This window comes from Agromyces sp. NPDC058136, assembly GCF_042884375.1.
Taxonomy (GTDB): Bacteria; Actinomycetota; Actinomycetes; order Actinomycetales; family Microbacteriaceae; genus Agromyces.
On record NZ_JBHVUA010000003.1, the window covers coordinates 340,234 to 449,910 of the forward strand.

114 protein-coding genes (2 of these 114 cut by a window edge) are annotated in these 109,677 nt (G+C 72.0%); 55 read left to right on the plus strand and 59 right to left on the minus strand.

Going from position 1 to position 109,677, the window contains the following annotated elements; genetic code table 11:
* Positions 1–815, plus strand: partial view of a zinc-dependent alcohol dehydrogenase family protein gene (locus ACFVTX_RS11045; protein WP_386899979.1) — the 3' portion only. It extends 265 nt beyond the left edge of the window; only the last 815 of its 1,080 coding nucleotides appear in the window; its start codon lies off the left edge, out of view; the stop codon is at positions 813–815.
* A gap of 138 nt (positions 816–953) precedes the next feature.
* Here the strand turns inward: ACFVTX_RS11045 and ACFVTX_RS11050 are convergent, their stop codons facing one another.
* Positions 954–1,505, minus strand: a complete 552-nt coding sequence (locus ACFVTX_RS11050; protein ID WP_386899981.1) for a hypothetical protein — start codon at positions 1,503–1,505, stop codon at positions 954–956.
* A 43-nt stretch (positions 1,506–1,548) separates the two neighbouring features.
* Here ACFVTX_RS11050 and ACFVTX_RS11055 point away from each other — a divergent pair, with 43 nt between their 5' ends.
* Complete coding sequence (locus ACFVTX_RS11055) at positions 1,549–2,988, plus strand: glycoside hydrolase family 5 protein (protein ID WP_386899983.1); 1,440 nt, start codon at positions 1,549–1,551, stop codon at positions 2,986–2,988.
* Between the two features lie 6 nt (positions 2,989–2,994).
* Here ACFVTX_RS11055 and ACFVTX_RS11060 read toward each other — a convergent pair whose 3' ends face one another.
* Positions 2,995–3,501, minus strand: a complete 507-nt coding sequence (locus ACFVTX_RS11060; RefSeq protein WP_386899985.1) for a MarR family winged helix-turn-helix transcriptional regulator — start codon at positions 3,499–3,501, stop codon at positions 2,995–2,997.
* 143 nt (positions 3,502–3,644) lie between these two features.
* On the opposite strand from ACFVTX_RS11060, the gene ACFVTX_RS11065 reads away from it, so the two are divergent.
* Entirely contained in the window at positions 3,645–5,039 is a 1,395-nt protein-coding gene (locus tag ACFVTX_RS11065) for an MFS transporter (protein ID WP_386899988.1), read from the plus strand.
* Positions 5,040–5,195: 156 nt separating this feature from the next.
* Here ACFVTX_RS11065 and ACFVTX_RS11070 read toward each other — a convergent pair whose 3' ends face one another.
* On the minus strand, positions 5,196–5,789 hold the full coding sequence (locus ACFVTX_RS11070) for a nitroreductase family protein (RefSeq protein ID WP_386899990.1): 594 nt from the start codon (positions 5,787–5,789) through the stop codon (positions 5,196–5,198).
* A 201-nt stretch (positions 5,790–5,990) separates the two neighbouring features.
* Between ACFVTX_RS11070 and ACFVTX_RS11075 the strand changes: the two genes are divergently transcribed.
* The 4 genes from ACFVTX_RS11075 (at position 5,991) to ACFVTX_RS11090 (ending at position 11,459) form a co-directional block, all read left to right on the plus strand.
* Positions 5,991–7,766, plus strand: coding sequence for a S8 family serine peptidase (locus ACFVTX_RS11075; RefSeq protein ID WP_386899993.1), 1,776 nt, complete (start codon positions 5,991–5,993; stop codon positions 7,764–7,766).
* A 148-nt stretch (positions 7,767–7,914) separates the two neighbouring features.
* The gene (locus ACFVTX_RS11080; protein WP_386899995.1) at positions 7,915–8,469 is read left to right on the plus strand and encodes a TetR/AcrR family transcriptional regulator; all 555 of its coding nucleotides are present in this window, start codon (positions 7,915–7,917) and stop codon (positions 8,467–8,469) included.
* 207 nt (positions 8,470–8,676) lie between these two features.
* Complete coding sequence (locus tag ACFVTX_RS11085) at positions 8,677–10,125, plus strand: APC family permease (RefSeq protein ID WP_386900401.1); 1,449 nt, start codon at positions 8,677–8,679, stop codon at positions 10,123–10,125.
* Positions 10,126–10,133: 8 nt separating this feature from the next.
* Positions 10,134–11,459, plus strand: a complete 1,326-nt coding sequence (locus ACFVTX_RS11090; RefSeq protein WP_386899997.1) for a flavin monoamine oxidase family protein — start codon at positions 10,134–10,136, stop codon at positions 11,457–11,459.
* A 232-nt stretch (positions 11,460–11,691) separates the two neighbouring features.
* On the opposite strand, the gene ACFVTX_RS11095 is transcribed toward ACFVTX_RS11090, so the two are convergent.
* The 3 genes from ACFVTX_RS11095 to ACFVTX_RS11105 form a co-directional block, all read right to left on the minus strand.
* Positions 11,692–12,768, minus strand: coding sequence for a threonine aldolase family protein (locus ACFVTX_RS11095; RefSeq protein WP_386899999.1), 1,077 nt, complete (start codon positions 12,766–12,768; stop codon positions 11,692–11,694).
* 163 nt (positions 12,769–12,931) lie between these two features.
* Complete coding sequence (locus ACFVTX_RS11100; protein WP_386900001.1) at positions 12,932–14,086, minus strand: ABC transporter permease; 1,155 nt, start codon at positions 14,084–14,086, stop codon at positions 12,932–12,934.
* The gene (locus ACFVTX_RS11105; RefSeq protein ID WP_386900003.1) at positions 14,083–14,967 is read right to left on the minus strand and encodes an ABC transporter ATP-binding protein; all 885 of its coding nucleotides are present in this window, start codon (positions 14,965–14,967) and stop codon (positions 14,083–14,085) included. The genes ACFVTX_RS11100 and ACFVTX_RS11105 overlap by 4 nt, the downstream gene beginning before the upstream one ends.
* Before the next feature lie 143 nt (positions 14,968–15,110).
* Here ACFVTX_RS11105 and ACFVTX_RS11110 point away from each other — a divergent pair, with 143 nt between their 5' ends.
* From ACFVTX_RS11110 to ACFVTX_RS11120, 3 genes are all read left to right on the plus strand, one after another.
* Complete coding sequence (locus tag ACFVTX_RS11110; RefSeq protein WP_386900005.1) at positions 15,111–16,628, plus strand: MFS transporter; 1,518 nt, start codon at positions 15,111–15,113, stop codon at positions 16,626–16,628.
* A gap of 145 nt (positions 16,629–16,773) precedes the next feature.
* A complete protein-coding gene (locus tag ACFVTX_RS11115; RefSeq protein WP_386900403.1) occupies positions 16,774–18,132 on the plus strand; it encodes an MFS transporter in 1,359 nt (452 codons plus the stop codon).
* Between the two features lie 113 nt (positions 18,133–18,245).
* The gene (locus tag ACFVTX_RS11120; RefSeq protein WP_386900007.1) at positions 18,246–18,887 is read left to right on the plus strand and encodes a dihydrofolate reductase family protein; all 642 of its coding nucleotides are present in this window, start codon (positions 18,246–18,248) and stop codon (positions 18,885–18,887) included.
* Between the two features lie 39 nt (positions 18,888–18,926).
* Here ACFVTX_RS11120 and ACFVTX_RS11125 read toward each other — a convergent pair whose 3' ends face one another.
* The 9 genes from ACFVTX_RS11125 to ACFVTX_RS11165 all read right to left on the minus strand — a co-directional run bounded on the left by ACFVTX_RS11125 (position 18,927) and on the right by ACFVTX_RS11165 (position 25,442).
* A complete protein-coding gene (locus ACFVTX_RS11125; RefSeq protein ID WP_386900009.1) occupies positions 18,927–19,508 on the minus strand; it encodes a dihydrofolate reductase family protein in 582 nt (193 codons plus the stop codon).
* Positions 19,508–20,008: an SRPBCC domain-containing protein gene (locus tag ACFVTX_RS11130; protein ID WP_386900011.1), complete on the minus strand. Its 501-nt coding sequence runs from the start codon at positions 20,006–20,008 to the stop codon at positions 19,508–19,510. The genes ACFVTX_RS11125 and ACFVTX_RS11130 overlap by 1 nt, the downstream gene beginning before the upstream one ends.
* Positions 20,005–20,343, minus strand: a complete 339-nt coding sequence (locus tag ACFVTX_RS11135; RefSeq protein WP_376943033.1) for an ArsR/SmtB family transcription factor — start codon at positions 20,341–20,343, stop codon at positions 20,005–20,007. The genes ACFVTX_RS11130 and ACFVTX_RS11135 overlap by 4 nt, the downstream gene beginning before the upstream one ends.
* Before the next feature lie 71 nt (positions 20,344–20,414).
* Entirely contained in the window at positions 20,415–21,125 is a 711-nt protein-coding gene (locus ACFVTX_RS11140) for a response regulator (protein ID WP_386900014.1), read from the minus strand.
* Positions 21,122–22,513 (minus strand): sensor histidine kinase, encoded by a 1,392-nt coding sequence (locus ACFVTX_RS11145; RefSeq protein WP_386900016.1) that lies wholly within the window; start codon positions 22,511–22,513, stop codon positions 21,122–21,124. The genes ACFVTX_RS11140 and ACFVTX_RS11145 overlap by 4 nt, the downstream gene beginning before the upstream one ends.
* A gap of 88 nt (positions 22,514–22,601) precedes the next feature.
* Complete coding sequence (locus ACFVTX_RS11150) at positions 22,602–23,273, minus strand: DNA alkylation repair protein (RefSeq protein ID WP_386900018.1); 672 nt, start codon at positions 23,271–23,273, stop codon at positions 22,602–22,604.
* Between the two features lie 34 nt (positions 23,274–23,307).
* A complete protein-coding gene (locus ACFVTX_RS11155; protein ID WP_386900020.1) occupies positions 23,308–23,958 on the minus strand; it encodes an HAD-IA family hydrolase in 651 nt (216 codons plus the stop codon).
* 57 nt (positions 23,959–24,015) lie between these two features.
* Positions 24,016–24,858, minus strand: a complete 843-nt coding sequence (locus tag ACFVTX_RS11160; protein ID WP_386900022.1) for a PIG-L family deacetylase — start codon at positions 24,856–24,858, stop codon at positions 24,016–24,018.
* Between the two features lie 200 nt (positions 24,859–25,058).
* Complete coding sequence (locus ACFVTX_RS11165) at positions 25,059–25,442, minus strand: phage holin family protein (protein ID WP_386900023.1); 384 nt, start codon at positions 25,440–25,442, stop codon at positions 25,059–25,061.
* 69 nt (positions 25,443–25,511) lie between these two features.
* On the opposite strand from ACFVTX_RS11165, the gene ACFVTX_RS11170 reads away from it, so the two are divergent.
* The 3 genes from ACFVTX_RS11170 (at position 25,512) to ACFVTX_RS11180 (ending at position 28,387) form a co-directional block, all read left to right on the plus strand.
* Positions 25,512–26,798, plus strand: a complete 1,287-nt coding sequence (locus ACFVTX_RS11170) for an MFS transporter (protein ID WP_386900405.1) — start codon at positions 25,512–25,514, stop codon at positions 26,796–26,798.
* A gap of 98 nt (positions 26,799–26,896) precedes the next feature.
* Positions 26,897–27,571, plus strand: a complete 675-nt coding sequence (locus ACFVTX_RS11175; protein ID WP_386900025.1) for a DUF4232 domain-containing protein — start codon at positions 26,897–26,899, stop codon at positions 27,569–27,571.
* Between the two features lie 93 nt (positions 27,572–27,664).
* A complete protein-coding gene (locus ACFVTX_RS11180; protein ID WP_386900027.1) occupies positions 27,665–28,387 on the plus strand; it encodes a hypothetical protein in 723 nt (240 codons plus the stop codon).
* A gap of 25 nt (positions 28,388–28,412) precedes the next feature.
* Here the strand turns inward: ACFVTX_RS11180 and ACFVTX_RS11185 are convergent, their stop codons facing one another.
* Positions 28,413–29,093 carry an SDR family NAD(P)-dependent oxidoreductase gene (locus ACFVTX_RS11185; protein ID WP_386900029.1) on the minus strand — a complete coding sequence of 227 codons (681 nt, stop codon included), beginning with the start codon at positions 29,091–29,093 and terminating at the stop codon, positions 28,413–28,415.
* A 133-nt stretch (positions 29,094–29,226) separates the two neighbouring features.
* Positions 29,227–30,678: a DUF6421 family protein gene (locus ACFVTX_RS11190; RefSeq protein WP_386900031.1), complete on the minus strand. Its 1,452-nt coding sequence runs from the start codon at positions 30,676–30,678 to the stop codon at positions 29,227–29,229.
* Between the two features lie 365 nt (positions 30,679–31,043).
* On the opposite strand from ACFVTX_RS11190, the gene ACFVTX_RS11195 reads away from it, so the two are divergent.
* The gene (locus ACFVTX_RS11195) at positions 31,044–31,505 is read left to right on the plus strand and encodes a hypothetical protein (RefSeq protein ID WP_386900033.1); all 462 of its coding nucleotides are present in this window, start codon (positions 31,044–31,046) and stop codon (positions 31,503–31,505) included.
* Between the two features lie 77 nt (positions 31,506–31,582).
* On the opposite strand, the gene ACFVTX_RS11200 is transcribed toward ACFVTX_RS11195, so the two are convergent.
* Entirely contained in the window at positions 31,583–32,086 is a 504-nt protein-coding gene (locus ACFVTX_RS11200) for a GNAT family N-acetyltransferase (protein WP_386900035.1), read from the minus strand.
* Positions 32,087–32,184: 98 nt separating this feature from the next.
* Between ACFVTX_RS11200 and ACFVTX_RS11205 the strand changes: the two genes are divergently transcribed.
* Complete coding sequence (locus ACFVTX_RS11205) at positions 32,185–32,949, plus strand: DNA alkylation repair protein (RefSeq protein ID WP_386900037.1); 765 nt, start codon at positions 32,185–32,187, stop codon at positions 32,947–32,949.
* Here the strand turns inward: ACFVTX_RS11205 and ACFVTX_RS11210 are convergent.
* The gene (locus ACFVTX_RS11210; RefSeq protein ID WP_386900039.1) at positions 32,931–33,611 is read right to left on the minus strand and encodes an NAD(P)H-dependent oxidoreductase; all 681 of its coding nucleotides are present in this window, start codon (positions 33,609–33,611) and stop codon (positions 32,931–32,933) included. The genes ACFVTX_RS11205 and ACFVTX_RS11210 overlap by 19 nt on opposite strands.
* Positions 33,612–35,087 carry a DHA2 family efflux MFS transporter permease subunit gene (locus ACFVTX_RS11215; protein WP_386900042.1) on the minus strand — a complete coding sequence of 492 codons (1,476 nt, stop codon included), beginning with the start codon at positions 35,085–35,087 and terminating at the stop codon, positions 33,612–33,614.
* A gap of 68 nt (positions 35,088–35,155) precedes the next feature.
* Here ACFVTX_RS11215 and ACFVTX_RS11220 point away from each other — a divergent pair, with 68 nt between their 5' ends.
* Positions 35,156–35,788: a TetR/AcrR family transcriptional regulator gene (locus ACFVTX_RS11220; RefSeq protein WP_386900044.1), complete on the plus strand. Its 633-nt coding sequence runs from the start codon at positions 35,156–35,158 to the stop codon at positions 35,786–35,788.
* A 37-nt stretch (positions 35,789–35,825) separates the two neighbouring features.
* Positions 35,826–36,665, plus strand: coding sequence for an SDR family oxidoreductase (locus tag ACFVTX_RS11225; protein ID WP_386900046.1), 840 nt, complete (start codon positions 35,826–35,828; stop codon positions 36,663–36,665).
* Here the strand turns inward: ACFVTX_RS11225 and ACFVTX_RS11230 are convergent.
* The 6 genes from ACFVTX_RS11230 to ACFVTX_RS11255 are packed head-to-tail and all read right to left on the minus strand — an operon-like array spanning position 36,629 to position 40,799.
* Positions 36,629–36,772 carry a hypothetical protein gene (locus ACFVTX_RS11230; RefSeq protein ID WP_386900047.1) on the minus strand — a complete coding sequence of 48 codons (144 nt, stop codon included), beginning with the start codon at positions 36,770–36,772 and terminating at the stop codon, positions 36,629–36,631. The genes ACFVTX_RS11225 and ACFVTX_RS11230 overlap by 37 nt on opposite strands.
* A 53-nt stretch (positions 36,773–36,825) precedes the next feature.
* Positions 36,826–37,644: an alpha/beta fold hydrolase gene (locus tag ACFVTX_RS11235; RefSeq protein WP_386900049.1), complete on the minus strand. Its 819-nt coding sequence runs from the start codon at positions 37,642–37,644 to the stop codon at positions 36,826–36,828.
* 43 nt (positions 37,645–37,687) lie between these two features.
* Positions 37,688–38,122, minus strand: coding sequence for a hypothetical protein (locus tag ACFVTX_RS11240; RefSeq protein ID WP_386900051.1), 435 nt, complete (start codon positions 38,120–38,122; stop codon positions 37,688–37,690).
* A complete protein-coding gene (locus ACFVTX_RS11245) occupies positions 38,119–39,357 on the minus strand; it encodes a serine/threonine-protein kinase (RefSeq protein ID WP_386900053.1) in 1,239 nt (412 codons plus the stop codon). Before ACFVTX_RS11245 ends, ACFVTX_RS11240 begins: the two co-directional genes overlap by 4 nt.
* Positions 39,358–39,410: 53 nt before the next feature.
* Complete coding sequence (locus ACFVTX_RS11250) at positions 39,411–40,250, minus strand: exodeoxyribonuclease III (RefSeq protein WP_386900055.1); 840 nt, start codon at positions 40,248–40,250, stop codon at positions 39,411–39,413.
* A gap of 48 nt (positions 40,251–40,298) precedes the next feature.
* Positions 40,299–40,799 carry a DUF6328 family protein gene (locus ACFVTX_RS11255; protein ID WP_386900057.1) on the minus strand — a complete coding sequence of 167 codons (501 nt, stop codon included), beginning with the start codon at positions 40,797–40,799 and terminating at the stop codon, positions 40,299–40,301.
* Between the two features lie 109 nt (positions 40,800–40,908).
* On the opposite strand from ACFVTX_RS11255, the gene cofE reads away from it, so the two are divergent.
* Genes cofE through fgd form a run of 4 tightly spaced genes read left to right on the plus strand, consistent with a single transcriptional unit; the run spans position 40,909 to position 44,421 of the window.
* Positions 40,909–41,682, plus strand: coding sequence for a coenzyme F420-0:L-glutamate ligase (gene cofE / locus ACFVTX_RS11260; protein WP_386900058.1), 774 nt, complete (start codon positions 40,909–40,911; stop codon positions 41,680–41,682).
* A 29-nt stretch (positions 41,683–41,711) separates the two neighbouring features.
* Positions 41,712–42,710, plus strand: coding sequence for a TIGR03557 family F420-dependent LLM class oxidoreductase (locus tag ACFVTX_RS11265; protein WP_386900060.1), 999 nt, complete (start codon positions 41,712–41,714; stop codon positions 42,708–42,710).
* Positions 42,707–43,396, plus strand: a complete 690-nt coding sequence (gene cofC / locus ACFVTX_RS11270; RefSeq protein WP_386900062.1) for a 2-phospho-L-lactate guanylyltransferase — start codon at positions 42,707–42,709, stop codon at positions 43,394–43,396. The genes ACFVTX_RS11265 and cofC overlap by 4 nt, the downstream gene beginning before the upstream one ends.
* On the plus strand, positions 43,393–44,421 hold the full coding sequence (gene fgd / locus ACFVTX_RS11275; protein ID WP_386900064.1) for a glucose-6-phosphate dehydrogenase (coenzyme-F420): 1,029 nt from the start codon (positions 43,393–43,395) through the stop codon (positions 44,419–44,421). The genes cofC and fgd overlap by 4 nt, the downstream gene beginning before the upstream one ends.
* A 156-nt stretch (positions 44,422–44,577) precedes the next feature.
* On the opposite strand, the gene ACFVTX_RS11280 is transcribed toward fgd, so the two are convergent.
* The 5 genes from ACFVTX_RS11280 to ACFVTX_RS11300 form a co-directional block, all read right to left on the minus strand.
* Complete coding sequence (locus tag ACFVTX_RS11280; RefSeq protein ID WP_386900065.1) at positions 44,578–45,060, minus strand: hypothetical protein; 483 nt, start codon at positions 45,058–45,060, stop codon at positions 44,578–44,580.
* Positions 45,061–45,100: 40 nt separating this feature from the next.
* The gene (locus ACFVTX_RS11285) at positions 45,101–45,583 is read right to left on the minus strand and encodes a hypothetical protein (RefSeq protein ID WP_386900066.1); all 483 of its coding nucleotides are present in this window, start codon (positions 45,581–45,583) and stop codon (positions 45,101–45,103) included.
* A gap of 127 nt (positions 45,584–45,710) precedes the next feature.
* Positions 45,711–46,535, minus strand: a complete 825-nt coding sequence (locus tag ACFVTX_RS11290; RefSeq protein ID WP_386900068.1) for an ABC transporter ATP-binding protein — start codon at positions 46,533–46,535, stop codon at positions 45,711–45,713.
* Positions 46,532–47,707 carry a putative F420-0 ABC transporter permease subunit gene (locus ACFVTX_RS11295; protein WP_386900069.1) on the minus strand — a complete coding sequence of 392 codons (1,176 nt, stop codon included), beginning with the start codon at positions 47,705–47,707 and terminating at the stop codon, positions 46,532–46,534. Before ACFVTX_RS11295 ends, ACFVTX_RS11290 begins: the two co-directional genes overlap by 4 nt.
* On the minus strand, positions 47,704–48,717 hold the full coding sequence (locus ACFVTX_RS11300; RefSeq protein WP_386900070.1) for a putative F420-0 ABC transporter substrate-binding protein: 1,014 nt from the start codon (positions 48,715–48,717) through the stop codon (positions 47,704–47,706). The genes ACFVTX_RS11295 and ACFVTX_RS11300 overlap by 4 nt, the downstream gene beginning before the upstream one ends.
* A gap of 255 nt (positions 48,718–48,972) precedes the next feature.
* Here ACFVTX_RS11300 and ACFVTX_RS11305 point away from each other — a divergent pair, with 255 nt between their 5' ends.
* A complete protein-coding gene (locus tag ACFVTX_RS11305) occupies positions 48,973–50,391 on the plus strand; it encodes a cellulase family glycosylhydrolase (protein ID WP_386900071.1) in 1,419 nt (472 codons plus the stop codon).
* A 39-nt stretch (positions 50,392–50,430) separates the two neighbouring features.
* Here ACFVTX_RS11305 and cofD read toward each other — a convergent pair whose 3' ends face one another.
* The 3 genes from cofD to ACFVTX_RS11320 are packed head-to-tail and all read right to left on the minus strand — an operon-like array spanning position 50,431 to position 54,708.
* Positions 50,431–51,450 carry a 2-phospho-L-lactate transferase gene (cofD, locus tag ACFVTX_RS11310; protein ID WP_386900072.1) on the minus strand — a complete coding sequence of 340 codons (1,020 nt, stop codon included), beginning with the start codon at positions 51,448–51,450 and terminating at the stop codon, positions 50,431–50,433.
* Between the two features lie 21 nt (positions 51,451–51,471).
* Positions 51,472–53,619 (minus strand): bifunctional lysylphosphatidylglycerol flippase/synthetase MprF, encoded by a 2,148-nt coding sequence (locus ACFVTX_RS11315; protein ID WP_386900074.1) that lies wholly within the window; start codon positions 53,617–53,619, stop codon positions 51,472–51,474.
* Positions 53,620–53,646: 27 nt separating this feature from the next.
* Positions 53,647–54,708 (minus strand): DNA polymerase IV, encoded by a 1,062-nt coding sequence (locus ACFVTX_RS11320; protein WP_386900407.1) that lies wholly within the window; start codon positions 54,706–54,708, stop codon positions 53,647–53,649.
* A gap of 193 nt (positions 54,709–54,901) precedes the next feature.
* Here ACFVTX_RS11320 and ACFVTX_RS11325 point away from each other — a divergent pair, with 193 nt between their 5' ends.
* Entirely contained in the window at positions 54,902–55,315 is a 414-nt protein-coding gene (locus ACFVTX_RS11325) for a hypothetical protein (RefSeq protein ID WP_386900075.1), read from the plus strand.
* A 96-nt stretch (positions 55,316–55,411) separates the two neighbouring features.
* Here ACFVTX_RS11325 and ACFVTX_RS11330 read toward each other — a convergent pair whose 3' ends face one another.
* Positions 55,412–55,801: an MmcQ/YjbR family DNA-binding protein gene (locus tag ACFVTX_RS11330; RefSeq protein WP_386900077.1), complete on the minus strand. Its 390-nt coding sequence runs from the start codon at positions 55,799–55,801 to the stop codon at positions 55,412–55,414.
* Positions 55,802–55,890: 89 nt separating this feature from the next.
* Here ACFVTX_RS11330 and ACFVTX_RS11335 point away from each other — a divergent pair, with 89 nt between their 5' ends.
* Positions 55,891–56,367 (plus strand): DUF2510 domain-containing protein, encoded by a 477-nt coding sequence (locus ACFVTX_RS11335; protein WP_386900079.1) that lies wholly within the window; start codon positions 55,891–55,893, stop codon positions 56,365–56,367.
* A gap of 36 nt (positions 56,368–56,403) precedes the next feature.
* On the opposite strand, the gene ACFVTX_RS11340 is transcribed toward ACFVTX_RS11335, so the two are convergent.
* Positions 56,404–57,798 carry a PLP-dependent aminotransferase family protein gene (locus tag ACFVTX_RS11340; protein ID WP_386900081.1) on the minus strand — a complete coding sequence of 465 codons (1,395 nt, stop codon included), beginning with the start codon at positions 57,796–57,798 and terminating at the stop codon, positions 56,404–56,406.
* Positions 57,799–58,061: 263 nt separating this feature from the next.
* On the opposite strand from ACFVTX_RS11340, the gene ACFVTX_RS11345 reads away from it, so the two are divergent.
* The 9 genes from ACFVTX_RS11345 (at position 58,062) to ACFVTX_RS11385 (ending at position 68,302) form a co-directional block, all read left to right on the plus strand.
* Positions 58,062–58,910 (plus strand): nitrilase-related carbon-nitrogen hydrolase, encoded by an 849-nt coding sequence (locus tag ACFVTX_RS11345; protein ID WP_376943160.1) that lies wholly within the window; start codon positions 58,062–58,064, stop codon positions 58,908–58,910.
* Between the two features lie 40 nt (positions 58,911–58,950).
* Positions 58,951–60,393 (plus strand): dihydropyrimidinase, encoded by a 1,443-nt coding sequence (hydA, locus tag ACFVTX_RS11350; protein ID WP_386900083.1) that lies wholly within the window; start codon positions 58,951–58,953, stop codon positions 60,391–60,393.
* 119 nt (positions 60,394–60,512) lie between these two features.
* Positions 60,513–61,529: a TIGR03842 family LLM class F420-dependent oxidoreductase gene (locus tag ACFVTX_RS11355; RefSeq protein ID WP_386900087.1), complete on the plus strand. Its 1,017-nt coding sequence runs from the start codon at positions 60,513–60,515 to the stop codon at positions 61,527–61,529.
* Entirely contained in the window at positions 61,526–62,407 is an 882-nt protein-coding gene (locus ACFVTX_RS11360; protein WP_386900089.1) for an ABC transporter permease, read from the plus strand. The genes ACFVTX_RS11355 and ACFVTX_RS11360 overlap by 4 nt, the downstream gene beginning before the upstream one ends.
* Positions 62,404–63,285 (plus strand): ABC transporter ATP-binding protein, encoded by an 882-nt coding sequence (locus ACFVTX_RS11365; protein ID WP_386900091.1) that lies wholly within the window; start codon positions 62,404–62,406, stop codon positions 63,283–63,285. Before ACFVTX_RS11360 ends, ACFVTX_RS11365 begins: the two co-directional genes overlap by 4 nt.
* Positions 63,285–64,136 carry an ABC transporter permease gene (locus ACFVTX_RS11370; protein ID WP_386900093.1) on the plus strand — a complete coding sequence of 284 codons (852 nt, stop codon included), beginning with the start codon at positions 63,285–63,287 and terminating at the stop codon, positions 64,134–64,136. Before ACFVTX_RS11365 ends, ACFVTX_RS11370 begins: the two co-directional genes overlap by 1 nt.
* A gap of 48 nt (positions 64,137–64,184) precedes the next feature.
* On the plus strand, positions 64,185–65,336 hold the full coding sequence (locus ACFVTX_RS11375; protein ID WP_386900095.1) for an ABC transporter substrate-binding protein: 1,152 nt from the start codon (positions 64,185–64,187) through the stop codon (positions 65,334–65,336).
* Positions 65,337–65,469: 133 nt separating this feature from the next.
* Entirely contained in the window at positions 65,470–66,789 is a 1,320-nt protein-coding gene (locus ACFVTX_RS11380; protein WP_386900097.1) for an aspartate aminotransferase family protein, read from the plus strand.
* Between the two features lie 19 nt (positions 66,790–66,808).
* Positions 66,809–68,302, plus strand: coding sequence for a CoA-acylating methylmalonate-semialdehyde dehydrogenase (locus tag ACFVTX_RS11385; protein WP_386900099.1), 1,494 nt, complete (start codon positions 66,809–66,811; stop codon positions 68,300–68,302).
* Between the two features lie 102 nt (positions 68,303–68,404).
* Here the strand turns inward: ACFVTX_RS11385 and ACFVTX_RS11390 are convergent, their stop codons facing one another.
* Positions 68,405–69,187 (minus strand): enoyl-CoA hydratase/isomerase family protein, encoded by a 783-nt coding sequence (locus tag ACFVTX_RS11390; RefSeq protein WP_386900101.1) that lies wholly within the window; start codon positions 69,185–69,187, stop codon positions 68,405–68,407.
* A gap of 132 nt (positions 69,188–69,319) precedes the next feature.
* The gene (locus tag ACFVTX_RS11395; RefSeq protein WP_386900103.1) at positions 69,320–70,159 is read right to left on the minus strand and encodes a helix-turn-helix domain-containing protein; all 840 of its coding nucleotides are present in this window, start codon (positions 70,157–70,159) and stop codon (positions 69,320–69,322) included.
* A 69-nt stretch (positions 70,160–70,228) separates the two neighbouring features.
* On the opposite strand from ACFVTX_RS11395, the gene ACFVTX_RS11400 reads away from it, so the two are divergent.
* On the plus strand, positions 70,229–70,825 hold the full coding sequence (locus ACFVTX_RS11400) for a dihydrofolate reductase family protein (protein ID WP_386900105.1): 597 nt from the start codon (positions 70,229–70,231) through the stop codon (positions 70,823–70,825).
* A gap of 19 nt (positions 70,826–70,844) precedes the next feature.
* On the opposite strand, the gene ACFVTX_RS11405 is transcribed toward ACFVTX_RS11400, so the two are convergent.
* Both ACFVTX_RS11405 and ACFVTX_RS11410 read right to left on the minus strand, forming a co-directional pair.
* On the minus strand, positions 70,845–71,552 hold the full coding sequence (locus tag ACFVTX_RS11405) for a hypothetical protein (protein WP_386900107.1): 708 nt from the start codon (positions 71,550–71,552) through the stop codon (positions 70,845–70,847).
* Positions 71,553–71,624: 72 nt separating this feature from the next.
* Complete coding sequence (locus ACFVTX_RS11410) at positions 71,625–72,575, minus strand: LysR family transcriptional regulator (protein WP_386900109.1); 951 nt, start codon at positions 72,573–72,575, stop codon at positions 71,625–71,627.
* A gap of 139 nt (positions 72,576–72,714) precedes the next feature.
* Here ACFVTX_RS11410 and ACFVTX_RS11415 point away from each other — a divergent pair, with 139 nt between their 5' ends.
* From ACFVTX_RS11415 to ACFVTX_RS11450, 8 genes are all read left to right on the plus strand, one after another.
* On the plus strand, positions 72,715–72,837 hold the full coding sequence (locus tag ACFVTX_RS11415) for a hypothetical protein (protein WP_386900111.1): 123 nt from the start codon (positions 72,715–72,717) through the stop codon (positions 72,835–72,837).
* Between the two features lie 264 nt (positions 72,838–73,101).
* Positions 73,102–73,842, plus strand: a complete 741-nt coding sequence (locus ACFVTX_RS11420) for a Type 1 glutamine amidotransferase-like domain-containing protein (RefSeq protein WP_386900113.1) — start codon at positions 73,102–73,104, stop codon at positions 73,840–73,842.
* On the plus strand, positions 73,839–75,194 hold the full coding sequence (locus tag ACFVTX_RS11425) for an anaerobic C4-dicarboxylate transporter family protein (RefSeq protein WP_386900115.1): 1,356 nt from the start codon (positions 73,839–73,841) through the stop codon (positions 75,192–75,194). Before ACFVTX_RS11420 ends, ACFVTX_RS11425 begins: the two co-directional genes overlap by 4 nt.
* Before the next feature lie 13 nt (positions 75,195–75,207).
* Complete coding sequence (locus ACFVTX_RS11430; RefSeq protein WP_386900117.1) at positions 75,208–76,647, plus strand: threonine/serine exporter ThrE family protein; 1,440 nt, start codon at positions 75,208–75,210, stop codon at positions 76,645–76,647.
* Between the two features lie 33 nt (positions 76,648–76,680).
* Positions 76,681–77,229: an orotate phosphoribosyltransferase gene (gene pyrE, locus ACFVTX_RS11435; protein WP_386900409.1), complete on the plus strand. Its 549-nt coding sequence runs from the start codon at positions 76,681–76,683 to the stop codon at positions 77,227–77,229.
* Entirely contained in the window at positions 77,229–80,573 is a 3,345-nt protein-coding gene (locus ACFVTX_RS11440) for a hypothetical protein (protein WP_386900119.1), read from the plus strand. The genes pyrE and ACFVTX_RS11440 overlap by 1 nt, the downstream gene beginning before the upstream one ends.
* Positions 80,574–80,577: 4 nt before the next feature.
* Positions 80,578–81,546, plus strand: a complete 969-nt coding sequence (locus tag ACFVTX_RS11445; RefSeq protein WP_386900121.1) for a ribokinase — start codon at positions 80,578–80,580, stop codon at positions 81,544–81,546.
* Positions 81,543–82,475, plus strand: coding sequence for a nucleoside hydrolase (locus ACFVTX_RS11450; RefSeq protein WP_386900123.1), 933 nt, complete (start codon positions 81,543–81,545; stop codon positions 82,473–82,475). Before ACFVTX_RS11445 ends, ACFVTX_RS11450 begins: the two co-directional genes overlap by 4 nt.
* A gap of 45 nt (positions 82,476–82,520) precedes the next feature.
* On the opposite strand, the gene ACFVTX_RS11455 is transcribed toward ACFVTX_RS11450, so the two are convergent.
* Entirely contained in the window at positions 82,521–82,946 is a 426-nt protein-coding gene (locus ACFVTX_RS11455; protein ID WP_386900125.1) for a MarR family winged helix-turn-helix transcriptional regulator, read from the minus strand.
* Positions 82,947–83,022: 76 nt separating this feature from the next.
* On the opposite strand from ACFVTX_RS11455, the gene ACFVTX_RS11460 reads away from it, so the two are divergent.
* Genes ACFVTX_RS11460 through ACFVTX_RS11470 form a run of 3 tightly spaced genes read left to right on the plus strand, consistent with a single transcriptional unit; the run spans position 83,023 to position 84,505 of the window.
* Complete coding sequence (locus ACFVTX_RS11460) at positions 83,023–83,547, plus strand: redoxin domain-containing protein (RefSeq protein WP_386900127.1); 525 nt, start codon at positions 83,023–83,025, stop codon at positions 83,545–83,547.
* Positions 83,548–83,580: 33 nt separating this feature from the next.
* Entirely contained in the window at positions 83,581–84,285 is a 705-nt protein-coding gene (locus ACFVTX_RS11465) for an NUDIX hydrolase (protein ID WP_386900129.1), read from the plus strand.
* 40 nt (positions 84,286–84,325) lie between these two features.
* Entirely contained in the window at positions 84,326–84,505 is a 180-nt protein-coding gene (locus ACFVTX_RS11470) for a hypothetical protein (RefSeq protein WP_386900131.1), read from the plus strand.
* 29 nt (positions 84,506–84,534) lie between these two features.
* Here ACFVTX_RS11470 and ACFVTX_RS11475 read toward each other — a convergent pair whose 3' ends face one another.
* Positions 84,535–86,001: a PLP-dependent aminotransferase family protein gene (locus tag ACFVTX_RS11475; RefSeq protein WP_386900133.1), complete on the minus strand. Its 1,467-nt coding sequence runs from the start codon at positions 85,999–86,001 to the stop codon at positions 84,535–84,537.
* A gap of 109 nt (positions 86,002–86,110) precedes the next feature.
* Between ACFVTX_RS11475 and ACFVTX_RS11480 the strand changes: the two genes are divergently transcribed.
* Positions 86,111–87,118 carry an aldo/keto reductase gene (locus ACFVTX_RS11480; protein WP_386900134.1) on the plus strand — a complete coding sequence of 336 codons (1,008 nt, stop codon included), beginning with the start codon at positions 86,111–86,113 and terminating at the stop codon, positions 87,116–87,118.
* 36 nt (positions 87,119–87,154) lie between these two features.
* On the opposite strand, the gene ACFVTX_RS11485 is transcribed toward ACFVTX_RS11480, so the two are convergent.
* Together ACFVTX_RS11485 and ACFVTX_RS11490 are read right to left on the minus strand one after the other, a co-directional pair.
* Positions 87,155–87,634 (minus strand): hypothetical protein, encoded by a 480-nt coding sequence (locus tag ACFVTX_RS11485; RefSeq protein ID WP_386900136.1) that lies wholly within the window; start codon positions 87,632–87,634, stop codon positions 87,155–87,157.
* A 39-nt stretch (positions 87,635–87,673) separates the two neighbouring features.
* Positions 87,674–88,471 (minus strand): HAD-IIA family hydrolase, encoded by a 798-nt coding sequence (locus ACFVTX_RS11490; RefSeq protein WP_386900139.1) that lies wholly within the window; start codon positions 88,469–88,471, stop codon positions 87,674–87,676.
* Positions 88,472–88,594: 123 nt separating this feature from the next.
* Here ACFVTX_RS11490 and ACFVTX_RS11495 point away from each other — a divergent pair, with 123 nt between their 5' ends.
* A complete protein-coding gene (locus ACFVTX_RS11495) occupies positions 88,595–88,777 on the plus strand; it encodes a hypothetical protein (protein WP_386900141.1) in 183 nt (60 codons plus the stop codon).
* A gap of 21 nt (positions 88,778–88,798) precedes the next feature.
* Here the strand turns inward: ACFVTX_RS11495 and ACFVTX_RS11500 are convergent, their stop codons facing one another.
* The 5 genes from ACFVTX_RS11500 to ACFVTX_RS11520 all read right to left on the minus strand — a co-directional run bounded on the left by ACFVTX_RS11500 (position 88,799) and on the right by ACFVTX_RS11520 (position 94,365).
* Positions 88,799–90,160 carry a serine hydrolase domain-containing protein gene (locus ACFVTX_RS11500; RefSeq protein WP_386900143.1) on the minus strand — a complete coding sequence of 454 codons (1,362 nt, stop codon included), beginning with the start codon at positions 90,158–90,160 and terminating at the stop codon, positions 88,799–88,801.
* A 111-nt stretch (positions 90,161–90,271) separates the two neighbouring features.
* On the minus strand, positions 90,272–90,700 hold the full coding sequence (locus ACFVTX_RS11505; RefSeq protein ID WP_386900145.1) for a RidA family protein: 429 nt from the start codon (positions 90,698–90,700) through the stop codon (positions 90,272–90,274).
* Entirely contained in the window at positions 90,700–91,425 is a 726-nt protein-coding gene (locus ACFVTX_RS11510) for a metal-dependent transcriptional regulator (protein ID WP_386900146.1), read from the minus strand. The genes ACFVTX_RS11505 and ACFVTX_RS11510 overlap by 1 nt, the downstream gene beginning before the upstream one ends.
* A gap of 36 nt (positions 91,426–91,461) precedes the next feature.
* A complete protein-coding gene (locus ACFVTX_RS11515) occupies positions 91,462–92,802 on the minus strand; it encodes an ATP-binding protein (RefSeq protein WP_386900147.1) in 1,341 nt (446 codons plus the stop codon).
* 141 nt (positions 92,803–92,943) lie between these two features.
* Positions 92,944–94,365, minus strand: a complete 1,422-nt coding sequence (locus ACFVTX_RS11520) for an Nramp family divalent metal transporter (RefSeq protein ID WP_386900149.1) — start codon at positions 94,363–94,365, stop codon at positions 92,944–92,946.
* 86 nt (positions 94,366–94,451) lie between these two features.
* Between ACFVTX_RS11520 and ACFVTX_RS11525 the strand changes: the two genes are divergently transcribed.
* Together ACFVTX_RS11525 and ACFVTX_RS11530 are read left to right on the plus strand one after the other, a co-directional pair.
* Positions 94,452–94,751, plus strand: a complete 300-nt coding sequence (locus ACFVTX_RS11525; RefSeq protein WP_386900151.1) for a hypothetical protein — start codon at positions 94,452–94,454, stop codon at positions 94,749–94,751.
* A gap of 37 nt (positions 94,752–94,788) precedes the next feature.
* A complete protein-coding gene (locus ACFVTX_RS11530) occupies positions 94,789–95,457 on the plus strand; it encodes a TrmH family RNA methyltransferase (RefSeq protein WP_386900152.1) in 669 nt (222 codons plus the stop codon).
* Positions 95,458–95,536: 79 nt separating this feature from the next.
* Here the strand turns inward: ACFVTX_RS11530 and idi are convergent, their stop codons facing one another.
* The 9 genes from idi to ACFVTX_RS11575 form a co-directional block, all read right to left on the minus strand.
* Positions 95,537–96,025, minus strand: coding sequence for an isopentenyl-diphosphate Delta-isomerase (gene idi, locus ACFVTX_RS11535; protein ID WP_386900411.1), 489 nt, complete (start codon positions 96,023–96,025; stop codon positions 95,537–95,539).
* Positions 96,026–96,129: 104 nt separating this feature from the next.
* Positions 96,130–97,539: an alkaline phosphatase family protein gene (locus tag ACFVTX_RS11540; protein ID WP_386900154.1), complete on the minus strand. Its 1,410-nt coding sequence runs from the start codon at positions 97,537–97,539 to the stop codon at positions 96,130–96,132.
* Positions 97,536–98,696, minus strand: coding sequence for a metabolite traffic protein EboE (eboE, locus tag ACFVTX_RS11545; RefSeq protein ID WP_386900156.1), 1,161 nt, complete (start codon positions 98,694–98,696; stop codon positions 97,536–97,538). Before eboE ends, ACFVTX_RS11540 begins: the two co-directional genes overlap by 4 nt.
* Positions 98,696–99,574, minus strand: coding sequence for a TatD family hydrolase (locus ACFVTX_RS11550; RefSeq protein WP_386900158.1), 879 nt, complete (start codon positions 99,572–99,574; stop codon positions 98,696–98,698). The genes eboE and ACFVTX_RS11550 overlap by 1 nt, the downstream gene beginning before the upstream one ends.
* A gap of 1 nt (position 99,575) precedes the next feature.
* Positions 99,576–100,232 (minus strand): EboA domain-containing protein, encoded by a 657-nt coding sequence (locus ACFVTX_RS11555; RefSeq protein ID WP_386900160.1) that lies wholly within the window; start codon positions 100,230–100,232, stop codon positions 99,576–99,578.
* Complete coding sequence (locus ACFVTX_RS11560; RefSeq protein WP_386900162.1) at positions 100,229–101,068, minus strand: sugar phosphate isomerase/epimerase family protein; 840 nt, start codon at positions 101,066–101,068, stop codon at positions 100,229–100,231. Before ACFVTX_RS11560 ends, ACFVTX_RS11555 begins: the two co-directional genes overlap by 4 nt.
* Positions 101,065–101,964 (minus strand): SCO3242 family prenyltransferase, encoded by a 900-nt coding sequence (locus ACFVTX_RS11565; protein WP_386900164.1) that lies wholly within the window; start codon positions 101,962–101,964, stop codon positions 101,065–101,067. Before ACFVTX_RS11565 ends, ACFVTX_RS11560 begins: the two co-directional genes overlap by 4 nt.
* The gene (locus ACFVTX_RS11570) at positions 101,961–103,214 is read right to left on the minus strand and encodes an inositol-3-phosphate synthase (protein ID WP_386900166.1); all 1,254 of its coding nucleotides are present in this window, start codon (positions 103,212–103,214) and stop codon (positions 101,961–101,963) included. Before ACFVTX_RS11570 ends, ACFVTX_RS11565 begins: the two co-directional genes overlap by 4 nt.
* Positions 103,215–103,248: 34 nt before the next feature.
* Positions 103,249–104,388, minus strand: a complete 1,140-nt coding sequence (locus ACFVTX_RS11575) for a polyprenyl synthetase family protein (protein WP_386900167.1) — start codon at positions 104,386–104,388, stop codon at positions 103,249–103,251.
* A 221-nt stretch (positions 104,389–104,609) separates the two neighbouring features.
* Between ACFVTX_RS11575 and ACFVTX_RS11580 the strand changes: the two genes are divergently transcribed.
* The 4 genes from ACFVTX_RS11580 (at position 104,610) to ACFVTX_RS11595 (ending at position 107,228) form a co-directional block, all read left to right on the plus strand.
* Positions 104,610–105,245 (plus strand): MSMEG_1061 family FMN-dependent PPOX-type flavoprotein, encoded by a 636-nt coding sequence (locus tag ACFVTX_RS11580; protein WP_386900169.1) that lies wholly within the window; start codon positions 104,610–104,612, stop codon positions 105,243–105,245.
* 4 nt (positions 105,246–105,249) lie between these two features.
* On the plus strand, positions 105,250–106,275 hold the full coding sequence (gene corA / locus ACFVTX_RS11585; protein WP_386900171.1) for a magnesium/cobalt transporter CorA: 1,026 nt from the start codon (positions 105,250–105,252) through the stop codon (positions 106,273–106,275).
* 91 nt (positions 106,276–106,366) lie between these two features.
* On the plus strand, positions 106,367–106,735 hold the full coding sequence (locus ACFVTX_RS11590) for a nuclear transport factor 2 family protein (protein ID WP_386900173.1): 369 nt from the start codon (positions 106,367–106,369) through the stop codon (positions 106,733–106,735).
* Positions 106,736–106,883: 148 nt separating this feature from the next.
* A complete protein-coding gene (locus ACFVTX_RS11595) occupies positions 106,884–107,228 on the plus strand; it encodes a hypothetical protein (protein ID WP_386900175.1) in 345 nt (114 codons plus the stop codon).
* A 71-nt stretch (positions 107,229–107,299) separates the two neighbouring features.
* Here ACFVTX_RS11595 and argG read toward each other — a convergent pair whose 3' ends face one another.
* Positions 107,300–108,730 (minus strand): argininosuccinate synthase, encoded by a 1,431-nt coding sequence (gene argG / locus ACFVTX_RS11600; protein WP_386900176.1) that lies wholly within the window; start codon positions 108,728–108,730, stop codon positions 107,300–107,302.
* A 124-nt stretch (positions 108,731–108,854) separates the two neighbouring features.
* On the opposite strand from argG, the gene ACFVTX_RS11605 reads away from it, so the two are divergent.
* Positions 108,855–109,397: a DUF3151 family protein gene (locus ACFVTX_RS11605; RefSeq protein WP_386900177.1), complete on the plus strand. Its 543-nt coding sequence runs from the start codon at positions 108,855–108,857 to the stop codon at positions 109,395–109,397.
* 1 nt (position 109,398) lies between these two features.
* A protein-coding gene (locus tag ACFVTX_RS11610; protein ID WP_386900178.1) for an adenylosuccinate synthase crosses the window boundary here: on the plus strand, positions 109,399–109,677 show its 5' portion. It continues 1,008 nt past the right edge of the window; only the first 279 of its 1,287 coding nucleotides appear in the window; the start codon lies at positions 109,399–109,401; the stop codon falls past the right edge of the window.

Consider the following 109,677-nt stretch of genomic DNA (forward strand, 5'->3'; position numbering starts at 1 on the left):
ACAACACCTGCGCGAACTGCCGCAACGGCGTCTCGACCTCGTGCCTGAACGGCGGCTGGTGGGGGAGCAATGATCAGAAGGGCGCCTTCGCCGACGCCGGCCAGGGTGAGCGCGTGCGGGTGCCGCTCGCCGACGGCACGCTCGTCGTCGTGCGTAGGCAGGGGCAGGGGCACGAGCACGAGCACGAGCCGGTTCTCGACGAGCACGTGCCGGGCCTGCTCGCCCTCTCCGACGTCATGGGCACCGGGCACCACGCCGCTGTCTCGGCCGGGGTGCAACCGGGTGAGACGGTCGCCGTCGTGGGCGACGGCGCCGTCGGGCTCTGCGCGATCATCGCCGCGAAACGGCTCGGCGCCACGACGATCATCGCCATGTCGCGCCACGCCGACCGGCAGGCCCTCGCCCGCCGCTTCGGCGCCACCCACGTCGTCGCCGAACGCGGGGCCGACGGTATCGCGGCCGTGCGCCGCCTCACCGGCGGCATCGGCGCCGACCGGGTGCTCGAGTGCGTCGGCACGAAGGAGTCGATGGACCAGGCGATCCGTTCGGCCCGACCCGGCGGCATGGTCGGCTACGTCGGCGCGCCGTACGTCGCACCCGAGCTGCCGCTGCGCCCGCTCTTCAACGCCAACGTCGGCGTGAACGGCGGCGTCGCGCCCGTGCGCGGCTACATCGAGGAACTGCTGCCCGACGTGCTCTCGGGCGCGATCGAGCCGGGGCGCGTGTTCGACCTCGAGCTGCCGCTCGCCGAGGCGGCCGAGGCGTACGCCGCGATGGACGAGCGCCGCGCCATCAAGGTGCTGCTGCGGCCGTAGGGCGGTGCGGGGGTCTCGAGACGCGTCGCCGCTGCGCGTCGGCGCTCCTCGACCACCGGGGTTGCAGCCGAGGTGACACAAGTGGTCGCTCTGCACTCGGCAGAGCGACCAGACGTGTCACTTCGATTCGCGCTGGGGCTACTCGAGGGCCGGGGCCACGGCGGGCCCGCGACGGGCGGCGGCGACGATCGCCGCGACGGCGCCGAAGAGGCATCCGAGCAGGGCGCCCGCGAGCGCGGAGACCACGACGCCGGCGATGACCTGACCGAGGTAGGTGCCGAGGTCGGCGTCGACCGCGAAGCTCAGGAAGACGCTGCGCACGAGGTTGCCGCCGATGAGGGCGATCGTCGTCGTGCCGACGGCGATGCCGAACGCGCGGCCGGGGCCGGGCGCCGGATGCTTTCGCGCGGCGGCCCGCAGCTGCACCGCCGCGATGGCGAGCATCACGAGCGCGCCGACGGTGTCCGAGGCCCAGAACGCCCACGTCGTCTCGCCGAGGGGCCAGAGCCGCAGCGGCGGCACGAGCGACGGAAGGCCCGCGGCCTCGGGCACGATGAGCACCGGGACCCAGGTCGCCAGGAGGCCGGAGATCGGCCATATTCCGGCGAGCACCGCGGTGGCGGCGAGCAGCACGAACACGGTGAGCGGGACCCGTCGGAACGAATGTGGGTCAACTGTCCTAGTCGACATGGGATCGATGCTAGCCTCTCGACCACGTGAGTCAAGGAGGACCATGAGGATCACCGCCCGCACCGGCATCGCGGCCGCGATCGGCCTCGCTCTGATCGCCGGCGGTGTCGGCGCAGCGCTGCGCACGCCGGGCCCGGCGACGGCCGTGGGCTTCATCTCCGACGATGACGGGCGCGCCCTCGTGCAGCACGGTTTCTCGACCGCGTCGAGCGCGAAGTCGACGCCCGACGGGTTCCCCGAATTCGACGAGGAGGAGCTCGACGTCGAGTACTCCGACATGGGCACGAACTTCGTGCGGTTCCTCATCTCGTGGCGTTCGGTCGAGCCCGAGCCGGGGGAGTACTCCGAGGAGTACCTCGACGGGGTGCAGGAGCGCGTCGACTGGTACGCCGAGCGCGGCTACCACGTGATGCTCGACATGCACCAAGACCTGTGGGGCTCGGCGATCACCCCGTCGGGCATGAGCGGCAACGGCGCGCCCGCGTGGGCGACGTACATGGACGGGCTTCCCGTCGGCGAGCACGACATGTGGGAGCTCTACTACCTCGAGCCCGGCGTGATCCGCGCCTTCGACAACTTCTGGAACACGACGGGCGCCCACCCCGAGCTCGCCGAGCACTACGCGGGCGCCTGGCGCGTCGTCGCCGAGCGCTTCGCCGACGACCCGACCGTGGTCGCCTACGACCTCATGAACGAGCCCTACGGCGGCACGCTGCAGGGGCCCGTCTTCGAGGCCGGCCCGCTGACGACGCTCTACCAGGAGGTCACGAACGAGATCCGCGAGGTCGACGAGAACACCTGGGTCTGCCTCGAACCGCAGGCGATGGGCTTCAACTGGGGGCTGCCGAGCGGGCTCGGCGAGATCGACGACCCCCGTGAGGGCGACCCGCGCGTCGCGTTCTGCCCCCACCTCTACCCGCTGCCGATGGACCTCGGCGACGGCTTCAGCGGCACCTCGCGCGACCTCGTCGAGGGCACCGTCGCGGCGTGGCGCTCGAACGTCATGCGCACCGCGGAGCGGCTCGGCGGCGTCCCCGTGATCCTCGGCGAGTTCGGGCTCGACACCACCCTCGACGGCGCGCTCGACTACGTCGACCTCGTCTACGAGACGGCGGATGCCTCGGGCATGGGGGTGGCGTACTGGTCGCGCGACCCGGGCAGCTGGGGGCCGTACGAGGCCGACGGCACGCCGCGCAACCTCATCGGGGCGCTCGACCGGCCCTACCCGCGGGCCGTCGCGGCGACGCTCGTCGGCTGGGAATCGGAGGAGGACCGGCTCGTGATCGAGGTCGTGCCCCGCGCCGCCGACGCAGCCGGGTCCTCCGGCGCGGCACGCGTCAGCGAGGCGTACCTGTCGTCGGGCGCGTTCCCGAATGGCGGCGAGGTCGCCGGCGGCGAGGTCGTCGAGTGGGATGCCGCGACGCGCGTGCTCACGTTCGAGATCGACCCCGGCGCATCCCACGTGGTCATCACCCCGCGCTGACCCGGCCTACGCGTCGATGTCGTCGAGGCGTGCGATGACGACCTCGAGCAGTCGGGCGAGTTCGCCGCGCTCGTCGTCGCTGAGGTCCTGCAGCACGTCGGACTCGACCACGTCGGAGCCCCGGATCGCGACGCTGAACAGCTGCCACCCCGCGTCGGTGAGGCTCACGTAGATGCGCGTGCGGTTCAGGGCGTCGGGGGTGCGTTCGACGAGTCCGCGTTCGGCGAGCTTGTCGAGCCGGTGGGTCATCGAGGAGGGGGCGACGTTCGTGAGCTCGGCGAGCTGGCTCGGGGTGAGCGCTTCGCCGGCCTTCGCGAGCGAGGTGACGACGGCCCATTCGCCGGCGGTCACCTCGAGGTCGACGAGCTGCCGGGCGTACCACTGGTCGAGCTTCTTGGTGAGGCCCTGCACCGCCGTGATGACGCGCTGCACCGACTCCTCGCCGCCCGCCTTGACGTAGGTGGCGACGGCGCGCCGGTGGAGCTCTTGAGCGCTCGGGGTGCGTTTGGCCATACGGGAATTCTCGCATGCCTCTTTCGGTTGCTAATATTTCGATATCGAAGACTTCGTATTCGAAGGGTGAGGGATGCCTCGCGGCCGACGCCGGCCGCGAGGCATCCCTCTGCTCGTCGAGACCTCGGGAGGAGGACACCATCATGCGCGCGAAACTGCTCATCCTGGCCAGTGCCATCGGCTCGCTCGGTTGGGGGGCGGTGCTTCCCTACCAGTACGCCTACGCGGCCGACACCCGCGGGTGGGGTCCGCTCATCGCCGCGGGCGCCTCGTCGCTGTTCTCGATCGGCGCGCTCGTCGCGGCGCCCCTCGCCGGGCGCCTCGCCGACCGGTTCGACCCCGTGAAGGTCGCCGTCATCGCGCAGCTGCTCGGCGCGGCGGGCGTCGCCTCGCTCATGTTCGTCGACGTGCCCGCGCTCTTCCTCGCCGGGATGCTCGTCTTCGGCCTCGGTCTCTCGGCGGCGGTGCCCGCGAAGCAGGTGCTCGCCCTCAACTGGTCGTCGAGCGACGACCGCCGCAAGGTGTTCGCCTACAAGTTCACCGGCGAGGCGCTCGGCATGGCGGCCGGCGCGTTCCTCGCGGGGCTCGTCGTCGACCTCGACCGCGCCGACGGACTCGACGTCGGATTCGCGATGGCGGCCGCGGGCTTCGTGATCTCCTCGGGGATCATCGCGCTCGCCGGTCGGCTGAACCTCGCGGGCGAGCTCGGCGGTGCGCGTGGCGTCGGCCGCGCGGCATCCGACCCGGTCTCGACCGCGACCGGAGCGCTCGGCGCCATCGACGCCGCCACCGGCGCGATCGCCGCCGTCGACCTCGACGGCGACGGGCACGCCGACGGTGCCGCACGCTCGCGCGGCGCCCTCCGCGTGATCTTCGCCCAGCCCGCCATGCGGTGGACGGCCGTCGTCACCATCACCCTCGCGCTCGGCTTCTACGCCCAGTTCGAGTCGGGCCTGCCCGCGTACGGCATCACCGTGCTCGACGTCGACCCCTCGGCGATCGGCCTCGCCGCCGCGATCAACTGCCTCGTCATCGTGGCGCTGCAGGTCATCGTCGTGAAGCTCACCGCGAAGCGCAGCGCGCCCGCGCTGCTCATGGCGGTCGGGTCGATCTGGGTCGTGTCGTGGCTCATCCTGTCGGCGGCGCAGTTCGCGCCCGGCATCGCGACGGCCATGTTCGTCATGACGTACGGCATCTTCGCCGTCGGCGAGACGATCTACAGCCCCGTGCTGAACCCGCTCACCGCGCAGCTCGCGCCGAAGGGCATGGTCGGGCAGACGCTCGGCACGATCGCCGCGCTCCAGACCGCGTTCTCGGCGGCCGGTCCGCTCGTCGCGGGCGTGCTGCTCGGCGCGGGGCTCACCGACGTGTTCCTCGGCATGCACCTCGTCGTGAGCGCGATCGCGGTGTTCGCGGCGTGGCGCATCAAGAAGGCGCTCGACCGCGAGCCCCTCGCCGTGGCCGCGTCGGAGGAAACGGCGGCTGCTTCCGCGCGCGACGAGCCGCCGACCACCCCGGTCGACCTCGTGCGCGCCTAGCGCCCGCCAGCGCTGCGCGCGTCGAGTGGGCAGATATGAACCCATGGCGCGCGGTGAAGGTACATCTCTGCCCACTCGATCGAGAGAGCTCGGGCAGAGACGACGGATGCCCCGGGGCGAACCCCGGGGCATCCGTGTCTGTGCTGACGGCGGCGACTACTCGCCGACGGTGACGAACTCGTCGAGCGCCTTGCGCTGACGCGGGGCGACCTCGCGCTCGCGAAGCACCTCGGGCAGGCGGTCGACGTCGCCGAGCGCGCCGATCGTGGTGATCGAGACGACCTCCTGCGACTCGGGCAGGCCGAAGGCCTCGGGGATGCCCTGTGCGTCGAATCCGCCCATCTGGTGGGTGTGCAGGCCCTCGTGCTGCGCCTGCACGGTGAGGTGCGCGACGGCCTGGCCGAGGTCGTAGCGGGCCCACGGGCGCTGGCGGCCCTCGTCGTCGACGGTCTCGGCGATGTTCACGATGAGCACCGCCGCCGAGTCGGCCCAGGCCTGGTTGAAGCCGGCCATGAGGTCGTGCAGCGTGGTGAAGGCGGCGGTGCCGCGGCGGGCGACGATGAAGCGCCACGGCTGCGAGTTGTTCGCAGAGGGGGCCCAGCGGGCGGCCTCGAGCACGGTGCGGAGCGTCTCGGTGGCGACGACCGCGTCGGGGTCGAAGGCGCGGGGGCTCCACCGGTCGGCGAGCGGGTCGATGAGGGGGGCTGCGGTGTCGGCCTTGCGCGAGGTGAGGTCGGTGACGAGGGTCATGGGTGGTGCTTCCTTGATCGAGTGATGTAGCCGGGTCTCCGTCGTCCCGAAGAATGCAAACGCATGGATGCTACGCCGCATTCCCCGAGTGTCCGCTGGGCGCCCCGGTCGGGGGGATCGGCTACGGCCGCGTTGCTGGCCCCCGTTCGCGGGGTATGACAGCATGGCCGAGCAAGTTCCATCAACGAGGAAGGAAGCTTCATGCTGAAGATGCGATCCATCGCAGCAGCCTCTGTGTTCGCGCTCGGGTTGACCGCGCTCGCCGCCGCTCCGGCCGGCGCAGCCACGGCCGACGACGACCGCGAATACGTCGTGCTCTTCGCCGAGGGCGTCTCGAGCGCCGACGCACGCGCCGCGGTCGAGGCCGCCGGCGGCACCGTCGTCGCCGAGAACGAGGCCGTCGGCGTCGCCACCGTCACCGCCGGGTCCGGCTTCGCCGCCGCGGCCGACGCGCAGGCGGCGATCGAGGGCACGGCCGAGAACCGCGTGATCGGCGATGTGCCCGAGTCCCGCGCGGCGAACGGCGAGGCGCGCAAGGCCGACGCCGTCGAGCAGGAGACCGTCGAGGCGGGTCTCGCCGACGGGCCGAGCACGGCGAACGCTGCGAAGGGCGCGAAGGGCGAGAAGGGCAAGAAGCACCGCCCGAACACCCCCGAGGCCGAGCCGCTCGCCGACCTCCAGTGGGACATGCAGCAGATCGACGCGACCGTCGACGGCTCGTACGCCCGCCAGCAGGGCTCGAAGGGCGTGCGCGTGGGCATCATCGACACCGGTGTCGACGGCAGCCACCCCGACATCGCCCCGAACTTCGACGCGGTGCTGAGCCGCAACTTCACGGTCGACATCCCGGTCGACGCGAACGGCGACGAGGTCGACGGTGCGTGCGCCGACGACCCCGACGGCTCCTGCGAGGACGCCGCCGACGTCGACGAGAACGGCCACGGCACCCACGTCGCGTCGACGATCGGTTCGCCGATCAACGGCCTCGGCATGGCGGGCGTCGCGCCGAACGTGACCCTCGTGAACCTGCGCGCCGGTCAGGACTCGGGCTACTTCTTCCTGCAGCCCTCGATCGACGCGCTCACCTACGCGGGCGACAACGGCATCGACGTCGTCAACATGAGCTACTACGTCGACCCGTGGCTCTTCAACTGCACCGACAACCCGGCCGACTCCGCTGCCGACCAGGAGGAGCAGCAGACGATCATCGCGGCGATGCAGCGTGCGCTCGACTACGCGCGCGGCAACGGCGTGACGCTCATCGCGGCGGCCGGCAACGAGGCGATCGACTACACGAAGGCCGTCACCGACTCGGGCAGCCCCGACTTCGCGAGCGTGCCCGGTGAGGCGGCCTACGTGCGCGACCTCGTCGACCCCGCTTCGTGCGTGTCGATGCCGGCCGAGGGCGACGGCGTGATCTCGGTCTCGAGCACGGGCATCTCGGAGCGCAAGGCGTACTACTCGAGCTACGGCAACGGGTACATCGACGTGGCGGCGCCCGGCGGCGACTCGTACGACACCCCGGCCGGCACGCGCGACGTCACGAAGACGATCCTCGCGGCCTACCCCGAGTCGCTCGCGATCGCGAACGGCCAGATCGACGAGAACGGCGAGCCGCTCGTCTCGAACATCGTCCGCAGCTGCGACGACGAGGGCACCTGCGGGTACTACCAGTTCATCCAGGGCACCTCGATGGCCTCGCCCCACGCTGCCGGTGTCGCGGCGCTCATCGTGAGCCAGTACGGCGCGAAGGACCCGCTGAAGGGCGGCCTCCGCATGAACCCGAACGCGGTCGAGAGCAAGCTGCTGAAGACGGCGGTCGACGAGTCGTGCCCCGTCCCGGCCGACTTCACCTACACCCGCAACCTGCCGAACGGGTCGGTCTCGACGGCGACCCACACGTGCGAGAGCGCGAAGAAGACCAACGGCTTCTACGGCTCGGGCATCGTGAACGCGATGGCGGCCATCGGCCGCTGATCGACGCCGGGCGCCGGTGACGGCGCGCACGGCGTAGGGCGCGGCATCCGTTCTTCTGGAACGGGTGCCGCGCCTTCGTCGTGTCGACGGTGCCTTCGTCGTGTCGCGGTGGTCGGATGCCACGGCGCCGCCCTCGTACGATGTGGTGGTGATCACCGTCGATGGCCAGGCCGCCCGAGTCCTCACCGCGTACACCGATCTGCTGGTCGAGCGGGGCATTCGCGGGGCGACCCTCGAGGCCGTCGCGAGCAGGGCGGGGCTGTCGAAGTCGGGGGCGCTGCACCACTTCTCCTCGGTGGGGGCGCTCCGCACGGCGTTGTTCGTCGAACTGCGGGCGCAGGCCCGCCGCGACGCCGACGAGTTGCGCGCCGAGCCCGAGACGGCGGTGCGCTACTACCTCGTCTCGTCGCTCGATCGTGAGAGCGAGCTCGAGCGGTTGATCGAGGCGGGGTACCGCATCGCGCAGACGGGTGACGAGGCGGCGCTCTCGGTGCTGCGGGCGTGCCGCGACGACTGGCTCGAGGCGCTCGTCGCGGCGACGGGCGACGAGTCGCTCGCGCGCATGGTGCTGTTCGTCGGCGACGGCATGAACCACAACGCGCTCATGAGCGCGCCGGGCGGCGACGAGGTGCTCGCGCCCGCCCAGGTGGAGCAGCTGATCGCCACGCTCGAGGGCCTGCGTTCGGGTGGCGCGAGCGCGTGACATCCGGCCGCTGACGCAGCGTTCGCTGCGTCCGTTTCGCTCGCCGACGAGGCAGACCGACTAGTCGGTCGGTGGGTTATGCTGTTCGCACCCCCCACCCCTCGATGACGAGCAGGCACAGTGAGCACCACCAGCACGGCCCCCGCCGGATCCCCCTCCGCCGCACGATCCGCCCCGACCGGCGGCACCCCCACCAAGGGCCTCGCCATCGGCAAGCTCGGGCTCTGGGGCTCGACCGTCATCGGCATCGCCTCGACGGCGCCGCTCTTCTCGCTCGCCGCGACGCTCGGCTACGTGATCATCGCGGTCGGCGCGCAGGCGCCCGTCGCGTTCATCCTCGCGTTCGTGCCGATGCTGTTCACCGCGTTCGCCTACCGCGAGCTCAACAACGACGTGCCCGACTGCGGCACCGTGTTCACGTGGGCGGCGAAGGCCTTCGGCCCGCGCACCGGCTGGATGGCCGGCTGGAGCATCGCCGTCGCCGGTGTGCTCGTCATGGCGAACCTCGCCGAGATCGCCTCCGTATATCTCCTCAGCCTGCTCGGCGACGGGGCGCTGGCTGAGAACCGCGCCATCGTCACCGCGTTCGGATGCGTCATCATCGCCCTCATGACGTGGGTGTCGCTGCGCGGCGTCGAGATCGGCGAGCGCATGCAGCAGGTGCTGCTCGCGATCCAGTACCTCGCGATGGCCGCGTTCGTGATCGGATGCCTCGTCGGCTACTTCTCGGGCAACGCCCCCGCTGCGACCCCGGTGTCGCTCGACTGGTTCAACCCGTTCCTCGCCGACGGCACCGGCATGGTGCAGGCGATCCTCCTCGCGCTGTTCATCTACTGGGGCTGGGACACCTGCCTCGCCCTCACCGAGGAGACGAAGGACCCGCGCCGCACCCCTGGACGCGCCGCCACCCTCACGACCGTGATCCTGCTCGTCACCTACGTCGGAATCACCGTCGTCGCGATGATGTTCGCCGGCCTCGGCGACACCGGCACCGGACTTGCGAACGAGACGAACGCCGACGACGTGTTCTCGGTGCTCGCCGGCATGGCGATGGGGCCGATGGGCTGGTTCCTCGTGATCGCGGTGGCGATCTCGGCGCTCTCCTCCTCGCAGACGACGATCCTGCCGACCGCGCGAGGCACCTTCGCCATGGGCGTCTACCAGGCCCTGCCCGCCCGCTTCGCGAAGGTGAGCGAGGCGTCGAAGACGCCGACGTTCTCGACGACGCTCGTCGGTGTGATCGCGATCGTCTACTACGCGGGCATGAATCTCGTGTCGACCGACGTGCTCGCCGACTCGCTGCTCTCGATGGGCCTCGCCATCGCGTTCTTCTACGCCATCGCCAGCTTCGCGTGCGTCTGGTACTTCCGCCGCACCCTCTTCGCCAGCCGGCGGAACGTGTTCTACCGTCTCGTCTTCCCGCTCCTCGGCGGCGTGTTCATGGCGTGGGCGTTCGTGCAGTCGGCGATCGACATGCTGAACCCCGAGTACGGCTACTCGCAGGTCGCGGGGGTCGGCGGGGCGTTCATCGTGGGTATCGGCTCGCTGCTGCTCGGCGTCGTGCTCATGTTCGTGTGGGCGCTGTTCCCGGCGTCGCACGACTACTTCCAGAAGCGTTCGCTCAACCGCGACACCGAAGTGCTCGCCCCGGAATGAGGTCTGAGATGCCCGACACGTTCGACACCGTCATCGTCGGAGCCGGCGTCGCCGGCCTGACCGCCGCCCGGCTGCTGCACGACGCCGGCCGCCGCGTCGTCGTGCTCGAGGCACGCGACCGCGTCGGCGGCCGCACCTGGACGGACCGCACCGCGGGGTTCAGCGTCGACCGCGGCGCCTCGTGGATCCACGGGCTCACCGGCAACCCGCTCACCGAGCTCGTCGAGGCCTTCGGCATGGCGACCGCGGAGTTCACCGTCGGCAGCTACCAGGCCGGCGGGCGCCCGATCGCGAACTACGACGAGGCGCAGCGCGAACTCGACGCGGAGGCGACCGCGGCGTGGCTCGCCGACGCCGACGCGGTCGGCGATCGCCTCGCGGCGGCGGCCGACGCCTCGGAGGCGGGTGAGAGCTATGCCGACGTCGTCGAGCGGGTGCTCGACGAGCTCGGGTGGAGCGGTGAGCGCGCGGCTCGGGCTCGGGCGTTCCACCGGCACCGCACCGAGGAGCAGTGCGGCGCCGACAACGCCGAGGTCGACGCGCACGGGCTCGACGAAGACGCCATCGACGGCGACGAGGTCGTCTTCCCGGGCGGCTACGACGTGCTCGCGACGTCGCTCGCGCAGGGCCTCGACGTCCGGCTCGGGCGCACGGTCACCTCGTTGACGTGGTCGGAGTCGGGGGTGCGGGTCAGCACCGCGACCGGGGCGTTCGACGCCCGCCAGGTCGTCGTCACCGTGCCCCTCGGCGTGCTCAAGGCCGGGGCGATCGACTTCGACCCGGCGCTGCCCGAGGCAGTGGCCGGGGCCATCGACCGCGTCGGCATGGGCACCTTCGACAAGGTGTTCCTGCAGTTCCCCGAGCGCTTCTGGCAGGACGGCGCCTACGCGATCCGGCAGCTCGGCGCCGACGGCGTGCCCTGGCACTCGTGGTACGACGTGTCCGCCGTGAGCGGCACCCCGATGCTGCTGACCTTCGCGGGCGGCGAGTGGGCGCGGCGGATCGAGGAGATGGCCGACGAGGAGATCGTCGCCTCGGTGCTCGAGGGGCTCCGGCGCCTCTACGGCGACGCGGTGCCCGAGCCGACCGGCCACTGGATCACCCGCTGGGGCTCCGACCCGTTCGCCCTCGGCTCGTACTCCTACGTCGCCCGCGGAGCCACGTACGACGACCACGACGTGATGGCCACCCCGGTCGGCGGCGTGCTGCACCTCGCCGGCGAGGCGACCTGGGGCGACTGCCCGGCGACGGTGAACGGGGCGCTCCTCTCGGGGCACCGCGCGGCCGAGCGCATCCTCGGTCGGGCCGTCCCACTCCGATCGCTGACCGAGTAGCCGGCCCGCTCACCGGGTTTCGAGACGCGTCGCCGCTGCGCGTCGGCGCTCCTCAACCATCGGGACTCCCGCTGGTCGAGGAGCGCGCGACGAAGGAGCACGCGTCTCGAGACCGCCGCTGCGCGTCGGCGCTCCTCAACCACCGGAACTCCCGCTGGTCGAGGAGCGCGCGACGAAGGAGCACGCGTCTCGAGACCTCGTGACCTGGTCTCGAGACGCGACCGACGGGGCCTCAGGCCCCCGCGAGCTCCTCGCGGATGCCCGCGACGAACGCGTCGATGTCGGCTTCGCTCGTGTCGAATCCGCACATCCAGCGCACCTCGCCGCGGGCGGCGTCCCAGTCGTAGAAGCGGAACCCGCGGTCGCGCAGCTTGTCGGCGACGCCCTGCGGCAGGGTCGCGAAGACGCCGTTCGACTGCGTCTCCTGCGAGAAGCCGAGGCCCGGCAGCTCGCCGGCCGCGATGCCCGCGTCGAGCGCGCCGCGCAGGCGCGACGCCATCGCGTTCGCGTGCGTCGCGTTGCGGAGCCACAGGTCGCCCTCGTACAGCGCGATGAGCTGCGCCGACACGAAGCGCATCTTCGAGGCGAGCTGCATGTTGAGCTTGCGCAGGTACTTCAGCCCCTCGGATGCCTCGGGGTTCAGCACCACGATCGCCTCGGCGCCGAGGCATCCGTTCTTGGTGCCGCCGACGCTGAGCACGTCGACGCCCGCGTCGCGGGTGAACGCGCGGAGCGGCACGCCGAGCGAGGCGCCCGCGTTCGAGAGGCGCGCGCCGTCCATGTGGAGTTTCATGCCGAGCGAGTGGGCGTGCTCGGCGATCGCGCGCACCTCGTCGACGGTGTACGCGGTGCCGAGCTCGCTCGTCTGCGTGATCGACACGACGAGCGGCTGCGCGCGGTGCTCGTCGCCCCAGCCCCACGCCTCTTCGTCGATGAGCTCGGGGGTGAGCTTGCCGTCGGGAGCGGTGACCGTGAGCAGCTTGATGCCGCCGACGCGCTCGGGCGCGCCGCCCTCGTCGGAGTTGATGTGGGCCGTCTTCGCCGACACGACCGCACCCCAGCGCGGCAGCATCGACTGGAGCGCCGTCACATTCGCGCCCGTGCCGTTGAACACCGGGAAGGCCTCGATGCCCTCGCCGAAGTGGCCCGCGAACACCTGCTGCAGGCGCTCGGTGTAGACGTCTTCGCCGTACGCCACCTGGTGGCCGTCGTTGGCGGTGGCGATGGCGGCGAGGATCTCGGGGTGCACGCCCGAGTAGTTGTCGGAGGCGAAGCCGCGGAAGGTCGTGTCGTGGAGCGGTGAGTTCACCGAACCATCCTCGCATCCGCGGGCGGGCGGGCATCGTGACGCAGTGCGCACGGATCCGGCGCATTCGCGCCATGGACGCACGTCTGGCGCGCGAAGCGGGCGGATGCCTCGGAGCCCCCACCCCGTGGCATCCGCCCGCAGTCTGCATCGCAGGCGCGGGTCGCTACCCGCGCAGCGCCTCCCGGAGGGGGACTCGCGAGCCGGTCTTCAGCAGCGAGTTGCGGTAGAGCCGCTCGCCGACGACGACGGCGACGACCGTCGTCACGACGAGGATCGCGAGCGAGAGGATCGGCTCCCACCACTCGGCCTGGCCGAGGAACACCCGCACCGGCATGGCGACGGGTGCCGAGAACGGCACGTAGCTCATGATCGCGAGGATTGCCGGGTCGCTGAAGAAGAGCACGATGGCGATGTACGGGATCATCACGAGCATCATCACGGGCGAGGTGACCGAGCCGATGTCCTCCGAGCGCGACACCATCGCGGCGGTGCCGGCGTAGAGCGCGGCGAGCATCACGAAGCCGATCGCGAAGAACACGACGAACCACACGACCGAGCTGCCGAGCCCCCCGAGCAGCACCTTCTGCCCGGTGACCATGAGGCCGATGATCGCGAGCCCTGCGATGGCGACGATCTGCCCGAACGCGAGCACGCTGTTGCCGATGATCTTGCCGGTGAGCAGCGCCCGAGCCGACACCGTCGACAGCAGGATCTCGACGACCCGCGTCTGCTTCTCCTCGACGACGGACTGCGCGATCGTCGTGCCGAAGGTGATCGCCGACATGAAGAACACGATGCCGAAGCCGAACGCGATGAGATAGGCGAGTGTCGGGTCGACGGGTGCGGGTTCGAGCAGTTCGACGCTCGGGGTGACGGCGAGGGCCTGCAGCACGCCGCCGGGCGGCTGGTCGAGGCCGGTCACGGTGATGCCCAGGGGGTCGGATGCCTCGGGGCTGATCACCGCTTCGACCTCGCCGTCGCGCAGCAGCTGCTCGCCGGCAGCCTGGTCGGCGACCGGCACCGGGTCGAGCGCGGGGTTGCCCTCGACGGCGGACGCCGCGGCGCCGACGACGGCGACCTTCGACGGCTCCGACTGCCCGCCGAAGAGCCCTCCGAGCACGACCGAGGCGAGCACCGCGAGCATGAGGATGCCCGTGGAGATGAGGAACGCCTTGCTGCGCAGGCGCATCGTGATCTCGCGGCCCGCGACGAGCGAGACGCTGTCGACGAAGCTGGGCGCGGGCGGCTGGTCTCGAGACGCGTCGCCGCTTCGCGTCGGCGCTCCTCGACCACCGGTGGCGACGTGGTTCGCGCTCATCGCACGACCTCCTTGAAGATCTGGGCGAGCGTGGTGTGCTCGCGGGTGAAGCTCACGACCTCGCCGCGGGTGACGGCCTCGGCGAGCACGGCCTGCCTCGCGGCATCCGATTCGGCTTCGAAGACGGCCCAGCCGCCGTCGAACTCGACGACCTCGATGCCGGCGAACCCGCGCAACCAGCCGGCGTCGCCGGTGGTGAGCAGTTCCCATCGCTCGGAGCCGTGCTCGGCGCGGAGCGCGTCGCGCGCGCCCGACGCGGCGATCCGGCCGCCCGCGATGATGACGAGGTCGTCGCAGAGGCGTTCGACGATGTCGAGCTGGTGCGAGGAGAAGAGCACCGGCACTCCGCCGGCCGCGGCGTCCGCGAGGACGGCCTGCACGGTCTCGACGGCCATCGGGTCGAGGCCCGAGAACGGTTCGTCGAGCACGAGCATCTCGGGGCGGTGCACGAGTGCCGCGGCGATCTGCGCGCGCTGCTGGTTGCCGAGCGAGAGCGACTCGATGGTGTCGTCGAAGCGTTCGCCGAGCCCGAGTCGTTCGAGCAGTTCGCTCGCGTTCGCACGGGCCGCCGCGGGCGCCCAGCCGTGGAGGCGGGCGAGGTAGACCGTCTGCTCGAGCACCTTCATCTTCGGGTAGAGGCCCCGCTCCTCGGGCATGTAGCCGAAGCGCCGCCGGTCGGCCGCGGTGAGCGGGTGGCCGTCGAGCGACACCCGGCCGCCGTCGGCGGCGAGCACCCCGAGGATGATCCGCATCGTCGTCGTCTTGCCGGCGCCGTTGCCGCCGACGAAGCCGGTGAGCCGGCCGTCGCCGACCGTGAATGAGACCGAGTCGAGCGCGAGGCGGTCCCCGTAGCGCTTGGTCACGTCGTTGAGTTCGAGCATGTTCTCAACGTACGGATGCCGCGTGGCCGCCGTCATCCGCCGTGCGACGGGTTCGCGGACTCCGCCGTGCGGGGGAGGCGCGGTGGCGGCGCCGCCCGATTGCCTCTGGTGCAGGCCGCGCGCCCGGTGGTAGAACCATCACCATGGGGGACACGGTGAAGGTGAAGACTGTGCAACGCTCGGCGCTCGGCGCACTCATCGCCACCAGCGTCTCGGCGCTCGTGGTGAACGCGAACACGTCGGCGGTCGCGATCCTGATCCCGGTGATCTCCGAAGACACGGGCATGTCGACGGACACGCTGCAGTGGGCGGTCACCGGGTACTCGCTCGTCGCGGCGGCCGTCATCATCACCGCGGGCGTGCTCGGCGACATCTTCGGCCGCCGACTGATCTTCGTGATCGGCCTGCTCGTGTTCATCGCCTCGTGCGTGCTCATCGCGCTCGCCGAGGGCGGGATGGGGGTGATCCTCGGCCGGTGCATCCAGGGAGCCGCGGGTGCGACGATCCTCGCCTGCGGCATGAGCCTGCTCTCGGCGGCGAACACCGGCAAGGCGCAGCTCCGCGCGGTGACGCTGTGGGGCGCGGCGTCGGCCGTCGGCGCGGCGGCGGGACCGCTCGTCGGCGGGCTGCTGGCCACGACGCTCGGCTGGCAGGGGCTCTTCTGGATCGACGCTGCCATCGCCGCAGCGTGCGTGCCGGTGACGTTGCTCGCGGTCGCCGAGTCGAACGACCCGAGCCGGCCGCGGTCGGTCGACCTCGTCGGCACCGTGCTCATCGCGCTCATCCTCGCGCCGCTCATCTACGGGCTCACCAACGGCAGCGCGTGGGGCTGGGGCTCCCTTCCCACGCTCGGATGCTTCGCGGTCAGCGTGCTGGCGACCGTCGCCTTCATCTTCGTCGAGCGCCGGGTGAAGGCCCCCCTGCTCGACCTCGACCTGCTGCGCAACAAACTGCTCGTGGGGTCGACGCTGTCGATCCTGCTCGGTGCGGGCACGATCAACGGCATCATGTACGTCGTCAGCCTGTACTTCCAGGACCCGTCGGCACTCGCGATGGACTCGTTCCAGGCCGGTCTCGCGACCCTGCCGATCGCCGCGTCGATGGTCGTGATGTCGCCGCTCATCACCCCGATCGTCGGCAGGATCGGCGCGCGCACGACGGTCGCGCTCGGGTTCGTCATCATGTCGGTGTCGTTCGCGGCGCTCGCCTTCGTGCAGGACTCGTGGGGGTACGCGCTCTTCGTGCTGCCGCTCGCGGGCGTGGCCATCGGCATGGCCCTCCAGAACGGGCCGTGCTCCTCGCTGTCGACGGCGTCGGTCGAGCCGGGCGAGGTCGGCGCCGCCTCGGGCATCTCGAACATGGCGCGCTACGTGGGCGCCGCCGTGATGACCGCGATCGTCGCCTCGGTGTACGGCTCGGTCACCGCGACCCGCGTCGCGGCCGGGGCATCCGAGGGGGAGGCGCTCGCCGAGGCCTTCTCGTGGTCGGCGATCTCGATGGGCATCTGGTGCGTGCTCGGCATCGCGCTCGCCCTGCTCGTGGCCCGCAACATCACGCGGAAGCCGGCCTCGTTCGAGGCAGCGTCGGTCGCGGCGTCGACGGCGCACACGCTGACCCCGCCCGCACTCGTCCGCGCCGGCGCGAGCTCGGCGGTCGAGTAGCGACGAAGGAGCGTATCGAGACCCCCTCGCCGGGCCTCGAGACGCGTCCGATTGCGTCGGGCGCTCCTCGACCACCGGGGACGGCCGGGGGCTACCGGATGTCGGCGGCCCGGCCTACCCTCGCAGGGTGACCGAGACGACCGGCATGCGCACGTTCCTCCACGTGCTCGCGAACACCATGATCGCGAACGTGACCACGAGCTTCCTGTGGTTCGCGCTCACGTTCTGGGTGTACCTCGAGACGCGGTCGGTGCTCGCGACGGGCATCATCGGCGGCGCGTACATGCTGCTCATCGCCCTCTTCGGCATGGTGTTCGGCACCCTCGTCGACCGTCACCGCAAGCACCGGGTCATGGTGCTGTCGAGCATCGTCACGCTCGCCGCGTTCAGCGTCGCGGGCGTCGTCTACCTGCTGCAGCCCGAGTCGGCCCTCGTCGACCTCGGCAGCCCGTGGTTCTGGGTGTTCTCGGCCGTCATCCTCTTCGGCGCGGTCGTCGAGAACCTGCGAAACATCGCCCTCTCGACCACGGTCACCCTGATCGTGCCCGAAGAGCGGCACGCGAACGCGAACGGCATGGTCGGCACCGTGCAGGGGCTCGCGTTCATGGTGACGAGCGTGTTCAGCGGTCTCGCGATCGGGCTCGTCGGCATGGGGTGGACCCTGGTGATCGCGATCGCCCTCACGCTCGTCGCACTCCTGCACCTCCTGACGGTGCGCATCCCCGAAGCGAAACCCGTCGTCGACGACGACCGACCGCCGGTCATCGACCTGCGCGGCAGCATCACCGCGGTGCGCGCCGCGCCCGGGCTCTTCGCCCTTATCATCTTCTCGACGTTCAACAACCTCATCGGCGGCGTCTACATGGCCCTGATGGACCCGTACGGTCTCGAGCTCTTCCCCGTCGAGATCTGGGGCATCGTGCTCGGGGTGACGGCGACGGGCTTCATCATCGGCGGGCTCGCCGTCGCGAAGTGGGGTCTCGGCGAGAACCCCATCCGCACGATGCTGCTCGTCGTCGTCGGCATGGGGCTGCTCGGCGCACTGTTCACGATCCGCGACTGGTGGCTGCTCTACGCGCTCGGCATCTGGGCGTACATGTGCCTCATCCCTGTGGTCGAGGCGGCCGAGCAGACGGTCATCCAGAAGGTCGTGCCGTTCCGCACGCAGGGGCGCGTGTTCGGGTTCGCGCAGGCGTTCGAGGCGGCGGCCGCGCCGATCACCGCGTTCCTGATCGCACCGATCGCCGAGTTCATGATCATCCCCTACATGGAGTCGCCCGCCGGGCAGGAGGCGTGGGGCTGGCTGCTCGGCGACGGCGAGGCGCGCGGCATCGCCCTCGTGTTCCTCGTGGCGGGGCTCGTCATGGTCGTGCTCGCGCTCCTCGCGTTCACGACCCGTTCGTACCGCATGCTGTCGACCGAGTTCCGCGAGGGGCTGCCGGGCGACGGCTCGGGCGCCGATGCCGACGCCTCGGCGCCGGGCCGGGCTCCGGTGGCCGAGTAGCGCGCGAAGTTTCGATCCACATCGAAACTCTTTGGGTTGCGCGACCTGCCCGCCACTGTGGGACTCGCGACCGGGCACCCGGTTCGTGAACCGACGACCGGAAGGACCCCGCCGTGGCCGTACGCGCCGACCTGAACATCTCCCTCGACGGCTACGCCTCGACGACCGATCAGACCCCCGAGAATCCGATGGGCGACGACTGGTTCCGGCTCACCGGTGCCTACGCGGCCACGCGCACATTCCGCGAGCGGGTGCTCGGTGATGCCTCGGGTGCCGGCACCACAGGCGTCGACGACGCCTACGCCCGGGCGTACTTCGAGGGCGTCGGTGCCGAGATCATGGGCGCAGGCATGTTCGGGCTCCACCTCAACGCAGGCGACCCCGACTGGCGGGGGTGGTGGGGCGATGAGCCGCCGTTCCGCGTTCCCGTCTTCGTGCTCACGCATGCGCCGCGTCCGTCGATCGAGATGGCGGGCGGCACGACCTTCCATTTCCGCGACCTCTCGCCCGAGGCGGCGCTTGCCGAGGCGACCGCGGCGGCGAATGGCGGCGACGTGCGCATCGGCGGCGGAGTGCGCACGGTCCGCTCCTTCCTGGCGGCCGGTTTGGTCGATCGGCTCCACGTCGCGATCACGCCGATCCTGCTGGGCCGCGGGCAGAACCTGTGGGAGGAGCTGCGCGGACTCGAGTCGCAGTACACGGTCGCGAGCGAGACGGCCGAGAGCGGCGTCATCCACGTCACGTTCGCGCGCTGACGACGCCGCGGCCCGCGCACCGGTCGACGTCGTCGGCCGTCAGGAGAAGTTGTAGCGCAGGCTCACGACCCCGCCGGGGCGCGAGGCGACCTTCTCGAGTCGGAGGCCGCGGTCGGCGAGCTCGCCCGGAGTGAACGAGCGGCCCTCGCCGAGCAGTACCGGAACCAGGCGGAGGTGCAGTTCGTCGACGAGCCCCGCCGCGAACAACGCATCGGTCAGCGTCAGGCTGCCCCAGACGATGATCGTGTCGAAGCGCTGCTTCAGGGCGGCGGTCTGCTCGGCGCCGTCGCCGGTGAGGATCTCGACGCGGTCGGCCTCGCCCCACGGGGCCTCCGCGAGGGTGTTCGACACGACGAACTTCGGCAGCCGGTCGATGAGTTCGGCCACCTGCTCGACGGCCGGGTCGACGCCCGGCCAGTAGTCGGCGAACATGCGGTACGTCGTGGTGCCGAAGAGGATCGCGTCGGCCTGCGAGACGTAGGCGAGCTGCTGGGCGTCGTTGAGCTGGACGGCGCCGTCCTCGCCGGTCTGCACGAGCGCGTCGAAGAAGTCGAGGCCGCCCTCGCGGTCGGCGGCGTAGCCGTCGGCCGTCACCACCTGCTCGACGATGAGCCGGCCCATCAGCCGACCTCGTCGGCGGCACCCAGGTGTTCGGCGAGCACGTCGAAGGCGGAGTCCCATCCGTCGTAGACGTTCTCGTCACCGGGGGCGCCCGCGATGCCGAGCACGTGGAACAGCATCTCGGTGCGGCCGCCCGCGAGCTCCCGCAGGGCCACCGTGATGACGGGTGCGTCGTCGTCGTCATCGCCGGGCGAGCCCCACGTCATGACGAGGCGCTCGGGTTCGCGGAGCTCTCGGAAGAGGCCTGCCGTCGGGTACTCGGTGCCGTCGGGGGCCACCATCGTGTAGCGGTACCGCCCGCCCTCACGGGCGTCGAGGTCGACGCTGCCGGGCTTGATCTCGACGCCGCGCGGGTGCCACCAGGCGGCGGCGTCGGCCTGCTCGGTCCACGCCCGCCAGACGAGCTCGCGCGGGGCGTCGAAGATGCGGGTGATGGTGAACTGCGGTGCGCGGCTCGTCGCCCCGGCTTCCGGCGTCGAGGCCGTCTGGTGCTCGGTCATTTCGGACCCTCCTTCATGGTGCGGAGGTGCTCGGCGAGCAGGTCGAAGCGTTCGTTCCACTCGCGGCGGTGGAGCTCGACCCAGGCGGATGCCTCGTCGAGGGGTTCGGTGCGCAGTGTGCAGGTTCGCCACTGCGCGGTCGCCGTGCGCTCGATCAGCCCGGCCCGCTCGAGCACCCCGAGGTGCTGCGAGATCGCGGGGCGGCTCATGGCGAAGGGCTCGGCGAGTTCGCCGACGGTCGCGGGCCCGACCCGGAGGCGCGAGAGCATCGCGCGGCGGGTCGGATCGGCGAGCGCCTGGAACACCGCGCTGAGCTCGTCCTGCGCTCCACCCAAATTAAGCAACTCCTTAATTAATGAATTGCTTAACCATAAGACCAGCGACCGGGTGCGTCAACCCCCGACGGTCAGCCGCGCGGCCGCACCACGCCGTGCTCGTAGGCGTAGACGACGGCGTGCACCCGGTCGCGCAGCCCGAGCTTCATGAGCACCTTCGAGACGTGCGTCTTCACCGTCGCCTCGCCCACCCAGAGGCGTTCGGCGATCTCGGCGTTCGAGATGCCCTGCGCGAGCAGTTCGAGCACCTCGCGCTCGCGCTCGGTGAGCGTCGCGAGTTCGGCGGGCGGTGCCGGCGGTGGCGTCGCGAGCGCGGCCGCGGATGCCACGGGCGCGGCCGCTGCGGCGGGCGCCGTGCGGCTCGCCACCGCCTCGATGACCCGCCGCGTGACATCCGGTGAGAGCAGCGCGTCGCCGCGCGCGACGATCTGCACCGCCTCGATGAGCTGCTCGGGGCTCGAGTTCTTCAAGAGGAACCCGCTCGCGCCCGCGTCGAGCGCGGCGAAGAGGTAGTCCTCGCGGTTGAAGGTCGTGAGCACGAGCACCGCGGCGCGGCTCGTGTCGTCGGCGGTGATGAGGCGGGTCGCCTCGAGGCCGTCCATGCCGGGCATCTGCACGTCCATGCAGACGACGTCGGGTGCGAGTGCGGCGACCTGTGCGAGCGCCTCCATCCCGTCGGCGGCCTCGCCGACGACCTCGATGCCGTCCTCCGAGTCGAGGATGGTGCGGAACCCGGCCCGCACGAGGCTCTGGTCGTCGACGACGAGCACGCGGATGCTCATGCGCCGGCCTCCGACTGCGTGGCGGCGGCGGTGCCGATGCCCGCAGCATCGCCCCGTCGCAGTGGGAAGCTCGCCCGCACGAGGTACCCGCCGCGGGCGCGCGGTCCGAGTTCGAGCGTGCCGCCGGCGGCGGCGACCCGCTCGCGCATGCCGAGCTGGCCGAGGCCTCCGGCCGTGGCATCCGACCGTCTGACGGTGCCCGCGGCGCCCGTCGTGGTGCCGGTGTTGGTGATCTCGACCTCGAGGGCGTCGTCGCTCCAACGCACCCGGACCTCGGCGGTCGCGGCGGCGCCGGCGTGCTTGCGCACGTTCGTGAGCGCCTCCTGGGTGATGCGGTAGGCGCTGAGGTCGACGACCGGTGTCACGGCGCGCGGCTCGCCGACGATCGCGAGGGCGACCGGGAGGCCGCCGTCGGCGGATTCGGCCACGAGTTCGTCGAGGCGGTCGATGCCGCGGGTCGAGGTGCTGGTGGTCGCCGGAGCGCCGCCGATCCCGTCGACCGCGACCGGCCCGGTGTCGGCGTCGCCGCGGAGCGTGCCGAGCAGCCCGTGCAGTTCGTCGACCGCCTCGCGGGCGCTCGACTCGATCGCCGAGAGCGAGGCGGTCGCCGCCGCCGGGTCCTTCGCGAGCACCCGCCGGGCCGCACCCGCCTGCACGCCAATGACCGAGACGTGGTGGGCCACGACGTCGTGCAGTTCGCGGGCGATGCGCAGCCGCTCGAGGGCGACGGCCTGCACCCGGGTGCGTTCGCGTTCGGCGGCGAGCTCGGCGGTGCGCTGCTCGAGCTCGGCCTTCGCCCTCGCCGAGCGGTACGCGGTGTCGCCGAAGTACCAGGCACCGCCGAAGTACAGGAGGTTCGTGAGCACGTTGATGAACCCGTACGCGAGGTACGGCGACAGCAGGCCCTCGCGCGAGAGTTCGGGCAGGTGGTCCTGCATCGCCGAGAAGTAGATGAGCCCCCAGAACAACCAGCCGAACATCACGACGACGATCAGGCTGCGCACGATCGTCGCGACGCGGCGGCTGCGCCCCCACGCGCCCACCGTGTAGATCGCGACGAAGAGGGCGATGTTCGAGAAGAGCGCCTCACCGATGCCGAGCACGCCGCCCACGATGAAGACGGCGGATGCCACGAGCGCCACGACCTCGGGCAGTCGCCGCCGCGCGGCGAGCGGCAGGGTCATCCCGGCCGTCCAGAGCGCCGATGCCCACCATTCGGTGCCCTCGCCCCACCCGGTCGCGCGGTAGAGCACGACGCTCGCGACGGTGCCGAGCGCGAGCACGAGGGCGAGGATCACGTCATTGCGGTACCCGCGCCGGTCCGGGCGCGGCCGTACCCACTCGACGCCCGGGACGACGGGCGGAGCGGGCGTTGCGGTCTCGGGCATGCTTCTCACGCTAGCGAGTGGGCGCTGCGCGCCCATCCACCGCGCGGCGGAGATCGGGCGCGCCGCGCGGGGCCGTGCGCGCGCCGGGCTACTTCGCGGTCTGGCGGCGCACCATCTCGCCGATCCAGATGGGGGCGAAGGGCGAGGTGCAGTTCGGGGGCGTGGGGTAGTCCTTCAGCACCTCGAGGCGTTCGCCGATGTCGATCGCGCGGGCCCGCAGTGCGGGGTGGTGGATGCCGATCATCGCGAGCGTGGTGTTCATCTCCCACTGGACCCGCGCCGGGGCATCCGGCATCTCGGCCTCGATCGTGTCGAGCAGGCCGGGCAGATCGAGCAATTCGGGGTGCTTGACGACCTGCTCGGCGTTGAGCGCCCACGCCGCGCTCACGACGAGCGGGTCGGTGTCGTCGAGCCAGGCGAGCCGCAGGGTCTCGAGGTGCGGGCTCTTCTTGACGACGTAGTTCACGAGCCAGTCGTGGCCCTTCGGCGTCGGCTCGGCGCGCATCATCGCATCGAGTTCGTCGGTGCCGAACGCCTTCGGCCTGCAGATCAGGATCGCGAGGAGGCGCGAAGCGGTGTCGCCCGTCGCCCACAGTTCGAGGGCGAGTTCGTGGTCGGCCTTCACGCGCTTCGCGAGAGCGCGCAGCTGTGCGAGGTTCACGCCGTGGGTGTCGCCGCGGCGCTCGTTCGCCGCCCGGGTCGTCGGGTCGTCGAGGGCGGCGAGCTCGGCCTGCACCTCGAGGATTCTCGCGTCGGTCATCGGCCCTCCTGCGTCGCTCGGTTCGGCAGCCAGCCTAGGCGAGCGCGATCGTGATGTCGCCGCCCTCGGCGGTGACCCGCACGGCGGCGAGATCGGGCACGAGGTGGTCGGGCCCGTGCGCCGCGGCGAGCGGCCCGACGCCGACGACCCGCATGCCGGCACGGCGGGCCGCGGTGATGCCGGCCTCCGAGTCCTCGAAGACCACGCAGTCGGCCGGGGTCGCGCCGAAGGCGGCGGCCGCGCCGAGGAACCCCTCGGGGTCGGGCTTGCTCGCGGTGACGAGCTCGGCGGTGATGACGACCGGGGGCATCGCGAGCCCGGCGGCGTTCATGCGCGCGGACGCGAGCGGCAGGTTCGCCGAGGTGACGAGAGCGTGCGGGAGGCCTGCGAGCGACTGCATGAGCGTGGCGGCGCCGGGGATCGCGACGACGCCGTCGCTCTCGGCGGTCTCGCGCTCGAGCATCACGCGGTTGTCGGCCAGGTTCTCGGCGATGGGGCGCTCGGGCAGCAGCAGCGCCATGCTCGCCTGCCCCTGCCGGCCGTGGATCACGTCCATGACCGCGGCTGGGTCGAGCCCGTGGTCGTGAGCCCAGTCGGTCCACACGCGTTCGACGACGGCGGAGGAGTCGACGAGCGTGCCGTCCATGTCGAGGAGGACGGCGGCGGCGCGGATCGTGGTGGTCATCAGGGGAGGCTACACGCGGTCGCGCAACGGCCGCCCAATGGTCGGCGGGCGGCGGGCCTACCCCAGGGGCTCGGCCTCGAGGTCGCGCACGTGGTAGAACTCCTGGTCCCAGAGCAGGTAGATGAGCCACGTCGGCAGGATGTAGGACTCCTGCATGAAGTTCGCCTGCGAGGCGTGGATCGTCCACCCCTCGTGCTTCTTCTGCACCGCGGCATCCATCGCGAACTCGGGCTTCGGCTGGTTCGCGACGACGAAGGCGCCGGTCTCGCCGCCGAACGCCGCGAGCGCGCCCGAGGGGCTGATCGTATACACGAGGTGGTCCGGCCCGGTGTACGAGCCGCCCTCCTCCTCGAGCTTCGCGATCGCGCGCTCGGCGACCTCGCCCATGCGCATGTGGTCCTCGTGGCCAGTGGCGCCCGACTCGGGCCAGAACGCGACGACGACGTCGGGCTTCACGCGCTTCATCTCGTCGGCGACGCGGTCGACGAGCTCCTCCTCGTCGACCTCTGGCACGCCGCCGTCGGGGTAGTCCCAGACGACGTGGCGGTCGACGCCCAGGTTGAAGCTGTTCTTCAGCGCCTCGGCCTTGCGGACCTGGCCGAGGTCCTCCTGGCGGGCGACGACCGGGGTCTGGTGCCCGGCCTCGCCCTGCGTCGCCGTGATCATCGCGGTGTACGCGCCGTCCTCATGCGCGTGCCAGAACAGCCCGTTGACGGTCTGCTCGTCGTCGGGGTGTGCGAACACGCCGAGCACCCGGGTGCCGCCGAGCTCGCCGACGACCGAGTCGACGCCCTTCGCGGTGGGTTCGTAGAACAGGTGACGGCCGGCCCAGTACAGCCCGCCGACGACGGCGAGGAGGACGGCGGCGACGACGATGAGCGCGACGGTGCGCTTGCGCATGGGTTGGTGCCTTCGGGTTCGGGATGCCTCGGGCACGGGTTCGCTCGGGCACGCGGGGTGGCGGCGATGGGGGAGACTCGCGCGCCGTTTCGGGGTGCGAGCATGCTAACCCGGCCGCCTGCCGACGCCGAATCCGGCTCGGTTTCCATCGAAGGCGGATGCCTCGTGGCCGGCGCCGGCCCCGAGGCATCCGCGTGTGCTCAGCCCTTCTTCTCGGGGGCGATGCGCGGCAGCAGGTACTTGCCCGAGAGCCAGGCGGCGAGGGCGGTGATGATCCAGACGATGACGGCCGCGAGCACCCACGGCGCGATGCCGTCGAAGGTGATGCCGTCGCCGAGCGAGGCGACGAAGAGCGCGACCGCGGTCGAGATGAGGCCGGCGACGCCCGCGACGGCGGGGGCGCCGCGGTGGAACAGCGTCTCCACGAGCCACTCGATGAGCGCCTGCACGGCGGCGAACACGATGATCGCGACGATGAAGCCCGACCAGTGCAGATGCATGCCCGGAACGACCAGCGCGGCGACGGCGAGGGCGAGGGCGGCGAGCACGAGTGAGACGCCGAGACGAATGAGGAAGCGCACCATGGCGCGAGCGTAGCGCTTCCGGACACGGCCGGTCGGGAGGATGATGGGCGGGTGAGCGAGCCGACGGCGGTGAATCACGAGGCGCGGCGGGTGCAGTCCGTCTACTTCACGCTGCTCATCGGCAACACGCTCGCCGCCTCGTTCATCTGGGGCGTCAACACGCTGTTCCTGCTCGATGCGGGGCTCTCGAATCTCGAGGCCTTCGCCGCGAACGCCTTCTTCTCGGTGGGCATGGTGCTCTTCGAGGTGCCGACGGGGGTCGTGGCCGACACCCTCGGGCGACGCGTGTCGTACCTGCTCGGCACGGTCACCCTGGCGGTGACGACGCTCCTCTACTACTGGCTGTGGGTGATCGAGGCGCCGTTCTGGGGGTGGGCGGTCGTGTCGGTGCTGCTCGGCCTCGGCTTCACCTTCTTCTCGGGCGCGACCGAGGCGTGGCTCGTCGACGCGCTGACCGCGACCGGGTACACGGGCAGTCTCGAGCGGGTCTTCGGGCGAGGGCTGGCGCTCTCGGGGGCGGCGATGTTCGTCGGGTCGATCGCGGGCGGGGTGATCGCCCAGGCCAGCGACCTGGGGGTGCCGTTCCTCGTGCGCGCCGGCATCCTCGTCGTGATGTTCGTCGTCGCGGCGCTGCTCATGCGCGACCTCGGGTTCACGCCCGCGGGGCGGGCGCACCCGATCGAGGCGACGAAGCAGGTGTTCCGGGCGTCGCTGCAGTACGGGCTCGGGCGCGCCTCGGTCAGGTACGTGATGTTCGCGTCGTTCTTCACCTCGGGCGTCGGGTTCTACGTGTTCTACGCGCTGCAGCCCTACCTCGTCGAGCTCTGGGGCGACGCCGAGGCGTACTCGGTCGCGGGCCTCGCCGCCGCGATCCTCTCGGGCGCGCAGGTGATCGGCGGACTCCTCGCGCCGTGGGTGCGGCGCCGGTTCCGTCGTCGTACGACGACGATCCTGCTGAGCCTCGTGGTGAGCTGCGGGGTGCTCCTCGCGCTCGGATTCAACCGCAGCTTCTGGTTCGCGCTCGTGCTGCTCGTGCTGTGGGGGCTCGTCGACGCGGCGGCCGGGCCCGTGCAGCAGGCGTACCTCAACGACATGATCCCGTCGGCGCAGCGGGCGACGGTGCTCTCCTTCGACTCGCTGCTCGGCAGCACCGGGGGTGCCGTCATCCAGCCGGTGCTCGGGCGTTCGGCCGACATCTGGGGGTACCCGGGCTCGCTCGTCGTGTCGAGCGGGTTCCAGGTGCTCGCGGTGCCGTTCATCTGGTTGAGCCGGCGGCAGCATTCGCCAGCCGATGTCGCCTCGGGCGGTGATGAGGCGGTGCCGGATGCCACGCCGCAGACGCCCGGCGTCGAGTAGGCGGCATCCCGCGGTCGCCGAAGATCAGGGTCCTCCCTCTGTCATGAGTCGGTGGCGGGGCATAGCGTGAGAGGCCGGGCGAACGGGCGGAGGCGCGCATGCGGGTGAAGGATGTAGAGCGGTCGGTGTTCGCCGGGGCGCTGCTGTTCGCCGGGGCGCTCCTGCTCACGGCCTGCGCGGGTGCGGGTGCGCCGGTCGCCGGCTCGGCCGTGCCGAGCGCTTCGCCCGAACCGCGATCGACCGTGACGCCGCCGAGTGCGACCCCGACCGTGCCGGCCACGTCGGTGCCGACCGGCGACGGGGCGGTGGCCGAGCGCGATCAGGAGCCGTTCGCCGACGACGTGGTCGGCGCGTCGCGATGCCTCGATTCGCAGCTCGAACTCGCCGTGACGCCGTTGCCCGACGAGTCGGGGGCGGGGCACTTCGGCTTCGAGCTCGTCTTCACGAACACGGCCGCCCAGCCGTGCACCTTCGACGGCTGGCCCGGACTCATCGCGATCATGGCTGACGGCACCGAGGTCGGCTGGCCGGCTCAGGCCGACTTCTCGAACCCGTCGTCGCTCGTCGTGCTGCCGGCCGGCGGTGGGGTGGCGACCTCGCATGTGCGGGCGACGCAGGCCGGGGTGTACGACTGCGAGCAGGTCGAGGCGTGGGGGCTGCGGGCCCGCATCACCTCGGACGGGGCGGGCGGCGGCATCGAAGCGCCCTACGCGATCACGGTGTGCGGCGGCCGCCCCTCGACCATGACCACTTCGCCGCTGGTGACCGGCTGAAACCGGTCATCGAGGTTGCCCCCTCTTCGGGGGTCACGTAGCATGGCCGGACGCCGCGGGGCCGTACCGGCCCGAACGAACGAGGGGGAACGGATGCGCAAGGCACTCCTCCTCGGCGGCGCCACCGCGGTGCTCGTCATCGGCTCGATGTCGATCGGCGTCGCCGCCGCGATGACGGGTGCGCCCGTCTTCTACGACGCGCGCTCGCCGCAACCGACCGCCCCGAGCGACGAGTTCGCGATCGGCAGCGTCTCGCCCACCGCCGACCCCGAGGGTGCGACCGACGGTGCCGGCGACGACGCGGTCGCGCCGCGCACCGACCCGGCGCCGCCCTCGTCGTCGCCGCAGCCCCCGCCGACCCGGGCGCCAGAGCCGGGCCCCGAAGAGACGCCCGCTCCGACGCCGCCCGCCGACCCCGTGCCGAACGAGGCGGAGCGCGCCGCCTGGCTCGGCTTCCAGCAGCTCGTGCGCGAGTGCATGGCGGCCGAAGGCCACGAGTACCGCGAGTGGGAGTGGTGGACGACCGAGCCCCGCAACCCGAACTCGACGGCGCCGGCGATGCCCGACGGGCTCACGCCGGCCGAAGTCGAGGCGTGGCACGCGGCACTCGAGGGGACGGGCGGCGATGGCAGCGGCTGCCTCGGCCAGGCCGCCGAACAGGATCGGGAGGAGTCGGCGACGCCGCCGCCCTCGGCGCTCGTGCCTCCGTCGCCCGCGCCATTGCCTGAGCCCGAGGCGCTCGATTCCGAGCCGGCGCCCGAAGCCCTCGCGCCGGATGCCCTCGCACCCGAGCCGAGTTCGCCCGACGCGGGCTAGCTGATCGAGCGCTGCGGGGTGAGGGTCATGCCTCGGGCGAGAGCGTCTCGACGCGCCCGTTCAGCTCCGTGGCATCCTGCGACCACAGCGCGACGACCTCGCTCGCGAGGCGCGCTTCGAGGCCGGCCAGCGACTTCACGCGGAAGGTGACGGCAGCGCCCGTCTCGCCCTCCTTGCCGAGCCCGTGGGCGAGCGCCTGCATCCAGGCCTCGCTCGCGGCCTTGACCGCGGCGTAGTTCGCGCCCCCGGCCAGCGGGCGTTCGACCGCGGTGGAGGAGACGATCGCGATGCGTCCGGCGGGCGAGGCGACGAGGTCGTCCCAGAGGGCGCGGCTGAGGTGGCGCAGCGCTTCGAAGGAGTGCTCGAGCACCCGGTAGTCCTCTTCGGTCTGCCCGGGGATCCCGCCGCCGCCGCGCCAGCCGCCGACGAGGTTGATGATGCCGTCGACGTCGCCCACCCGGCCGTGCACGCGCATCGCGAGCGGCCACACCTGCATCTGGTCGGTGAGGTCGGCCTGCTCGGTGACGAGGCCGGGAAGTTCTGCAGCCATCTCGTCGAGACGTTCGCGGTTGCTGCCGACGGCGACCACGCGGGCGCCCGCGTCGAGGAGGGCGCGGGCGACGGTCCGGCCGGCGACGCTCGTGGCGCCGCCGATGAGCACGACGCGTCCGGCGGCGGAGGGGGCTGCGGTGGTGGGGTCGGTCATGGGTTCCTCTTCGAACGTTCGTGCGGCAGCGCGGGTGGTGCGGGGTGGGCAGGTGTTCAGGACAACGAAAGCTGCTCAGGACGAAATCGGAGATTCCGTCCTGAGCAGCGTACGTCTTCCAGAAACCGTGGGGTCAGACGGCCGTGTTCCCGGTGATGCCGACCGTCGACTCGATGACGGGCTTCATCTTCTTGTCGAGTGCCTCGAAGAACATCGACAGCGGGAACTCGTCGTCCATCACGAGGTCGGTGTAGCCCTTGGGCGGGCCGGCGAGCACCTCGCGGTCGAGGCCCGACGCCCACACCGAGGCGGGGTTCGGGGTGACGACCGCGGAGACGAGCTCGTAGGCCTTGAGCCAGTGCACCGTCTTCGGGCGGTCGATCGACTCCCAGTAGAGCAGGTCGATCGCGTCGCCGAGCTCGACGACCGCGTCGGCCAGCTTGTCCCAGTCGAAGCTGAGCTCGACGTCGCGCCATTCGAGCACGTGCTTCTTGTGCAGCCATGCGAAGAGCAGCTGGCCGCCGAGGCCGTCGTAGTTGCGCACGCGCGAGCCGGTGATCGCGAAGCGGAAGATGCGGTCGAAGATGACCGCGTACTGCACGAGCTTGCCGGTCGAGCGCATCTGCTCCTCGACGTCGGTGAGCTCTTCGCCGGCCGCGAGGCGGGCGTCGAGTGCGCGCTGGATCTTCACCGACTCGCGGAACGCGGTGAGGTCGCAGCGCAGCTCCTCCAGCGAGTAGAGGAAGAACGGCATGCGCTGCTTGATCATGAACGGGTCGAACGGGAGGTCGCCGCGCATGTGGGTGCGGTCGTGGATGATGTCCCACATGACGAAGGTGCGCTCGGCGAGCTCCTGGTCGTCGAGCAGCGACGCAGCGTCGTCGGGCAGGTGCAGCTTCGTGATCTCGGACGCCGCGCGCACGACCTTGCGGTAGCGGGCGGCCTCGCGGTCCTGGAAGATGGCGCCCCACGTGAACGTCGGGATCTCGCGCATCGCGACCGTCTCGGGGAACAGCACGGCCGAGTTGGTGTCGTAACCGGGCGTGAAGTCGACGAGGCGGAGCGAGACGAAGAGCTTGTTGCCGTAGTCGCCGGCCTCGAGGGCAGCGATGAACTCGGGCCAGATCGTCTCGACGACGAGCGCCTCGACGTGGCGGTCGCTCGAGCCGTTCTGCGTGTACATGGGGAACACGACGAGGTGGCGGATGCCGTCGATGCGGTGGCGCTGCGGCTGGAACTCGACGAGCGAGTCGAGGAAGTCGGGGACCTCGAGGCCCTCGGCCTGCCACTTGCGGAAGTCGGCCTGGAGCGCGGTGAGGTACGCGGCCTCGTGCGGGAAGCGCGGCGCGAGGGTCGCGACCGACTCGACGATGGCGTCGACGAGGGCGGATGCCTCGGGCTTCGCCGCGGCCTCGGGAACCGAGCCGTCCTTCACCTGGAGGGACTGCAGCTTCGTCGCCGACTCCTTGAGGCGGAGCCACGCGGGGTCGAGTTCGACGCCGTCGGCGAGGGCGATCTGCTCGGGCGTGACGTCCTCGAGGACCTCGGGTTCGCCGACGATCGGGTCGAGCGTGGTGTTCGACATGTGTGAACCTCCGTTCCTCATTGAGGGGTGTCATGGATGCTTCGCGGCAGCGCCGCGCGGCGCGAATCGCCGTGCAACTCAAGGCTACGAGGCATCCGCTCGCGATTGATTGCATCTCGACGCGGGAATTCTGCGTCGGCGCGTGAATTCGCGCTCCAGATCGCACATGCCGCGCACGCGCCGTTACGGCGATGAAGCCGAGAGTACCTCAGCGTTCACCCGGATGGAGCTCCACGCCACCACGAGTGAGGAGCGCGGCCCGCACCGAGTGAGAGCCGGGGTGCCTCCCGATGACGGCGGGTCGCGGTCGCCATAACTTGAGGATTATTCACTTGAGGGTGAATCCGAAAGAACAGGAGATGGTCATGAACACCAACAAGTCGGCCGCAGTGGTCGGCGCGATCGTCGTCCTCGTCGCGATCAGCGGCTGCGCCGGAGTGCAGACGCAGCTCGAGAACGGGAGCGGGGCATCGAGCGTCACCTCGCTGCAGTCGCAGCAGGACCAAGCCCGCCGGGAGGCGGCGCAGCAACGACGCGCGGCCCACTCGCCCGAGTTCGCGCCGCAGGGCACGACCATGCAGGACATCCTGCGCGAGGCCGAGCGCGCCGAGCGCGTCGAGTCGGCCGCACGTTCCGCGAAGACGCAGGAGCAACTGCGAGCCGTCAAGCAGGCCGAGCAGGGCGCGCAGAGCGCCGCCCGCATCAGCGCGGCGCAGACGCAGGAGCTCGTCCGTGAGAACAAGCAGTCCGAATCGGTCTCGCCGTCGCCCGCCGACGTGCAGGGCCAGCGACTTGCCGAGTACGCCGAGCAGTACAACAGCCGATGACCGCGACATGAGAGCGGGGTGCGCCGAAGGGCGGCCCCGCTCTCGGTCTGCGCGCCCAGGCGCGTCGGGCGCTCGGCTCAGAGCGCCTTCGCCATGTGCAGCGACGCCGCCTCGAACCCGAGGCTCTCGTAGAGCTCGATCGCCGGAACGTTGAACGCGAACACGTTGAGCCCGAGCGTCGGCGAGCCGTGCTCGCGCGCGACCTGCTCCGCATGCCGCATCGCCGCCCGGCCGAGCCCGCGCCGGCGGAACGGCTCGCGCACGTGCACGTCCCACACCCACCATCCGTCGCCGCCCTCGGCCCACGGGCCGATCCACAGCCACCCGGCGTCCTCGCCGTCGACGACGATCGCGAGCAGCACGTGCTCGGGGTGCAGCACCCCGTCGGTGAAGAAACGGTCGCGCGACGCCGCGACCGCGGCGGCGGCCTGCTCGGGCGTGTCGCCCGCGCGCAGCCGCGAGGCCTCGTAGTACGCCATCGACTCGGGCAGCCACAGGCGCAGGTCGTCGCCCGTGATGGGCACGAAGGCGAGTTCGCCGGTGCCGCGCTCGGTCTCGGTCGTCAACGTGTCGTCGGTCATGCGTTCCATGTTGGCGGATGTCACGCGCCCGCGCACCTGTCGTCCCGCCCGGCCCGGTCGGGGTGCCCATGAGCACCCGGGCGGGTAGTGTCGCCGCCATGGGCGACCCCGAACTCCACTCGGCAGCCGAGGTGCGCGACGCGCTCGACGCGGCGGCCGAGCCCGAGCGGGCGGCGGGTGCGGCCCGGTACTTCAAGACCGGCCGCGGCGGCTACGCCGAGCACGACCGGTTCATCGGGGTCGCGGTGCCCAAGACGCGCGCGATCGTGCGGCGCGCGCTCGCGCTGCCGCCCGACGAGACCGCCGCCCTCGTCGCGAGCCCCGTCCACGAGGAGCGGCTCGCGGGCCTGCTCATCATGGTCGAACGCTTCCGTAGCGCGGGTCGCACCCGCACCCGCGACGACGCCGCGCGCACCGCCGAGCACGAACGCTACCTCGCCGCCGTGCGTGCCGGGCACGTCGACAACTGGGACCTCGTCGACGCCACGGCCGAGGCGCTGCTCGGCGAGGTCGTGTTCTCCTCCGCCCCGGTCGACGACGTCGTGCCGACGATCGTGGGCGAGCTCGTGGCATCCGACTCGCTGTGGCTGCGACGCGTCGCGGTCATCTCGACCTTCGCGGCGATCAAGGCGGGCGACGCGCGGCCGACGCTCGCGCTCGCCGCCGGGCTGCTCGACGATCGCGAACCGCTCATGCACAAGGCCGTCGGCTGGATGCTCCGCGAGGTCGGCAAGCGGGTCGACCGGGCCGAGCTCACCGGCTTCCTCGACGAGCACGCCGCCCGCATGCCCCGCACCATGCTGAGCTACGCGACCGAGCACCTCGACCCGGGCGAGCGGGCGCGCTACCGCGCGATGCGCTGACGCCTCCGGGCGCCGTCGCGTCGCGCCGAATCGAGCCGCGCGGAGTCGCGCTCGCCGAGTCGCCCGGCCGTCTCGAGCCACCCGGCCCGGCGCTCGGGCGTCGAGAACCGCACGGGGGTGAACCGCGTGATGCCGATGGTGCGCACCCCGCAGTACGCGAGCGTCGCCTGCTTGAGCGAGGTCTCTGCGGCGTTGCGGTACACGAAGCGGTTCCAGGCCGCGGGGGAGTCCATCGTCATGACGAGGCGGGCGGTGCGGCCGCCGAGCAGGCGGGTCGAGACGTGGCCGCGCCCGTACGCGAACGCCGTGCCCGAGAGCATCACCCGATCGAGGAAGGCCTTCAGCACCGCCGGATAGGTGCCCCACCACTGCGGGAAGAAGAACACGAGATGCTCGGCCCAGTCGACGTCGGCGATGAACCCGCGGATGCGCGGCTCGAGGTGCCCGGTGTCGCCGCCCGGGGCGCGCAGTGCGGCGCGATCGGGCGGGAGGGGGTCGAAGGCGCGCTCGGCGAGGTCGATGACGCGAAGCTCGTCGGCGGCAGCGCTCGGGCCGCCCGCCACGCCCGCGCCGCCCACCGCGCCCGCGGCGTACGCCGCCGCGAGCGCGTGGGTGAAGCTGCCGGCGTTCGGGTGGCCGATGATCACGAGCACCCGCGCCATTCAGCGCACCTCGGCGGGAACGGCGGGAACGGCGGGAGCGGCGGGTACTCCGCGGCCGGCCGGCAGCAGCAGGGCGACGAGCGCCGAGGCGAGCAGCACGGCGGCGCCGACGATCACCGCGGGCTGTGCGCCCTCGATGTAGCCGGTCGGCGTGAGCGTGCCGCCCGCGCCCGTGAACACCGCCGTCGACACGGCGATGCCGAGCGCGACGCCGACCTCGCGCAGCATCGAGTTCGTGCCGCTCGCCTTCGCGTGGTCGTCGGGCGCCATGTGCGCGAGCACCGCCGTCGACGAGGGGGCGAACACGAGGCCCATGCCGATGCCCGCGAGGATGAACGGCGCGAGATACGCCGAGTACTCGGTGTCGGCGTCGAGCAGCGGGGTCAGCCAGATGAGGGCCGAGCCGAGGGCGACGAGCCCCGCGACGATGAGTGCGCGGGTGCCGACGCGCGGCGCGAAGATACCGGCGAGCGGGGCGACGACCATGGGCGCGAGGGTCCACGGGGAGGTCTGCACGGCCGCCTCGAGCGGCGACGCGCCCTGCACCAGCTGCAGGTACTGGATGAGGATGAAGATCGACCCGAACGCGCCGAAGCTGAACCCGAAGCCGACGAGGTTCGCGACCGAGAAGCTGCGGTCGCGGAAGAGTCGCAGCGGCAGGAGCGGTGCGCTCGTGCGCCACTCCCAGGCGATGAAGGCGACGAGCAGCACGCCGCCGCCGATGAGCCCGGCGAGCACTTCGGCGCTCGACCAGCCCGCGTCGTTGCCGCGCACGATGCCGTAGACGAGGGCGAGCAGGCCGAGGCCCGAGAGCACCAGGCCGACGAGGTCGGCGCGCAGTCGCGCGCCGAAGCTGTTCTGCAGCACCGCGAGGGCGAGCGCGATCGACGCCAGCCCGATCGGCACGTTGAGCCAGAAGATCGCCTGCCAGGCCCAGCCCTCGATCACGGCGCCGCCGACGAGCGGGCCGGTCGCGACGCCGAGTCCGGCGACGCCGCCCCAGATGCCGATCGCGAGCGGGCGGCGTGCGACGGGCACCGCACCCGCGAGCAGCGTGAGCGAGAGGGGCATGATCGCGGCGGCGCCGAAGCCCTGGGCGGCACGGGCGGCGATGAGCTGGCCGGGGTCGCCCGCGAGGGCGGCGAGCGCCGAGCTCGCGGTGAACACGGCGATGCCGAGGAGGAAGACGGTGCGGCGCCCGAAGCGGTCGCCGAGGGCGACCGCCATGAGGATGGTGCTCGCGAAGGCGAGGGTGTACGCGTTCATGAACCACTGCAGTTCTTCGACGGATGCCCCGAACTCCGTGTGCAGCACGGGCAGTGCGTTCGTCATGACGAGGTTGTCGAGGGTGGCCATGAACATCGGCAGGGCGGTCGCGACGAGCACGAGCCAGAGCGGAGGGATGCGGCGGAGTGCCGCGGTGCGGGGCGGCCGGGTCGCCGAGGCGGCCTCGGCGGCGGCGAGTGCGTTCGACATGGCGATGCTCCAAAGTTGTAATGGGATGATTACTTATGAAAGTAGTAATTGACTGATAACATGTCAATATGTCGGCCGAAGAAATCTCAGAACGCTCCGGCGACGTCGCCGTGGCTCCCCGGATGAAGGCGGCCGACCGCCGCGAGCTCATCCTCGCCGCCGCGACCGCCGTGTTCGGTGCCAAGACCTACGTCGGCACCACGACCGACGAGGTCGCGCGGGCCGCAGGGGTCAGCCAGCCCTACGTCGTGCGGCTCTTCGGCACCAAGGAGAAGCTCTTCATCGCGGTCATCGAGCGGGCCTACGCCCGGGTGATCGACGAGTTCCGGCGCGCGATGCCCGGCCCCGAAGAGACTCGGATCGACCGGATGGGCGCCGCGTACACCGACCTGCTCGCGGAGCGGGGCATGCTTCCCGTGATCGCCCACTCCACGGCGCTCGGCGGCGAACCCGAGATCGGGCGCGTGGCCCGCCGCGGATTCAGCGCGATCTGGCACTTCCTGCGAGACGAGGCCGGGTTCACGCCCGAGGCCGCCCGTGAGTTCTACGCGACCGGCATGCTCATCAACGCCGTGGTCGGCCTGCGGCTCACCGGCGACTACGGCGACGAGGTCTCCGCGACCGAGGTGCTCGACTCCTGCTTCCCCGGCGCAGTCGAGCAGGTGCGCACGCTGCTTCCGGCAGCCGACGAGCCCTGGTGAGCACAGCGCGCGCCCGCCGGTGCGCGAGGATTGAACGATGACGAGAACGGTGCGCGGCGCGAGGGTGCTCATCACGGGTGCCGCGGCCGGCCTCGGGCGGAGGTTCGCCGAACGCGCGGTCGCCGAGGGCGCCGCCTCCGTCATCCTCTGGGACATCGACCCCGTGGCCCTCCGCCGCACCGTCGACGAACTCGGTGCCGTCTCCCGCGGGCGCACCCGCGTGCAGTCGTTCGTCGTCGACGTGGGCGACCTCGGCGCCATCGCGAAGACGGCGCAGCGCGTGCGCCGCGAACTCGGCAACCCCGACGTGCTCATCAACAACGCCGGCATCGTCCGCGGCAACGGCTACTTCTGGCAGACCGACAACGGCGAGGACACCCGCTCGACGATGCAGGTCAACGCGCTCGCGCCCATGTACCTGACGCGCGAGTTCCTGCCCGGCATGATCGCGAACGCGTTCCGACAGGCTCGCATCGTGAACCTCGCCTCGGCCGCGGGCACCGTCGGCAATCCGCGCATGGCCGTGTACGCGGCATCCAAGGCGGCGCTCATCGCCTGGAGCGACTCGCTGCGACTCGAGCTCGAGCAGGCGGGCCACCGAAACGTGACCGTCACGACCGTGACGCCGAGCTACATCGCGACCGGCATGTTCGCGGGCGCCCGCGGGCCGCTGCTCGCGCCCGTGCTCGACCCCGACCTCGTCGTCGAGCGGGTGTGGTCGGCGATGCTCGCCGGAAAGCCGCTCCTCGAACTGCCCGGCAGCGTTCGGTTGTCGCGGGTGCTCCGCGCCCTGCTGCCGACGCGCGTGTTCGATCGCGTCGTCGGCGACGGGTTCGGCGTCTACCGCTCGATGGAGCGGTTCACCGGGCGGCGCTGAACGCGAACCGGCTGCAGCGCGCGGCGCCGCTGGGCCACGAGCCCGAGCGCGATCGGGGCGACGATGCCCGAGAAGCAGAGCACCGCGAGCAGGATTTCGGTCGTCATGCGACGACGGTAGCGGTCGAGGCTGAACGTCGCGTCAGAGTCCGGGACTCATGTCAGAGTCCGTGCTCGTCGAGCCAGGCGAGCAGCAGCCGGGTGAACTCCTCGGTTCGCTCGACGCTCGGCAGGTGCGCCGTGCCCGTGAGCCGGTGCGCGCTCGCCGAGGGCAGTGCCGCAGCGAGCGTCTCGAACTGCACGAGGAACGGGGCGAGGTCGAACTCGCCGACGGCGACGAGCGCCGGCACGGTGATCTCGGCGAGGCGCCCGGCTGCGGGCGGCTCGAGCGCTCGCATGTCGCCGTCGTCGAGCGCGTGCGCGATGTTCGGCCGGGCGAGCTCGTGGGCCCGCGCGAGGAATGCGGGCGCGACGGAGCCCGCCTCGCGGCCGGCGCCGGTCGCGAAGAGCTCGGTCTCGAGTCGCAGCATGCCTGCGGCATCGACGGCGGGGTCGATCGCCTCGACCGCGTCGAAGCGCGCCTGCGTCGCTGCGTCGAGCGGAACGTCGGGGTGCCCGCCGATGCGCGCCGAGACGGCGACCAGCCCTGCCACGCGCTCGGGCGCGTGCAGTGCGACGTCGATCGCGATGGCACCGCCACGGCTCGCGCCGACCACCGTCGCCTGCGCGACGCCGAGATGGTCGAGCAGTGCGATCGCGTCGCGGTGGTTCCAGAACGGCGCGGCTTCCTCGTGCCGGGTGCCGCCGAATGCGCGCGGGTCGAAGCGCACCACGAAATGCTCGGCGGCGAGGGCATCGACTTGCTCGTCCCACATCCGCAGCGTCGCGATCCCGGCGGGGATCAGCAGCAGGGCGGGCGCCGAAGCACGCCCGGCCGTCTCGTAGTACAGCTCGGCACCGGGGAGATCGAGGTAGGGCACGCCATGAGACTACGCAGATCGGATGCCACGCGCGCGCACCGCCTCAGTCGTCCTCGCCCTTGTCCTTCTTCTTCTTGTCGTCGTTGCGGTTGTCGCCGCTGTTGCCGGGGCCGCTGTTGTCGTCGTCATCGTCGTCGGAGGACTCGGTGGGCGTCGGGCTCGGCGAGACCGCACGCTCGATCGCGGCCTGCAGGTCGGCGCGCACGAGCTCGATCGCCGCGCGGATCTCGGCCTCCTGCGCGGCCGGCAGTTCGCCCGCGGCGACCCGCTCGTCGACCTCGCGTTCGAGCAGCAGCAGTTCGGCGAGCGCACCGGTGAGGTCGGACGCGGCGGACTGCTCGGCGACGCGCACGACCGAGGCGCGCAGCGTCGAACCGTCGTCGTTCGCGGTGGCGCATCCGGTGAAGAGGAGCGGGAGTGCGAGCGCGAGGGCGATGGCGCCTGCGCGGGGGCGCCCTGCGGCGGTGCGGCGGGTCATCCCTGCACCGCCTCGTCGAGCTGGCGAAGATGCTCGCCGAGCGGATCGTACTCGGCCGGAACCGACGGCAGCGGCTCGGGGGCTGAACCGCCCGCGGAGTTCGTCGCGTTGACGGCGGTGACGATCGCGAAGCCGACGGCGACGGTGGCGAGGGCGAGCAGTGCGACGAGCAGCGGGCGACGACGACTGCGCCCGGTGCGGCTCGGGGGCTCTGCGGGGCGGAGCGTCTCGGGAGCAGCGAGCACCCGCGTCGTGCCGGTGACGTCGCCGGTTTCGGTCTCGTTCGACCGCTCCGCGACCGGAAGCACCCGGGTCGGTCCGGTCATGGCCGCCGTCAGCACCGCGGTCGGATCGAGCTGCGCCTCGGCCGAAGGGGCGACCGGAGTCGCCCCGGTCTCGAGCTCCGCCGCAGCCACCGCGACCTCGAGCGCCGACGGCCGCGCCGCGGGTTCCCGCGCAGTCATCCGCCGGAGCAGCTCGACCCAGTCCGCGCCGAGCGCCGCAGGGATCTCGGGGTCGCGCGCGAGCCGCGCACTTGCCGATTCGGCCGCTGGGCCGGGGAACGCGCGCTGCCCGGTCCGCGCCTCGAGCACGAGCAGGCCGAGCGAGTAGACGTCGGCGGCGCTGCCGGGCGCTGCGCCGCTCACCTGCTCGGGGCTGAGGTAGCCGGGGGTGCCGACGAGGAGCCCCGTGTGCGTGAGGCGGGCGTCGTCGATGAGCCGGGCGATGCCGAAGTCGGCGAGCTTCGCGTTCCACCGGCGGCTCGGCAGATGGGCGTCTTCGAGGAGCACGTTCGCGGGCTTCACGTCGCGGTGCACGATGCCGCGCGCGTGGATGACGTGGAGCGCCTCGCCGAGGTCGGCCAGCAGGGCGGCCGCGTCGGCGGCGCCGAGCGTGCCCTGCCGCAGCGCGCCGCGGAGGTCGTGCCCGTCGACGAGTTCCATCACGAGGTACTCGCGGCCCGTCGCCTCGTCGTGGGCGGCGTCGTAGAGGCGCACGAGCGCCCGGTGCTCGACGCTCGCGAGCAGGGCGATCTCGGAGGCGCGACGCGCCCCGTCGTCGATGCCCCCTGCGGCCTCCGCGAAGACCTTCACCGCCACGGGGCGCCCGAGGGCGGTGTCATAGCCACGGTAGACGCTCGCCATGCCGCCGCGCCCGATGAGCGCGTCGATGCGGTAGCGGCCGCCGAGCGTCGACCCGGTGGCCGGTTCGGCGCGGTCGGAGATGCTCGTCACGCTTTCGAGGGTAGCCCGTGAAGCCTGAGGGCGCCCCGGGCTTGCGGCAGGGCTCAGAAGATCATCGGCCGGTCGTCGTCGTCGTCGCCCAGGGCGAGGTCGACGAGCACCGGCACGTGGTCGCTCGGGGCATCGCCCTTGCGCTCGTCGCGGTGGATGGACGCCTCGGTCACCGCTTCGGCGAACGCCGCGGAGCCGAGGATGAAGTCGATGCGCAGCCCTTCGTTGCGGGGGAAGCGCAGCTGCTTGTAGTCCCAGTAGGTGTACAGCCCCTCGGGCACCCGCGCCCGCACGACGTCGGTGACGCCGGCGTTCTCGAGGGCGAAGAACGCCGCGCGCTCCTCGGGGGAGACGTGCGTCGTCTGCCCGACCACGACGGTCGGGTCGCTGTTGTCGATGTCGAGCGGCGCGACGTTGAAGTCGCCCATGAGCGCGAAGGGGCGCTCGGGATGGGCCGTCGTCTCGTCACGGGCGTAGTCGGTGAGCGCCGCGTAGAAGTCGAGCTTGTAGGTCAGGTGCGGGTCGCCGAGCGAACGGCCGTTCGGCACGTAGAGGCTCCACACGCGAACGCCGTCGACCGTCGCGCCGAGCGCGCGGGCCTCCTTCGGGAGGTCGGGGCCGTCGTGCCCCTTCAGGAACCCGGGCATGCCGGGGAACTCGGTGGCGACGTCGGTGATCGGCGCTCGGCTCGCGATCGCGACGCCGTTCCACTGGTTCAGCCCGTGGATCGCGAGCTCGTACCCGGCCTCCTCGAAGGCCTCGTGCGGGAACTGCTCGGGCTTGCACTTGATCTCCTGCATCGCCAGCACGTCGACGTCCTCGCGCACCATCCAGTCGACGACGCGGCCGACGCGGGTGCGGATCGAGTTGACGTTCCAGGTGGCGATGCGCATGGGATCCAGCGTATCCGCCGGGTACGACGCGGTCGTCCACCTGAACGGTCAGGGGCTGCGCCGCGCGATCGCCGGAACGACGACCCACGCGGTGAGGACGACGAGGAGCGCCGCGACCAGCGCGACGAAGCCCGCCGTGCGGCCGATCGCGACGTCGAAGATGAGGCTCGTCACTCCCGCCGCGAGGAGGGAGACGACGGCGAGGAGCAGGAAGAGCATGCGGTTCGCGATGCGCACGAGCCGGTCCTTCTGGTGCCGCCCGAACAGCTGCCGGTGCAGGATCACTGGTGTGAAACCGAGCACGGTCGCGAGCCCCGCGAGCACGACGAGGACGAGGTAGAGCCCGAGCTGGTACCCGTCGAGCTCGGTGAAGCGGGGCTGGAAAGCGGCCGCGAGCAGGAATCCGGAGATGATCTGCGTGCCGGTCTGCACGGCGCGCAGCTCCTGCAGGATGTCGCCCCAGTTGCGGTCGAGTCGCTCGGTGCGGGTCTCGTCGCGACCGTCGGAACGGTCGTCGCGGGCGTCGTCGCGTTCGCCGTCGGTGGCCATACGCGATCGTACCGCCGGGCTTCCGGCCGCGGCGCGGGCTTGCACAACCTCCCGCGGGCGGGTGTTGCTGCCAGAATGGAGCCCCGTCGTGTTCAACAGGGGGAGCATCATGGCCGCATTCAGCGTCGAAGGCGTCGAGGGCCTGCCCGAGATCTCGACCGGCGACGACCTCGCCGCGATCATCGCCGACGCGACGCAGCTCGCCGACGGCGACATCCTCGTCGTCACCTCGAAGATCGTCTCGAAGGCGGAGGGGCGCGTGGTCGAGGCATCCGACCGCGAGGCCGCGATCACCGCGGAGACGGTGCGCGTCATCGCGACCCGCGAATACGAGGGCGGGGTCACGCGCATCGTCGAGAACCGGCAGGGCATCGTGGGCGCGGCCGCCGGGGTGGATGCCTCGAACGCGCCCGAGGGCACGGTGCTGCTGCTGCCCGTCGACCCCGATGCCTCGGCCCGCGCGCTCGCCCTCGGGCTGCGCGCCCTCACCGGTGCGCACGTCGGCGTCATCCTCTCCGACACGCTCGGGCGCCCGTGGCGCGAGGGGCAGACCGACATCGCGATCGGCGCGGCCGGCGTGCACGTCTTCGACGACCTGCGCGGCGGGGCGGATGCCTCGGGCAAACCCCTGGCGGTGACGATGCCGTGCGTGGCCGACGAGATCGCGGGCGCCGGCGAGCTCGTCAAGGGCAAGTCGGCCGGGGTGCCGATCGCGATCGTGCGCGGGCTCGACCGCTACGTCGGCGACCTCGACCTGCCCGGCGCCCGGTCGATCCAGCGGCCGAGCGAGCGCGACCTGTTCCGCCGGGGCGCCGACGAGGCGTACGACGAGGGGTACCGTGCCGGCTTCGACGAGGCGCAGGCCGAGGGGCCGATGCGGTAGTCCCGAGCCTCCGCAGGGAAGATGGAGGGGTGTCAGTGCACATCGGCTACGCCGCCATGCTCGAGCAGTTCCCGCCCGCGGAGGCGGTGGCGCTCGCCGCGCTCGCCGAACGGCACGGCTTCACCGGCACCATGGCCACCGACCACTTCCAGCCGTGGACGCCGCGGCTCGGTCAGTCGTCGCACGTGTGGAGCGTGCTCGGTGCCCTCGCCGAACGCACCCGCGGCGACTTCGGGCCTGGGGTGACGACGCCGACGTTCCGCACGCATCCCGCGGTCGTCGCGCAGGCGAGTGCGACCCTCGCGTCGATGCACCCGGGGCGGCACTGGCTCGGCATCGGCTCGGGCGAGGCGGTCAACGAGCACGTCGTCGGCCAGTACTGGCCCGAAGCGCCCGACCGGATCAACCGAATGTTCGAGGCCGTCGAGCTCATCAAGAAGCTCTTCGCCGCCTCGATCGCCGGCCGCGACGTGCGCCACGCGGGCCCGAGCTTCAAGCTTGAGACCACCCGCCTGTGGACGATGCCGAAGGTCGCCCCCGAGGTGTACGTCGCGACCGCGGGGCCCGTCACCGCCCGCCGCGCCGGTCGCGTCGCCGACGGGCTCATCACCATGAGCGGCCCGTCCGACCGGCTCGACCAGTTGCTCGCCCGATTCGCAGACGGGGCGCGCGACGGCGGACGCGACGTGCGGCGCATGCCGAAGATCCTGCAGCTCCATCTGTCGTGGGCGGCGAGCGACGAGGAGGCCATGCGCAACGCCCTCACCGAATGGCCGATCGCCGGCATGCGGTTCGGGCGCAGCGACATCCGTTCGCCGTTCGAGTTCGAGCAGCTCGCCCGTACCGTGCGCCCGTCCGACTTCGAGGGGCGCATGGTCGTCTCCGCCGACCCCGACGTGCACCGCGCCGACATCCAGCGCTACCTCGATCTCGGGTTCGACCGCATCTACCTGCACAACGTCGGCCGCAACCAGGCCGAGTGGATCGAGGTCTTCGGCCGCGAGGTGCTGCCGGGGCTGCGCGCATGAACGGCTGGACCCTCGTCATCCCGGTCAAGGCGTTCTCCGCGGCGAAGACGCGGCTCGGCCCCGCGGTGCCCGCCGCAGCCCGCGCCGTGCTCGCCCGTGCATTCGCCATCGACACGATCGTCGCGGCCCGCGCCGCGCACGGCGTCCAGCGGGTCGTCGTCGTCACCGGTGAGGTCGACCTCGGCACGCCGCTGCCCGCGGGGGTCGAACTCGTGCGGGAGGCGCCCGGCACCGGTCCGGCCGCCGAGGCGCTCACCGCCGCGATCGACCACGGCATCGCCACCGCCCGCGCTTCCGCGCTCGTGCCCGTCGCGGTGCTGCTCGGCGACCTGCCCTCCCTCCGCACGAGCGAGCTCGAGTCCGCCATCGAGGCCGCGTCGCGGCATCCGCTCGCCTTCATCGCCGACGCCGACGGAACCGGCACGACCCTCGCGACCGCCGAGGCCGGCGCCTCGATGCGCCCCGCCTTCGGCGAGCGGTCCGCCGCCCGCCACCGTGCGGCCGGCTTCGCCGACCTCTCGGGCGACGCGCCGTTCACGACCCTGCGCCGCGACGTCGACACCGTCGAGGCGCTCGAACAGGCGCTGCGCCTCGGCGTCGGCGCGCACACCGCCGAAGCCCTCGCCGCGCTCGCCGACGGCGCGCTGCCGCACCTCACCGACCCCCACAGAAGGAGCACCCCATGACCCTCACCCTCGGATACAAGGCCAGCGCCGAGCAGTTCGCCCCGCGCGAGCTCGTCGAGATCGCCGTCGCCGCCGAAGGCCACGGCATGGAATCGGTGTTCACGAGCGACCACTTCCAGCCGTGGCGGCACACGGGCGGGCACGCGCCGTTCTCGCTCGCGTGGATGGCCGCGGTCGGCGAGCGCACCTCGACCGTGAAGATCGGCACGAGCGTGATGACGCCGACGTTCCGCTACAACCCGGCCGTGCTCGCGCAGGCGTTCGCGACGCTCGGCGTGCTCTACCCCGAGCGCATCATCGCCGGGGTCGGCACCGGTGAGGCGCTCAACGAGATCGCGACCGGGTTCCGCGGCGCGGGTGAGCAGGAGTGGCCCGAGTTCCGCGAGCGCTACGCGCGCCTGCGCGAGTCGGTGCGCCTCATGCGCGCGCTCTGGAAGGAGCAGGGGCAGGTCAGCTTCGACGGCGAGTACTACTCGACCCACGACGCCTCGATCTACGACCGGCCCGAGGGGAGCGTGCCCGTATACATCGCCGCCGGCGGCCCGCAGGTGGCGAAGTACGCAGGTCGTGCGGGCGACGGGTTCATCTGCACCTCGGGCAAGGGCGCCGAGCTCTACGTCGACCAGCTCATGCCCGCCGTGCGCGAGGGCCTCGCGCTGCGCGAGGACGGCCGCACCTTCGACGAGTTCGACCGGATGATCGAGATCAAGCTCTCGTACGAGGAGGACCTCGACACCGCCCTCGACAACACCCGCTTCTGGTCGCCGCTCTCGCTCTCGAAGGAACAGAAGCACGACATCACCGACCCCGTCGAGATGGAGCGCGCCGCCGACGCCCTGCCGATCGACGTGATCGCGAAGCGCTGGATCGTCGGCACCGACCCCGACGCCGTCGCCGAGCAGATCGGCCAGTACATGGACTGGGGCTTCAACCACCTCGTCTTCCACGCCCCGGGCCACGACCAGCGCCGGTTCCTCGAGCTGTTCGAGCGCGACCTCGCGCCGCGCCTGAGGGCGCGCGCGTAGGCGCGGGCCGGTCGGCCCCGCTGCGTCAGGATCGGCTGGCGTCTGGCGCGACATGCCGTGGCGGGGAGACTCGTCGCGGCGTTTCGAGTCGGATGCCAGTCGTCGCTGACCGCCCGGGCGCATCCTGCCGGTGCGCCCGCGCCGGCAGGAGCGTGATCAGCGGGTCAGGTCGCGGCTCGGCTGGAACGTGGGCGTGGTCGCCGCCCCTTCCGTGCGGCGCAGGCGCGCGGCAGAGTTGAGGTAGAGGTAGGCGAGCACCCCGAACTCGATCATCGTCACGGCGCTGACGACCGGGGTCGACCTCGGCTCGACGACGCCGGCGAGTTCGAGCACCATGCCCAGAAATGACGACGCGGTCACCACGGCGAGCAACAGCCCGAGGTTTCGCGACAGCGTTGGCCGGGCCGTCATCTGCCACCAGGGTCGAGGCGGTGCGACCGGCTCGCCCCGACCTCGGAAGACACGGGCGCCGTAGAGCACCGCGGCGATCGTCCACACTGCGCTGATGACGGCGAACCAGGCGTCGCTCACGCCGATCGCTGTGGCCGTCGGGCCGGGCATCGGCAACAGGTAGGCGGCGACGACGTAGGCGAGCTTCCATCCCCAGTGGGTGATCCGGAGATCGAAGATTCGGCGCATCGTTGCTCGCTCTCGGTGTGGTCGAGCAACGTTAGCGCGATCAGCGCAGGCCGGGGCGGTTCACGCTCGGCGGGATCGCGCAGAAGTCGTAGAAGAAGCGAGTCGGCGCGGCCGGGTCGGTGACGTCGATGATCACGGATGCCCCGGAGTGGGGCAGCTCGTCGCCCGCGAGCGTCCACACGGAGAAGTGCCAGACGCCGCGCACCGCATCGTCGAGCAGCTGCTCGCCGTCGGCGACGAGCACAGTGTCGGGGTCTTCAGCGCCGGCGAACGCTCCGGCCCGAACCGGATCGACGACCTCGGCGCGCAGGCGCGCCTCGTCGATCCCGCCGAGGCTTCTGCGCACGACGGGCGCATCGCTGCGCGCGGCGATCGCGGCCGCGAGCCCATGGGCGACCCGGGCGGATGCCACGGGGTCGACCCCGTCGACGGCGACGAGCCGCCGCCCGCGGTCGGCGTTGTGCAGGAACTCCTCGGCCACCCACTCGATCGTCGGCAGCGGCCCGCGCTGGATCGGACTCATGCCTCGAGGCTACGCCCGGGCGGCTGCCGGAGGCCGCCAGGATCTCGGAGATCGCCAGAACTTCGGGCGAGAGGCCGCGATCAGGTCCGAAGCTGTGGCGATCGCCGAGATCCTGGCAAGCTCAGGCTCAGGCGGGGGTCGAGGCCCGGTCGGCGTCCGTCGATGCGAGCGAGGAGGCCGCGGGCGCCGCGACGGCGATGAGCGGGCGGCCCGTGAGCGGGTGCTCGATCACCTCGGCGCGAACGCCGTACACCTCCGAGACGAGCGGCGCCGTGAGCACCTCGCGGGGGTCGCCCGCGGCGACCACGCGGCCGGCGGCGAGCACGATCACGTGGTCGGCGTACGCGGCCGCGTGCGAGAGGTCGTGCAGTGCGGCGACGACGGTGAGCCCGTCGCGCGAGAGCGCCGCGAGCAGCTCGAGCGCGGTGAGCTGCGCGGCGAGGTCGAGGTGGTTCGTCGGTTCGTCGACGAGCAGCAGTCCTGGCTCCTGGGTGAGGGCGCGCGCGAGGGTGACCCGTTGGCGCTCACCGCCCGACAACGCACCGATCGATCGCTCGGCGAACTCGAGCGCCCCGACCGCGGCGAGCGATCGTTCGGCGATCTCGCGATCGTGCACGCCGATCGCGCCGAATGCCCCGAGGTGCGGGGTGCGACCGATGAGCACCGAGGCGAGCACGCTGAGCTGCGGGTCGATCTCGGCCTGCTGCTCGGCGAGGGCGACGATGCGGGCACGTTCGCGCCGTGGCATCCCGGGCAGTGAACGCCCGTCGAGACGCAACTCGCCCGCGTCGGCACGTTCGATCGCGGCGATGAGGTGCAGCAGCGTCGACTTGCCCGCGCCGTTCGGCCCGACGAGGGCGGTGAGGGCGCCGCCCGGCATCGTCACGTCGACGCCGTCGATGATCGTGCGCGCACCGCGGTCGAACCGCACCCGTGCGAGGTCGAGGCTCATGCGAGGCTCCTTCGGCGCAGCAGCAGCCAGGCGAACACCGGGCCGCCGATGAGGGCGGTGAGGATGCCGACGGGCAGCTCGCGCGGATCGAAGAGCGTGCGGGCCCCGGTGTCGGCCCACACGAGGAAGATCGCGCCGGCGAGTGCCGACAGCGGCAGCAGCGCCCGGTGGCCCGGCCCCGTCACGAGCCGCACGGCGTGCGGCAGCACGAGTCCGACGAAGCCGATCGAGCCGCTCACCGCGACGAGCGCGCCCGTGAGGAGCGCGGTGCCGCCGAGCAGCAGCACGCGGCTGCGGGCGACGTTCACGCCGAGCGCCGCCGCGCCCGACTCGCCGACCGCGAAGGCGTCGAGGGTGCGGGCGCTCGCGAGCAGCGGCATCCCGACGAGCAGCAACGCGCCGCCTGCGATCGCGACCGACGTCCAGTCGGTGCCCGAGAGCGAACCGAGCAGCCAGTTCAGGATCTCGCGGTAGCTGTCGTTCGTCGCGCTCCAGAAGATGACGAGGCTCGTGATCGCGCCGAACACGCTCGACACGGCGATGCCGGCGAGCACCGTCGCCGTCGGCGAGAGTCGCGGGCCGGAGGTGCCGCCGACCGCCCCGGCAGCCCCGCCTGCCCGGCCCGCGCCGAGCGCCAGCCCGAGCGTGGCGAGCAGGGCGACGATCGCACCGGCGAAGGCCGCGAGCGGCAGCACGAGGGACCAGCCGAGCACGAGCACGACGACCGCTCCCACCGAGGCGCCCGAGGAGAGGCCGAGCAGGTAGGGGTCGGCGAGCGGGTTGCGGGTGACGGCCTGCATCACGGCGCCGCAGAGCGCGAGGCCCGCGCCGACCGCGGCGGCGGTGAGCACCCGCGGCATCCGCAGTTGCCACACGATGCCGTCGCGGAGCGGCGACAGCGTCGGCTCGCCGAACCCGAGGTGCGCGGCGACGCTCGCGAGCACGTCGGCGGGCGAGAGGGCGGCAGGCCCGATCGTGACGGCGACGACGATCGAGACGAGGAGGAGCGCGGCGAGGCCGATGCCCCACGCGAGGGTGCGAAGGGCTCCCGCCGGTCGAGGAACGGAGGAGGAGCGTCTCGAGACCTCGTGCGGGGGTCTCGAGACGCGTGCTCCTTCGTCGCTCGCTCCTCGACCAGCAGGAGCGACTCGACCGGCGGGGGTGGTGTTCATCGGCCGAGCTGCTCCAACTGCTCGACGATCGACGCGACCGCGTCGACGTTGCGCACGCCCGCCTCGGTCGACGGGAAGTCGACGATCACGTAGCGCTCGCCCGCGACGGCCGGCAGCGCCGCGGTCGCCGGGTTCGCGGCGAGAGCTGCGATCTTCGCCTCGGCGGTGTTCCACGGGGCGTCGACGAGCACGATCACGTCGGGGTTCGCGTCGACGACGGCCTCCCACGACATCGAGGTCCACGTGTCGTGGACGTCGCTCGCGACGTTGTCGAGCCCCGCGGCATCCATGATCATCTGCGGTGCGCCGATGCCGGCGCCGACGAACGGCTGGTCGCTGCCCGACGAGTACCAGAGCGCGGTGAATCCGGCCTCGGAGGGCGAGATCGCCTCCAGCGCGGCGCGCTGCGTCGCGACGAGCTCGGCGGCGTCGTCCTGCACGTCGAAGATGGCGCCGAGCTCCTCGAAGCCCGCGAACACGGTGTCGAAGGTCAGCGGGTCGGGCATGTAGCCCTCGCCCTTGCAGGCGGCGGGGGCGACGTAGCTCGCGACGCCGAGCGCGGCGAGCGAGTCGCGCTCGCCGGCGCCCTCGGCCGAGAGGTTCGACTCCCAGCCGGCGTAGACGAGGTCGGGTTCGACCGCGAGGGTCGCCTCCTGCGAGGGCACCTTGTCGCTCAGCACCTCGAGGCCCTCGGCCGCGTCGGCGAACTCGGCGGGCACGGGGCCGTCGCTGAACGCGGTGCCGACGACCGTGTCCTCGAGGCCCAGGGCGAGCAGCAGCTCGAGGGTCGACGACTTGATCGCGACGACGCGCTCGGGGGCGGCGTCGAAGGTCACCTCGGTGCCGCAGTTGTCGATCGTGAGCGGGTACGCGGATGCCGCGGAGCCGGTCTCGTCCGAGGCGGACTCGGCGGCGGGGTCGGCGCCCGCGGGGCTCGCACAGCCGGCGAGCAGCGCGACGGCGGCGAGCGCGAATCCGGCGAGCAGGGGGCGGGTGGCGTGGGTGCGCATGGGCAGGGGTCCTCCGGGATGGTGTGCAGGCGTGCTCCGACGAGGTCGGCGACTCGCGGCCCAATCCCGGGCCACCACGACCGGGCAAGTCAGCCCGGTGGTCGTTCAGCAGCCTAGCGCGATGTCGAGCCTTCCGGCCCGATGGGACGGCGAAGAACGCTGCTGGCGGCCCCCGAGAAACTACTTGGACAAATGACCCACTTCCCCTAGGCTCGCTCGCAACCCCTGGTCGCAAGGACGCGCAAAGGAGCGCCGATGCCTTCATTCCTGCCCCGTGCCGCCGCTGGTCTCGCCCTCGCGGCAGCCGCGGCGCTCGCCATCCCGACGGCCGCCGCGGCGGCCCCGCCGACAGCTCCGCCGCCCGCCGCCAAGGCGGTGAAGTCCGATCGCATCACCACGCCCGACGGGCGCACCTTCATCACCGACCAGCAGGGGCGCGCGCTGCAGCTGCGCGGGTTCAACGCGGCGAAGTACGTGCACGACCGCCTGACGCCGGCCGAGGTCGCGGCGATGGCCGACCAGGGCTCGACGTTCCTCCGTCTCGTCGTGCAGTGGCAGTACTTCGAGCCCGAGCAGGGCGAGTACGACGAGGCGTACTTCGACTACGTCGAGTCGGTGCTCGACGCGGCCGACCGCGAGGGCATCCACGTCATGCTCGACATGCACCAGGACGTGTACGGGCCCGTGTTCGGCGCCTCCGGCGCGCCCGAGTGGGCGACCCGCACCGACGGGCTCCCATTCGTCGACGACCCCGACAACTGGTTCAACAACTACTTCCAGCCCGCGGTCATGCGCGCCTTCACCCACCTGTACGACGACGCCGACCTCCGCGCCGCGCAGCAGCAGCTCTGGGTCGAGATCGCCGACCGCTTCGGCGACCACGACAGCCTCATCGGCTACGACCTCTTCAACGAGCCGTTCGGCGAGTTCGCCGAGGGCGAGGACTGGGTGACCGCCTCGGCCCGGATGGAGTCGACGAAGATCAGCGACATGTACGAGCGGCTCATCGGGGCGATCCGCTCGGTCGACGACGAGTCGTGGATCTTCCTCGAACCGACCGTCCTCGTCGGCTACGGGGTCCCCACGCAGCTGCGCACCTTCGACGACCCGAAGCTCGGCTACGCCCCGCACTTCTACAACACCGGCGTCGAAGAGGGCAGCGACTGGCAGGGCGACGACTTCGTGGTGAACTACGAGGCCGCGATCTCGGCGTACCCGTCGGCGAACCGCATGCCGCTCATCGTCGGCGAGTGGGGCGTGCCGAACTCGCGCACGCCCGGCAACGCGGCGCTCGTCGACGCGCAGGTCGCGTCGATGGAGCGCTTCGCGAGCGGTTGGGCCATGTGGTACTGGTGCCGCAGCGACGGGGGTGGCTACTGCGCGATGGATGCCTCGGGCAAGGCTGCACCCGGCAACGAGCCCGCGTTCGGGCCCTACGCCCGCGCGATCGCGGGCACGCCCGGCGCCGAGCACTTCGATGCGGCGGGCGGCTCCTACACCCTGAGCTACACCGCGGCCGGCGGGCCGACCGAGGTCTGGGTGCCGGCGTCGGTGTACGCGAGCTCGCCGAAGGTGACGATCACCGGCGGCAAGGCCCACTACGACAAGAAGAAGCAGACGCTGCGCATCACCGCGAAGCCCGGTGCGGCGGTGTCGCTGACGCTCGGGCGCTGAGGCTCCCGGCGGTGAGCGGTGCGGTGCACGCCGCGCCGCTCACCTTCGTCGCGCAGCCGTCGCGAGGTCGAGCGCCGCGCCCGCGAGGGCGGCCGAGGTGTCGAGGTCGCGCATCCAGAGGGGGGCCGCGGCCGCGACGAGGCCCGCGCTCTCGAGCGCGGCGAGGGCGGAGGCATCCGATTCGTCGACGAGCCAGCCGTCGATGAGCCCGCCCGCCCCGCGCGCGCCGTAGTGCCGCCCGACGCCCTCGGCGCTCGTCTCGACGCCGATGGCCGGGAGGCACGCGTCGGCCATGCCGCGCACGACCTTGCCGCCGATGATCGGGGAGACGCCGACGACGGGCGCCGCAGTCGCCGCGAGCGCCTCGCGGATGCCGGGCACCGCGACGATCGTGCCGATCGAGACGACCGGGTTCGAGGGTGCGACGAGCACCACGTCGGCGTCGGCGATCGCCTCGGCGACACCGGGCGCCGGGCGCGCGTCGGCCAGGTTGCGCTGGGTGAACGCGAGCGCGGGCAGCGCGGCGCGGTGGCGCGTCCACCACTCCTGGAAGTGCATCTCGCGCTCGCCGCCGGGTGCCTCGGGGTCTGCGACGCGCACCCACGTGTCGACTTCGGTGTCGGTCGCGGGGATGAGCCGCACCCCGAGCGGCCAGCGCCGCTGCAGGCGTTCGCCGACCTGCGACGGCGTGAGCCCCTCGCGCAGCCACGAGGTGCGGGCGAGGTGCGTGCCGAGGTCGAGGTCGCCGAGGGTGAACCAGGGCCAGCCGACGCCCCACTCGCGCAGTTCGGCGGAGACCCGTTCGGACTCGCCGGCGCGACCCCAGCCGCGCTCGGTGTCGTTGACGCCCGCGAGCGAGTACAGCAGCGAATCGAAGTCGGGCATGAGCCGCACACCCGAGAGCCAGATGTCGTCGCCCGTGTTCACGACCACGGTGATCTCGGCCTCGGATGCCCCGGCGCCGCCCTCGCTCGCAGGCCATCGCCGCGCGGCCTCCTCGCGGACGCCCCGCACGAACTTCGAACCGCCGACCCCGCCGGCGAGCACCGTGATCCTCACGGCTCAACGCTAGCCGGGTGCTCAGCGGGTGAGCGACGTGCCCATCCGGACGAGGTCGGCCATCGAGGCATCCGGCAGGTAGGCGCGCGCGAGCGCGAGGCCGATGCGCGCGAGGTCGCCCTCGTCGGCGAAGAGCAGGTAGAGGGGCTCTGCCCGCGGCCGGAACTTCTGCTTGAAGCGGTGCAGCGAGCGGAAGCCGTAGGCCGGTTCGAGCATCGCCCCGAGGCGGTCGAGCCAGCCGTCGATCGGGCTGAGCTCCTCGGGCGACGCGGGCGTCGAGCGGGCGAGGGGTGCACCCGAGAGCGAGAGGAACGCGGCGCCCTCGTCGCGGAACGCGAGCGCCGACGAGGCGATCAGGTACTCCATGACGGCGGGGAAGCCGCTGTCGGCGCGTCGGCGCATGAGGTCGAGCGTCCACCCGGTGACCTCGCCGCCGCTCCCGTACACGGGCAGCCAGCTGAGGAAGCCCTCGAGCTGGCCGTCGTGCTCGGCGAACGCCATGCGCACCTCGGGGTCGAGGGCCTCGTCGACGGTGCCGAGGGTGAAGCGCATCTCGGGCAGCTCCTTCTCGCCGACCCACTGCGAGGAGATCTCGTCGACCTGCGCCCGCACCCGTCGCGACTCGTTGGCGAGGGCGCCCATGCGGAAGGTAACGCCCTCGCGTTCGGCCCGGTTCAGGGCCTGCCGCGCGGGCGACCACGCCTTGCCGGTGAACTCGAGCCCGGGGAGGTCGACGATCGTGTCCTCGGCGATCTGCACGGCCCGCCACCCCTCGGGGATGGCCGCCCGCGCGCGCTCGGTCGCACCGAACACGCACGGCGTGTAGCCCGCGCGCACGACCGTGTCGAGGAACTCGACGAGCGTCTCGCCGACGCGGTCGTCGGGCGCGATCGGGTCGGAGAGGACGATCGCGACCCCCTGGTGGGTCTGGTAGGCCACCGCCGTGTCGGGGGAGGAGCCGAGGAAGATGCGATTGTCGGGCCACGTCGCCATCCACGACAGCGGTCCGCCGCCGGTCTCGCGGACCAGTTCGCGAGCGGTCTCGACGAGGGCGCCCGGCCGCTGCGCATCGCGGGCGCCCGGAAGCCGGCGGCGCAGCCGCGCGCGGTACGCGTGCCGGGTGATCACGAGCCAGACGAGCATGCCGAGCCACAGCACGGAGGTCGTGATCGCGAGCGTGAGCGCGTCGCGGGCCTGGGCGAGCTGGGCGGCGGTGAAGTCCGAGCCGATGGCGTCGAGCAGGGTCAGCAGGAGGAAGGAGAGGATGCCGCCGGCGACGTTCAGCGCGCCCAGCACGACCGCGCCGATCCAGGCGAGTCGGATGCCCCGGCGGAGCCCGTCGGCGAGCAGCAGCACGATCACCGCGTCGATCGCGACGTCGACGAACTGCACGCCGCCCGGCTCGCTCGCGCCGAACGGGCCGAAGGTCGGGACGAGCACGAGGATGAGCTGCGCCGCGCCGATCGCGAGGAGCACCGTCCAGGTGATGAAGCGCTGCTCGCGCAGCGACGGACGGCTGAACGCGCGGGCCTGTACGAGCATCACGGCGACCGCGGCGACGGCGTGCTCGATGTCGGCGAGCGTGCCGACGAAGAGCACCCCGACCGTGACCACCGCGAACACGATCAGCAGCGCACGACCCGCCCACGGCGGGCGCAGCGAGAACGCCGCCATCGTGATGGCCGCGAGCACTCCGCCCGATGGGCCGACGTCGACCTGCTTCGCGAGCTCCTCGGCCCAGGGCGATCCGAAGGTCGCGAACCCCGCGACGAGGAAGGCGGTGCCGATGACGGCGACCGCCTGCCCGACCAGGAAGGTCGCGGCGGTGAGCCCCGAGCCGCGCCGCAGCTCGAGCCAGCCGAGCCCCGCCGCGGTGACCGGCAGGATCAACAGGTAACCGAGCGGCACCGCGACGAGCACCGTGCCGGTGGCGACCGTGTACCAGCGTCCGTCGGCGAAGGAGGGGACGCCGTAGGCGAAGGTCTCGTACCAGGGCGCCTGGTCGGTCGCGCTCGCGAAGCCGCCGCTCACGATGCCGAACACGACGAGGACGACGAGGACCGAGAGCGTGACGGGGAGGCGCCCGAGCAGATGGAGGGTGCGTCGCACGAGACCGTTCTCGGCGGGCGTCATGGTGTCCGAGGCCGTCTGTCGATCGCGGTCCGTCATGTCGCGAGTCTGGCACGCGGGGTGGGCTCACCAGCCGCTTCGGGTGGGCGTGTGGTCGTCGCGCGCCTCCTCGGGCATGCGCATCTCGGCGCGCAGGCCGAGCAGGCGCACCGGGCGATCGGGCTCGATCCGGCCCGCGAGCTCGAGCATGCGGGCGAGCACGACCTCCTGGTCGGCCGTCTCGGCGATCTTCTTGGTGAACGTCTTGGTGATGAACGGCGCGTACCTGACCTTGAGTGCGAGGCCGACGACCGGGCGGCCCTCGGCCGCGACATCCGCGAGCACCTGCGCGGCCAGTTCGCGGATCGCAGCCTCGATCTGCGACGCCTCGACGAGGTCGTGCTGATAGGTGGTCTCGCGGCTGTGGCCGCGCGCCACCCATGGGGTGTCGTCGACGACGCGGGCGCCCTCGCCGCGGCCGAGCTGCGCGTACCAGGGCCCCATGCGCGGCCCGAACTCGGCGACGAGCCCATCGGCTTCGGGGTCGGCGGCCGCCAGCTCGCTGATCGTCGTGATGCCGAGCCCTGCGAGCCGGCGTGAGATCTTCGTGCCGATGCCCCACATCTCGATCGTCGGGCGCTCGCCCATGATCTCGAGCCAGTTCGCCGCCGTCAGCCGGAACACGCCCTGCGGCTTGCCGAACCCCGTCGCGACCTTGGCCCGCACGAGCGTGTCGCCGATGCCAACGCTGCAGTGCAGTCGCGTGCGCTCGAGCACCGCGCCCTGCAGGGTGCGGGCGTAGCCCTCGGGGTCGTCGGTCTCGACGCCGACGAACGCCTCGTCCCAGCCGAGCACCTGCACCGTCGCGCCCGGCTGCGCGCGCAGCGTCGCCATCACGGCTTCGGATGCCTCGGTGTACGCCTCGTGATCGACTGGGAGGATGATCGCCTCGGGAGCCTTGCGGGCCGCGATGCGCAGCGGCATGCCCGAGCCGACGCCGAACTCCCGCGCCTCGTACGACGCCGTCGACACCACGGCCCGCTCGGTCGGATCGCCCCGACCGCCCACGATCACAGGCTTGCCCGCGAGCTCGGGGCGTCGCAGCACCTCGACCGCCGCGATGAACTGGTCGAGATCGACGTGCAGCACCCACCCGTGGCTGCGTTGGCTCACGGGGTCAGTCTGCCGCGCTTGGCGGTGTGCGCATAGGATCGCGACGTGCACCCGGACACCGCGCAAGCGACGTACGTCGGAGAACCCGTTGGCGAGTGATCGTCGGGGCCGCCACGGGAGCGCCCGTTCACGCAAGCTGCGAGCGGTCCAGCGGAGTGCCATCTACCTGATGATCGGCGGATTCGCGGCCGTCTTCCTCACGCTTGCCGTCATCAACCTCCTCGACGCGCAGGAACCGGTCGTCTGGGGAACGTTCACCGAGGAGTACTGCGAATCGACTCGCAGAGGATGCAGCAGCGTCGGAACCTGGGTATCCGACGATGGGCGCGTCACCGAGACCGACATCCGTCTCGACGGCTGGGTCGAGCCCGGCGGCTCGGTGCGAGCCGGCCTTCGACCGAGCGGCATCATGGACTCGGGTAACGACATCGTTCACGCGGCCGGATGGATCGACATCGGACCCCATGTCGTTCCGCTCGCAGCGGCACTCGGAACGATCATCTGGGGTCTGATGAAGGCCCTGGAGTGGGGGCACCTTCGGCTCCCGAAGTACTTCGTTCCGGAGCGATCGTCCCGGCATTGAGCGGGAGTTCGTTCAGGCGCCGTTCTCCCTGTCGGCGTCGATGAGGATGGCGAGGAGGCCGATCGGGTGCGATGTGCGGCCAAGCCTGGCAGTCGCCTACGCCTCGTCGCCGAAGAGCTCCTGCCGCAGGTACTTCGGCGCCTGCACCCGCCACGCCTCCGTCACGAGCTCTTCGAGGTGGTCGTCGGCGATGCCCGCCATGCGGAACGCGATCTTCGGTTCGCCCCACCGCGTCGTCGCGCGCAGGAAGACCGCTGGTTGCATCTCGCGGAGGGCGAGCGCCTCGACCGGGTCGGCGAGCTTCACCCCGACGCAGAGCTCGGCGGCGATCACCGCGCGCATGTCGTCGGGGATGCTCGGCCACGGGTGGCACTCCCACGCGAACAGCTTGCCGCGCACGAACCAGGCGGCGCCGCCCGTCATCGCCCGCTCTTCACTGCCGGGCAGCCCCGCGGCTATGCGGCGGACGTCGTCGAGCTCGGGCATGGTGGGAGCCTATGGCGCTCCGCCGACACGCGGTTCGTCGGCGACGTCAGCGACCGGCAGAATAGCGGTCACGACGAAGGAGACATCGCATGACGTACGGCCCTCCGACCACGGCGGCGCCTCCGGGCTGGTACGACGATCCCGAGGCGCCCGATCTGCTCCGCTGGTGGGACGGTCGCGCGTGGTCGGACGAGCACTTCGCAACGAAACCGGTCGGTGATGCACAGAACGCTGCCGCGCGGCGCGCGCGATCGATCTTCGTCTGGGCCTGGCCGCTCGCCGTCCTCTTCTGGGTCGTCCCTCTCCTGTTGACGCTCATTCCGGACTCCGCTGCCCAGACCGTCGGCGTCGTGATGTCGTGGATCGGCGGGTTGCCCGTGTTGGTGCTCACTGTTCTCTCGATCGTGTTCGGCGCGATCGGGCTCGCCAATGCTCGTCGCCTCGGCGGGATCGGGCGCCGTGCCGCGTTGACCGGGCTCGTCGGCGGAGTCTGCATCCTCGTAGCGCCGGCAGTGCTCGGGGGCATCGGCATCGTGTTCGCATTCCTGCTTGCGGCATTCCGCTGACGCGCTGTCGGCGGTGCTGAGTACTCGCGACGACGCTCAGTAGCCGCCCGCCACCACGTGCTGCGCCGCGGTCGCGAGCGCGTCGGCCACCTCCTCGGTGCCCTCCCGCACCATGCCGACGGTCACCCGCACGAACTCGCCGTGGCGTCGCGTGCGACCCGTGCCCGTGGCATCCGTGCCGTTCGCGGCGGCGAGGAAGGGGGAGCCGGCGGAGACCCGGATGCCGGCGACCGCGAGCTGCACGAGGGCGGAGCGTTCGCCGAGCACCGGCATCCAGAGGTTGATGCCATCGGCCTCCTGCGCGGCGACGCCGCGTGCGCGGAGTGCGTCGCCGAGCATGCGCTGGCGGGTGAAGTACTGGCGGCGAGCCTCGGTGACGGCGTCGATCGAGGCGCCGTCGGTGAGCAGATCGAGGAGGATCGTCTGCACCATGCGGGAGGTCCAGCCGGGGCCGAGCATGCGTCGCCCGGCGATGTGCTCGACGAGGTCGCGCGGCCCGCCGAGGGCGGCGATGCGCAGGTCGGGGCCGTGCGACTTCGAGAAGCTGCGCACGTGCACCACCCGCCCGGGCAGCCAGGTGCCGAGGGTGACGTCGCCCTCGATCGAGATGAGCCCCGAGTGGTCGTCCTCGATGACGACGAGGTCGTCGACGCGTTCGGCGGTCGCGATGGTGCGGGCGAGCGCTTCGGCGCGTTCGGCGGTCATGGATGCCCCGGTGGGGTTCTGTGCGCGAGGCTGCAGCAGCACGGCCACCGGGCGCTTGCGCAGCGCGACCGCGAGCGCTTCGGGCACCATGCCGTGCCGATCGAGGCGCACGGGCACGGCGACCGCGCCGAGCACCTCGAGCAGGTCGAGGAACGGCGGGAACCCGGGGCTCTCGACGACGACCCGGTCGCCGAAGCGCACGAGCTCCTCGAGGGTGCGCGAGACGGCGTCGAGGGCGCCGTCGACGACCATGATCTGCTCGGCGTCGCTCGGCCACGAGTCGCGGAGCACCCGCGCGAGCGCGGGGATCACGGGTTCGGCCTGGTAGCTGCCCGTCTCGGCCTTCGCCGAGACGCGCGAGAGCGCGGGGCCGAGGGCGGGTAGCAGCAGCGGGTCGGGGGTGCCGCGCGAGAGGTCGAGCCGCACGGGGTCGTCGGGCGCGGCCATGCCGCGCATGCGTGGGGCGAGCCGCAGCGACTCGGTGCCGCGCACGAAGCTGCCGGCGCGGCCGCGACTCTCGATGACCCCGGCGCGGGCGAGGGCCTGCCAGGCCTGGCTGATCGTCGCGGGACTCACGCCCAGGGCGGCGGCGAGATCGCGCACGGTCGGCAACCGGTCGCCCGCCGCGAGATCTCCGTTGTTCACCAGCCGGGCCACGTCGCCCGCGATCGTGCGCGGTGAGGCATCGGCGAATTCGGCGAGTTCGATCAAGCGCGGTGCATCCATGCGAATACCTGACACCACCATTGCCTCCGAACCGCGCAAGGGACAAGATATGTAACCACAGCGTCACAGAGTGAAACAGAAGAGAAATGTTCAAGCCGAACAATAACAGAACGGGCCACAAGCCCCTGGTTCGGCAGTTCCACCGGCAGTTCAATCGGTACATCTCGGCGTCGCAGCAGCACCCGGCGAGCACCTGACACGAGCACCACGCCAGGCGATCCTCGAGTGAACGGCAATGGCGCCGCCCGACTCAGGAGACATTCATGACGATCGTCAGAGCGGCCATCACGCAGACCACCTGGACCGGCGACAAGGCCTCGATGCTCGACAAGCACGAGCAGTTCGCCCGCGATGCGAAGGCGCAGGGCGCCGAGGTCGTCTGCTTCCAGGAGCTGTTCTACGGGCCGTACTTCGGCATCACCCAGGACCAGAAGTACTACCGCTTCGCCGAGTCGGCCGAGGGCCCCATCGTGCAGCGCTTCGCCGAGGTGGCGAAGGAGCTCGGCACCGTCATGGTGCTGCCGATCTACGAAGAGGCCGAGACGGGCGTCTACTACAACACCTCCGTGCTCGTCGACGCCGACGGCACCATCCTCGGCAAGTACCGCAAGCACCACCTGCCGCACCTCGACCGCTTCTGGGAGAAGTTCTACTTCCGCCCCGGCAACCTCGGCTACCCCGTCTTCGAGACCGCCGTCGGCCGCGTGGGCATGTACATCTGCTACGACCGGCACTTCCCCGAGGGCTGGCGCGAACTCGGCCTGAACGACGCCCACATGGTGTTCAACCCGAACGCGACGAAGCCCGGGCTCTCGAACCGCCTGTGGGAGGTCGAGGGGCCTTGCGCCGCCGTCGCGAACGGCTACTTCGTGCTGCAGCCCAACCGCGTCGGCCGCGAGGACAACGAGTACGGCGACCTCGCCGTCGACTTCTACGGCACGAGCCAGGTCATCGACCCGCGCGGCAACTTCGTCGGCGAACGCGGCTCGAGCGAGCACGAGGAGCTGCTCGTGCGCGACCTCGACCTCGACATGGTGCAGCAGATGCGCGACGACTGGCAGTTCTACCGCGACCGCCGGCCCGACTCGTACGCGAAGATCGCGAAGCCGTGACCCTGCCGATCGAGTAGCGACGAAGGAGCGTATCGAGATCATGACCACCACCCTCATCAGCGGCGGCACCGTCGTCAGCGCCACCGGCCGCGCCGCGGCCGACGTGCTCATCGACGGCGAGCGCATCGTCGCGGTCATCGAACCGGGCACCGCACTGCTCGGCACGGATGTCTCGGCGAGCGTCGACCGCGTGATCGACGCCACCGGCAAGTACGTGATCCCGGGCGGCATCGACGCCCACACCCACATGCAGCTGCCGTTCGGCGGCACCGAGGCCTCAGACACCTTCGAGACCGGCACCCGTGCCGCCGCGCACGGCGGCACGACCTCGATCATCGACTTCGCGGTGCAGACCTACGGGCAGCGCATCGAAGACGGACTGGCCGCGTGGCACGAGAAGGCCTCCGGCAACTGCGCGATCGACTACGGGTTCCACCAGATCGTCGGCGACGTGAACGAGGCGTCGCTCACGGCCATGAAGCGGCTGCCCGACGAGGGCATCACGAGCTTCAAGATGTTCATGGCCTACCCGGGCGTCTTCTACTCCGACGACGCGCAGATCCTCAAGGCCATGCAGGTGTCGCGCGACACCGGGCTGCTCACGATGATGCACGCCGAGAACGGCCCCGCCATCGACGTGCTCGCCCAGCAGCTCGTCGACGCAGGCAACACCGACCCGTACTACCACGGCATCGCCCGCGCCTGGGAGATGGAGGAGGAGGCCACGCACCGCGCGATCATGCTCGCGAAGCTCACCGGCGCTCCGCTCTACGTCGTGCACGTGTCGGCCAAGCAGGCCGTCGAGCAGCTCGCCTGGGCGCGCGACAAGGGGCAGAACGTGTTCGGAGAGACCTGCCCGCAGTACCTCTACCTCTCGCTCGAAGATCAGCTCGGGGCATCCAGCGAGCAGTGGGGCGCCTTCGAAGGCGCCAAGTGGGTGTGCTCGACCCCGCTGCGCTCGCGCGAAGAGGGCCACCAGCACTCGATGTGGCAGGCGCTGCGCACGAACGACCTGCAGATGGTCTCGACCGACCACTGCCCGTTCTGCATGAAGGACCAGAAGGAGCTCGGCCTCGGCGACTTCCGGAAGATCCCGAACGGCATCGGCTCGATCGAGCACCGCATGGACCTCATGTACCAGGGCGTCGTCACCGGCGAGATCACCCTCGAACGCTGGGTGGAGCTCACGTCGACGACCCCGGCGCGCATGTTCGGGCTCTACGGCCGCAAGGGCGTCATCCAGCCCGGTGCCGACGCCGACATCGTCGTCTACGACCCGAACGGCCACACCTCGATCGGCATGGGCGAGGGCCGCACCCACCACATGAACATGGACTACTCGGCCTGGGACGGCTACGAGATCGACGGGCACGTCGACACGGTGCTCTCGCGCGGCAAGGTCGTCGTCGACGGCGACGAGTACCTCGGCGCGAAGGGCGACGGGAAGTTCCTCATGCGGGGGCTCAGCCAGTACCTCATCTGACCATCCGTCGGTCGAGTAGCGCGAAGCGCGTATCGAGACCAGCGGATGCCACAACCGAACAGCGGTCTCGATACGGCCTTCGGCCTACTCGACCGACACAGACACAGAAGGGAGCCCCCATGGATTTCGGCGTCGTCCTGCAGACCAACCCGCCCGCCTCGCGCACCGTGCACCTCGCGAAGCTCGCCGAGCAGTACGGGTTCAGCACCGCGTGGACCTTCGATTCGCACCTGCTCTGGCAGGAGCCCTACGTCATCTACAGCAAGATCCTCGCCGAGACCCACCGCATCAAGGTCGGGCCCTTCGTCACCAACCCGGCGACCCGCGACTGGACGGTAACGGCGTCGATCTTCGCCACCCTCAACGAGATGTACGGCAACCGCACGATCTGCGGCATCGGCCGCGGCGACTCGGCCGTGCGCGTCACGAACGGCAAGCCCGTGACGATGTCCGAGCTGCGCGAGTCGATCCACGTGATCCGTGAACTCGCGAACTCGCGCAGCGTCGAGTACAAGGGCTCGGAGCTGCGGTTCCCGTGGTCGACGGGCTCCGAGCTCGAGGTGTGGGTCGCCGCCTACGGCCCCATGGCGCTGAAGCTCACGGGGGAGGTCGGCGACGGCTTCATCCTGCAGCTGGCGGACGTCGACATCGCGGCGTGGATGATCAAGACGGTTCGGGATGCCGCGGAAGCCGCCGGCCGCGACCCCATGTCGATCAAGTTCTGCGTCGCCGCCCCCATGTACATCGGCGACGACTGGGCGCACATGCGCGACCAGACCCGCTGGTTCGGCGGCATGGTCGGCAACCACGTCGCCGACATCGTCGCGAAGTACGGCATGCACGGCACCGTGCCCGACGCGCTCACCGACTACATCCGCGGACGCGAGGGCTACGACTACAACACGCACGGCAAGGCCGACAACGACCACGTCGACTTCGTGCCCGACGAGATCGTCGAACGGTTCTGCGTGCTCGGCTCGGCCGACCAGCACATCCAGAAGCTGAAGCAGCTCGCCGAGCTCGGCGTCGACCAGTTCGCCGGGTACCTCCAGCACGACAACAAGGAGGAGACGCTCCGGGTCTACGGCGAGACCGTCATCCCCGCGATGACCGAGCACCTCACGGCGAAGGCATGACGAGCACCGCGCGTCGCATGGGCGCCGTCGGCTGGGGGATCGCCGGCGTCGTGCTGCTCGTCGTGCTGTGGGAGGGCTACAAGCTGCTCGCCCCTGCCGACGGCGTGCTCATCGGCGAGACGCGCGTGCTGCCGCGCAACACCGACCTCGCCATGCCCCACGTCTGGGACATGTTCGCCCGCCTCGCCGAGCCCGTGACGCGCTCGCCCTCGGCGCAGCCGCTGTGGCTCGTGATCCTCCTCGGCGCGCTCACGACGCTCGGCATCGCCGCCGCGGGATGGCTCGTCGGCGTCGTCGTGGGCATCGGGCTCGCGCTCGTGATGCAGCGCTGGCGGATCGCCGAGTGGGGGCTGCTTCCGTGGATCGTGCTCAGCCAGACCGTGCCGCTCATCGCCTTCGCCCCGATCGTGAAGAGCTGGGGCTCCCGCGTCGAGATCGGCCCCCTCGAGTGGCAGGACTGGATGTCCGTCGCGCTCATCGCGAGCTACCTCGCGTTCTTCCCGATCGCGATCGGCGCGCTCAAGGGCCTGCAGTCGCCCGACCGCATCCACGAGGAGCTCATGCAGAGCTACGCCGCCGGCTACTGGGCGACGCTCGCGAAACTGCGGTTCCCGGCGGCGGTGCCGTACCTGCTGCCCGCGCTGAGGCTCGGCGCGGCGAACGCCGTCATCGGCGCGGTCGTCGCCGAGGTGTCGACCGGACTCCAGGGCGGCATCGGGCGCCTCCTCATCCAGTTCGCCGGGCAGGCCTCGGGCGACCCGGCCAAGGCGTGGGGGCCGATCTTCGGCGCCGTCGTCCTCGGCCTCGTGGCCGCCGGCTCGGTCGCGCTGCTCGGCGTGATCCTCAAGAACTACCGACGAACGGAGGAAGCCGCATGAGTGCTCCCGAGAACGCTGCCGCTCCCGAGACCTCCGCGGTCGCCGTCGCCGTACGGGGCGTCGACAAGGTCTTCGACACTCGCGGCGGGCAGGTGCACGCGCTCGAGGGCATCGACCTCGAGATCGCCGCGGGGGAGTTCGTCTCGCTCATCGGACCGAGCGGGTGCGGCAAGTCGACGCTCATGCGGCTCGTCGCCGATCTCGACGCGCCGACCGCCGGGTCGATCTCGGTGTTCGGCAAGACGCCTGCGCAGGCCCGGCTCGACCAGGAGTACGGCATCGCCTTCCAGCAGGCGGGCCTGCTGCCGTGGCGCACGGTCGCCGCGAACGTCGCGCTGCCGCTCGAACTGCACGGCGTCGCCCAGTCGGCGCGCCGCGCGAAGGTCGACGAACTGCTCGACATGGTCGGGCTCGCCGAGTTCGCCGACCGCTACCCCGACCAGCTGTCGGGCGGCATGCAGCAGCGGGTCGCCATCGCCCGTTCCCTCGCCGAGCAGCCCCGGCTGCTGCTCATGGACGAACCGTTCGGCGCCCTCGACGAGATGACGCGCGAGAAGATGCAGGCCGACCTGGTGCGCATCGCGGGGGAGACGGGGGCGGCCGTCGTGTTCGTCACGCACTCGATCCCCGAGGCGGTGTTCCTCTCCGACCGGGTGGTGGTGATGTCTCCACGGCCCGGGCGGATCCGCGAGATCGTGCCGATGCGGCTGGCGGGCGCGGCCGGCGCGGCCGGAGAGGTCGCTGCGCCCGGCAGCCGTGCGGCGCGCACCGAGGGACTCCGCGAGGACCGCTCCTTCTTCGAGATGGTCACCGCCGTGCGCGAGGCGCTGCACGGCGCCCCCGTCGCGACCGGCGCGCGCGGAGTGGAGACCCGCTGATGTCCGCGCCCATGAGCCCCCGCACCGAGACGACGCTGCGCATCGTCGCGCCGCTCGCCGTCGGGCTCATCGTGCTCGGCGTGTGGCAGTTCCTCGTCAGCGTCGTCGGCGTCTCCGACTACCTGCTGCCGAGCCCCGCCTCGATCGTCGAGGCGCTCATCGCCTCGTGGGACTCGATCGTGCAGGCGACGATCATCACGGGCACGAACGCGCTCATCGGCCTCGTCGTCGGCTCGGTGCTCGGCATCGCCCTCGCCGCGCTCGCGGCGAGGTGGCGTGCCGTCGATCGCATGAGCGCACCGGTCGTCGCCGCCCTCGCCGTCGTCCCGATCGTCGCCCTCGCGCCCGTGCTGAACTCGATGTTCGGCGCCGACAGCCAGTTCGGGCGGCAGGCGATCGCCGCGATCGCCTCGTTCGTGCCGGTGTTCCTCAACACGCTGCGCGGATTCCGGCAGACGACGCCCGTGCACCGTGAGCTCATGCGCGCCTACGCGGCGACCCCGGGTCAGGTGCTGCGCACGCTCACCCTGCCGACGGCGCGGCCCTTCATCCTCACGGGCATCAGGATCGCCTCCTCGCTCGCCGTCATCTCGGCGCTCGTCGCCGAGTACTTCGGCGGGCCGCGCGGTGGCCTCGGCAGCTTGATCTCGACCTCGGCCGCGTCGAGCGCGTACGCCCGTGCGTGGGCGTACGTCGTGGCATCCATCGCCCTCGGCCTGCTCTTCTACCTCGCGACCCTCGCCCTCGAACGGCTCGTGCTGCGCGGCCGGAGGCCCGCCGCACGAACCCCAGGAACCCGCACCACCGCCATCGGCACCGTCAGCACGACCAGCACCGCCGTTCCACGCTGAGCACCCGCACAGCACTGCACTCGAAGCACAGAACAGGGAAGGACTGACATGAAGCACAGCACACGCCGCGGACTCGCGGCCGGAGCGTTCGCCGTCACGGCTGCGTTCCTCCTCGCCGCCTGCTCGTCGGGCGACTCCGGCTCGGACGGCGGCGATTCCGCCGACGGCGAGCTCACCCCCGTGAAGCTCCAGCTCCAGTGGCTCCCGCAGGGGCAGTTCGCCGGCTACTTCGCCGCCGTCGACCAGGGCTACTTCGAAGAGGAGGGCCTGGACGTCGAGATCATCCCCTCCGGCGGCGACATCGTGCCGCAGGACGCGCTCGCCAACGGCGACGTCGACTACGCGATCGCATGGGTGCCGAAGGTGCTCGGCTCGATCGAACAGGGCGCGAACCTCACCGACATCGCGCAGATCTTCCAGCGATCGGGCACCCTGCAGGTGTCGTGGGCGGACTCGGGCATCGAGTCGGTCGCCGATTTCGAGGGCAAGAAGATCGGCTCGTGGGGCTTCGGCAACGAGTGGGAGATCTTCGCGGCGATGGCCGCGGAGGGTCTCGACGCGACGACCGTCGAGATCATCACGCAGGACTTCAACATGAACGCGTTCCTGCAGGGCGACATCGACGCGGCGCAGGCGATGACGTACAACGAGTACGCGCAGCTGCTCGAGACGGTGAACCCCGACACGGGTGAGCTGTATCAGCCCGAGGACTTCAACGTGATCTCGTACGAGGACACCGAGGGGGCCATGCTGCAGGACGCGATCTGGGCCGACACCGAACGCCTCGACAGCGACACCGAGTACCAGGAGACGACGGTCAAGTTCCTGAAGGCCGTCATCAAGGGCTGGGCGTTCGCCGCGCAGAACCCCGAGGATGCCGCGGACATCACGATTGCCGCAGGTTCGGGCTGGGGTCCGAGCCACGAGCTGTGGATGGTCAACGAGACCAACAAGCTCATCTGGCCCTCCGACAGCGGCATCGGCGTGATCGACGAGGCCGCGTGGGACAAGACCGTCGCCGGCGCGCTCGCCGCGGTGAACGAGGCGGGCGACCACCTCATCACCGAGGAGCCGCCCGCGACCGCCTGGTCGAACGAGTGGATCGAGAAGGCCCTCGCCGAGCTCGAGGGCGACGACCTCGACCTCACGGGCGCCGACTGGTCGCCCATCGACGTCACCCTCGAAGAGGGCGGCAACTAAACACTGCTCGTGGGTTGAGGAGGCGCGCCAGCGCCGTCTCGAAACCGGATGCCGCAAGCGATGGTTTCGAGACGCGTCGCGCTTCGCGTGGCGCTCCTCAACCCGCGGACGGGAACAGAAAGGCAGCGAAGCCATGACCGAGAACCTCGACGACCTCGACGAGCTCGCCCGCGAACTCGATCGCGCGCACGTGTTCCACTCGTGGTCGGCGCAGGCCCAGAGCCCCGGCCTCGTGGTCGCGAGCGGCCGCGGCGCCCGCGTCTGGGACCACGCGGGACGCGAGTACCTCGACTTCTCGAGCCAGCTCGTGAACGTCAACATCGGCCACCAGCACCCGGTCGTCGTCGCCGCGATCCGCGAGCAGGCCGAACTGCTCACGACGATCGCCCCCTCGACGGCGAACCTCGCCCGCGGCGAGGCGGCGAAACGCATCGTCGCGCGCGCACCGGCGGGCTTCGAGAAGGTGTTCTTCACGAACGGCGGTGCGGATGCCAACGAGAACGCCATCCGCATGGCGCGCCTGCACACGGGGCGCGACAAGGTGCTGTCGACGTACCGTTCGTACCACGGCAACACGGGCTCGGCGATCGTCGCGACGGGCGACTGGCGGCGCGTGCCGAACGAGTTCGCGCGCGGGCACGTGCACTTCTTCGGGCCGTACCTCTACCGCAGCGAGTTCTGGGCGACCACGCCCGAGGAGGAGTCGGAGCGGGCGCTGCACCACCTGCGCCGGGTGATCGAGTCGGAGGGGCCGACGTCGATCGCGGCCGTGCTGCTCGAGTCGATCCCCGGCACCGCCGGCATCCTCGTGCCGCCGCCCGGCTACCTCGAGGGGGTGCGCGAGCTGTGCGACCGGCACGGCATCCTGCTCATCCTCGACGAGGTGATGGCGGGCTTCGGCCGCACCGGCCGCTGGTTCGCCTTCGACGGCTACGCCGTGCGACCCGACCTCATCACCTTCGCGAAGGGGGTGAACTCGGGCTACGTGCCCGCGGGCGGCGTCATCATCTCCGACGAGATCGCGGCGACGTTCGACGAGCGGGTGTTCCCGGGCGGGCTCACCTACTCGGGGCATCCGCTCGCGATGGCCTCGATCGTCGCGACGCTCGACGCGATGGCCTCGGAGGGCATCGTCGAGCATGCGCGTGCGGTCGGCGCCGAGGCGATCGCGCCCGCCCTCGAGGACCTCGCCGAACGGCACGCCCTCATCGGCGAGGTGCGCGGCGAGGGCGTCTTCTGGGCGGTCGAGCTCGTCGTCGACCGGAGGACCCGCGAGCCGCTGCAGGCGGCGGCGATGGGCCGCATCAAGGCGGCGCTCGTCGAGCGCGGGCTTCTGCCGTTCATCCAGGACAACCGCATCCACGTGGTGCCGCCGTGCGTCGTCACCGCCGACGAGGTCGCCGAGGCGGCCGCGATCTACGACGAGGTGCTCGCGAGCGCCTCCGCCGAATAGGACAAGGGGAGAAACCACCATGACCGAATTCATCGAGCACTGGATCGCCGGGGCATCCGTCGCCGGCGACGCCGAACGCAGCGGGCCCGTCTACAACCCGGCCCTCGGCACCGAGCAGCGACGCGTGCGCTTCGCGTCGACCGCCGACGTCGACGCGGCCGTCGAAGCGGCGGCGCAGGCGTTCCCGGGGTGGCGCGACACCTCGATCGCCAGGCGTCAGCAGGTGATGTTCAAGTTCCGCGAACTCCTGGCGGGCCGCACCGGCGAGCTCGCCGCGATCCTCACGAGCGAGCACGGCAAGGTGCTGGCGGACGCCGCGGGCGAGATCGCGCGCGGCCTCGAGGTCGTCGAACTCGCCTGCGCGATGCCCGCCTACACGAAGGGCGAGTACTCCGAGAACGTGTCGACCGGCATCGACGTGTACACGCTGCGGCAGCCGGTGGGCGTCGTCGGCATCATCTCGCCGTTCAACTTCCCGGCGATGGTGCCGCTGTGGTTCTTCCCGCTCGCGATCGCGACGGGCAACACGGTCGTGCTGAAGCCCTCCGAGAAGGACCCGTCGGCCGCGGTCTGGCTCGCGAAACTCCTCCAGGAGGCGGGCTTGCCCGACGGCGTGCTCAACGTCGTGCACGGCGACAAGGTCGCCGTCGACGCGCTGCTGCACCACCCGACGGTGCGGTCGATCTCGTTCGTCGGCTCGACCCCCATCGCGCAGTACATCTACGCGACCGCGACGGCCAACGGCAAGCGCGTGCAGGCCCTCGGCGGGGCGAAGAACCACATGCTCGTGCTGCCCGACGCCGACCTCGACCTCGCCGCCGACGCCGCCGTGAACGCCGGCTTCGGCTCGGCGGGCGAACGGTGCATGGCGATCAGCGCGGTGCTCGCGGTCGAGCAGGTCGCCGACGAGTTCGTCGCGAAGGTGGCCGAGCGGATGTCACGGCTCACCACCGGCGACGGCACCCGCGGCACCGACATGGGCCCGCTGATCACGCGCGAGCACCGCGACAAGGTCGCCGGGTACCTCGACATCGCGACCGCCGATGGGGCCTCGCTCGTGGTCGACGGGCGCGGCGCCGAGGTCGACGGCGACCCGAACGGGTTCTGGCTCGCCCCCACGCTCGTCGACCGGGTGCCGACCACCTCGTCGGTGTACCGCGACGAGATCTTCGGGCCGGTGCTCTCGGTCGTGCGGGTCTCGGGCTACGAGGAGGGGCTCGAGATCATCAACTCCTCGCGGTACGGCAACGGCACCGCGATCTTCACGAACGACGGGGGAGCGGCGAGGCGGTTCCAGCGGGAGGTCACGGTCGGCATGGTCGGCATCAACGTGCCGATCCCCGTGCCGGTGGCCTACCACTCGTTCGGCGGGTGGAAGGACTCGCTGTTCGGCGACGCGAAGGCGTACGGGGCGCGTGGATTCGACTTCTACACGCAGGAGAAGGCGATCACCTCGCGCTGGCTCGACCCGAGCCACGGCGGGCTCAACCTGGGGTTCCCGCAGCACGACTGAGCCGTCGTGCCGGTCGAGTAGGCGCGCAGCGCCGTATCGAGACCACGAAGCGCGGGTGTGGTCTCGATACGCGACTTCGTCGCTACTCGACCGACGGGGTGGTCAGCGGCGCGCGAACGCCGCGATGCGCGCCTGCGCCTCTGGCGTCGCGAAGGCGGCGCCGATCGTGCGGGCCTCGTCGTCGAGCGCGTCCTGGAAGGGTCGTTCGAGGCCCGAGCGCACGAGCCGCTTCGCCTGCCCGAACGCGCCCGTCGCGCCGTCGAGCCACGACTGCGCGATCGCACGCGCGCGCCCCGCGACCTCCTCATGCGGCACGACTTCGGTGACGAGCCCCCAGTCGAGCGCCTCCGCGGCGCTCAGCCGGCGCGAGGTGAGCGAGAGTTCGAGCGCGCGGCGGGTGCCGACCGCCTCGGGGAGCAGCGTGCTCACCCCGCAGTCGGGCGTGAGCGCCATGTCGGCGTAGCGGCTCGCGAAGTTCGCCTGCTCGCTCGCGACGATCACGTCGGCGACGAGCATGAAGCCGAGCCCGCCGCCCGCGACGGGCCCCTGCACGGCGGCGACGATGGGCTTCGCGCTCTCGCGGAGCGTGCGGTGCCCGTCGTGGATGCGGTCGGCGAGTTCGGTGATGACGCCGGCTGCGCCGAGGCCGTCGCCGCCCGCGGAGGCGAGCTCCGACATGGCGAGCACGTCGCCGCCGGCGCAGAACGCCCGGCCCTCGGCGTCGAACAGCACCGCGCCGATGTCTTCGCGGCGCGCGACCTCGTGGGCGATCGACTGCCAGAGGCCGATGGCCTCGGGGTCGACGGCGTTGAGGCGGGCGGGGCGGTTGAGGGTGATGCGGGCGAGCCCGTCGGTCACGTCGAACAGGATCGCGTCATCGGCCATGGTGCCGGAGCCTACCGGGCCGGGCTCGTCGTCGCGCGTGAATTGGCGGCGGCCTCACGCGGTGCCCCCGACGCGCGCATGTTCGCAGTAGGCCATCGCCAACCGGGTCGTAGACCGCAGCGGTCGGCCGCGTCAGCCGATGGCCGTGTGCGCCGTCGTCGGCTCGGTGCCGATGAGGGCGGACGGGGTCCAGCCCGAGTAGCGGCGGACTTCGCGCACGAGGTGGCTCTGGTCGGCGAAGCCGAAGCGCGACGCCACCTCCGCGGCGGGCAGCCCTCTGAGGGCGATCGCGGCGCGCTCGAACCGAACGAGGCCGGCGGCCGCCTTCGGCCCGATCCCGACATGTTCCGCGAAGCGCGAGCTGGCGTACCGCGAGCTCCAGCCGGTCTCCTCGACCAGCTCGGCGATCCGCACGCGGCCTCCGGAGCGATCGATCTGCCGCCACATCCAGCCGACGAAGGGCTCGAGAGGCCGACCGTGCTCGAGCAGGCCGAGCAGCACCCGATCGATCAGCTCGAAGCGGCGGGGCCAGTTCGGGGCCCGCAGCAGTCGATCGAGGAGCCGGTCGCCGAACACCGGATTCACGTCGGCGAGCTCGACCACGCGTGCGGCGAGCTCGCGACCCGGCAGGCCGAGGAGGCGGGTGACGCCGAGCGGGGTGAGGTAGATCTGCAGGCAGTGCTGCTCGGACTCGAACGAGGTGGTCGCGTGGCCGGGCATGATGCCGGCGATGAACGAGGTGTGGCGCCCGACGCCCTCGCCGACGGAGAGGTCGACGACGTCGAGCGGCGGCCCGAGCGACAGCACGACCGGGATCAGGCTGCCCGCCACCTGACGTCGGACGACCGGCCCGGCGGCGCGTTCGTCGTGGCCCACGATGCCCGCGACGAGCCCGGCGAGCTCGGGGCGCACCCGATGCCGCACCAGGACCGGCCCCGGTGCGGCGGCCTCGTGCCTCGTGTCGTCGGTCACCGCCGGTCGATTTCCTTCAAGACGGGCTCGTCCCGCATGAATGACCATGAGACGCGGAAGGAGTACCTGATGCGCAGATTGATCGCGATCGAGTTCCTCTCGGTCGATGGAGTCATGCAGGGACTGGGGTCGCCCGACGAGGACCGCGAGGGCGGCTTCGAGCACGGCGGATGGGGAGCACCCTACGCCGATGCCATCCACGCCTCCAGCGGTTCGGGCGGGATCGGCGGCACCACCGCCTACCTCTTCGGGAGGAAGACCTACGAGAAGATGGCCGCCTACTGGCCGTCGGTCTCGGACGACGACCCGATTGCCGCCCATCTGAACGCCACGGAGAAGCACGTCGTGACCGGCACGCTGACCGAGTTCGGGTGGAGGAACACGCGGCCGGTGACCGGCGATCTCGTCGACGGCATCCATGCACTGAAGCAGGCGGGGGACGGCGACATCGCCGTGCTCGGCAGCGGAGTACTCGTGCAAGCCCTCCTGCGGCAGAACCTCGTCGACGGGCTGCGGCTCTTCGTCCACCCGCTTCTCATCGGCTCGGGCAAGCGCCTCTTCGGTGAGCTCCCGAGTCCGCGTCCGCTCAGGTTGACGGCATTCGACACCACCCCGCGGGGAAGCCTCGTGCTCGCATACGACCTCGAGCTCGGCACGGGCTCATGACGCGGAGCAGGTCGCGGGCTCAGACCCCGAAGTCGCCGGAGGGCGCGATGAGCCGGGTCACCTCGCCGGTGTCGGCGTTGCTCAGCACGATGACGAAGAAGTGGCGGTCGCCTGACGCGGCGGGGTTCGGGGGGATGGCGACCTGGCCGAGCTGCGAGACGATCGTGTTGACTCCGGTCGACGGCTCGATGTACGGAGCCCCGCTGGTGACGCCGATCGTCGCCGTCGAGAGCTGGTCGCTGACCTTCACCCCGGTCGCCGAGCCGATGCCGGGGTCGGTGCCGATCGGCAGGCCGCCGGCCGTCGGCGCGTCGACGAACACCCAGTGGTTGGGGATGTCGGGCACGGTGCCGGGGGTCTCGGAGTCGTAGAGTCGCAGACCGTCCCACTCGTGGACGATGCCGGGCGGGGTCTCGAGGCCGCCGTCGTCCGGTGTCTCGACCGCGGCGCCCAGCACCTCGGTCAGGCCCGCGACGACCTCGTCGGTCGGCTGGAAGTAGTCGTAGCTCACGAGCGGCGCGCCCTCAGCGTCGAAGACCGTGATCGCCTCGGCGGAGATGCCGATGGATGCAGCTGCCGGCGGCTCCGTCGTCGCCGGGGTCGCGCTCGCCGTCTCGCTCGGTGACACCGTGGGAGATGCGGTGGACGGCGTGCACGCGCTGAGCGCCACGAGGGCGAGGAGCGCGGTCGAGGCCAGCAGGACGGGGCGTGCGAAGGAGCGCGGCATGACCGGAGCGTATCGGTTCGACGATCGGCCGGGATCAGGGTGCGCACTGTTGAGCGAGGAGCTCCGACCAGCTCAGGTCCGTCGGGCGAACGTCGTCGCGTCAGGGGCGCTCTCGGTGTGCTGCCGCTCGAGCCGCGCTGCCTGCGCGACGAGCACGTCGAGCACGGTGCGCACCGCGAGTCGTTCGGCGACGTCGGGGCGCACGAGGGCGACGATCTGACGGGCGGATGCCACGCCGCGGAGCGGCTTCAACACGATCGAATCGGGAACGGCGCCGCTCGTGAACCGCGGCACGAACGCGATGCCGAGCCCCGCCTCGATGAAGGCCTCGATGATGCGCATGTCGCTGAAGCGCTGGGTGACCCGCACGCGGCGGCCGGTCTGCTGCTCGATGGCGTGCAGGATGCGCTCGAACGGGAAGCCGGGAGGTACGCCGAGCCACGACTCGTCGACGAGGTCGGCGGGGGTGAGGTGCGAGCGGCCGGCGAGACGATGGTCGGCGGGCAGGCCGATGTCGAGCGGTTCGGTGAGGAGCGGCATCGCGCGGAGGCCGCGCCCGCCCCAGGGGAGCACGCCGGGCATGGTGTGGGCGAGCACGATGTCGTAGTCGCTCGTGAGATCGGCGAACTCCGCGAGTTCGGGGTCGAGGTCGGTCGCGTGCACGACGAGCCCGTTGACCTGCGAGAGCTCGAGCATCACTGCGGGCAGCAGGGCTGCGCCGATCGTCGGGAAGGTCATGAGCGTGACCTCGCCGCTCGGGTGGTTGCGGAACTCGTCCCACAGGGAGGTGGCGCGCTCGAGGGCGATGGCGACGTCGGTGGCGCTGCGGGCTAGCGCGTGCCCGGCGCTCGTGAGCACGACCCCGCGCCCGCTGCGTTCGATGAGCGGGACCCCGGCCTCGCGTTCGAGCACCTTGAGCTGCTGCGACACGGCCGACGGGGTGCGCCCGGTCGCTTCGGCGACCGCGGTCACGGAGCCGCGCTCGGCGAGTTCGCGGAGGAGATCGAGCCGGCGCACATCCATGAAGCAACACTACATCATGGTTGTAGAACTGTGAGCTTGTGCTGAAAGTTTCGACGCGGAAGAATAGTGCATGTCGAACACGTGCAACGGCGCAAGGTCGCTCGGCCAGCCCGCATTGTCTTCGTCGAAAGGGTCCATCGTGATCAGCATCATCGTGCTTCTCGGCACCGTTTCCGTTGCCGCCGTCGCCGGCGCCGTCGTCGTCACCGCTCGTGACGGCTACCGCCGCCAGCCGCGAGAGACGTTCGCGCGCACCGTCTGAGTGCCGCGAATCCCCGGAGGTCCGTTCTCCGGGATTGCAGGGCCGCCGCGCGGGGGAGGGACACCCCGCGGGGCGGCCCTTCTTCTGTGCGCCGTGGGGGGGGTGCGGCCGTCGGGCGGCACCCGCCCGGTGCGTGTGCACGGCGGGCATCGGAGGGTTCATGGGGGGACTCCGATGCCCGCCGCCGTGTCGCTCGACACCCGGTGCCACCGCCCGATAGCGTGACCGCCAGGAGTACATCTCAGGCGGGAAGACGGGGGACCGATGGCGCACGTGGTCGCAACAGGGGCGGGCAAGGCGATGATGGAGCGGCGGGCCGATCCGACGCACGACTACATCCTGCGGCTCACCGGAAAGGACCGCCCGCGGGTCCTCTTCGTGGGCACCGCGACGGGGGACGAGGCCGCGTACACGCTGAGCTTCTACAAGACCTACGACGCCGACCGCTGCGCCCCGCATCACCTCACGCTCTTCCACCGAGACCTCGACGACCTCGCGGGCTACGTGAAGGGCTTCGACGTGATCCACGTCGGCGGTGGCAACACCGCGAACATGCTCGACGTGTGGAAGCGTCAGGGCCTCGACGAGATCATGCGCGAGATGTGGGAGGACCCTGCGTCGAACGTCGTCTTCACCGGCGGCTCGGCCGGCGGCATCTGCTGGTTCGAGGGCGGCACGACCGACAGCTACGGGCCGACCCTGCAGGTGCTGCCTGAGGGACTCGGCTTCCTGCACGGCAGCTTCTGCCCCCATTACGACGCGGAGGACCAGCGGCAGCCGCTGTTCCACGAGGCGCTCCTGAGCGGCGAGCTCGCGACGGGGTACGCCGTCGGCAACCTGCAGTCGCTTCACTTCGAGAACCAGGAGTTCGTCACCGCGATCAGCCCCGTCGACCCGGCGCTCGCGCTGCGCGTCGAGGCGATCGACGGCGAGATCGTCGAGACCCCCCTGCCCGTGCAGGTGCTCGAGGCTCGCGGCCCGATCGTGAAGGGCCCGAGCGCGTGAACGACAACGTCTGGATCCTCGTCGCGCAGCTGATCGTCGTCGTCCTGGCGATCTTCATGGGCACCCGCACGAGCGGGATCGGGCTCGGCGTCTGGGGCCTCGTCGGCGTCGCCGTGCTCGTGTTCGGCTTCCAGACCGCGCCCGGCAGTGCGCCGGTCGATGCGGTCTTCATCGTGCTCACGGTCATCACGGCGGCCTCGGTCATGCAGGCCGCCGGCGGCATCGACTGGATGGTGTCGGTCGCGGCCAAGGCCATCAAGTCCCGGCCGAAGAGCGTCGTCTTCCTCGCGCCGGCGATGTCGTTCCTCTTCACCGTGGGCGCCGGGACGGGCAACATCTTCTACCCGCTGCTGCCCGTCATCTACGACGTCTCGTACCAGCAGAAGATCCGGCCCGAACGGGCGCTCTCGGTCTCCGCCGTCGCCTCGCAGGTGGGCATCCTCTGCAGCCCGGTCTCGGCGGCGACCGCCTCGCTCGTCGTGCTCCTCGCGCCGAGCGGCGTCGACCTCGGCCAGGTCCTGCTCATCATGTGGCCGGCCTCGATCGTCGGCCTCTTCCTCGCCGCGCTCGTCATGGTGCGGCACGGCAAGAACCTCGAGGACGACCCCGAGTACCAGCGGCGCCTCGCCGAGCACCTCATCAAGCCCCCCACCGAGGATGTGACCTCGAAGAAGCTGCCGCGCACCGCGGTGCTGTCGGCGTCGATCTTCCTCGCCGGCGTGGGATTCATCGTGCTCATGGGCCTGTTCGAAGGTCTCCGCCCGATCATCGGCACCGACGACAACGGCGACCCGGTGCGCGTGTCGGTGACGATCATCATCGAGGTGACGATGGGTGTCATCGCGGCGCTCATCTTCGTGTTCTGCAAGGTGAAGTCGGCCGACGTGCCCAAGCAGACGACCTTCCCGGCCGGCATGGTCGGTGCGTTCGCGCTCTTCGGCATCGCCTGGCTCGCGAACACCTTCGTCGCGAACAACAACCAGCTCATCGTCGACGGGCTCGGTTCGCTCGTCTCGGGGTCGGCGGCCTTCGTCGGTGCGCTGCTGTTCGCGCTCGCGCTCTTCCTCGTCGCGATGCTCACGACGAGCCAGTCGAGCGCGACGAACGCGATCGTGCCGATCGGCCTCGCGATCGGCCTCCCGGCGTCGCTCATCGTGGGCCTCTGGCCCTCGGCGATGGGCATGTACACGCTGCCCGCCAACGGCTCGCAGGTGGCGACGGCCGCCTTCGACCAGACGGGCACGACCAAGCTCGGCAAGTTCGTGTTCGACCACTCCTTCCAGTTGCCGAACCTCGTCTACGTCATCTCGGCGATCCTCGTGGGCACCGCACTCTCGTTCGTGGTGATGTGATCCGGAGAGGTCGATGACCGCAGACACCGCTGATCGCGCACTCCTCCGCCGGTTCCTCCTCGGGCTCGCGGAGGGCATGAATGCGGCGGCCGACTCGGTCGACCGCGTCAGCGAGACGCTCACCCGGGTCGCCCGCGCCTACGGCGACACCGACGCCGGCTTCGTCGTGCTGCCGACGGTGATCATCGTCGAGACCGGTGAGGGCGAGAACGAGCGCGTCGCGATCCGTTCGGCGGTGAACGCCTCGTTCCGATTCGACCAGATCGCTGCGCTCTACACGCTCATCGACCGGGCCGAGCGCGCCGAGATCACCCCGCTCGACGGCATCAACCGGCTCAACGAGATCGGTGCGATGCGGCCGCGCATCGGATGGTTCGTCCGCACCTTCGGGCACGCACTGCTCGTGACGGGCCTTGCGCTGCTGCTCGCCCCGACCTGGCAGGGTGCGCTCATCGCGTTCGCGCTCGGCGCGTTCATCGGTGTTGCGAAGCTCGTGCGCTCACCGACGCTGCAGCTCGTCTTCCCGATCTTCGCGGCATTCGTCTGCGCGCTCGCCGTCTTCCTCATCGCACCCTACGTCGAGATCGGCGACCCGATCCGGCTGCTCATCGCCCCGCTCGCGACCTTCCTGCCGGGCGGGGTCCTCACCACCGGGGTCGGTGAACTCGCGGCCGGCCAGATGGTCGCTGGGGCCTCCCGCCTCGTGTTCGGCCTCGTGCAGCTCGCGCTGCTGTCGTTCGGAATTCTCGCCGCGGGGAGCCTGGTCGGCGTCGCCGCCTCGAGCTACTCGCCGCTCGAGACATCCACCGCCCTGCCCTGGTGGGTCGCGCCGCTCGGCGTCCTGCTCTTCGCGATCGGCAACTACCTGCACTTCTCGGCGCCGCGCCGCACCTTCGGCTGGGTGCTGCTGGTGCTCGTGGTCGCCTACACCGGGCAGACGCTCGGCGGGCTGTTCGTCGGGGCGACCGTGAGCGGATTCATCGGGGCGCTCGCGATGACCCCCGTCGTGCTGTGGGTCGCGACCCTGCGCGGCGGTGCACCGACCCAGCTGACCTTCCTGCCGGCCTTCTGGCTGCTCGTGCCGGGGGCCGCGGGGCTCCTCGGCATCACCGAGGCGGTCGGCACCACCCAGGGGCTGCAGGACTTCGCCGAGGCATTCACCTCGATCATGTCGATCGCACTCGGCGTGCTGATCGGCACCGCGCTCTACCGGGTCGTGCACCACGGCGCCGAAGAGCTCGCCGACTTCCACATCGACGTGCCCGCCGCGCTCGCCGAGGAGGAGGCGCCGCCCTTCTGGGCGCGGCTCGTGCCCGGCACCCCGCGGTCGATCTGGGGGGGCCGGCGGCCGCGTCCCTCCGGTCGAGTCGAGCGAGAACCACAGGCGGATGCCTCGCGGCCGACGCCGGCATCCGATGAATCCTCCCCTTCCTCTCAGGGAGGTGGGTCGTAGAGTATTCGGGTGACTGATCGACAGCCCCTCGACATCGCCGACGCCCGCCGTCGGCTCATCGACCACATCTCCGCCGACGCCGTGTTCCACGGCGACTTCACGCTCACGAGCGGAAAGAAGGCGACGTATTACGTCGACCTGCGCAAGGTCAGCCTCGACCACCGCGTCGCCCCGCTGATCGGTCAGGTCATGCTCGACGTCATCTCGGGCATCCCCGATGTCGCCGCCGTCGGCGGTCTCACCATGGGCGCCGACCCGATCGCCTCCGCGATCCTGCACCAGGGCGCGGCCCAGGGCCTTGCGTACGACGCCTTCGTCGTGCGCAAGGAGCCGAAGGACCACGGCCGCGGCAAGCAGGTCGAGGGCCCCGAGCTCGCCGGCAAGCGCGTGATCGTGCTGGAAGACACCTCGACGACCGGCGGCTCGCCGATCAAGGCCATCGAAGCGCTGCGCAAGGTCGGCGCAGAGGTCGTCGCGGTCGCGGTCGTCGTCGACCGGGCGACCGGTGCTCGCGAGATCATCGAGGCCGAGGGCGTGCCGTACCTCTACGCCATCGGACTGGAAGACCTGGGTCTGGCCTGATGAGCGGGCGGCAGGGATTCGACGACGGAGCCGACTGGCTGCTCGCGCAGCTCGCGGGCGGCGGAGCCACGGGCTCCGCGCCGCAGGCGTCCCCGCCGCAGACCCCGCCGCAGCAGCCCTCGGCGTTCGCAGCGCCCCCCGCCCCGGCCCCGCAGGCGCAGCCGTCTGCGCCGCGGCCTCCGGCGCAGCACGAAGAGGTGCTCGACTGGTTCTCGCTCGCCGAGCCCCCCGCCCGCGACGACGCCGCCACGCGAGCCCTGCCGGTCGTCGGCGAGCCGGGGCATCCGTTCGCCTCGCCGTCGGTGCCCGAACCGCGGATGCCCGCGCCGCTGCCGCCTGCCTCGATGCCGCCCGCCTCGTCGGGGCTGCCGAGCTGGACCCCGCCGTTCACCGTGGCGCCCCCGGCGCCGACGTCGCGGCTGACCGAGGTGGAACCGCCCGTGGGCGGCGCCTCGCCGGCGGCGACCGCCGCGCCGCAGGCGCCGTTCCCCGCGGCCGCGCCGATGCCGCCCGTCGCCCCCGCGGCGCCGCCGTCGTGGAACACCGCGATGCCGCCTGCCGCCCCCGTGGCGCCGCCGTCGTGGAACACCGCCGACACCGCGATGCCGCCGGCAGCCCCTGTGGCGCCGCCGTCGTGGAACGCCGCCGACACCGCCGCGCCGCCCGCGGGCATCCCGATGGTCGACCCGTTCGCCGCGCTCGCCGCTCCGGCGGCGCCCGTCGCCCCCGCCACGGCGCCCGTCGAGCCGACGCCCCCGCCGGGCCCGGTCACCCCGACCGCGCCGTTCGCACTGACCTGGGGCGACCCCGAGATCGAGTCGGAGGCCGCGCTCCGCGCCGCCTTCGCGCAGCTCTCCGACGACTCGGCACCCGCGGCCGCACCGTCGGCACCCGCGGCGCACACCCCGGCACCCGCGGCGCACACCCCGGCACCGCAGGCGCCGCTCGCAGAACCCGCCCCGAACTCCGACGACCCGTTCGCCGGGTTCTCGGCCCCCGCGGTCGCGCGCAGCTCGTTCACCCCCGTGGGCGGCATTCCGATCCAGCACCCGACCGCACCGCCCGAGGCGCCGGCCGGGTGGGCCGAGACGCCCACGCCGCCTGCCGCGAGCTACGACGACGAACTGTGGGCCGCGCTCAACGAGGCCGAGCCTGCGCCCGAGCCCGGGTGGCCGGCCGCCTCGGCCGCACCCGCCGCCGCTCCCGCGACGCCCGAGCCCGTCGCCCCGCCCGCCCCCGAGGCACCCCTGGCCGAGACGCCGGCCTGGACGCCGGGCCGTGCGTGGACCGAATTCGCGACGGCGCAGCCGGCATCCCCTGCAGCGCAGCCCGAGTTCCCGGCGCAGCCGCAGGCGTTCGAGCAGCCCGAGCCGGTCGCGCAGCAGCCCGATCATTTCGCGCAGCCCGAGGTCGTCGAGCCCGTGGCCCGTCCGAGCCGCTTCGACGCCTTCGCCGAGGAGCTCGAATGGACGCCCCGGGCCGAGCGACGCACGGTGGCCGCACCCGGCCCCGAGGCGCAGCCCGAGCCCGCGCCGTACGAGCCCCACCAGGCGTTCTTCGAGCAGCCCGCCGACGCGGCCGCCCCCGCCACCGCCGTCATGCCCGTGCTGCCCGAGGGGCAGGCGCAGACGCCGGTCGACGGGATGCTCTCGGCGCCCCGCGCGCCGTTCCCCGCGTTCGCCGCGGCGAACCCCCGGCCCGACACGAGCGGGTACGGCACGGTGCCGCCCGTCGACGACCTCCTCGCAGCCCTGGGCGGCGGTGCTGCCGCCGCGGCGGCGGCGCCCGCTGCCGCGCCTGCTGCCGCTGCACCGGTCTATGTCAACCCGGCCCCGACCCTTGCCGGGCCCGAGGCCGACGGCCTCGACGAGCTCGGTCTCTCCTTCGGGGACGACGAGGAGCCCGCGTTCGCCGAGCCCGCGTCTGCGCAGCCCGTCGTCGACGAGCCGGCGTACGAAGAGCCCGGCTTCGCCCGCGCCGCAGCCGCGGCCGAGCCCGCGGTGCGACGCGGCCTGACGGTCGGCGACGCGCAGTCCTTCGACGACGACGAGGCCGACGAGGTCGCGTACCTCTGGAACCTCCGGCCCGACCCCGACGCAGAAGACCCGCGTGCCGACTCGTCGGGTTCGGTCGCGTCGATCCTCGCGAGCAGCGCTCCGGCGCTCCCGGCCGGGGCGTTCGACGACGAGGCGCAGACCATGGGGAGCGGCCTCGGATCGCTCGTCCGGGTTCCGGCCGCGCTCCAGCCCGAGCCCGAGGCGCAGCTCGACCCGGTCGACGAGTTCTCCGACGTCTTCGCGCCGGGCACCGCAGCGTTCGAGCAGCCCGACGAGGTCGCCGATCCGCAGTACGACGCACGGTTCGACCAGCAGTTCCCCGCATCGCCCTTCGCGGAGGACCGTTTCGACGCGCAGCCCGCCGGCGACCACGACGACGACGGTCTGTCGGCGCTGTTCGGCAGCGTCGCGGCGACCGGCCCGCTCCAGCTGATCGACCCGTCGGTCGCGCGCGCCGCGGCGGCCTCACCCGCCACGGCGCTCCTGCAGACCGCCCCTGCGGCACAGCTCTTCGCCGGAGCCGCAGGCAGCGGCGCGGGCGGCGCAGGCGGTGCAGCGGGCGCGGGCGGCGCGGGCGCAGGCGGCTACGCCGGCGGACCGATCCGCGGCGGCGGCTCGAACACCCCCGCGAACGGCGGCCGCGGCCCCGCAGGCCCCTCGTACGGCTCGGGTTCGGGTTCGGGCGGCGCCGCGGGCGGCTCGGGTTCGTCCGGCAGCGGCGGCGGCCGTGGCATCCGACCGCTCGTCTGGGTCGCGGGCGGCCTCGTCGCCGTCCTCGTGCTCGTCGGGCTCTTCTTCCTCGGCACGACGCTCACGAAGAGCAGCAACGCCGCGGCGCCGAGCGGTTCGCCGTCGGCGAGTGCGAGCGAGACGCCCGCTGCGGCGCCGACCGCACCGCAGCCCGCGGGCGTGCACGCGTGGAACACGTTGTTCGGCGGCGAGTGCGTCGACCCGTTCACCAACGCCTGGCAGGACGAGTACACCGTCGTCGACTGCGCCGCCCCGCACGCCGCGCAGCTCGTCTACCGCGGCACCCTCCCGGGCGACGCCGCAGCGCCGTACCCGGGCGAGGCCGAGCTCGCCGCGCAGATGAACCTGCTCTGCACCGCTCCCGGCGTCATCGACGTCGCCGCGGTGTCGGGCATGGCAGATCTGCAGGTGCAGGGCTCGTACCCGGCGACCGCCGAGCAGTGGGAGGCGGGCGCGCGCGACTACTACTGCTTCGCCAACCGCTCGGGCGGCGAGCTGCTGACGGCGAGCATCGCCGGCGCCGGCCCGGCGGTCTGAGTCGGTGGCCTCCGGCCGAGTGGTCGTCGTCGGTTCGCTGAACGTCGACGCGACGAGCTACGTCGAGCGGTTCCCGGCCCCGGGCGAGACGATCGTCGGCCGTGACTTCGGCACGGCGCTCGGCGGCAAGGGGGCGAACCAGGCGGTCGCGGCGCATCTCGCGGGCGCCGACGTCGAGTTCGTCGCGCGCGTCGGCGACGACGCGAACGCGACGCTCGCGCGCTCGGTGCTCGCGGGCTTCGGCCTCGCGATCGACGGGGTCGTCGGCGTCGCGGACGCCCCGACCGGCGTCGCGCAGATCACGGTCGCCGACTCGGGCGAGAACACGATCGTCGTCACGAGCGGCGCGAACCTCGCGCTCACGCCCGGGGTGCTCGACGACGTGCGGGCGAGCCTCGCCGACGCCGCGGTCGTGCTCACGCAGGGCGAGCTGCCGGTCGCGACGATCGAGCGTCTCGCCGAGCTCTGCGCCTCGCTCGGCGTGCGGTTCGTCCTCAATCTCGCGCCGCCCGTCGTGGTCTCGCCCGACGCGCTCGCGGTGTGCGATCCGCTCGTCGTCAACGAGCACGAGGCGCGCGCCGTCGGCATCGGCAGGGATGTCCCGGAGGGGGCGCCGCTCGAGGACTGGTTGTCGCACGCGGCCGCCGCGGTCGGCCGGGTCGCGCGGTCGGTCGTCGTGACGCTCGGCGCGGCCGGTGCCGTCGCCGCCTCGCCGGTGGGAGCGTGGGCCGAGCCCGCGCCCGAGGTCGCCGTGGTCGACACGACCGGCGCGGGCGACGCGTTCACGGGCACGCTGGCGGCCTTTCTCGCCGAGGGCCGCACGCTCGCCGAGTCGATGCGCATCGCAGTCGCCGCGGGTGCCCTCGCCGTGCAGGCCCGCGGCACGGTCGACTCCTACGCCCCGCGCGCCGCGGTCCTCGCCGCCGCGCTCGACGACGAGACCCGCCGCGCAGAAGGAGCCACGCCAGCATGAGCATCCCCGTCATCATCGACTGCGACCCCGGTCACGACGACGTCTTCGCCCTGTGGCTCGCAGCGGGGCATCCGGCCCTCGACCTGCGGGCGGTGACCACCGTCGGCGGCAACGTCGCGCTCCACCACACGAGCCGCAACGCGCGCATCGCACTGAGCGTCGCCGGCGTCGCGGGCGTGCCGGTCGCCGCGGGCGCCGAAGGGCCGCTCGTGCGCGAGCTCGAGACCGCCGAGTGGATCCACGGGGAGAACGGGCTCGGCGGGCCCGAACTGCCCGATCCGACCGTGCCCCTCGACGACCGCGGTGCGACGGAGCTCATCGCCGACACGTTGCTCGCGGCATCCGAACCGGTGGCGATCATCGCGACGGGCCCGCTCACGAACCTCGCGATCCTGCTGCGCGACCGGCCCGAACTCGCGCCGCGCATCGCCCGCATCGTCTGGATGGGCGGTTCGACCGAGCGCGGCAACACGACGCCGTACGCCGAGTTCAACGCGTGGGTCGACCCCGACGCGCTCGACCTCGTGCTGCGCAGCGGCGTCGACTTCACCATGGTGGGCCTGAACGTCACGCACCGGGCGCTCGTGACGCAGGGCGTCCGCGACCGCGTCGCGGCGACCGGCACTCGCACGGCCGCGTTCGGCGAAGAGCTGTTCGAGTTCTTCTGCCGCACGAACGACGAGGTCTTCGGCATGCCCGACGGGCCGCTGCACGACCCGGTCGCGGTCGCCGTGCTCGTCGACCCCGAGACGGTGACGCTGCGGCGCACCCGCCTCGACGTCGAACTCACCGGCACCGAGACGCTGGGTGCGACGAGCGTCGATCTCGACGGGATGCTCCGCCGGGAACCCAATGCGCACGTCGCCGTCGACCTCGACGTCGAGCGCTTCTGGGGCCACGTCGAGACGGCCGTCGCGAACCTCGCCTGAGCGGCCGGTGCATCGGCGGACCCCCGCCGTGCGCCCGCTGCGCCGTCAGGGGCGGAGGAGCTCGGTGATGGCCTGCTTCACGTCGTCGAGGCGGTCGGCGCCGAGCGCCGTCGCGTAGGACGCCTCGATCGTCGCCACGATTCGCAGGCACTCGGCGAGTGCGCGTTCGCCCCGGGGAGTCGCCACGATGAGTCGCGCGCGGCGGTCGGCGGGATCGTTGTGCCGGGCGAGGTAGCCCCCGGCTTCGAGGTCGTCGACGAGTTCGCCCATCGCCTGCGGCGTCATCCCGGCCTGGGCGGCGAGCTGGCCGAGGCGGAGCGCCGTGCCGTCCAGCGCGCTCAGCAGCACCGAGTGGCGGACCCGCAGTTCGGGATACCCGGCGAGCGTCAGCTGTTCGAAGACGTCGTTCTCGAACTCCTTGGCCAGGCGCGCGGCGAGCATCCCGAGTGGAAGAGCGTGCTCCTGGGCCATGCCTCAACGGTAGTCGAGCGGAACTTAATCAGGTAGCCTGTCGATCAGGCAACCTTATTAATTGGATGGAGCGAACATGATCAGCGTCGGCACCCCCATTCCGAACCTCGCCCTGCTCGACAGCTCGGGCCGGCCGCAGCGCCTCCGCGACCGCATCGGGGCGGGCGGGCTGCTCGTCTTCTTCATGCGAACCGCGAGCTGCCCGATCTGCAACGCGCACGTCCGTGATCTCGAGCGGCACGCCGACGAGCTCGCCGCACGCGGCATGAGCGTGCTCCTCGTCGTGCCAGAGGGGCCAGACGAGGCCGAGGCCTGGCGGCTGCGGCGAGGCATCCCCTTCGCGGTCGTGACCGGCGCGTCGGGCACGGCGCACGAGGAGGTCGGGCTCACGCGCCGTGTCTTCGGGGCGATGCGGCAATCGGGAACCCTGCTGATCGACGCCGCCGGACTCGTGCGATACGCGCTCGGATCGACGCTGCCGACGGGTGCCTACGACCGCACCGCGATCATGCGGGCGGTCGAGGCCCTGCCGCCGATCGACTCGATGCCCGACGTCGACAAGACGGGGGAGCATGCGCCCGCGGGGGGATCGGAAAGCTGAGCAGACGGTCGCTGCGGGGGTAGCCTCGGGAGGGTGACTGCAGCTGACGCGGGCGGGGCCGCCCGCGACGAACTGGCCGCGCTCGCGCGCGACACGACGCTCTTCGCCGACTGGCCGAACGACGACCGCTTCGGAGACGTCGACTTCCGCGACGCGGCGGTGCTCATCCTGTTCGGCGTGCTCGATGCGCTGCCGAGCGACCACGCCGCGCAGGACCGCGCGGTCTCGCGGGACCTCGATGTGCTGCTCCTCGCCCGGGCGGAGACGCTGCGCTCGCACGCCGGGCAGGTCGCGTTCCCCGGCGGACGGGTCGACCCGGGTGACGGCGGGGCTGTCGACGCGGCGCTCCGCGAGGCGCGCGAGGAGACTGGACTCGACCCGGCCGGTGTCGAGGTGCTCGGCGTGCTGCCGTCGATCCCGGTGCCCTACTCGGGTCACCTCGTCACGCCGGTGCTCGGCTGGTGGCGGGCTCCCTCGCCGGTCGGGGTGGTCGACGTCGCCGAGTCGTCGGCGGTGTTCCGCACGCCGGTCGCCGACCTCGTGAACCCGGCGAACCGGTACACGACGGTCGCCCGGCGCGGCGACGACGAATGGCGCGGGCCGGGCTTCGTGCCGACGATCGAGGGGCAGCGGCACCTCGTGTGGGGCTTCACCGGGCTCGTGCTCGATCGGATGCTCGACCGTCTCGGCTGGGCCGAGCCGTGGGACGAGCGGAACGAGTTCGAGCTCACGCCTTGAGCGGCGCGTAGAATCCGACCATCGACGGGGAGGTGACGCCATGGATTGGACCGGATGGGTGCTGATCGGCCTCATCGTGGTGGTGTGGGTCGTGACGCAGTGGGCGTTCTCGTATCGGCGTGGCGCCGAGAAGATGCGCGGGCGCAACCGCGACGTCTCCGACGGCATCATCGACGCCGAGCGCGGCAAGGCGCGCGGCGGATCCTGGTCATCGTTCTGAGGCCGAGGCGCCGACGGACGCCGTCCTGGTCACTCGAGTGAGCGGATGACGCGGGCGAGCCGTGCGACGGCCTCGTCGACGACCGCATCGGAGAGGTTGCCGTAGCCGAGGACGAGTGCCTCGTGCGACGGCGCCGCGGCGGTCGCCCGGTATCGGGCGAGGTCCGAGACCGCGACGCCGAGTCGCGCGGCGGCCCCGACCACGTCGTTCGCCCGCACGCCCGGGGGCAGCGCGAGCACCGCGTGCATGCCCGCCGCGATGCCCGTGACCTCGAGCCCGGGCAGCTCGCGGTCGAGGGCGGCGAGCAGGGCGGTGCGCCGCCGCTTGAAGCGCCCGCGCGCCGCCCGCAGGTGCCGCTCGAGATCGCCCGACTCGATGAACTGCGCGAGCGCCGCCTGCTCGAGGGTCGACGGTCGCGGCCCTCCGGCGAACCGCGCTCGCTCGCGCAGCGCCGCGGGCGCGATCGCCCAGCCGAGTCCGTACGCCTGCGCCATCGACTTCGACAGCGAGCCGACGAGCACGACGTGCTCGGGAGCGAGGCTCTGCAGTGCGGCGATCGGGCGGCGGTCGTAGCGGAACTCGGCGTCGTAGTCGTCTTCGATGAGCACCCCGTCGACCTCGCGCACCCACCGCACGATCGCTTCGCGCCGACTTGGTGACAGTGCGGCACCCAGGGGGAACTGATGCGCGGGGGTGACGAGCGCGGCGCGCGCGCCCGTTCGGGCCGCGGCGGCGAGGAGTCGATCGACGTCGACGCCGTCGCGGTCGACGGGTACGGGCACCGGGGTGAGTCCGGCTGCGGCGGCGATCTCGCGCAGGCGCGACCAGCTCGGGTCCTCGACGAGGAGCGCACGGTGCCCGGCCGCACGGAGCCCCGCGACCACGGCGGTCATGCCGTCGCTCGCGCTGTGCGTGATCACGACGTCGTCGGGCGCGGCGACGGCATGGCGCGAACGCGCGAGGTAGTCGGCGACGGCGGTTCTGGCGCTCGGATGTCCCAGCCGATCGACGACCGCGAGCTCGGCGTCGGGCAGCAGTTCGAGGGCGCGCCGCACGGCCGCCGCCCAGCGCGATCGCGGCGCGTGCCGGAGGTCGGCGACGCCCGGGCCGAGATCGTAGGGCGGGCGCCGGTATTCGCCGCGCAGCGCGGGGGTCGAGACGTCGGTGTGGGGTCTCGAGACGCGTGCTCCTGCGTCGCTCGCTCCTCGACCACCGGGGGGAGGAGGAACCCGCGTGCCGGAGCCGACGGTGGCCTCGAGGAACCCCTCGGCGACGAGCTGCCCGTACGCCTCGGTGACCACCCACCGCGAGACGCCGAGGGTCTCGGCGAGGGCACGGCTCGGCGGCAGCGCCGACCCCGCAGGAGCCCGCCCGTCGGCGACGGCCTCGCGGAGGGCCCGTTCGAGTCGTTCACGCAGCGGCGCGGGCCCCGAGCCGAGGTCGAGGAGGGTCTCCCACGCGAGGGAGGGGCCCGGTGCGGGGCGGGAGCGAGGCATCCGATCCCCTCTCAATTGGTCTGGCCTTGTCGTGACTGATTGGAGTGTATGCCCGTACCGATCTGTTCCTACGCTCGACACGTCAGCCACACCAACGGAGGAACATCCCATGCGATACCGCACGATCGGCAACGGCCGCACGAGCTTCGACGTCTCGACGATCTGCCTCGGCACGATGCAGATGGGCACCAAGATCGACGAGGCGACCTCGTTCGCGATCCTCGACCGCTTCGTCGAGGCCGGCGGGACCTTCATCGACACCGCCAACAACTACAGCTTCTGGGACGGCGGCTACGGCCGCGACAGCGAAGACCTGCTCGGTCGATGGCTGCGGAGTCGCGGGGTGCGCGACCGGCTGCGCATCGCCACGAAGCTCGGCGCCGCCAAGGCCGACCCGACGCTGCCGCTCTCGAACACGCCGCCGACGAACTTCCAGGGGCTCGGGGCGGCGACGATCGACTGGGAGGCCCGCGAGAGCGCGAAGCATCTCGGGCTCGACCACCTCGACGTCGTCTACGGGCACGTCGACGACCTCGAGACCCCGCTCGCAGAGACCGTCGGCGCCTTCGGCGCACTGCAGGAGGAGGGGCTCGTCGGCGTCGCGGGCATCTCGAACGTCGCGCTCTGGCGCATCGTCGAGGCGCGCGAGGAGGCGATCCGCCAGGGCATCGCACCGTACGGCCTCGTGCAGCAGCAGTACAGCTACGTCTACCCGGCGCCGAAGCTCGGACGGCAGAACTTCGTGACGCCCGAGCTGCTCTCGTACGCGGCATCCACCGGGGTCGACGGCCGCCCGCCGCTCGCGGTGACCGCCTATTCGCCGCTGCACCAGGGGGCGTTCACGCGGAACGACAAGAAGCTCTGGGGCGGCGTGAACCACCCCACGACGCATGCGCGCATCGCGCTCCTGCGCGAGGTCGCCCGCGAGATCGGCGCGACGCCCAACCAGGTCGCGATCGCGTGGCTGCTCGGGCGCGAGGTGCCCGTCATCCCCGTGGCCGGTCCGTCGAGCGTCGCGCAGCTCGAGGAGGTGCTCGGCGCCGCCGAGCTCGACCTCGACCCCGAGGTGCGGGCACGGCTCGACGCCGACCCCGAGGAGGCGCCGCTCGCGGCATAGGCCTCGGCGTCGGCGGCGGTGCGGTCGGGTGGGGCGTCAGTCGCCCTGCTCGACCTCTTCTTCATCGTCGTCATCGCTGTCGTCGCCCTCGTCGGTGTCGGCGACGCTCAGCACCTCGATCTCGAGCCCCTCGTCGAGCTGGGCGTAGATGACGAGCCCTGCGTACTGCGTGGGCGCCTCGTAGACGAGTACGAGGGTCGCGTCGCTCGAGACGATCGCACCCTGCAGCTCGAGCTCGTCGGCCAGCTCGGTGTAGTCGTCGTCGCTCGCCGTCTGCTCGCCGCCCTCGAACTCGGAGTCGACGAGCTCGCGCACGATCTCCTGCTCGAGGCGATCGAGCTGCTCGGCCGTGAGCGGCGTCAGCGCGCGCTGCGCGGTGACGAGCATCACGTCGCTCTCGAGTTGCTCGTCGTCGTCGAGGGCGAAGAGCACGGCCACCTGGCGGTCACCGGGGAGGGCGACGACGGCGCTGAGCTCGCCGTCCTCGTCGAGGTCGATGTCGGTCAGTTCGATCATGAGGATGCCCCTTCGGGAGATGCGGTTCGGAAGGCCTGGTCAGAGTTCGGTCTCGGCGGGAACGCTGTGCACGAGCTCGGCGACGCCCGACAGGATCTCGTCGGGCCGGAACGGGTACTTCTCGATCTCGGCCTGGTCGCTGATGCCGGTGAGCACGAGCACGGTGTGCAGGCCCGCCTCGATGCCCGCGACGATGTCGGTGTCCATGCGGTCGCCGATCATGGCCGTGTTCTCGGAGTGCGCGCCGATCTTGTTGAGCGCCGAGCGGAACATCATCGGGTTCGGCTTGCCGACGACGTAGGGCTCCTTGCCGGTCGCCTTCGTGATGAGCGCGGCGATCGCCCCGGTCGCGGGCAGCGGGCCGTCGGCGCTCGGGCCCGTAGCATCCGGATTCGTGACGATGAAGCGTGCACCCCGGTCGATCAAGCGGATCGCCTTGGTGATCGCCTCGAACGAGTAGTTGCGGGTCTCACCGACGACGACGAAGTCGGGGTTCGTCTCGGTCATGATGTAGCCGGCGTCGTGCAGGGCCGTGAGGATGCCCGCCTCGCCGATCACGAACGCCGAGCCGCCCGGCAGCTGCTGCTTGAGGAAGTCGGCGGTCGCGAGCGCCGAGGTCCAGATGCGGTCTTCGGGCACGTTGAGCCCGCTCGAACGCAGCCGCGCCGAGAGGTCGCGCGCCGTGAAGATGGAGTTGTTCGTGAGCACGAGGTACGGGGTGCCCGCGTCCTCCCACTGCTGCAGCAGCTCGGCGGCGCCCGGCAGGGCGTGGTTCTCGTGCACGAGCACGCCGTCCATGTCGGTCAGCCAGCACTCGACTTCATCACGTCGTCCCATGGGTCAAGCCTAGGCCGCCCACGTGACCGGGCCGCGTCGCCGGGGTGACCGTCGCGAGTCGCCCGCAGTGGCCGCGCCTGAGAGGGAGGACTATCGTGACGCCTATCGAGGAGGGAGCGTGCCATGGACGGGACGTTCTGGATCGGACTCGGCGGCATCGTCGGGATCGCCGTCATCTCGGTCGTCGTGCTCCTGATCGTGCGGGCGCGCGGGAGACGACTCCCGGCGGAGCCTTGGCGCGACCAGGCGAGGGCGGAGGCGGAGCAGCTCAGGGAGCAGGGGCGCCGCGACGGCTACATCGGGTGAGCCCGCGGCGAGGCCGCGCCCCTAACCAGCCGCGCCCGCGCCGAGCGCCGCGATGGCGTCGGCGACGAGCTGCACCTCGCTCGGCTCGTCGTCGACCTCGGGGGTGAAGCCCATGCGCACCACGACGAGCTGCTCCGAGGGGACGACGAGCACCTTCTGGCCGTCGTGACCGCTCGCGTAGAACGTGTCCGCGGGCAGTTCGGGCCAGCGCAGGCTGCCGTCGGCGAGCACGTTGACGCGCCAGCCCATGCCGTAACCGGGGTCGTCGGTCGACTCGACCGGCAGCACCTCGAGGCTCTTCGCCATCCAGTCGGCGGGCAGCAGCTGCTCGCCGTTCCACTCGCCGTTCTGCAGGGCGAACTGGCCGATCGCCGCCCAGTCGCGCGGCGTCGCCCACAGGTACGACGAGCACACCGGGGTGCCCGCGGCGTCGGGCTCGAACACCGCCGACGACAGCCCCAGCGCACCGAGCAGCGTCTGCCGGGGCAGGTCGGCGCCGAGGCCCGTGCGCTCCGCGAGGACCCCGCAGAGCAGCGTCGTCGACCCGCTCGAGTACTCCTGCACCGTGCCCGGCGCCGACTCGAGGGGGAGGCTCGCGACGTAGCCGGCCATGTCGGGCTCGTTGTAGAGCATCTGCGTGATCGGGGTGTCGAGGTCGTACGTCTCGTCCCACTCGAGGCCGCTCGACATGCGCAGCAACTGCTCGACGGTGATGTCGGCGCGCTCGTCGCTCCACTCGGGGCGAAGACCCGCGTCGTCGAGGGCGATCTCGCCCTGCTGCGCCAGCATGCCGGTGATGAGGCTCGTCGCGCTCTTCGACATCGACCAGCCGAGCTGCGGCGTCTCGGCGTCGAAGCCGTGCGCGTACCGTTCGGCGACGAGTTCGCCGCCCTTCACGATCACCACGCCGCGGGTGCCGAGCGCCGCTCGGTCGGCCTCGGAGAGCTCATCGCCGAAGGCGGCGGCGAGGGCCGCGTCGAGCTCGGCGGACGGCGCGGGCGCCGTGGCATCCGTGAAGGGGTTGCCCTCGCTCGTCACCGTCGACGCTTCGCCGAGCTCAGGTGCCTCGCCCGCGAGCGTGCACCCGAAGCCGGGCGTGTACCAGGCCTTCTGCGCGGCGAGCACGCCGAACAGCGAGCCCGTCGTGACGCCCTCGTCGTGGTCGATGTCGGTCTGCAGGTACGGCACGAGCGGGTTGTCGGGCAGGTCGCTCGCCGGGTCGTCGCGGCCGGCGACCTCGGTCACGGCGCACGCGTTGTGCGCGGCGTACCCCGTGCCGGTGAGCAGCATCGGGCGCTGCCACCAGTACACGGCCACCGCCCCTGCGACGAGGAGCAGCACGACGACGAGGAGGACGACCAGTGTCCTGCGGAGAATGCGCACCGCGGGATGCTAACAGTGCTGCAACCGTTTCCCGTCAACAACTGGGGAAATCCACGGCGGAACGGGTCGATCGATGTGCACCTTCGACGATCGCCGTGCGACGGTCGCCCCTCAGTCGCGAACGGCGGCGACGGCCTCGAGCTCGACGAGTTGGTGTTCCCACCCGAGCACCGTGACGCCGAGCAGGGTGCTCGGCACCTCGTGCTCGCCGAATGCGTCGTGCACGACCTCCCACGCGATGCCGAGGTCGGCCCGATCGGTCGAGGCGACGAGCACGCGTGTGCTGATGACGTCGATCAGCCCAGCGCCCGCGTCGGCGAGTGCGGTGCGCAGATTCTCGACGCATTTCGCGGCCTGAGCGGCGATGTCGCCGACGCCGGCGGTCGTGCCGTCGGCGTTCAGCGGGCACACGCCCGCGAGGAAGACGAAGCGCGCATCGGCCGGCGCGGTCGCCGCGTAGGCGTACGGCACCCCGGTGAAGAGCGACTCGGAGCGGACGAGGGTGACGGCGGTGGGAGCCGTCGGGCCGGCGGGTCGCATCAGCCGGTCACCCAGATCTCGGCGGCGGTCTCGGCCGTCAGCACGATCGCGGTCGACGGGGCGGATGCCGCGGGCGACCCGCCGCGCGCGGCGTCGCCGCCCTTCGCGGTCCGAGTCGGGTCGGGGGAGACGCGCAGGTGCGGGCCCGTGGCATCCGCCCGCTCGACCTCGATCTCGACACCGGGCGCGACGCCCGACGCGGCGAGCGAGCGCAGCATCTCGGGGTCGCGGTCGCGGATGCGCAGCACTCGGCCGCGGTGCCCGGCGGGCGCCTCGTCGAGCCGCACGAACGGCTCGACGACGAGGCTGCCGTCGGCCGCGGGGATCGCGTCGCCGTGCGGATCGCGCGACGGTCGGCCGAGCCGCACGTCGATGGTCTCGAGCAGGCGGTCGCTCAGGGCGTGCTCGAGCACCTCGGCCTCGTCGTGCACCTCGTCCCATGCGTAACCCATCTCGCGCACGAGCCACGTCTCGATGAGCCGGTGCCGCCGCACCACCGCGAGCGCGCGCTCGCGCCCCTCGTCGGTGAGTCGCAGCGGCCCGTACGGGACGTGCGCCACGAGCCCCTGCGCCGCCATCTTCTTCACCATCTCGGTGACGCTCGACGGGGCGACGCCGAGCTTGTCGGCGAGCACCTTCGGCGTGATGGGGTCGGGCTGCCACTCGGTGTGGGAGTACACCGTCTTCAGGTAGTCCTCGATCGCGGGATTCTTGCTGCTCGGCATCGCGCCCAGCCTAGCCGCGCGCGCTTCCGGCGATCCTCACACGCGGGCGAGGCGCTCGATGTCCTCGAGGAACGCGGCGGTCGTCTCGGGGGAGACCGTCGTGCGGGTCGCGCCGATCGCCTCGAGGTAGTCCTCGGTGCTCGGCCCGGCGGGGCGGGATGCCTCGGCGCCGGAGTCGCTCGCGGGTGCGCCCGAGGCATCCGAACCGAAAGCGCCCACCGCCCCGTCGCGCACCGCCGTCTCGAACGCCCGTTGCGAGGCGCTGCGCGCGGCGAACTCGATGTCGGCGGGCGAGAACCCGGCGGTGCGCTCGACGAGGAGGTCGAGGTCGACGGCGTCGACCACCTGCTCGGGCACGTAGCGCTGCCAGATCGCGAGCCGCGCGTCGTCGTCGGGCAGGCCGATCGGGATGACGTAGTCGAACCGCCCGTGCCTGAGGAACGCGCTGTCGAGGGCTCTGATGAAGTTCGTCGCGCACACGAGCAGTCGCCCCGGCTGCTCGCGGAACGCGGGGATGATCTTCAGCAGCTCGTTCGTGACCCCCTGCAGCGGCGACGGCGGCTCGCCCGAACGCTGCGCCGCGATCTCCTCGACCTCGTCGATGAAGACGACGGCGTGCTCGAGCTCGGCGATCTTCGTGAAGGTGTCGCGGAGCGCCCCCGCGAGCCCGCCCGGCTCAGCGGCGAGCCGCGACGGGAACACCTCGACGAACGACCACTCGAGCCGCGAGGCGATCGCCTTCGCGAAGGTCGTCTTGCCCGTGCCGGGCGGGCCGAACAGCACGACCGCGCGGGGCGGCACCACGCCGTAGCGCTCGGCGAGGTCGGGCTCGGCGAGCGGCAGCACGAGCCGCTGCTCGAGGATCTCCTTCTCGCTGCGCATGCCCGCGACCGACTCCCACAGGGTGCGCGGCAGCAGTCGCCCGCCGAGCTCGGCGAGCGAGCTGAGCTCCTGCCGATGCACCGGGATGCGGCGCTCGAAGTACCGCAGCTGGTGCTTGAGCTCGAAGCCCTGGTTCGCGAAGGCGTCGACCCGGCTCTCGTTCTCGGGGATGAGCGCCGACAGCTTGGTGAGGCCGTGCGGCGCCATGCGCTTCTCGAGCGCGGCGAGCATCGCCGAGCCGATCCCGCGGCCGCGCCAGTCCTCGGCGATCGCGAAGAACACCACCCAGCCCTGGTCGTGCGCGGCCCGCGCGACGGCGGCGCCGATGATCTCGTCGGCGTGCACGGCGACGACCGCGTGGTCCTTCTGGCACGAGGCGATGACCTCGCTGAGGTCGTAGACCGGTTCGTGCGACGACTGCCGCTGCGCCTCCCAGAGGTGCAGGATGCCGTCGAGGTCGTCGTTGTGGAACTCGCGCAGTCGCCAGCCGGTCATGGGGTTCTCCGTCCGTGGGGTTTCAGCAGCGTAGGAGACGGCCGGCCGCGGGAGGCTCGTGTGACGCGCTCCGCGGAGGAAACTCTTGCAAGAGTTTCCACGACGGAAAGTTCTGCGGCAGTTCTGCGGGGCGCCCGGCGGTCACGCGCCGGTGAACACCAGCCAGAGCAGCACGCCGTTCAGCGTGATGAGGAACACCGAGGCTGCGATGCCCGCGGCGGTCGTCGCCCAGTGGTTGCGCCAGCGGCCGAGCACCCCGGCCTTCGCGGTGAGCGAGACGAGCGGGATGAGCGCGAACGGGATGCCGAACGACAGCACGACCTGGCTGAGCACGAGCGAGAGGGTCGGGTCGAAGCCGAGCCAGAGGATCACGAGTGCCGGGACGAGCGTCACGAGCCGGCGCAGGATCAGGGGCACGCGCACGTGCAGCAGCCCGTACATGATCTCGGCCCCGGCGTACGCCCCGACCGAGGTCGAGGCGAGCCCCGAGGCGAGCAGGCCGACCGCGAAGAGCGTGGCGATGACGGGCCCGAGCGCGGTGCCGAGTGCGGCGTAGGCGCCCTCGAGGCTGTCGGTGCCCTCGACGCCCGCGAGGTTCACCGCGGCGAGCAGCAGGATGCAGAGGTTGACCGTGCCGGCGATCGCCATCGCGATCGAGACGTCCCACCGGGTGGCACGCACGAGGACGTCGGTCGAGACGTGGGTCGCGGTGCCTGGGGCGAGTTCGGGCGCTGCGTCGGTGCCGCGGCGGATGCCGAAGCCGTGCCAGGCGGCCCGGCGGGGCGCGGCTGCGGAGCCGGGTGCCTGCTCGGCGGCCTTCGCCTGCTCGCCGCGCCGCGTCGCGAAGCGGTCGCGCGAGAGCGCGGAGTGCGCGTAGATCGCGTGCGGCATGATCGTCGCGCCGAGAATGGATGCCGCGAGCAGCACCGAGTTCGCGTCGGCGAAGCGCGGCACGAGCCCGCCGAGGAGCCCGGCGGGGTCGGGCGGGGCGACGAAGACGCCGACGGTGAAGCCGATCGCGATGATCGCGAGGAGTCCGATGATGACGAACTCGAAGGTGCGCGGCCCGCGCTTCGACTGCAGCACGAGCAGCCCGATCGAGACGGCGCCGGTGATGAGCCCGCCCCAGATGAGCGGGACGCCGAAGAGGAGGTTGAGGGCGACCGCGCCGCCGATGACCTCGGCGAGGTCGGTGGCCATGGCCACGAGCTCGGCCTGCAGCCAGTAGGCGCGACGACCCCAGCGGTTGCGGATCCGCCCGCCGAGGACCTCGGGGAGGCTGCGGCCGGTGACGATGCCGAGCTTCGCCGACAGGTACTGGATGAGCCACGCCATGACGTTGCCGAGCACGACGACCCAGACGAGCAGGTACCCGTATTGGGCGCCCGCCGTCATGTTGCTCGCGACGTTGCCGGGGTCGAGGTAGGCGACGCCCGCGACGAGCGCGGGGCCGATCAGCCAGGCGACGCGGGGCACGGATGCATCGCGCGATCGCCGGCCGGCGGTGTCGGCTGCGTTCGGGGCGGGAGCGGCGGCGGCCTCGTCGTCGAGAGTTTTCGGCATACCGAAACCGTAGCAATATTTCGGCGCACCGAAAAGCGGTCGGAGTCGCGTATCGTTGAGCAGGGGAGAGCAAGATGCTACGTGGAATGTTCGGGCGAACCCGCTCGCGGTCCGAAGAGGCGTCGCCCGGAGCGGACGACGATCCTTACGCGCTCTACCTCCGCTGGGTCGAGGCCGGCCGCCCGCCGCTCGAGGAGGCCGAGCCGGCTGGGCGACTCGGCTTCGCAGGCGACCCCGACGACGTCGCGATGGACGACGAGGCGGTCGACGACCCGGCCACGGACGCGCCGCGCGCGACACCGAGCGCGGGGCACGTCAACGCCACCGGCGCTGCCGACGCGATCACGCCGCCCCGGCGCGGGTTCTGGCCGTTCCGCCGGCGCTGACGCCCACGCCCGCGACGTGCACGGGTAGCGTTGAGGGGTGAGTGACGAGGTCGGCCCCGAGGCATCCGAACCCGAGGCGACGCTGCCGCAGCACGGCGTCGGCCCCTGGCCGGGCGGCGAGGCCGAGTGGCCCGACGACCCCCGCTACGACCCCGAGCTGCTCGCCGCCGGCGACACCCGCAACGTCATCGACCGCTACCGCTACTGGCGCATGGAGGCGATCGTCGCCGACCTCGACGAGCGGCGGCACGGGTTCCACGTCGCGATCGAGAACTGGCAGCACGACATGAACATCGGGTCGATCGTGCGCAGCGCCAACGCCTTCGCGGCCGACACCGTGCACATCATCGGTCGCCGCCGCTGGAACAAGCGGGGCGCGATGGTCACCGACCGCTACCAGCACGTGCAGTACCACGCGGATGTCGCGGAGTTCGCCCGCTGGGCGCATGAGCAGTCGCTGCCCGTGATCGCCCTCGACAACCTCGAGGGCGCGGTGCCGATCGAGGCGTTCGCGTGGCCCGAGCGCTGCGTGCTGCTCTTCGGGCAGGAGGGGCCGGGCCTCTCGGAGGAGGCCGCGGCGGCGGCCGACGCCCTCGTCGAGATCAGCCAGTTCGGCTCGACCCGCTCGCTCAACGCGAGCGCCGCGGCGGCGATCGCGATGCACTCGTGGATCCTGACGCACGCAGCGCCTCCGTCGGTCGAGTAGCGAGCGCGGCCCTCCGTCGGTCGAGTAGCGAGCGCAGCGAGCGTATCGAGACCCTCGCGCGGGGTTTCGAGTCGCTTCGCTACTCGACCGCCGGGGCCGGGAAGAGCTCGCGCAACTGCAGCACGCTCCACGGGCTGAGCAGGTACGGTGCGGCCTCGGCCGTGCGGGCGAGCGCGTCGGGGTCGACCCAGCGCCACTCCATGACCTCGGCCGGGTCGGGCTCGGGGTGCGCGTCGACCCGGAGGGCGACCACGTACACCGGGCAGATCTCGTGCTCGACGATGCCGCTCGCGTCCACCGCGCGGTAGCGGAAGTCGGGTAGCGCGAGCCGCACCGACTCGGGCGCGACCTCGAGGCCGAGCTCGGTGCGGAGGCGCCGCCGGACCGCGGCCTCGGGGGCCTCGCCGGGGGCGGGGTGGCCGCAGGCCGTGTTCGTCCACACGGCGGGCCAGGTCTGCTTTGCGAGCGCGCGACGGGTGAGGAGCAGGCGGCCCTGCGGGTCGAAGGCGTAGCAGGAGAACGCGAGATGCAGGGGAGTGTCGGCGCCGTGCACGAGGGACTTCTCCATCGTGCCGATCTCCTCGCCCGCCCCGTCGAGCAGCACGACGAGTTCGGGGGCGGCTGTGGCATCCGGCCGGGTCGCGACCGACCCGCCGCCCACGACCGACCCGCTCACGACCGAACCTCGCCGACCGCGACCCCTGCGGCCTGCAGCACGAGGTCGCGCACCGAGGCCGCGGGCACGAGCTCGCCGGCCGAGCGCGCGCCCCAGAACGGCAGCAGCGCGTCCGAGCAGAGCAGCAGGGGGGTGTCGGCCTCCGAGTCGGGCAGGCGGCCGTGCGTGCCGAGCACCCACGACGGGTCGAGCGGCACGGTGTTCATCGCGTAGCGCAGGCCCGCCTTCTTGCGGGCGAGCCCGAGGCCGGCCTTCACCTTCGCGAACGGGTCTGCGGGGTCGAAGAAGAGCTCGGCGGGGTCGTAGCCGGGCTTCCGGTGGATGTCGACGCCGCGCGCGAACTCGGGCGCACGATCGTCGTCGAGCCAGTAGTAGTACGTGAACCAGGCGCCCGGGCGGGCGACGACGACGAACTCGCCCGAACGCTCGTGGTCGAGGCCGTAGCGCGCCTGCGCCTCGCGGTCGAGCACCTCGTCGACGCCCGGCAGGGCCTCGAGGATCTCCCGCACTCGGCGGTGGTCGGCGGGGTCGGCGACGTAGACGTGCGCGACCTGGTGGTCGGCGACGGCGAACGCCCGCGAGGTCCACGGGTCGAGCTGTTCGCGACCGTCCTGCACGTACACCTCGAGGAGGCCCTCGCGGCGCAGCGCCCGGTTCACGTCGACGGGCTCGCGCGCCTCCTCGATGCCGTACTCGGCGAGCGCGATGACGGTGGTGCCTGCGGCGGCCGCGTCGTCGAGGAGCGGCGCGAGCGCCGCGTCGAGCTCGGCGGCGGCCCGGTCGGCCTCGGGGGCGAGCGGCCCGAAACGCTGCAGATCGTAGTCGAGGTGCGGCAGGTACGCCATCACGAGATCCGAGCGGCGTTCGCGCAGCAGCTTGCGGGTCGCGCCGATGATCCACCTGCTCGAGGTGATCGACGCCGTCGGCCCCCAGTACTGGAACAGCGGGAACTCGCCGAGCTCGCCCACGAGCTCGTCGTGCAGCGCGGGCGGGCGCACGTAGGCGTCGGGCGACTTGCGCCCGTCGGCGTGGTAGATCGGCCGCGGGGTGACGGTGATGTCGGTCGTCGCGCCCATCGCGTACCACCAGCCGACGTTCGCCGCGGTGAAGCCGGGGCGCGCGCGACGCGCGGTCTCCCACACCTTCTCGCCCTGCACGAGCCGGTTGTGCTGCCGCCACAGGAACACCTCGCCGAGGTCGCGGAAGTACCAGCCGTTGCCGACGATGCCGTGCTGCGCGGGTGCGAGGCCCGTGAGCACGGTCGACTGCACACTGCAGGTCACGGCGGGCAGCACCGTGCCGAGCCGGGTCTGGGCGCCTGCGGCGCCCATCGCGCGCAGCCGCGGCATGTGTGCGAGGGCGCGCGAGGTCAGTCCGACGATGTCGAGCAGCAGCACGGATGTCACGGGGTCGCCTCCGATGCGAGCGGGCGTGCGGCGTGCAGCGCCTCGGCGGCCCAGCGCAGCTCGCCGGCGATGCCGTCGACGAGGTCGTGGGTGCCGGGCAGCACGCTCCAGGTGTAGGTCTCGACGTCGAGGTGCGCCTCGTCGCCGTGGGGGCCGTCGAGCACTGCGGCGAGCGCTTCGCGCAGCACGCCCGTCGTCGAGGCGAGCGGCGGAGCCGGCTCGAGGTGCAGCGGCACGTGGAAGTGCACCCGCCACGGGCCGTCGGCGGGCAGCCCCGCGAGCGCCTCGGGCAGGTCGTCGACGGCGAGCACCGTGCCGTCGGCCGCGAGTTCGCGGGTCTGGTGCAGGTAGCGGGCCTCGACGAAGGCGGCGACCGCGTCGCGGCTCGCGCGCTCGCCGGGGTGCTCGACGTGGAGCGCGGCGGAGGCCTGCACCTTGACGACGCGCAGGCCCGCGTCGGTGATCGACCGCACCGCCCCGGCGGGGTCGGCGAACGAGACGGCGAGGTGGCAGGTGTCGAGGCAGATGCCGACGAACTCGGGGTCGATGAGGTCGGTGCGCGTCGCGTCGCCGCCCGCGGTGCGAGGGCCGAGCCACGCGACGATGTCGGCGACGGTGTCGAGCACGCAGCCGGGCTCGGGCTCGATCGCGAGCCGCACGGTGCGACCGGTCTCCTCGCGCAGCGCCCGCAGCCCGCGCGAGACCTCGGCGAGGGCCTCCGACGCACGGCGGTCGTCGTCGGCGGTCCACGGCTCGCGCCAGCCGAGCGGGAGGGTCGAGATGCTGCCGTCGGCACCGGGCGGGAGGAGCGCGGCGAGCACGCGGGCGCAGTCGAGCGTGTACGCGGCGCGCGCGGGGTCGGTCCAGTCGGGCCGGTAGACGTCGAGCTTCACGACCTCGGCGTGGAACGCCCGGTACGGGAACGCGTTGATCGTGCGCAGTTCGAGGCCCTCGGCGTCGAGGCACGCGCGGAGGCGCTCGCGGTCGGGTTCGTGCTCCGCGAGCCGCCGTGCGAGCTCGGCGGGCAGCCACAGGCCGACGCCGAGGCGATCCAGACCTGCGGCACGCCGCACCGGCCCGGCGAACGTCACGAGCTGCGCGAGCACCCCTTCGAGGTCTTCGGCGGGGTGCACGTTGGTGCAGTACGACAGCTCCATCAGACGCGGGCTCCGCGCAGCACCGAGTTGCCCTCGAAGGTGATGCCCGCGGCGGGCGGTTCGGCGGCGCTGAAGCCGGGCACGGGCTCGAGGTTGAGACGGCCGCTCTGCCCGTAGAACGCGACGGGGTTCTGCCAGAGCACGACGTCGACGTCCTCGACGGTGAACCCGGCGTCGAGCATGGCGTGCGCGGTCTTTAACGTCTTGAGCGGGTCGGAGTGGCCCCAGTCGGCGGCCGAGTTCACGAGCATCCGCTCGGTGCCGTACTCCTGGAGGATCGCGACCATGCGGTGCTCGTCCATCTTGGTGTCGGGGTAGATCGAGAAGCCCATCCAGCAGCCGCTGTCGGCGACGGTGCGCACCGTGGTCTCGTTGAGGTGGTCGACGGCGACGAACTCGGGGGCGATGCCCGAGTCGCGCACGACGTCGAGGGTGCGCTGCGTGCCGCTCGCCTTGTCGCGGTGCGGGGTGTGCACGAGCGCGGGCAGCTCGAACTCGCGGGCGAGGGCGAGCTGGGCGATGAACACCTCCTCCTCGGCGTCGGTCATCGAGTCGTAGCCGAGTTCGCCGACGGCGACGACGCCGTCCTTGCCGAGGTAGCGGGGCAGCACTTCGAGCACCTCGCGGCAGCGGGGGTCGTTCGCCTCCTTCGGATTGAGGCCGATGGTGGCGTGGTGGCGGATCCCGTACTGCGCCGCCCGGAACCGCTCCCAGCCGATGAGTCCGTCGAAGTAGTCGACGAAGCTGCCGACCGAGGTGCGCGGCTGCCCGAGCCAGAACGCGGGCTCGACGACGGCGCGGACGCCGGCGTCGTACATCGCGATGTAGTCGTTCGTCGTGCGGGCGCCCATGTGGATGTGGGGGTCGAAGATTCTCATGTCAGGCTCCGGTTTCGGGGTGGAGGGCGGCGAGCATCGTCATGTCGTCGCCGATGGTGCGCCCGGCGGCGCGGCGTTCGGCGATGAGGGCGGCGGCCATGCGGGAGGTCTCGGCGTCGCTGCGGGCCTCGAGGTCGGCGACGGCCGTGAGCGGGATGCCCATGAACAGGGCCTTGAGCACGCCGTGCCGCCACGTGTGCTGGTCGAGGTGGGCGGCCGCGAAGGCGCCGAGCGCGGCCGCGACGAGCCGCGGGTCGTTGGTGCGCAGCGCCTCGGCGACGAGTTCGCGACCGGTGCTCACGATGGGGGCGGGCAGTTCGGTCGGGCGGTCGGCCGCGCCGGTCGCGCCGGCCTCGGATGCCACGGCCGCCGCGTTGAGGCCGACGAGCACGCCGCGCTGCTCGGCGTCGTCGCCCCAGTGGTACAGCTCGGCCAGTGCCCGGGCGGCGTCGCCCGGCGGCAGCGCGGTGACGAGGGCGAGCACGAGCTCTTCGCGGGCCCGGTCGTCGGCGGTGCCGTGCACGAGGCCGAGCGGATCGGCGTCGGGTGCGACGGGGTCGCGGCCGACCTTGCGGCCCGCCATCGGGAACAGTGCGGTGATCCGCCCGGGGTCGGCGGTCACCTCGGCGACGGCCGTGCTCGTCCAGGGGTGCGTCATCGTTCCTCCAAAGCTCGTCGGATGGCCTGCATGCTGCGCGCCGCGAGTCCCGGCGCGTCGTGCGAGTGGCGGGGCAGTTCGATCGCGGCGACCCCGCGGTAGCCGATCTCGTCGAGCGTGCGGAGCGCCGCGGCGAGATCGAGCTCGCCCTGCCCGAGTTCGAGGTGTTCGTGCACGCCGGGCAGCATGTCGTCGACCTGCACGTTCGCGAGCAGCGGGCCGGCCGCGCGGAGCGCCGCCACGACGCCCTCGGGTTCGACCGCGACGCAGTGGCCGAGGTCGACGGTGATGCCGAGCAGGTCGGGGTCGCCGAGATCGGCGCGCAGCCGCAGCGCATCGGCGACGGTCTCGACGAGCATGCCCGGTTCGGGTTCGACGGCGAGCCGTACGCCCGCCGCCTCCGCGTATGCGACGAGCTCGCGCATCCGTTCGACGAGGAGCGCCCACGCCGCCTCGTCGTCGAGGCCGTCGGGCACGACGCCCGACCAGAGCGACACGCAGTCGGCGTCGAGCACCGCGGCGAGCTCGACGGCCCGGCGCAGGAACCGCATGCGCGGCTCCGCCTCACGGTCGACGAGCGTCGGCCGGTGCTTCACGTGCGGGTCGAGCAGGTAGCGAGCCCCGGTCTCGACGACGACCCGCCAGCCGAGCTCGTCGAGTCGGGTGCGCAGCGCGCGGGCACGGTCGTCGGCATCGCTCGCGAAGGGGTCGAGGTGCGGATGCCCCAGGGTGAGCGCCAGTGCTCCGTAGCCCTTCGCTGCGAGCACGTCGATCGCGGCCTCGAGCGTGTGGTCGGTGAAACCGTTCGTGCCGTAGCCGATGACGAAGCCGGTCATGTCACGTCTCCGCCGCGCTTGCGGGCCGCGAGCGCCCGGCGGGCGAGTTCGACGCCCGCGAGGAGCGCCGTCGGCAGCACCGCGCCCGAGCGGGCCGTGAGCGTCGCCTGCAGGGGGATCATCGCGCCGATGCCCGCCCTGGTGGCCGCACGCGCGTTCGCCGCCGAGGGCTCGTCGAGGGTGCGCAGCTGCGTCGGCAGCGTCGACGCGAGATAGCCGGCCGCCGCGGTGGCCGTCGCGAGGGCGGCGCCGATCGCGCGACCGGTCGACTGCGCGCGGCTCGACGACGGCGCCGAGCTGCCCGCGAGCGCCCCCGCCGTCGCCACTGCCGTCGCCGCGAGCGAGGTCGCCGCCGCCGCGGGCGAGCCGCCGTGCACCTCGCCGCGCGACTGCACCGTGACCCCGAAGGTGTGCACCGCCATCACCGTCGCCGGCACGAGGGCCCGCCCCGGCGAGGCGGCGCCCATGACCACGTCGAGCCCGCGGCACGCCGCCATCGACACCGGCCCGAGCGGCGTCGACTTCGCCACCGTGTTGTAGAGCACGATCGCCGCGACGAGCGGCACGGCCACCCCGAAGCCGCGGCGACCGCCGCCCGCGGCGGCGAGGGCGAGGCCCGCGCCGAAGCATCCGCCCACGATCGCCCGCGCCGTACGCGGGGCGACCCGGCCCGAGGGAATCGGCCGCTCGGGCCGCTCCACCGCATCGAGCTCGCGATCGGCGAGGTCGTTGAGGGCCATGCCGCCGCTGTACAGGCACACCGACGCCAGCGGCAGCAGCCACTGCCGCCCGGTGAAGCGGGCTCCGCCCGCGTGCCCGCCCGCGAGGGTGTCCCCGAGCACCGTGAGCGCCGCGGGGGCGCGCACGAGTTCGACGACGTCGGCGACGGTCGTCACGCGTGCGCTCCGGCCGCGTCAGCGCGTGCGGCGAGTGCGACGCGGTCGCCCGTCGCCTGCGCCCACTCGTGCAGCGCCCGCGTCTGCGCGGCGAAGTCGTGCACCTCGCTGCCCCACGGATCCTTGAAGAAGAAGCCGAGCTCGGGCACCACGCCGCGCTCGCTCGCCGCGCCCGCGAGCGAGAGCAGCCGCGCGAGGTCGAGCACGAGGGGAGCGGCGAGCATCGAGTCGTACGCCGTCCAGATCGTCTGCATCGTGATGCGCGAGGAGAGGAACCCCTCGGCGTGGATGTGGTCCCACGCGGTCTTCACGTCGCCGAGGTCGGGCACGTTGTCGATGTGCAGCGGCGCCACGACCTGCTCGCCGACGAGGCTCTTGAGGCCGCGCGTCTTCGAGGCGAGCTTGCTCTGCACCGCCTCGGGGTCGGCGAGCGTCGCCCCGTCGCCGCCGCCGAGCAGGTTCGAGCCCGCCCACGACAGCACTCGCATGCCGCGGGCCGTGAACATCGGCGCGATGGCCGTGCGCAGCAGGGTCTCGCCGGTCTTGCCGTCCTGGCCGGCGAAGGGGATGCCGCGCTCGGCTGCGAGCTGCTGCAGCGCCGGCAGCGCGAGGCCCGCCGACGGGGTGAAGCACGCGTACGCGCTGCCCGACTCGATCGCCGCGAGCGCCGACACCGAGCTCGCGGGCAGCACCGCCCGCTCGGGGTCGGCGAGGGCCGCCGCGAGCAGCACGGGGTCGTGGTGCTCGGGAACGTCGCGCGGGATCGGCTCGGTCGACGACACGTCGACCACGACGACGCGATCGAGCCCGTGCCGCTCGCGGAACGCCGAGATGTCGGCGGCGAGTCGCCGCACGGCGTCCGCCTGCGCACCCCGGTGCGTCATCGGGTCGTAGCCGGTCGCGATCTCGGCGTCGCTCGCATCGAGGGCGGCGGCGGTCGCCGCCACGTAGCGCGGCGCGATCATGCCGGCGTCGGCGAGCGCCTCGGCCTTCACCCGCAGCGGCACCGTGCTGACGTCGTGCCCGCCGAGCACGAGCTCGCCGAAGGCGGGCAGCGGAACCCCGGCGAACTCCGGGCCGGCGGTCGTGCAGCCGGTCGGGGCGGCGACTCCCGTGGTGATCGCGTGGAGGCCCACGGCGACGACGGTGCCGACCGAGCCGCGGGCGCCGATGAGCCAGACGCCGACGCGGCCGGGGCGCTCGCGTTCATCGATCGAGGTGGGCAGGGCTGGGGTGTCGAGTACGGTCACGTCGTTCCTCCGTGGGGTATCCGTGGGGTGTGGGTCAGCTGGTCCGGCCGCGCATGTGGCGGGCGAGGTCGGCGAGATAGGTTGCGAGGGGGTCGGGCAGCGCGCCCGCGGCGAGCCGGATGCCGAGGGAGGCGTGCCGGTCGATCGTGCGCGAGACCTCTTCGCGGGCGCCCGTGCGCAGCACGATCTCGCGTACCACCGCGGCGTCGGCCTCGCTCGCGCCCGGGTCGCCGAGCACCGCGTCGAGGGCGGCGCGGTCGGCGACGCCCGCCCGTGTGTACGCGATGCGGATGTGCTCGGTGCGCTTGCCCTGCTGCACGTCCGAGAGCACCGACTTGCCCGTCGCGGCCGAGGAGCCGAACAGGCCGAGATCGTCGTCGGCGAGCTGGTAGGCGATGCCGAAGGCGAGCCCCACGTGCTGCAGGCAGGCGAGCTGCTGCGCCGTCGCCCGGCCGCTCGCGATGGCGCCGAGCCGCAGCGGCAGCGCGACGCTGTAGGCGGCCGTCTTGAGCTCGGCGACGCGCAACGGCTGCGCGCGGTGCGGCGGGATCACCTCGCTGCGCACATCGAGCATCTCGCCGACGATCGTGCGTTCGAGCGCCTCGCCCGCCTCGGTCGCGAGCGCGTGCCGCACCTCGAGCGGGGCGGGTGCGCCGAGCAGGGAGACGAGCGCCGTGTTGAGGGCGAGGTCGCCCGCGAGCAGCGCCGCGGCCGTCGCCTGCCGCTCGGCGGTCGATGCGCCGACGCCGTCGGCCCGCCCCGCCTCGGTGTAGTGGCCGATGAGGTTCGGTCGGCCGTGCCGCACGCGGTCGCCGTCGATGATGTCGTCGTGCATGCACAGCCCGAGGTGGATGAGCTGCTGCGCGGCGGCGACCTCGGCGAGGAGCGTGCGGTCGTCGCCGCCGAGCCCCAGGTAGGCGGCCGCGACGAGCCTGGGCCGCATGTGCTTGCCCCCGTCGGAGGCCTGCGCCCGGTCGATGAGTTCGGCGACCGCGGGGCCCGCGTCGTTCGCGCGGGCGCGGACGCGCCGCCACTGCGCGGCGGTGAACTCGGGGGCGTCGAGGGCGAAGTCGTCGACGGCGGCCTGGAGGGGCGTGGCGGGGGCGAGCGGGCCGGCCGCGGCAGGGGCGCCGGCGCTGTCGGTGCCCGCGTGCGTCACCGTTCCTGGCTGCATGAGCTCCTCCGTCATCGTCGACCGGCGCATTCGGCGAGGACGGGCTTTTGCCGCGATGAGGCGGCCCGGCCGAACACCGCGTGTGCGAAGTTGCTCTGCATTCAGCGGCGAGTGCGTGAGTATGAGCATAGGTTCGACAGAAGTTGTGCGTCAAATGGTCAAAAGTTGACATGACAGAGTCGAATGGGGCGCCCGTGGTCGCCCCGGGTAGCGTGGCCACCATGATCGATCCCCAGGCACGAGGCATCCCGGTCACCAGCATCGCCGAACTGGAGGCGATCGTCGGCCCGCCGGCGCCGACCGCCGCGAACAAGACGCGCGACCGCCTCCACGAGGTCGACCTCGCGTGGCTCGCCGCCGCGCCCCTCGCCTTCGTCGCGACGAGCGACGAGCACGGCAACCTCGACGTCTCGCCGAAGGGCGACCCGGCCGGCTTCGCCGTCGTGCTCGACGACCGCACCGTCGCCGTGCCCGAACGGGCCGGCAACCGTCGCGTCGACGGGTTCCGCAACCTCCTCGCGAACCCGCACGTCGGCCTGCTCTTCGCCATCCCGGGCCGCGGCGACACGCTGCGCATCAACGGCCGTGCCACGATCGTGCGCGACGCCCCGTTCTTCGACGACCGCATCGTGAAGGGCAACCGCCCGCTGCTCGCGATCGTCGTCGACATCGACGAGGTGTTCTTCCACTGCTCGCGGGCGCTGCTGCGCTCGCAGGCGTGGCAGCCCGAGACGTGGAACCCCGAGGCCGCCCCGCGCCGCGCCGTCATCTCGAAGGCCGTCGAACGCCAGGGCGACTCGCTCGAGGAGCTCGACGCCTACTACGGCCCGAGCTACGCCGACCGCATCTACGGTTGAGTCCATGCCCGTCATCGACAACGCCGTCTACGTCGACGGCAAGCGCGCGGCCTCGCCGGTGGCGCTCGTCGACACCTTCGAGGCGCTCGAGGCGCACCCCGGCGGTTTCGCGTGGATCGGCCTCTACCGGCCCGACGCCGCCGAGCTCGGCGTCGTCGCCGAGGAGTTCGGCCTCCACGAGCTCGCCGTCGAGGACGCGCTCGCGGGCCACCAGCGGGCGAAGCTCGAACGCTATGCCGACACCCGCTTCGTGGTGCTCCGGCCCGCGCGCTACCTCGACTCCGAGGAGCGGGTCGAGTTCGGCGAGGTGCATCTCTTCGTCGGCGGCGACTTCGTCGTCGCGATCCGCCACGCCGAGAAGCCCGACCTCGCGCGCGTGCGCGCCCGGCTCGAGGCCGAGCCCGAACTGCTCTCCCGCGGCCCGGTCGGCGTGCTCTACGCCGTCGTCGACCAGGTGGTCGACGAGTACGCGCCCGTCGTCGCGGGCCTCGAGAACGACATCGACGAGATCGAGGAGCAGCTCTTCAGCGGCGACGACGCCGTCGCGAAGCGCATCTACGACCTCTCGGGCGAGGTCATGGAGTTCCAGCGCGCCGTGAAGCCGCTGCGCGAGATGATCGAGGCCGTCCGTGACGAGCTCCACGACGACCCCACCGGCCCTGAGCTCGAGCTGCGGCGGGGGTTCCGCGACGTGCTCGACCACGTCATCCGCATCACGGAGCGCGCCGAGGAGTACCGGCAGACGCTGCAGAACGCGCTCAGCGTGCACGCGACCCTCGTCGCGCAGCGGCAGAACGAGGTCATGCAGTCGCTCACCGAGACGAGCCTCGCGCAGAGCGAGCAGACGAAGAAGATCTCGAGCTGGGCGGCGATCTTCTTCGCCCCGTCGCTCGTCGCCGGCATCTACGGCATGAACTTCAGCCACATGCCCGAGCTCGGCTGGGGCTTCGGCTACCCGTTCGCGCTCGTGCTGATGTTCGTCTCGGGCTTCGTGCTCTACCTGATCTTCAAGGCCAAGCACTGGTTGTGATCGGGCCGGATGCCGCGTGCCCGCGGCCTGCGGCGACGCCGACGCGAACGGGGCCCTTCCCGCGGCATCCGTTCGCGGTTACCGTTGGGGCATGACCGAGATCACCGACGATCTGCCCGCCCGTCTGCTGCACGAGGAGCACGCCGGGTGGCGTGCGATCGTCGAGGGGCGCGGGGGCGAGCACTATCAACGTGCGATGACGCGCGACGCGCTCATGGTCGTCGAGGGGGCGGTGCTCGGCCGTGACGAGATCCTCGCGGCGTTCCGCTCGACGCCCAAGTGGGAGGCGTACGAACTGCACGAGCCCGCCGTCATCCGGCTCGGCGACCGCGCCGGCATGGTCGTGTACCGCGCGGTCGCGCGCCGCGGCGACGACACCGTGAACCTCCGCATGTCGACCACCTACCTCTACGACGACGGCGCCTGGCACGTCGCCGCGCACCAGCAGACCCCGGCCTGACCGTCACCCGGCGGCACGCGATCGTCGCCCGACGAGCATCGATGTGCTGCGGATGCCACATGCTCGTTGTACCCCGTTCTCGGGATTGTCGTTCGCGCCCGAGGGGAGTTTGCTTGGCGGCAACATCGAGTCCGAGGGGAGACTCAACATGCCAAACGAACGTTCCCGCCGGCTGATCGCCGGTGCCGCCGCTCTGCCGTTCCTCGCACTCAGCGTGCTCGGCGCGGGGGTCGCGGCGCATGCCGGCGCACCTGTCGGCGGCGACCATCGCGTGCCGTACTGCCACGCGACGCACAGTGCGAAGAACCCGTACGTGTACATCGAGACCGACAAGCTCGCGGTCGTGAAGGCGCACGCGAAGCATCAGGACGAAGAGGACGTCTACCCGGGGTTCTGGTACGACGACCACGGCACGCCGACCTGGTTCGAAGGCCGGGGTGATCCCGACTTCGCCGAGAACGGCTGCGTCGAGGACGAACGCCCGCCGCAGTGAGACGACGACGGCCGGCCGGGATGACCCGGCCGGCCGTCGTGCGGTCCGCGGTGCGGCTCAGGCGGTGCTGCTCAGTCGGTGCCGAGGTCGAAGGCCGAGGCCTCGTTCGCGGCATCGGTCGCCGCCTCGAGGTCGGTCTCGGCCGGACCCGCGAGGATCTCGGCAGCTGCGCCGCCCGCGGCGAGGTCGCCGACGAGGGCCGCCGTCGCACCGCCCACGAGGTTGAGGTGCGCGTACTGCTCGAGGCGGGCGCGCGAGTCGGCGATGTCGAGGTTGCGCATGGTCAGTTGGCCGATGCGGTCCTCGGGGCCGAACGCCTGGTCGCCGACGCGCTCCATCGAGAGCTTCTCGGGCTGGTAGCTGAGCGCCGGGCCCGTCGTGTTCATGATCGTGTAGTCGTCGCCGCGGCGCAGGCGCAGCGTGACCTCGCCCGTGACGGCCGATGCGACCCAGCGCACGATCGACTCGCGCAGCATGAGCGACTGCGGGTCGAGCCAGCGGCCCTCGTACATGAGGCGACCGAGACGGCGACCCTCGTTGTGGTAGTTCGCGATGGTGTCTTCGTTGTGGATCGCGTTGACGAGCCGCTCGTAGGCGATGTGCAGCAGCGCCATGCCCGGCGCCTCGTAGATGCCGCGCGACTTCGCCTCGATGATGCGGTTCTCGATCTGGTCGCTCATGCCGAGCCCGTGACGGCCGCCGATGGCGTTCGCCTCGAGGACGAGGGCGACGGCGTCGTCGAAGCGCACGCCGTTGAGGGCGACGGGGCGGCCCTGCTCGAACGTGACCGTGACGTCTTCGGTCGGGATCTCGACCGACTCGTCCCAGAACTTGACGCCCATGATCGGCTCAACGGTGGTGATGCCGGCGTCGAGCTCTTCGAGCACCTTCGCCTCGTGCGTCGCACCCCAGATGTTCGCGTCGGTCGAGTAGGCCTTCTCGGCGGAGGCACGGTAGGGCAGGTCGCGCTGCTGCAGCCACTCGCTCATCTCGGCGCGGCCGCCGAGCTCGGTGACGAAGTCGGCGTCGAGCCACGGCTTGTAGATGCGCAGGCGCGGGTTGGCCATCAGGCCGTAGCGGTAGAACCGCTCGATGTCGTTGCCCTTGTAGGTCGAGCCATCGCCCCAGATGTCGACGCCGTCCTCCAGCATGGCGCGCACGAGCAGCGTGCCCGTGACCGCGCGGCCGAGCGGGGTGGTGTTGAAGTACGCCTTGCCGCCCGAGCGGATGTGGAACGCGCCGCACTGCAGGGCGACGAGGCCCTCCTCGACGAGCGCCGCACGGCAGTCGACGAGTCGCGACAGCTCGGCGCCGTACTCGAGGGCGCGGCCGGGGACGGCCTCGACGTCGGGCTCGTCGGGCTGGCCGAGGTCGGCCGTGTACGTGCAGGGGACGGCGCCCTTCTCACGCATCCACGCGACCGCGACCGAGGTGTCGAGGCCGCCGGAGAAGGCGATGCCGACGCGTTCGCCGACGGGCAGGCTGGAGAGGACTTTCGACATGCCCTCCAGCCTACTTGCCCGCGGGTGTGCGATTCGGCGGGATGACGTGGTCTCGAGACGCTTCGGAATCCGACCGCCGTGGGGGCTTCCGAGGCCCCCGGAGGGCCCCGCGATAAGGTTGAGTGTGACTCGAGAAGAATCAGCCCCCGGGGCAGAGGCGTCGCTGGCCGACGAACCCGAGGTCCGGCAGGCGCTGGCCGAGGCCTCGCGCGCCTCCGTCGGGGCGGTCGTCACCGAGCATCCGTCGTCTCCGCTCGCCTGGACGGAGCTCGCCGATCTGGCCGACTCCGAGGCCCGGCCCATCGAAGCCTTCGCCTACGCGGCCGTCGCCGTCGAGTTCGCCCGTGAGCAGCTCGCCGCCGCAGGCTGGCACGCCGGGGCATCCGTGCCGTGGGCCGAGGAGCCGAACCGCGCCTACCTGCGCGCCCTCGACACCCAGCGCCGCGCCGCCGCCGCGCTCGGCCTCGCCGAGCAGGCGACCCGCCTGGCCGACGAGCTCGCGAGCGCCGACGCCGAGGCGCCGGCCCGCATCGCCAGCGAATTCACGCCGACCCAGATGATGCCCATCGTGTCGGCTGCAGCTTCGTTCACTCCGGCCGAGGCCGCCGTGTTCATCGCAGACCCGATCGCAGAACCCGCCGCGTCAGACGCGGTAAGAGAGGACTGACATGCCCGCGGCCGTACTCATCGGTGCACAGTGGGGCGACGAGGGCAAGGGCAAGGCGACCGACCTGCTCGGCTCGCGCCTCGACTACGTCGTCAAATTCAACGGCGGCAACAACGCGGGTCACACCGTGGTCGTCGGCGACGAGAAGTACGCGCTGCACCTGCTGCCCTCCGGCATCCTCACGCCGGGCGTCACGCCCGTCATCGCGAACGGCGTCGTCGTCGACATCGAGGTGCTGTTCGAAGAGCTCGAGGGCCTCGCGGCCCGCGGGGTGGATGTC

Coding starts and splice junctions, on each gene's coding strand:
- ACFVTX_RS11050 (WP_386899981.1), bottom strand. CDS start 1,505: ATGTCGACTAGGACAGTTGACCCACATTCGTTCCGACGGGTCCCGCTC.
- ACFVTX_RS11055 (WP_386899983.1), top strand. CDS start 1,549: ATGAGGATCACCGCCCGCACCGGCATCGCGGCCGCGATCGGCCTCGCT.
- ACFVTX_RS11060 (WP_386899985.1), bottom strand. CDS start 3,501: ATGGCCAAACGCACCCCGAGCGCTCAAGAGCTCCACCGGCGCGCCGTC.
- ACFVTX_RS11065 (WP_386899988.1), top strand. CDS start 3,645: ATGCGCGCGAAACTGCTCATCCTGGCCAGTGCCATCGGCTCGCTCGGT.
- ACFVTX_RS11070 (WP_386899990.1), bottom strand. CDS start 5,789: ATGACCCTCGTCACCGACCTCACCTCGCGCAAGGCCGACACCGCAGCC.
- ACFVTX_RS11075 (WP_386899993.1), top strand. CDS start 5,991: ATGCTGAAGATGCGATCCATCGCAGCAGCCTCTGTGTTCGCGCTCGGG.
- ACFVTX_RS11090 (WP_386899997.1), top strand. CDS start 10,134: ATGCCCGACACGTTCGACACCGTCATCGTCGGAGCCGGCGTCGCCGGC.
- ACFVTX_RS11100 (WP_386900001.1), bottom strand. CDS start 14,086: ATGAGCGCGAACCACGTCGCCACCGGTGGTCGAGGAGCGCCGACGCGA.
- ACFVTX_RS11105 (WP_386900003.1), bottom strand. CDS start 14,967: ATGCTCGAACTCAACGACGTGACCAAGCGCTACGGGGACCGCCTCGCG.
- ACFVTX_RS11110 (WP_386900005.1), top strand. CDS start 15,111: ATGGGGGACACGGTGAAGGTGAAGACTGTGCAACGCTCGGCGCTCGGC.
- ACFVTX_RS11115 (WP_386900403.1), top strand. CDS start 16,774: ATGCGCACGTTCCTCCACGTGCTCGCGAACACCATGATCGCGAACGTG.
- ACFVTX_RS11125 (WP_386900009.1), bottom strand. CDS start 19,508: ATGGGCCGGCTCATCGTCGAGCAGGTGGTGACGGCCGACGGCTACGCC.
- ACFVTX_RS11130 (WP_386900011.1), bottom strand. CDS start 20,008: ATGACCGAGCACCAGACGGCCTCGACGCCGGAAGCCGGGGCGACGAGC.
- ACFVTX_RS11140 (WP_386900014.1), bottom strand. CDS start 21,125: ATGAGCATCCGCGTGCTCGTCGTCGACGACCAGAGCCTCGTGCGGGCC.
- ACFVTX_RS11145 (WP_386900016.1), bottom strand. CDS start 22,513: ATGCCCGAGACCGCAACGCCCGCTCCGCCCGTCGTCCCGGGCGTCGAG.
- ACFVTX_RS11150 (WP_386900018.1), bottom strand. CDS start 23,273: ATGACCGACGCGAGAATCCTCGAGGTGCAGGCCGAGCTCGCCGCCCTC.
- ACFVTX_RS11155 (WP_386900020.1), bottom strand. CDS start 23,958: ATGACCACCACGATCCGCGCCGCCGCCGTCCTCCTCGACATGGACGGC.
- ACFVTX_RS11160 (WP_386900022.1), bottom strand. CDS start 24,858: ATGCGCAAGCGCACCGTCGCGCTCATCGTCGTCGCCGCCGTCCTCCTC.
- ACFVTX_RS11165 (WP_386900023.1), bottom strand. CDS start 25,442: ATGGTGCGCTTCCTCATTCGTCTCGGCGTCTCACTCGTGCTCGCCGCC.
- ACFVTX_RS11175 (WP_386900025.1), top strand. CDS start 26,897: ATGCGGGTGAAGGATGTAGAGCGGTCGGTGTTCGCCGGGGCGCTGCTG.
- ACFVTX_RS11180 (WP_386900027.1), top strand. CDS start 27,665: ATGCGCAAGGCACTCCTCCTCGGCGGCGCCACCGCGGTGCTCGTCATC.
- ACFVTX_RS11185 (WP_386900029.1), bottom strand. CDS start 29,093: ATGACCGACCCCACCACCGCAGCCCCCTCCGCCGCCGGACGCGTCGTG.
- ACFVTX_RS11190 (WP_386900031.1), bottom strand. CDS start 30,678: ATGTCGAACACCACGCTCGACCCGATCGTCGGCGAACCCGAGGTCCTC.
- ACFVTX_RS11195 (WP_386900033.1), top strand. CDS start 31,044: ATGAACACCAACAAGTCGGCCGCAGTGGTCGGCGCGATCGTCGTCCTC.
- ACFVTX_RS11200 (WP_386900035.1), bottom strand. CDS start 32,086: ATGACCGACGACACGTTGACGACCGAGACCGAGCGCGGCACCGGCGAA.
- ACFVTX_RS11205 (WP_386900037.1), top strand. CDS start 32,185: ATGGGCGACCCCGAACTCCACTCGGCAGCCGAGGTGCGCGACGCGCTC.
- ACFVTX_RS11210 (WP_386900039.1), bottom strand. CDS start 33,611: ATGGCGCGGGTGCTCGTGATCATCGGCCACCCGAACGCCGGCAGCTTC.
- ACFVTX_RS11215 (WP_386900042.1), bottom strand. CDS start 35,087: ATGTCGAACGCACTCGCCGCCGCCGAGGCCGCCTCGGCGACCCGGCCG.
- ACFVTX_RS11220 (WP_386900044.1), top strand. CDS start 35,156: ATGTCGGCCGAAGAAATCTCAGAACGCTCCGGCGACGTCGCCGTGGCT.
- ACFVTX_RS11225 (WP_386900046.1), top strand. CDS start 35,826: ATGACGAGAACGGTGCGCGGCGCGAGGGTGCTCATCACGGGTGCCGCG.
- ACFVTX_RS11230 (WP_386900047.1), bottom strand. CDS start 36,772: ATGACGACCGAAATCCTGCTCGCGGTGCTCTGCTTCTCGGGCATCGTC.
- ACFVTX_RS11240 (WP_386900051.1), bottom strand. CDS start 38,122: ATGACCCGCCGCACCGCCGCAGGGCGCCCCCGCGCAGGCGCCATCGCC.
- ACFVTX_RS11250 (WP_386900055.1), bottom strand. CDS start 40,250: ATGCGCATCGCCACCTGGAACGTCAACTCGATCCGCACCCGCGTCGGC.
- ACFVTX_RS11255 (WP_386900057.1), bottom strand. CDS start 40,799: ATGGCCACCGACGGCGAACGCGACGACGCCCGCGACGACCGTTCCGAC.
- cofE (WP_386900058.1), top strand. CDS start 40,909: ATGGCCGCATTCAGCGTCGAAGGCGTCGAGGGCCTGCCCGAGATCTCG.
- cofC (WP_386900062.1), top strand. CDS start 42,707: ATGAACGGCTGGACCCTCGTCATCCCGGTCAAGGCGTTCTCCGCGGCG.
- fgd (WP_386900064.1), top strand. CDS start 43,393: ATGACCCTCACCCTCGGATACAAGGCCAGCGCCGAGCAGTTCGCCCCG.
- ACFVTX_RS11280 (WP_386900065.1), bottom strand. CDS start 45,060: ATGCGCCGAATCTTCGATCTCCGGATCACCCACTGGGGATGGAAGCTC.
- ACFVTX_RS11285 (WP_386900066.1), bottom strand. CDS start 45,583: ATGAGTCCGATCCAGCGCGGGCCGCTGCCGACGATCGAGTGGGTGGCC.
- ACFVTX_RS11290 (WP_386900068.1), bottom strand. CDS start 46,535: ATGAGCCTCGACCTCGCACGGGTGCGGTTCGACCGCGGTGCGCGCACG.
- ACFVTX_RS11295 (WP_386900069.1), bottom strand. CDS start 47,707: ATGAACACCACCCCCGCCGGTCGAGTCGCTCCTGCTGGTCGAGGAGCG.
- ACFVTX_RS11300 (WP_386900070.1), bottom strand. CDS start 48,717: ATGCGCACCCACGCCACCCGCCCCCTGCTCGCCGGATTCGCGCTCGCC.
- ACFVTX_RS11305 (WP_386900071.1), top strand. CDS start 48,973: ATGCCTTCATTCCTGCCCCGTGCCGCCGCTGGTCTCGCCCTCGCGGCA.
- ACFVTX_RS11315 (WP_386900074.1), bottom strand. CDS start 53,619: ATGACGGACCGCGATCGACAGACGGCCTCGGACACCATGACGCCCGCC.
- ACFVTX_RS11325 (WP_386900075.1), top strand. CDS start 54,902: ATGATCGGCGGATTCGCGGCCGTCTTCCTCACGCTTGCCGTCATCAAC.
- ACFVTX_RS11330 (WP_386900077.1), bottom strand. CDS start 55,801: ATGCCCGAGCTCGACGACGTCCGCCGCATAGCCGCGGGGCTGCCCGGC.
- ACFVTX_RS11335 (WP_386900079.1), top strand. CDS start 55,891: ATGACGTACGGCCCTCCGACCACGGCGGCGCCTCCGGGCTGGTACGAC.
- ACFVTX_RS11340 (WP_386900081.1), bottom strand. CDS start 57,798: ATGGATGCACCGCGCTTGATCGAACTCGCCGAATTCGCCGATGCCTCA.
- ACFVTX_RS11345 (WP_376943160.1), top strand. CDS start 58,062: ATGACGATCGTCAGAGCGGCCATCACGCAGACCACCTGGACCGGCGAC.
- hydA (WP_386900083.1), top strand. CDS start 58,951: ATGACCACCACCCTCATCAGCGGCGGCACCGTCGTCAGCGCCACCGGC.
- ACFVTX_RS11355 (WP_386900087.1), top strand. CDS start 60,513: ATGGATTTCGGCGTCGTCCTGCAGACCAACCCGCCCGCCTCGCGCACC.
- ACFVTX_RS11360 (WP_386900089.1), top strand. CDS start 61,526: ATGACGAGCACCGCGCGTCGCATGGGCGCCGTCGGCTGGGGGATCGCC.
- ACFVTX_RS11365 (WP_386900091.1), top strand. CDS start 62,404: ATGAGTGCTCCCGAGAACGCTGCCGCTCCCGAGACCTCCGCGGTCGCC.
- ACFVTX_RS11370 (WP_386900093.1), top strand. CDS start 63,285: ATGTCCGCGCCCATGAGCCCCCGCACCGAGACGACGCTGCGCATCGTC.
- ACFVTX_RS11375 (WP_386900095.1), top strand. CDS start 64,185: ATGAAGCACAGCACACGCCGCGGACTCGCGGCCGGAGCGTTCGCCGTC.
- ACFVTX_RS11380 (WP_386900097.1), top strand. CDS start 65,470: ATGACCGAGAACCTCGACGACCTCGACGAGCTCGCCCGCGAACTCGAT.
- ACFVTX_RS11385 (WP_386900099.1), top strand. CDS start 66,809: ATGACCGAATTCATCGAGCACTGGATCGCCGGGGCATCCGTCGCCGGC.
- ACFVTX_RS11390 (WP_386900101.1), bottom strand. CDS start 69,187: ATGGCCGATGACGCGATCCTGTTCGACGTGACCGACGGGCTCGCCCGC.
- ACFVTX_RS11400 (WP_386900105.1), top strand. CDS start 70,229: ATGCGCAGATTGATCGCGATCGAGTTCCTCTCGGTCGATGGAGTCATG.
- ACFVTX_RS11405 (WP_386900107.1), bottom strand. CDS start 71,552: ATGCCGCGCTCCTTCGCACGCCCCGTCCTGCTGGCCTCGACCGCGCTC.
- ACFVTX_RS11410 (WP_386900109.1), bottom strand. CDS start 72,575: ATGGATGTGCGCCGGCTCGATCTCCTCCGCGAACTCGCCGAGCGCGGC.
- ACFVTX_RS11420 (WP_386900113.1), top strand. CDS start 73,102: ATGGCGCACGTGGTCGCAACAGGGGCGGGCAAGGCGATGATGGAGCGG.
- ACFVTX_RS11430 (WP_386900117.1), top strand. CDS start 75,208: ATGACCGCAGACACCGCTGATCGCGCACTCCTCCGCCGGTTCCTCCTC.
- ACFVTX_RS11440 (WP_386900119.1), top strand. CDS start 77,229: ATGAGCGGGCGGCAGGGATTCGACGACGGAGCCGACTGGCTGCTCGCG.
- ACFVTX_RS11450 (WP_386900123.1), top strand. CDS start 81,543: ATGAGCATCCCCGTCATCATCGACTGCGACCCCGGTCACGACGACGTC.
- ACFVTX_RS11455 (WP_386900125.1), bottom strand. CDS start 82,946: ATGGCCCAGGAGCACGCTCTTCCACTCGGGATGCTCGCCGCGCGCCTG.
- ACFVTX_RS11460 (WP_386900127.1), top strand. CDS start 83,023: ATGATCAGCGTCGGCACCCCCATTCCGAACCTCGCCCTGCTCGACAGC.
- ACFVTX_RS11470 (WP_386900131.1), top strand. CDS start 84,326: ATGGATTGGACCGGATGGGTGCTGATCGGCCTCATCGTGGTGGTGTGG.
- ACFVTX_RS11475 (WP_386900133.1), bottom strand. CDS start 86,001: ATGCCTCGCTCCCGCCCCGCACCGGGCCCCTCCCTCGCGTGGGAGACC.
- ACFVTX_RS11480 (WP_386900134.1), top strand. CDS start 86,111: ATGCGATACCGCACGATCGGCAACGGCCGCACGAGCTTCGACGTCTCG.
- ACFVTX_RS11485 (WP_386900136.1), bottom strand. CDS start 87,634: ATGATCGAACTGACCGACATCGACCTCGACGAGGACGGCGAGCTCAGC.
- ACFVTX_RS11490 (WP_386900139.1), bottom strand. CDS start 88,471: ATGGGACGACGTGATGAAGTCGAGTGCTGGCTGACCGACATGGACGGC.
- ACFVTX_RS11495 (WP_386900141.1), top strand. CDS start 88,595: ATGGACGGGACGTTCTGGATCGGACTCGGCGGCATCGTCGGGATCGCC.
- ACFVTX_RS11505 (WP_386900145.1), bottom strand. CDS start 90,700: ATGCGACCCGCCGGCCCGACGGCTCCCACCGCCGTCACCCTCGTCCGC.
- ACFVTX_RS11510 (WP_386900146.1), bottom strand. CDS start 91,425: ATGCCGAGCAGCAAGAATCCCGCGATCGAGGACTACCTGAAGACGGTG.
- ACFVTX_RS11515 (WP_386900147.1), bottom strand. CDS start 92,802: ATGACCGGCTGGCGACTGCGCGAGTTCCACAACGACGACCTCGACGGC.
- ACFVTX_RS11520 (WP_386900149.1), bottom strand. CDS start 94,365: ATGCCGAAAACTCTCGACGACGAGGCCGCCGCCGCTCCCGCCCCGAAC.
- ACFVTX_RS11525 (WP_386900151.1), top strand. CDS start 94,452: ATGTTCGGGCGAACCCGCTCGCGGTCCGAAGAGGCGTCGCCCGGAGCG.
- idi (WP_386900411.1), bottom strand. CDS start 96,025: ATGGAGAAGTCCCTCGTGCACGGCGCCGACACTCCCCTGCATCTCGCG.
- eboE (WP_386900156.1), bottom strand. CDS start 98,696: ATGGAGCTGTCGTACTGCACCAACGTGCACCCCGCCGAAGACCTCGAA.
- ACFVTX_RS11550 (WP_386900158.1), bottom strand. CDS start 99,574: ATGAGAATCTTCGACCCCCACATCCACATGGGCGCCCGCACGACGAAC.
- ACFVTX_RS11555 (WP_386900160.1), bottom strand. CDS start 100,232: ATGACGCACCCCTGGACGAGCACGGCCGTCGCCGAGGTGACCGCCGAC.
- ACFVTX_RS11560 (WP_386900162.1), bottom strand. CDS start 101,068: ATGACCGGCTTCGTCATCGGCTACGGCACGAACGGTTTCACCGACCAC.
- ACFVTX_RS11575 (WP_386900167.1), bottom strand. CDS start 104,388: ATGCAGCCAGGAACGGTGACGCACGCGGGCACCGACAGCGCCGGCGCC.
- ACFVTX_RS11580 (WP_386900169.1), top strand. CDS start 104,610: ATGATCGATCCCCAGGCACGAGGCATCCCGGTCACCAGCATCGCCGAA.
- corA (WP_386900171.1), top strand. CDS start 105,250: ATGCCCGTCATCGACAACGCCGTCTACGTCGACGGCAAGCGCGCGGCC.
- ACFVTX_RS11590 (WP_386900173.1), top strand. CDS start 106,367: ATGACCGAGATCACCGACGATCTGCCCGCCCGTCTGCTGCACGAGGAG.
- ACFVTX_RS11595 (WP_386900175.1), top strand. CDS start 106,884: ATGCCAAACGAACGTTCCCGCCGGCTGATCGCCGGTGCCGCCGCTCTG.
- argG (WP_386900176.1), bottom strand. CDS start 108,730: ATGTCGAAAGTCCTCTCCAGCCTGCCCGTCGGCGAACGCGTCGGCATC.